The organism is Frigidibacter albus (assembly GCF_009908165.1).
GTDB classification, from domain to species: domain Bacteria; phylum Pseudomonadota; class Alphaproteobacteria; order Rhodobacterales; family Rhodobacteraceae; genus Frigidibacter; species Frigidibacter albus.
On the sequence record NZ_JAAAUC010000012.1, the window covers coordinates 1 to 111,945 of the forward strand.

Consider the following 111,945-nt stretch of genomic DNA (forward strand, 5'->3'; position numbering starts at 1 on the left):
CGGCAAAGACGCTGCCCTCCGGCTCGATGCCCGACCGGTCGCTGCGAAACCGCTCCGCCAGCGCCCCGGTCGCCTGCTCGGCGCTCACCAGCTGCACCCCGAACCCTTCAATCTCCACCAGCAGCGCCACCGCCTGCCGCGCCGCCCGCGCGGCCGGCAGCGCGGCCTCCGTCACCATCTCGATCAGCCCGGCCGCCTGCGCCTCGGCCGCGGGGACCATGCGCCCCGCCAGCAACAGCTGCAGCGCGGCCCCTGCCCCCGCCAGCCGCGCCGCCCGCTGCGTGGCGCCTGCGCCGGGCAAAAGGCCAAGCCGGGCCTCGGGAAACCCGATCCCCCCGCCCGGCGCCGCCACCCGCAGCGCCGCCGCCAGCGCCAGCGCCGCCCACGGCCCCGCCACCGGCCCGGAGATCAGCGCCACCACCGGCTTGGGCGCGTCGGCAATCCGCGCGGCGAGGACGGCAAACCCGGCCTCGGCAGCCAGCAGATCGAGGGCTGTGACGGGGGGCGTCGCGGGGTGCGCCAGATCCAGCACCACCGCGTGCACCGCCCGATCGGCCAGCGCCCGGTCCAGCGCCGCCGCAAGCGGCGCCAGCGCCGCCAGATCATAAAGCCGCGCGGGATCGCCAAGGACCAGCGCAGCCGGCTGTTCGCCGGCGCCCGCCTCCCAGCCGAGTGCCCCTCCTGGCCCGATCCGCGCGATCCCCTCCGCCGCCATCCTGCACCCTTCCTGCCCGCGCCCTTGGCGCCGGGGCAGATTACGGCGCAGAACGCCGGGCACAATGCGAAACCCACGCTCCGGCAATCGCCCGCCGCCAGCCCGGTCGCCTCAACGGCGCGGCGCGCAATCCCGGCAGAACGGCGTTGCCGGCAGCAGCGCCAGCCGCTCGGGCGAAATCTCGGCGCCGCAGGTCACGCAGGCGCCGTATTCCCCGGCCTCGACCCGCACCAGCGCCGCCTCGATCATCCGGATCTCATGCTGCGCCGACAGGCCCATCTCCTCGAGCACCTCGTCGCTCTCGCGCTCGCTGGCCAGTTCCGTCCAGTCCTTCGACTGGTGCGATTCCAGCTCTGTCTCGATCTCGGCAATCCGCGCGTTCAGCTGCTCCAGGCGGGTGGTCAGCGTGGTCTTCGGGTCCTGTACGGTCTGCATCTTGGTCTCCTTTTCCTGTCCCGCCCATTTTGCAGGCATGGCCGCGCGTCACATTGATGCAGGTCAAGAGGCCGCGCGGTTACCGGACAGGATTGGAAACGTGACTGCCAGATACATATTCAAATCTTGTGGTTTGTCGTCGTCCGCCTATATCCTGGGTTCACGGCAAAAGAGGGAACGGGATGGAACAGGACTGGATCAACGGCCTGATCGGCGGGCTGATGATCGGCAGCGCCGCGGCGGTCTACCTGCTGATCAATGGCCGCATCATGGGCGCCAGCGGCATCCTCGGCGGCCTCGCCGATGGCAGCGCCAGGGGCCGCGCCCGGGCCGAGAAGCTCGCCTTCCTCGCCGGGCTGATCGTCGTCCCGGGGCTGCTGGTGCGGGCGGGCGCCGTGCCGGCCGAAACCCATGTCACCGGCAATCTGGCCGTGCTGGTCGCCGCCGGGCTGCTGGTCGGCCTCGGCACCCGTCTGGCGGGCGGCTGCACCTCGGGCCACGGCGTCTGCGGCCTCTCGCGGCTCTCGCCGCGCGGGATTGCGGCCACCGCGGCCTATCTGGCGGCCGGCGTCCTTACGCTGCTGCTCTTCCGCCAAGTCCTGCACATCATCTGAGGATCCGACATGCGCATGCTCATCGCCGTCCTGACCGGCGGACTGTTCGGGGCCGGCCTGCTGATCTCGGGCATGACCGACACCACCAAGGTCCAGGGCTTCCTCGACATCCTCGGCGCCTGGGATCCGACGCTGGCCTTCGTGCTCGGCGGCGCCATCGCGCCGATGGCAATCGCCTGGCGCATCGCCGCCCGACAACGCCGCGCCCTGCTCGGGGACCTGCCCGAGCAGGGCGCCCCGACCATCGACCGCGCCCTCCTCGGTGGCTCGCTGCTGTTCGGCGCCGGCTGGGGCCTCGCCGGCCTCTGCCCCGGCCCCGCCGTCGCCTCACTCAGCTTCGGCGGCAGCGGCGGCCTGATCTTCCTGGCCGCGATGCTCGCCGCCATGGCCGCCACCCCCGCCCTGCGCGCGCGACTGGCAAGAACCTGACCTCTTCACCTTTGCCTTTCTCAAATATCCCACGGGGGTCCGGGGGTGTGAAACCCCCGGCCACCAGCCCCAGGCGCACCGCTAGCCAGCCATCCCCCGCCACTCCGCCAGCGCCGGATTGTCCTCGGCCGGCGCCGCAGCCACCGCAGCCGGGGCCACCACCACCCCACCCCGCCCGCGGAAATAATGCGCCTCGCGCGCGCCGAAATAGAAGCTGACGATCGCCCCCAGCAGCCACCACAGCGGCTCTGGCACATATCCCAGCCCCACCATCCGCTGCGCGAAACTCACCGGGTCGATCATCGCATAGACAAACAGGCTCAGCGTCCCCAGTGCCAGCATCGGCCGCGGCATCCGGTTCAGCCCGTTGACCAGCGCATCGAAGGTGCCGGGGCGGGCGTGCTTGAACTCCTCGCCATGCTCGTCCAGCGCCGCGATATAGGCCTCGTGCGACTTCTCCATCTTCTTGGTGGCATTGGGGGTGAACACCTCAGCGACGGAGCTTGCCGCCGTGCCCACCGCCTGCACCGCCGAAGGATTGCCCAGAAGCGCCCCGATCACGCCCATGCCGCCACCCGCGCCTTGTGCTGCGCCTCGGTCAGGTGGAAGCGCGGGCTGATGAACTCCTCGGCGCGCACAATCCAGCCGCCCTTGCCGCCATCGCGCCGCCGCGCGTATTTGCGCGAGGCGGGCCGGGCATCCGCCAGCGCGTAATAGTAATTGCGCCGCGCAATCCCATAGGCATCGGCCAGCAGCCCCGGCGCCGCCATCGCCTCGGCGGCAAAGGCGGCGCGGATCGTCTGCGGGCCGATCCCGCCATCCACCTGAATATCCTGCCCCATCTCCACCAGCAGCCGCTGCAGCACCTTCACCGCACCCGACCCGGCATTGACATACATGTCGAAGACCGAGGCCCGCAGTCCCTCCGGCAGTTGGTCGATCTTCGGCGCGCGGTAATAGTGGTCGAGGTAAATCTCGGCCGCCCGCTCCGGCGTCAGCCGCCGCACATCGGCGGTGGTCACCTGCCCGTCGCCGGTCAGGTCGAGCCCCAGCCGCCGCATCGTGCCAAGCGTGACCCCATGCTTGGTCGGCCCGCCCGGATCATCTGGATCGTTCACATAGCCGCCCTCGCGGGCGACGATTCCGGCTGCGATTTGCTCTGCTGATTGCATCCCTGGCACCCCATGCCGCCGGCGGGATCGCCGCCGGCCTCTGGGGCCCAGTTCCTCAGGATCGGGTTAAGATCCGTTAACCCTACCGCGCGTTACCCGTTCGGATCCTGATAGACACCCTGTTCCTTCAGCGCGTCCACCACCTCGCGGGGCATGTAGGTCTCGTCATGCTTGGCCAGGATCTCGCGCGCGATGAAGGTGCCGTCCTCCATCACCCCGGTGCCGATCATGCCCTGGTTTTCCGAAAACAAATCCGGCAGCACGCCCGTGAACCGCACCGGGATCGTTGCGCCACCATCGGTCACCGCAAAGCTGACGGTCTCGCCCTGCCCGCGCACGATGCTGCCATCCTCGACCAGCCCGCCGATGCGGAACACCTCGCCCTCGCGCGGCGGCTCTTCGACGACCTGGCTGGGCGAGCGGAAGAAGTTGATCCCGTCGCGCATCGCATAGCCGATCAGCGCGGTCGACAGCACCAGCGCCACCGCCGCCAGCAGCAGCACCTGGATCCGCCGTTTCTTCTTCAGCCCCTTCATCACCCCTCCTCGGCCCGCGCCCCCTTACGGGAACAGCGGCGCCAGCATCAGCCCGGCAGTTTCCGGCAGGCCCAGCATCAGGTTCGCGTTCTGTATCGCCTGCCCCGACGACCCCTTGGTGAGGTTGTCGAGCGCACAGACCACCAGCGCCCGCCCCGGGATCCGGTCCCCGCACACGCCTATATGCACGAAGTTGGAGCCGGCGATATGCCTTGTCGAGGGGAGTGCGCCAAAGGGTAGCACCTCGAGGAAGGGTTCGGGCGCATAGCGCTTGGCCAGCGCCGCATGAACCGCCTCCGCCTCGCCCCGCACATAGACGGTCGCAAGGATGCCGCGGTTCATCGGGGAAAGGTGCGGCGTGAACTGCACCAGCACCGGCCGCCCGGCCACGCGGGTGAACTCCTGATCGAACTCGCCCAGATGCCGATGCGTGCCCCCCGCCGAATAGGCATGGGTGCCGCCCGACAGCTCGGCATGCAGCAGGTTCTCCTTCAGGCTGCGCCCCGCGCCCGAGACACCCGACTTCAGGTCGATGACGATCTCGTCGATATCGATCACCCCGGCCTCGATCAGCGGGCGGATGGCGAACTGCCCGGCCGCGGCATTGCAGCCCGTGCCCGCCACCAGCCGCGCCTGCGCGATCTCGTCCCGGTAGAACTCTGTCAGCCCATACACCGCCTCGGCCTGCAACGCCGGCGCCGCATGCGGCTTGCCATACCACCGCTCATAGGCGGCAGGATCGCGCAGCCGGAAATCCGCCGACAGGTCGACGATCTTCAGATCCCGCGGAAGCGCAGAGATCACTGCCTGGCTGGTGGCATGGGGCAGCGCGCAAAAGCACAGATCGACCTCCGAGAAGTCCATCTCCTCGATCTTCTGCAGCACCGGCAGCGCGATATGGCGCAGATGCGGAAACACCTCCGCCATCTCCATCCCCGCCTTGCGGTCGCCCGACAGCCCGGTCACGACCATGTTCGGATGGGTGGAAATCAGCCGCACAAGCTCCGCGCCGGTATAGCCCGAGGCTCCGAGGATGGCGATACGGTGGGTCATGATGTTTCAGTCTCTTGGCTGTGGTTGAGCGAACGGCGCCTTAGGGAGCGGAGGATGGCGCGGCAAGCATTACGGTCTCAGACGCGGTTCTTTAGATTGCCTCCCTGCCGCTCGCTCTGCAAGGATTCAATCAGACCATTAACAGCGTCATCCTGATAGATGCAAGGGCCCTCAACATCATAATCCAAGCGGCCGACCGTCAGATACAACTGCAGAAATGGATCTCGCCAATCAATATCTGCAACGACCTTATTTTTTATGTCAGACGCAATTGATCGAAGATCTGGCTCGAAAGCGTCGGCAATATCCCAGTCGGAAGCAATTACAGCTTTATCCGAGCGCGATTCCAGATCGGAAAAAAACGTTGCCAGTAGTTTTCTGGCTCGAGGATTTAAAAAAAGTTCATGCAAGACCCGGAGGTGGATTAGACTCGCAACATATTGAGCCTCGACATCAGCAGCAAAGCGGATGACGCTTTTCCTACGAAGATCGATCCTTTCTTTGTTGCAAAATCTTAATCTTTCACGCGCACTGTCAGACAGCCTCTCATCTCCCTCTGCGTCTAGAAGTGCTTTGAACTTGATATCTGCAAAAGTTTTTTCCCTGTGAGACAAACTGGCGAACGCAGTGAAAGACGGAGTAGCTCGAAGATCGAACTTCTTCTGACGATCACTTAACCAATCATCCACATAGCTTTTGAAATAGATTTGCGTGACCGCGAGATCACAAAGAACCTTCATGACCGCGAAGAGCAGTTTGGTTGCGAGCGCGACAGGTACAAATAAGAAAGACCAATAACCGAATGCAAGAGAAAAGCTATAGGAGATAGCTAATACCGTCAGCGACGTCGATAAAGAGATAATCAGCGCCAGCGAGAGCTCTTTCGCAAAGGTTCTTACGAAGTCAATCGGCCAGCACTTGTCAAATAGATTAGCGGCGATCATCCCTCAAGCCCCCTCAAACCGCACCCCCCGCCGCAAAAACTGCGTCGCATGCGCACTCACGCTCTCCGGCTTCCCCGTCGTCAGATACCGCGACCCCGTCCCCGCCCCGAGCATCTCCGGCCTCCGCACCAGATAGTCCGCCGTCGCCTCGGCCACCAGCCGCGGCTGCGAGAACACGCGGACGTCCGGCCCAAGCGCCGTCTGGAACACCGCCTCCATCAGCGGGTAATGGGTGCAGCCGAGGATCGCCGCCTCGGGCTTGGGCATCCGGCGCAGCAGCGCCTCGACATGGCTGCGCACCAGCGCCTCGGCCAGCATCTCATCCCCGGCCTCGATGGCATCGACGACGCCGCCGCAGGGCTGCGCCTCGACATCCACCCCGATGGCGCGGAACGCCAGCTCGCGCTGGAAGGCCCGGCTCGCCACCGTGGCAGGGGTTGCAAACAGCGCCACATGCTTGACCGCCACCTCGCGCGGGGATGAGTTGTCGCCCCATTGCCGTTCGGTCAGCGCCTCGATCAGCGGCACGAACACCCCCAGCACCCGCTTGTCGGCCGGCACCCAGGTCTCCTGCATCCGTTTCAGGGCGGCGGCGCTGGCGGTGTTGCAGGCCAGGATCACCAGATCGCAGCCCTCGTCCCACAGCCGCTCCACCCCGGCGCAGGTCAGGCGGAAGATGTCATCGGCATCCCGCACGCCGTAGGGCGCATGGGCATTGTCGCCCAGATACACGAAGGGCACCGAGGTCAGCCGCGCCTGCAGCGCCGCCAGCACCGTCAGCCCGCCCAGACCGGAATCGAACACCCCAACCGCCATGACGCCCTCCAACCCGGGCGGGGCACCCTTGCGGGGCGCCTCTCAGGCCCGGTATTTCTGCTCGAACTCGAAGCCGGGATCGAAACTGTCGAAAGGCTTCGGGCTCAACTGATACGTCTCCTTGCGCAGGAAATCCATCATCCGCTTGGGGTCGCCCTTCAGCGCGTCGAGCCTGGTGGCATTCACCGGCTCGCCGATCACCACCTCCACCGGCTCGTCGATGCGCGCGCGGAATTCCTTGATCAGCAGCGCCAGCCGCAGGGTCATGTGCAGGTGGCTGGCGATCTGGAACAGGCGAGAGTTGTGCCCCGTGAAGAACACCGGCACCACCGTCGCGCCCGACTTGGCGATCATCTTGGCGGTGAAGTTGCGCCAGCCTGGGTCCATCGGCCGGCCAAAGGGCTTGGCCGCGGTGCTGACCGTGCCACCCGGGAAGATGCCGATGGCGCCGCCCGCGTTCAGATAGCGCAGCGATTCCGCCCGCGTCTCCAGGTTCAGCTTGGCCGCCGCCTTGGTCTCGTCGAAGGAAATCGGCAGGATCACCCGGTTCAGGTCTTCCGAGCGGCGAAAGACCGAGTTGGCAAGGATGCGGAAATCCCCCCGCGCGGCCGACAGGATATGCCCCATCATCAGCCCGTCGAGAATGCCGTAGGGGTGGTTGGCGATCAGGATCAGCGGGCCATTGGCCGGGATGTTCGACAGGCTGCCGCCGACGATGTTCAGGCTCAGGCCGTAGCGGTCGAGCATCACCTGCCAGAAATCCGCCCCCCGCTCTACATCGGTCTCGTAACCCCGGGCCCGGCGGATCAGGCCGATCCGGCCCGTCACATTCTCCAGCACCCGAATCACGGTGCGACCGCCCTTCGACCGGGCCGAGGAGGCGTAAGAGATTTCGCGCGCGATTTCTTTTTTTGTCATGATGACCGATGCAGCCAGAGCTTACCGGGCAGTATCCCGGATTCGCCGAGTCTCGCCAGCAAAGATGACAGTGACACGACGGTTGTGACCTGATCGTTACCGCCGCGTCACTGATGGCTCATTCTGCTGCCTGCCGAAGCGGCGTCCCGCCCTCCCGGAAGGCTGCCAAGAGCTCCGCCCGCCGCGCCGCCGCCGCCTTCGCCGAGGCTTCCTTCACCGGGCCAAAGCCGCGGATCTGCAGGGGAAGCCGCGCCAGCGCCTCGGCAATTTCCAGCGTCTGCGGGGTCACGGCGGGCAGGATCTCGGCCATGTCCGCCTCATATTCCGCGATCAGCGCCCGCTCCATCCGCCGCTCATGGCTGCGCCCGAACGGGTCGAACGCGGTGCCCCGCAGCGGTTTCAGCCGCGCCAGCAGCCGGAACGCAGGCAGCATCCACGGCCCGAAAGCGCGCTTCTTCGGCCGCCCGTCCGGGTCGGTCCCGGTCAGCACCGGCGGGGCAAGGTGGAACAGTGGCCGGAACCCCGGCTCGAACTCCGCCTCGGCCTTGGCCAGCGTCGTCAGGTGCAGCCGCGCGACCTCGTATTCGTCCTTGTAGGCCAGCAGCTTGTGATAGCCCTCCGCCACCGCCCCCTGCAGCGCCTCCGGCGCGCGGGCGACCAGGGCACGGTAGCGATCCGCCAGCGCGGCGTTCTGATACGCGGTCAGATGCGCGGCGCGGAAGTCGATTTTTTCTTTCAGGGTCAACGGCTTCTTTGGCGTTGTTTGCGCAAGTGTTTCGGCCTCTAAAGGCCGTTCCACCGCCCACCGCCCGATCTCGAAGGCGGCAAGGTTGCCCTTCACCCCGGCACCGTTCATCTCGATGGCGCGGCGGATGGCCTCGCGGCTGATCGGGACATAGCCCTTCTGCCAGGCCGCCCCCAGCACGATCATGTTGGAATAGATGCTGTCGCCAAGCGCCTTCGCCGCCAGCTCGGTCGCGTCGAAGAAGGCCACCCGTTCCTGCAACCGCGCTTCAAGCGACAGGCGCAACTGGCTGGAGGGCAAGCGGAATTCCCGGTCGCGGGTAAAGGCGCCGGTGATGATCTCATGGCTGTTGACCACGGCGCCGGTTCGGCCACCGCGCATCAGGCCAAGCGTCCGCGCCCCCGCCGTCACCACCAGATCGCCGCCGATCACGCAATCGGCCTCGCCGACCGCGACGCGGATCGCGCTGATATCCTCGGGCCGGTTGGAAACCCGCAGGTGGATATGCACGGCGCCGCCCTTCTGGGCCAGCCCCGCCATCTCCATCATCCCCGCGCCCTTGCCATCCAGATGTGCCGCCATCGCCAGCACCGCGCCGACGGTAACGACGCCGGTGCCGCCCACGCCGGTCAGCAGGGTATTGTGGGTGCCGTGGATCGCCGGCAGGGCGGGTTCGGGCAGGTCCGGCAGGTTCAGCGCGGCCGGTGCGGCGCGTTTGACCTTGGCCCCCTCCAGCGTGACGAAGCTGGGGCAGAAGCCCTTGAGGCAGCTGAAATCCTTGTTGCAGCTCGACTGGTCGATGGCGCGCTTGCGGCCAAGCTCGGTGTCCACCGGCACGATCGACACGCAGTTCGACTGCACCCCGCAATCGCCGCAGCCCTCGCAGACATCGGTGTTGATGAACACCCGGCGGTCGGGGTCGGGGAAGGTGCCGCGCTTGCGGCGGCGGCGCTTTTCGGCGGCGCAGGTCTGCACATAAACTATGGCCGACACACCCTTGATCCGGCTGTATTTTTCCTGAAGCGGTATCAGCCCGGCGCGCTCGATGGTCTCGACGCCCTGCGGGAAGCCGTCAAAGTCGATTTCTTCTTTCTCATCATAGACGAGCGCGACGTTCTTAACGCCCATCGCGGTGATTTCGCGCACGATCTGCTGCGCCGTCAACCCACCCTCATTCTTCTGCCCGCCGGTCATCGCAACCGCGTCGTTGAACAGGATCTTGTAGGTGATGTTCACCCCCGCTGCGAGTGCCGCGCGGATCGCCTGAACGCCGGAATGGTTGTAGGTGCCGTCGCCAAGGTTCTGAAAGACATGGCTTCTTGTGGAAAACGGCGCCTCGCCGATCCAGTTCGCGCCCTCGCCGCCCATATGGGTGAAGCCGGTCGTCTCGCGGTCCATCCACTGCACCATGTAGTGACAGCCGATCCCGGCATAGGCGCGGCTGCCTTCGGGCACCTTGGTGGAGCTGTTATGCGGGCAGCCCGAGCAGAACCAGGGCTGGCGCACCGCAATCTCGGGCGCGTTGTCGGATTTCCGCGCTTCTGCAAGCAGTTGCAGCCCGTTCTTGATGCGGTCCGTGCCGCGCCCCTCCTCGATCAAGATCGCGCCCAGCTTTTCGGCGATCATCACCGGGTCGAGCGCATAGCGGGTCGGGAACAGCTCCCCCCCCGTCACCGAGTGCTTCCAGCCATAGACGCGGCGGCCGCGGCGGTCGTCGAAGATGCTCTCCTTGACCTGCACCTCGATCAGCTTGCGCTTTTCCTCGACCACGACGATCAGCTCCAGCCCTTCGGCCCATTCGCTGAAGCTGGTCATATCCAGCGGCCAGGTCTGGCCGACCTTGTAGGTGGTGATCCCCAACCGCTCCGCCTCGGCGGCATCCACCCCCAGCAAGGACAGCGCGTGGACGAGGTCGAGCCAGTTCTTGCCGGCGGCAACAAAGCCGATCTTCGCGCCGGGGCGGCCCCAGACCCGCTTGTCGATTTTGTTAGCGCGGGCAAAGGCTTCTGCGGCGAACCTCTTGTGGTCGATCATCCGCGCTTCTTGCGCGACCGGCGTATCGCCAAGCCGGATGCTGAGGCCACCGGGCGGCATCGCAAATTGCGGGGTCACGAACTGCATCCGGTCCGGGCGGCCATCGACCACCGCCGTCGCCTCCACGGTATCCTTCATCGTCTTCAGCCCGGTCCAGACCCCGGCAAAACGCGAGAGCGCGAAGCCGTAGAGCCCGTAATCCAGGATTTCCTGCACCCCAGCCGGAGAGATCACCGGGATATAGGCGTCGATCATCGCCCAGTCGGACTGGTGCAGCACGGTCGAGGATTCGCCGGTATGGTCATCGCCCATCGCCATCAGCACGCCGCCCTGCGGCGCGGTGCCGGCCATGTTGGCATGGCGCATCACGTCGCCGGTGCGGTCCACCCCCGGGCCCTTGCCATACCACAGCGCGAAGACGCCATCGCCAGAGCCCTCGCCGCGCAGCCCTGCCTGCTGGGTGCCCCAGATCGCGGTGGCCGCCAGATCCTCGTTCAGCCCCTCCTGGAACAGCACACCGGCCGCCGTCAGTTCCTTGCGGGCGCGGATCATCTGAAGATCCACGGCGCCAAGCGGCGAGCCGCGATAGCCCGTCACATAGCCGCCGGTGTTCAGCCCGGCGGCCCGGTCGCGCGCGGCCTGCATCAGCATCAGCCGCACCAGCGCCTGGGTGCCGTTCAGAAGCACGGTCGATTTCGTCAGGTCGAAGCGGTCGGCGAGCGAGATCTCACCAGTCACATCATGCCTGCTCATTGGGCACCTCCCCTTGCTTGATGAGCACATGCGCCATGATAGGTCAAAAAACCTGACCTACAAAATCACTTTTTTGCCGCCTTCATCTGTTTGGCATCTGGCACAGTCATATGTAGGCACTGCAAGGCAGCCATGTAATAAGTGCTATTGCCGGGGGCGTCCGGCGCAAGGAAGGCGATGAAATGGACTGGGACAAACTGAGAATCTTTCACGCGGTGGCCGATGCCGGCAGCCTGACCCATGCCGGGGATACCCTGCATCTGAGCCAGTCTGCCGTGTCGCGCCAGATCCGCGCGCTGGAAGAGAGCCTCGGGACCACCCTGTTCCACCGCCATGCGCGCGGACTGATTCTCACCGAACAGGGCGAGTTGTTGTTCGATGCCACCAGTTCGATGGCCAAGCGCCTCGATACCGCCGAGGCCCGGATCCGCGACAGCGAGGAAGAGGTGTTCGGGGTGCTGAAGGTCACCACGACCACCGGCTTTGGCTCGCTCTGGCTCGCGCCGCGGCTGACCAAGCTCTATGACCGCTTCCCCGACCTGACCATCGACCTGATGCTGGAGGAGCGGGTACTGGACCTGCCGATGCGCGAGGCCGATGTGGCGATCCGCATGAAGGAGCCGAGCCAGGCCGACCTGATCCGCAAGCGGCTGATGAACATCCGGATGCGGCTTTATGCCAGCGAGCAGTACCTGGCGCAGCGCGGCGTGCCCCAGCAGATCGAGGACATGCGCCAGCACCGGCTGATCTGCCAGAACCCCAATGCGGCCCAAGTCGCGGCGGGGGCGGCGATGGTGCAGAAGCTGACCAGCTATGAGATCCCGTCGATGCTGTTCGTGAACAACTACTTCGGCGTGTTGCAGGGCGTCTTGAACCATATCGGCATCGGCGTGCTGCCCGACTACCTGACCGATGACTTCCCGCATCTGGTGCCGGTGCTGACCGACGTGCATTCGGCCGAGGTGCCGGTGTTCCTTGCCTACCCCGAGGAGTTGCGCCAGTCCAAGCGCATCGCGGCGTTCCGCGACTTCGTCACCGAAGAGATCATGGCCTATCGCAAGCGGCAGATGGACGAGGCCGTGCCAGCCTGACCGGACAGCCATGCGGGACACGCATGGCGGCCATGATGCATCTGCGGCATGTTTTTCCTTGAACGGTTCGCGCTGCGCCCATAAATGCAGCGCAGAAGACGGTTGTTTGAGGAAACTCTACGCGTCTTCTACCTCCCTGTTGGACTTGGGCCGAGCATTGTCTCGGCCTTTTTTTTCGTCTTGCGGGACGCGGCGTCGCCGCCCTACGGCGCCCGCTCGCAACAGCGTGAAGGAACGGTAGGGTCCAGACTTTGTTGTTTGTGCAGTGGTGCTGGCAGTTGCCGGCACACATGAAACAGAGAACGGAGAAGACCCATGGCCACTATCCGCAACATGTTCACCACTACCGTCGCGCCGTTGGCGCTGATCGGTCTGCTGGCAGCCCCCGTGATGGCGCAAACCGAAGCGTCGGGCGACCAGGAATCCGAGAACACCACGATGCCCGCGAAAGAGGGAAACACCGCCGGCACCAGCGCCGCGGCCGATGACGCCACGAACCCGGATGCCCCGGCCGAAACCGTTCCTGCTGAAACCGGCACGATGGGCTCGGCCGCGACCACCGCGACGCCCGACATGGATTATGCCGGCATGGCGGGTGTGACCGTTGTGTCTTCGGACGGCGAAGTGATCGGCACCGTCGAGAGCGCCAGCGCCGGCACCGCCGGAACCATGCTGATGATCGCGCCCGATGCCGGGCTTGGCCTGACGCAGACCTCGGTTTCGGTGGAAGCCGAAACCTCGATGGATGCCGATGGTCAGGTGGTTCTGCCGATGACCGCGGCCGAATTCGAAGCCGCAGCCGCCGCAGGCTGAACGGCAGGGTAAGCCGGCGCTCGTCGCCGGCGTGCCCCAGCCGCTGGCAGGCGCTGCGGGGGATCGGCCGGGAATGGCCGGGGCTACGGCCCTGGCACTCCGGCCCGAGACTGCCGCAGCGCCGCCACGGGGCCGGGGCATATGAACGGGCGCGTCCGGGAATGGGCGCGCCCGTTTCCTGTTGCCGGCCGCAAAAACCCGCTTCCCTGCATGGGGCAGAGCCCTTAGAGATGCCGCCCAAGTGCAGCAAGGGGACAGAGGCCATGCAAGAACCGCAGATCACCACAGACCTGATTGCCGCGCATGGGCTGAAACCCGATGAATACCAGCGGATCCTGGACATCATCGGGCGCGAGCCGAGCTTCACCGAGCTGGGGATCTTCTCGGCGATGTGGAACGAGCATTGTTCCTACAAATCCTCGAAGAAATGGCTGCGCACGCTCTACACCGAAGGGCCGCAGGTGATCTGCGGCCCGGGCGAGAATGCGGGCGTGGTGGATATCGGCGATGGCCTGGCGGTGATCTTCAAGATGGAGAGCCACAACCACCCGTCCTATATCGAGCCGCATCAGGGCGCCGGCACCGGCGTCGGCGGCATCCTGCGCGATGTCTTCACCATGGGCGCGCGGCCGATTGCGGTGATGGATGCGCTGTCCTTTGGCGAGCCTGCGCATCCGAAGACCGCGCATCTGGTGAAGGGCGTGGTCGAGGGCATCGGCGGCTATGGCAATGCCTTCGGCGTGCCGAATGTCGGCGGCGAGGTGCGGTTCCACAAGGCCTATAACGGCAACTGTCTGGTCAACGCCTTTGCGGCAGGTCTGGCCGAGACGGATGCGATCTTCTACTCCGCCGCCTCGGGCGTGGGGATGCCGGTCGTCTATCTGGGCGCCAAGACCGGGCGCGACGGGGTCGGCGGCGCCACGATGGCTTCGGCCGAGTTCGACGACACCATCGAGGAAAAGCGCCCCACGGTGCAGGTTGGCGATCCCTTCACCGAAAAGCGGCTGCTGGAGGCGTGCCTGGAGCTGATGGCCTCGGGCGCCGTGATCTCCATTCAGGATATGGGCGCGGCGGGGCTGACCTGTTCCGCGGTCGAGATGGGCGACAAGGGCGGGCTCGGCATCCGGCTGGACCTTGACCGGGTGCCGGTGCGCGAGAAGGGCATGACGGCCTATGAGATGATGCTGTCGGAGAGTCAGGAGCGGATGCTGATGGTGCTGAAGCCCGAGCGCGAGGCGGAGGCGAAGGCGATCTTCGACAAGTGGGATCTGGATTTTGCCATTGTCGGCGAAACCATTCCCGAGGACCGCTTCCTGATCGTGCATGGCAATGAGACCAAGGCGGATCTGCCGCTGTCCAAGCTGTCCTCCAGCGCCCCCGAATATGACCGCCCCTGGGTGGAAACTCCCGCCGCTGCGCCTTTGGGCGAGGTGCCGGTGATCGGCCCGATGGCGGCGCTGCAGGCGCTGATCGGCAGCCCGAACCATGCCCACAAGGGCTGGGTCTGGGAGCAGTATGACACGATGGTGATGGCCGACACGGTGCGCGCCCCCGGCCTGGGCGCCGGCGTGGTGCGGGTGCATGGCACCGAAAAGGCGCTGGCGTTTACCAGCGACGTCACCCCGCGCTATGTGAAGGCCAACCCCTATGAGGGCGGCAAGCAGGCGGTGGCGGAAGCCTATCGCAACCTGACCGCCGTGGGCGCGCTGCCGCTGGCCACCACCGACAACCTGAACTTCGGCAACCCGGAAAAGCCCGAGATCATGGGACAGCTGGTGGGCGCGATCAAGGGTATCGGCGAGGCCTGCCGGGCGCTGGACTTCCCGATCGTGTCGGGCAACGTGTCGCTGTACAATGAGACGGATGGCACCGGCATCCTGCCGACGCCGACCATCGGCGCGGTGGGGCTGCTGACGAGCCTCGATGAGCTGATCGCCGGCCAACCCATCGAGGGCGATATCGCGCTGGTCATCGGGGGCCCCGGCAGCCATCTCGGCCAGTCGGCGCTGCTGGCCGAGGCCTTCGGGATCGAGGGTGGCGACGCGCCGCATGTGGACCTGGTGGCCGAGCGCAAGCATGGAGAGTTCCTGCGCGCCAATCGCAAGGCCCTGCGCGCCGCGACCGACCTGTCGGATGGCGGGCTGGCGCTGGCGGCCTTCGAGATGGCCGAGGGTGCGGGTCTGGGTGTGGCGCTGGACAGCAGCGACATCGCGGAACTGTTTGGCGAGGATCAGGCACGCTATCTGGTCGCCTGCGATGCGGCCGGCGCTGCGGCGCTGGAGGCTGCGGCGAAAACCGCCGGCGTTCCCGTGGCCCGCGTCGGCACCTTCGGCGGCGACCGGGTGATGCTGGGCCTCGATCTGGCGACGCTGGCAGAGCTGTCCAAGCTCTACCGCAGCGCCTTTGCGGCGGCGGTCACCTACCCCGGCGCGTGAGCCATTTGCCCGCGCTGCACGGCTGAACCCTTGCAGCGCGGGCCTCGCCATTCTACATCTTGGGGGTAACCCCCCGGAAGGACCAGCCCCGATGCCGATGGAAGCGCAGGATATCGAGACCCTGATCCGCGAGAGTTTTCCGCAGGCAAAGATCACGATCACCGACCTGGCCGGCGACGGCAATCACTGGGCCGCCGAGGTGATCGACGCCAGCTTCAAGGGCATGAACCGCGTGCAGCAGCAGCGCGCGGTCTATGCCAGCCTGAAGGGCAAGATGGACGGACCCAACGGTGCCCTGCACGCGTTGGCGCTGACCACCAAGGCGCCGGACTGAACGGCGCACCCCATGCACGCACCCCATGCACTCTGGGCTTGATCGCGATGCCCGAACACGAAGGAAACGCAGCCATGTCCGATGTCACCCAGTCCGAAGTCCCGCAGTCTGCCGCCTCGCCCGCGCTTGACAAGATCCGCGAGATCATTGCCAGCCGCGAGGTGGTGCTGTTCATGAAGGGCACCAAGACCATGCCGCAATGCGGGTTCTCCAGCCGGGTTGCCGGAGTGCTGAACTACATGGGCGTGGATTTTCTCGACGTGAACGTGCTGGCCGATGCCGGCATCCGCCAGGGGATCAAGGATTTCTCCGACTGGCCGACGATCCCGCAGCTCTATGTGAAGGGCGAGTTTGTCGGCGGCTGCGACATCGTCACCGAGATGACGCTGTCGGGCGAAATGGACGCGCTGTTCGAGCAGAGCGGGATTGCCTATGACAAGGCCGCTGCCGAGAAGATCCGCGAAGCGAATGCCTGAAGGGGCGATGGGCTGACAATGGTAGGCCCCGCCGCGAATGGCGGGGCTTTTTGCGTTTTGGGGGCGAGACGTCTTCCTTGCCCGGAACAAGGCGCTTTAGCGCCGCCGAGCAGCGCCCGTCCGCCCCCTCGGGCGGGCGCTTTCCACGGATCCGCCTAGAAATTCGGTGGAGGTAGGCCGCACCATAAAGCGCCTAGAACTGCGGTTGCTCGCCCACCCGGCGGACAGGCGCTGCCTTCTGCCAGGTCCCTAGCAATTTGCCAGAGCGCCCCGCCCCTCACCCCGCCAACCGGCAATCGAACAGCAGGTCTTCCTCGGCGCCACCGGGCAGCGCACGGGCCAGATGCCCCTCCACGCCCTTCTCGCGCCAGATCAGGCCGTATCCGGGTTCCGCATAGGCGATGCCCGACGCGGCAGGCACCTGCGGCAGTACCGTCATCGCGCCGTCATACCAGATCACCGCATGGCCGGGCGCGTCGCCGTCCAGGACATGCGCCACCGGAATGCGCTGCTCGCCGCGGCACAGGAACTCCAGTAGCAGCACCTCGGCGGCGCTTGCCGGGGCCGGCAACAGCGCCAGCAGGGCGAATACGCCAAGCCTCATGGGCCGCCCACCTCTTCACGGACGCCTGCCCTTTCCTCGACCCGTTCGGCAAGCGACTCGGCCCGGGCAGCGATCTCCGCCAGCGTGTCGACCAAAGACTGCGGGATCACCGGCACCTCGATGCGGGGCGGGTTCGCCTGCAGCTCGGCCAGCGCCGCCTCGGCCGCCTGTGCCCGCTCCTCGGTGGTGCGCACCTGATCCTCCATCGCGGCGGTTCGGTCGGCAAGCAGCAGCCCAGCCATCAGCAACATCCGCGATTCCGGCATCCGGCCGAGCTGGCCCACAAGGCTCTGCGCCTCGGTGTCCAGCATCTGCGCGGCGGTGCGCAGGAAATGATCCTCGCCGTCCTGGCAGGCGACGTCGAATTCGCGTCCGCCGATGCTGATGCGCACTTCAGGCATGGGAGGCCTCCGTTTGATCGGGCGCCGGCTGGGGTGTCAGGAAGGGCTTCAGCTCGGCCAGGATCTCTTCCATCTCGGCGGCGTCCGAGGCGCGCAGCGCCCGCAGCGCCTCCAGCTCGGCCAGCATCGCCTTGTTGATCAGGTGCGGCTCAGGCAGCGCCGCCGCCATCGCCTCGCGCAGGGCCTGGGACGCATCGCTCAGCTGGGTATTGGCGCGGCGCAGCTTTGCGGCGTCGAGCCCGCCCGTCTCCAGCTGCGCGGTCAGCTTGGCGACCCGGCGTTCCAGCGCGCCGATGGTGCTGTCCTGCTTTTCCTTGATGGCGCGGACCCGTTCGACGAGCTGCGCATTGGCGGCGCGTTCCGACTCCAGCGCCTCGCGCAGGGCGATCACCTCGCCCGCATCGCCCGCCGGGGCCGGTTCGGGCGCAACGGCCACCGGCTGCGCCAGCGCCTCGACCCCGTGGCCGATCCGCTCCAGCGCCGCGGCGATCCGCCGTTCATACTCCGTGATGTCGCTCATCCGCTCTCTCCCCGTTCCGGGTGTCGTTCGGCCCGGCCTGCTGCCTGCTTGTCGCCGCCACCCCACGGGGGCGAATCGGCCTTGCCACGCCTTTTGGCGATCTTAGCGCATTCGCCGGGGCCTTTTACCCCCCTTTTCCCGCCGCCCCGGGGCCGCCGGCGGCTGCCCGCGCTTGAACTTGGGGCGGGGGCTGCTATTGAACGCGGGACCCGTTTCCCGCTGCCGAAGGATACCGCCTTGGATATCGCCACGCTCCGCGCGACCTACCCCGACCACTGGATGAAGGCCGCCGCGCTGCGCGCGCTGGCGATGGATGCGGTTCAGGCCGCCAATTCCGGCCATCCAGGCCTGCCGATGGGCATGGCCGATGTGGTGACGGTGCTGTTCGAGAAGCACCTGAAATTCGACGCCTCGGCCCCGCATTGGCCCGACCGCGACCGCTTCATCCTGTCGGCGGGCCATGGCTCGATGCTGATCTACGGACTGCTGCACCTGTGCGGCGATGCGCAGGTCACGCTCGACCAGATCAAGTCCTTCCGGCAATGGGGCGCGCTGACCGCGGGCCATCCCGAGAACTTCCTTGTCGATGCGATCGAGACCACCACCGGCCCGCTGGGTCAGGGCATTGCCAACGCCGTGGGCATGGCGATTGCCGAGCAATCCTTGCAGGCGCGGTTCGGCAAGAAGATCGTGGATCACCGCACCTGGGTGCTGGCCGGTGATGGCTGCCTGATGGAAGGGATCAGCCAGGAGGCCATCGGCCTTGCCGGGATGCAGCAGCTGTCGAACCTGATCGTGCTGTGGGACAACAATGACATCACCATCGACGGCCGGGTGTCGGTATCCGACCGCACCGACCAGCGCGCGCGCTTTGCCGCCTCGGGCTGGACGGTGCTGTCTTGCGACGGCCATGACCCCGCCGATATCGACCGCGCGCTGACCGCGGCCAAGGAGGCCAGCGGCCCGGTGATGGTGGATTGCAAGACCATCATCGGGCTCGGCGCGCCGACCAAGGCCGACAGCTATCAGGCCCATGGCTCGCCGCTTGGCGACAAGGAGATCGCCGCGACCCGCGAGGTCTATGGCTGGCCCCATGCACCCTTCGAGATCCCGGCCGACATCGCCGCGGCCTGGAAGGCCATCGGCAAGCGCGGCGCCGCCGACCGGGCGGAATGGCAGGAGCGGCTGAACGCCCTGTCGGCGAACAAGCGCGACGAGTTCCTGCGCCAGATGACCGGGGGGGCGCCGAAAAAGCTCGCCGCCGCGATCCGGGCGTTCAAGAAAGAGCACTCTGCCGCCGCCCCCAAGGTCGCCACCCGCAAGGCCAGCGAGATGGTCCTCGGCGCGGTGAATGACGCGGTGCCGGAAACCATCGGCGGCTCGGCCGACCTCACCGGGTCGAACCTGACCAAGACCAAGGATCTGGGCGTGTTCGGCCCGGACAACCGCAAGGGCCGCTACGTGCATTACGGCATCCGCGAGCATGGCATGGCGGCGGCGATGAACGGGCTGTGGCTGCATGGCGGGGTGCGGCCTTACGGTGGCACCTTCTTCTGCTTCACCGATTATGCCCGCGGCGCGATGCGTCTGTCGGCGCTGATGGGCGCGCCGGTGGTCTATGTGATGACGCATGACTCCATCGGCCTTGGCGAGGATGGTCCCACCCACCAGCCGGTCGAGCATCTGGCGATCTGCCGGGCGACGCCGAACACCTGGACCTTCCGCCCCGCCGACATCATCGAGACGGCCGAGGCCTGGGAGCTGGCGCTGAGCACCTCGGATACGCCCTCGGTGCTGGCCCTCAGCCGGCAGAACCTGCCGACGCTGCGCACCCAGCACAGCAACCAGAACCTGAGTGCCAAGGGCGCCTATGTGCTGGCGGAAGCCACCGGCAAGCGCCAGGCGATCCTGATGGCCAGCGGGTCCGAGGTGGAGATCGCCATGAACGCCCGCGCGGCGCTGGAGGCCGAGGGCATCGGCACCCGCGTCGTCTCGGTCCCCTGCATGGAGCTGTTCGCGGCGCAGGACGAGGGCTACCGCCGCAAGGTGCTGCCCGCCGGCCCGGTGCGCGTGGCGGTCGAAGCCGCGGTGCGGATGCCCTGGGACCGCTACCTGCTGGGAGAGCGCGGCAAAGAGAGCAAGGCCGGCTTCGTCGGGATGGAGGGCTTCGGCGCCTCGGCCCCGGCAGAGCGGCTGTATGCGGAGTTCGGGATCACGGCGGAAGCCGTGGCCGAGAAGGTCAAGGCGCTGCTGTAAGGGCGGGGCTGTCAAGGAATGGAGAGGGCCCCCTGCGTGGGGGCCTTTTTTTTGCGATTGGACGGGTCTGCCCGCAGGAGCGGAGGCCCTCAGCGCACCGTGACCGTGACGCAGCCCGAGAGCTTGCCCACCTGTGCGGGCGTCGTGTTGCGGATGCAGAACTTGTCGGCGCCCTTGAAACCGGCTGCAGGCGTGTAGACCAACCCATCGGGTGCCAGCGTGATCGCGCCGGACTTTGGAGCTCTTGTCAGGGCCGTTTGGGTGGCGGGGGTTCTGACGCTTCCCGAAGAATCCATGAACGCCGGATATGCGATCAGGCATGAGCCGTCGCTTGCGCCCATCTCGAACTTGCCGTCGCCCTTGCCGCTGGCCCAGCCTCGGCCAAGGCCGCCGCTGCATGCGGCATGGGCGGCGGAGGTTGCCATTAGGCTGGCGATGAAAAAGGTGGTGACCAAGGTTTTGCGATGCATGGGAAGCTCCGGAAAAATGGGATGGGGGTAATCGGACCTCCATCGTGCCAGAGCGGCGCAAACCCGCATAGATGATTCATGATTGGCCGCGGCGGCCCTCAAAGCCCCCTCGCAGCCTTCCCCGTCAGCGCAGCCATCGCCGGTCCGATCACCTTGCCCACCACCGGGATCAGTGCAAGGCCAAGCGCCAGCCCGAGGATGCCATCGAACAGCGCGGTCACCGCCCAACGCGCCGCGCCCGCCGCGCCAGCGGCCGCTGCGGCGGCCATCTCGGCCATATGTTCGATCCAATGGGCAGGGCCGCTGATCCCGAACCCCTCCAGACCATGCACGATGATCGACCCGCCGACCCAGATCATCGCCGCGGTGCCGACGGCCGACAGCACCTTCATGAACACCGGCATCCCCTTGACGATGCCGCGCCCGGTGGCGCGGGTGGCGGCCAGCCGTCCCCGGCTCGCCATATGCAGGCCGATGTCATCGGCCTTCACGATCAGCGCCACACCGCCATAGACCACCGCCGTAATGCCGATGCCGACGAGCGCCAGCACCGCCGCCTCGGTCCAGAGGCTGCTTTCGGGGATCGCGGACAGGGCGATGGTCATGATCTCGGCCGACAGGATGAAGTCGGTCTTGATCGCGCCGGCGACCTTCTCGGCCTCGAGGTGCCCGGCATCGGCCACCGGCACGTCCAGCGGCACGTCGTGATGCGCCGGGGGGAACAGCCAGTGATGCACCTTCTCGGCGCCCTCGAAGCACAGATAGCCGCCGCCCAGCATCAGCAGCGGGTTGATGGCCCAGGGCGCGAAGGTGGACAGGATCAGCGCCGCGGGCAGCAGGATCAGCAGCTTGTTGCGGATCGAGCCAAGGGCGATCTTGCCGACGATGGGCAATTCGCGCGCCGCCGGGAAGCCATGCACATACTTCGGCGTCACCGCGGCATCGTCGATCACCGCGCCCGCCGCCTTGGCCCCGGCCTTGGCCGCCTGCCCCGCCACATCGTCGAGCGAGGCCGCCGCCACCTTGGCAATCGTCGCCACATCATCGAGAAGCGCCAGCAATCCTGCCATCTGCCTGTCCTTTGTGCCCTGCGCGACCCTAGCCGATGCCCTGCCCGGCGCAAGGGGCGGCGCGCGGGGCCCTGCGTTAGCGCCAACAGGGGATGTTTTCGCTAACATCCTGATTCCGCGGGTTTTCTGCCTCTGCACACGTTGGTATACGAATCCTGAACAGGACCGGCGCGACCCTTCCGCGCCATGCGACTCAGAACAACCCATTAGCGGGAGCGCGCGATATGACCGTCACCATCGGGATCAACGGCTTTGGCCGCATCGGGCGCTGCACGCTGGCGCATATCGCCGAGGCTGCACGCAACGATGTGCAGGTGGTCAAGATCAACGCCACCGGCCCCATCGAGACCAACGCCCACCTGCTGAAATACGATTCGGTGCATGGCCGCTTCCCCGGGCAGGTGCGCGTCTCGGGCAACACGCTCGACCTTGGCCGCGGGCCCATCGAGGTGATGTCGACCTACAACCCGGAAGAACTGGACTGGGAAGGCTGCGACGTGGTGCTGGAATGCACCGGCAAGTTCAACGATCGTGACGCCGCCGCCATCCACCTGACCCGCGGCGCCAAGCGGGTGCTGGTGTCGGCCCCCGCCAAGAACGCTGACAAGACCGTGGTCTACGGCGTCAACCACCGCAGCCTGACCGCCGAGCATCTGGTGGTGTCGAACGGCAGCTGCACCACCAACTGCCTCGCGCCGCTGGCCAAGGTGCTGAACGACGCCATCGGCATCGAGCGCGGGATCATGACCACCATCCACAGCTACACGGGCGACCAGCCGACGCTGGACCGCCGCCACAGCGACCTCTACCGCGCCCGCGCCGCCGCGATGGCGATGATCCCCACCTCGACCGGCGCCGCGAAGGCCATTGGCGAGGTGCTGCCCGAGCTGAAGGGCCGGCTCGACGGCTCGGCGATCCGGGTGCCGACCCCCAACGTCTCGGCCGTGGACCTGACCTTCGAGGCGGGCCGCGAGGTGACGGTGGAAGAGGTCAACCGCGTGGTGCGCGAGGCGGCGGCCGGCTACATGGGCATGGTGCTGTCCTATGATCCGGAACCCAAGGTTTCGATCGACTTCAATCACACACCCTATTCGTCTATCTTCGCCCCGGACCAGACCAAGGTCGTCGGCGGGCGCACCGTCCGCGTGCTGGCATGGTATGACAATGAATGGGGTTTCTCCTGCCGGATGGCCGATGTGGCCGGGGCGATGGGGCGGCTCCTGCACTGAAGGAGCCCGGGGGGCCACGCGCCCCCGACCATGACCAACGCTATCGCCATCGCGCTTGGGGCGCTGATCCTGCTGATCTTCATCGTGGACGCGCTCGCCTTCGGCGGCACCTTGCCGGTGTTCATCGGCCTCAAGCTGGCAAACCTCATCGAGTATCTCGCCTTCTGGCGATAGTGCGGCTAGGCTCCGGTTGAGCTTTTCCGCGCTATCAAGCTGTTAGCGCAAACCTGCGGGGCCGGACGGGCATCCGCATACCGGCTGCGTGGCCAGAGGAGATGGATGATGACGGTAAAGGTGGCAATCAACGGTTTTGGCCGGATCGGGCGCAACGTGCTGCGCGCAATCGTGGAATCCGGGCGCACCGATATCGAGGTGGTGGCGATCAACGATCTGGGCCCGGTGGAAACCAACGCCCACCTGATCCGCTTTGATTCGGTCCATGGCCGCTTCCCCGGCGAGGTGACGACGACCGCGACCAGCATCGACGTGGGCCGCGGCCCCATCGAGGTGACGGCGCTGCGCAACCCGGCCGAACTGCCCTGGGGCGGTGTCGACATCGTGCTGGAATGCACCGGCATCTTCACCGACCGCGACAAGGCGGCGATCCACCTGGAAAACGGCGCCAGCCGGGTTCTGGTCTCGGCCCCTTCGAACGGCGCCGACAAGACCATCGTGTTCGGGGTGAACCATGACACGCTGACCGCCGCCGACACCATCGTCTCGAACGCCAGCTGCACCACCAATTGTCTCGCCCCGGTGGCGCAGGTGCTGCATGACAGCATCGGCATCGTGAAGGGCTTCATGACCACCATCCACAGCTATACCGGCGACCAGCCGACGCTGGACACGATGCACAAGGACCTCTACCGCGGCCGCGCGGCTGCGCTGAGCATGATCCCCACCTCGACCGGCGCCGCCAAGGCCGTGGGTCTGGTACTGCCCCAGCTGAAGGGCAAGCTCGACGGCGTCGCGATCCGGGTGCCCACCCCGAACGTGTCGGTCGTGGACCTGACCTTCGAGGCGGCGCGGGAAACCACCGTGGAAGAGATCAACGAGGCGATCAAGGCCGCCGCCGCTGGCCGGCTGAAGGGCATCCTGGGCGTGACCGCGCTGCCGAACGTGTCGATCGACTTCAACCACGACCCCCACAGCTCCACCTTCGCGCTGGACCAGACCCGGGTGATGGAGGGCACGTTCTGCCGGATCCTGACCTGGTATGACAACGAATGGGGCTTCTCCAACCGGATGAGCGACACCGCCGTGGCGATGGGCAAGCTGATCTGAGCTGCGCCCGCATCTGAGCCAAATATTTCGCGCCGGTAACGAAAACTTATCGGCGCGAAGGTTTTCCGGCGCCCCTATCCAAGCTACTGATGACGCATGGATTTGGTCGTTATCATCGCCATCGTCGCCGCACTGTTTCTGGTGATCGGCCTCAGCGAGCCGCTGGCGGCAAAGCTGCGCCTGCCCTATTCGGTGATCCTTGCCGCGGTGGGCATCGCCATCGGCGCCGCGGCGACGTTTTTCTGGCGCACCGACCTGACCGACGCGCTCAATCCGGTGGCGCTGGCGATCCTCAACCTGCCGATCCGGTCCAACGTCTTCCTCTATGTCTTCCTGCCGACGCTGGTGTTCCAGGTCTCGCTTGGCCTGAACCTGCGGCGGATGCTGGATGACTGGGTGCCGGTGCTGGTGCTGGCCGTGGTCGCGGTGGTGGTGGCGACGGTGGTGATTGGCTTCGCGCTTTTGCCCTTCGCAGGGCTGCCGCTGGCCGCCTGCCTGCTGATCGGCGCCATCGTGTCGACCACCGATCCGTCCGCCGTGGTCTCGATCTTCCGCGCGACGCCGGCCCCGCAGCGGCTGGCGCGCATCGTCGAGGGCGAGAGCCTGCTGAACGACGCCGCCGCCATCGCGCTGTTCGGGCTGTTCGTGGGCTTTGTCACCGTCGGCGCCGAGGATCCCGACCTGCTGGCCGGGCTGATGCGGTTTCCCTGGATCGTGGCAGGCGGCATCCTGGCCGGCGCGGTGGCGGCGCGGGTGGCGGTCGAGATCATCGCGCGGATGCCGGCGCATCCCTTGGGACAGATCTCGGTCAGCGTGGCCCTGCCCTACCTCACCTATATCGGCGCCGAGCAGCTGAATGCCTCGGGCGTGATCGGCGTCGTCGTGGCGGGGCTGACGCTGAACCTGCTCGCGCCCGGACGCTTCTCGCCGGCGCTGACCGCCAATCTGCGCGACACCTGGGACCTCCTGGCGCATTGGGCCGGCTCGCTGATCTTCGTGCTGGCGGCGCTGCTGATCCCGCGGCTGCTGTCGGATGTGCGCGCCTTCGATTTGGTGCTGGTCGGCATCGTGGTGCTGGCGGCCTTCGCCGCCCGCGCCGCGATCCTGTTCATCGTGCTGCCCTTGCTGACGATGGTCCGCCTGTCACCCAAGGTGGAACGCCCCTACCGCGTGGCGATCCTCTGGGGCGGGCTGCGCGGCGCGGTCACGCTGGCGCTGGCGCTGGCCGTCACCGAAAGCCGGCTGGTCCCGCCCGACATCAAGCGGCAGGTCGGCATCCTGGCCACCGGCTTCACGCTGTTCACGCTGATCGTGCAGGGTACCAGCCTGCGCCGGGTCATCGCCTGGCTGGGGCTCGACAAGCTCTCGCCGCTGGACACCGCGCTTGGCAATCAGGTGATCGCCGTCGCCCTGCAGACGGTGCGCGAGGGCGTGGCGGAAACCGCGCGCGACTTTGGCCTGAACCGCGACATCGTGCGCGACGAGGCCAAGCGGTTCGGCGAGCGGCTGGATGTTGCGGTGCGCCGCGCCGATGGCATGGAGGATATCCTCGACCGCGATCGCATCACCCTGGGGCTGGTGGCGCTGGCGGGGCGCGAGCGCGACCTGATCCTCGAGGAGTTCCGCCAACAGGTGATCCCGGCCGAACTTGCCGAACGGCTGCTGGCCGGCGCCGACCGGATCATCGAGGCGACGCGGGCGAACGGGCGCACCGCCTATCGCGCCGCGGCGCGGGCCAACCTTGCGACCGGCTGGCGCTACCGCGCGGCCGAGGCGCTGCACAATCGCGCGGGCCTCGGCCGCCCGCTGGCCCGGCTGACCGAGGACCGCTTCGACATGCTGGTGACGCTGGGGATGATCCTGCCGGACCTGCACGGCTTCATCAACGACCGCATCCGCCGCATCCACGGCCGCCGGGTGGCGGACCTTCTGCACGAGCTGCTCGACCGCCGCGCCGAGGAGACCCAGAAGGAGCTGGAGGGCCTGCGCCTGCAATTCCCCGGCTATGCCGAGATGCTGGAGCGCCGGCTGATCCGCCGCACCACCCTGCGGCTGGAAGAGCGGGAATATGATGCGCTGACCGAAGACGGGCTGATCGGGCCCGAGCTGCGCGCGACGCTGGGGGATGAGATTGCCCGCCGCCGCGGCACGCTGGCGGCCCGCCCGACGCTGGACCTGAAGCTGCAGAAATCGGATCTGGTGGCGCAGTTCCCGCTGTTTTCCGACCTCGACGCCAGTTCGCGCAAGATGCTGGCCAAGCGCCTGCGCACCATCTATGTGCCGCCGGGCGAGGTGATCTTGCACCGTGACGGCATCCCGCGGCAGGTCTGGTTCATCGCCTCGGGCGCGGTGGAAACCGTGACCGCGGGCACCAAGCACCGGCTGGGGCGCGGCGAGATGTTCGGGCAGTTGGCGCTGCTGGCGCGGATGCGGCGGCGCACGCAGGTGGTGGCGATCACCCATTGCACGCTGCTGGCGCTGGACGAGGCCCGCTTCCGCACCCTGCTGGAGAAAAGCGCCCCGCTGCGCCGCGCCGTGGTGGACAGTGCCGCCCGCCGCGGGGTTAAGCTGGACCCGGCCCTGTTCGCCAAGGCCGGGGGCACCTCCGGCACGGCGGCCGCGCTGGCGTTGACGGTGGCGGAGGCGAAGGCGGAGGCGAAGGTAGAGGCGGCGGAGGCCGAAGCCGCACTTGCCCTGCCGGAGCCGGAAGCCGCCACAGCCGCGTCGACACGGCCCGAGAAGACCACGGCCGAGCCTGCAAGCAGCGCAGCGCCGCTGCCGGACACCCCAGCAGTCGCAGCGCAGGGCGACACGCCTGCAGAACCGGAGCTCTTGCCGGAAATCCCCGCAGCGGCCGTGCCAGCGGCGCCCGAGGAGTCCACCGAACCGGCAGAGCCCGAGCCCGCCGAAGCGCAAGACCCGCTCAGCGCGGGGCGCGGTTGAAGCGTTCGGTCAGCGCCACCACCACCGGTGCCGGCACGAATTGCGACACGTTGCCCCCCAGCCGGGCAATCTCTTTCACCAGCTTGGACGCGATCGCCTGACGGCGGGCATCGGCCATCAGGAACACCGTTTCCACCCCGGCATCCAGCGCCCGGTTCATGCCGACCATCTGGAATTCGTATTCGAAATCCGCCACCGCCCGCAGCCCGCGGATGATGACGCTGGCGCCCACGTCGCGGGCGCAGTCGATCAGCAGATTCTCGAACGGATGCACCAGGATCTCGGTGCCCGATTGCGCGGCGATGCGGGAGATCTCGTCCTCGACCATCCCCACCCGCTCCTCTAGCGTGAACAGCGGGCCCTTGTCGCGGTTGATGGCGACGCCGATCACCAGCCGGTCCACCAGCAGCGAGGCGCGCTCGATGATGTCGATATGCCCCAGCGTGACCGGGTCGAAGGTGCCGGGATAAAGGCCGATGCGCATGCTGTCCCTCCAGTTGGCGGGCAGGACCGAAGTCTTCACGCCGCGCCCGAATTTTCAGCACGCAACTATATTGCCCCGCCAAATGCAAGCGCCGCGTTGCAGCACCCCTGGCGGGGCAGGTCTTGTGCGGGCGTCAGTTGCCCATGATCATCCCGGTCAGCGCCTCGCGCTCCATCGACAGTTCCGACAGCCGCGCCTTGACCACATCGCCGATCGAGATCAGGCCGACCATCTCCTCGCCTTCCATCACCGGCATGTGGCGGAAGCGGCCCGCACTCATCTTCTCCATCACCGTCACGGCGTCGTCCTCGCGCCGGCACGACACGATGGACCGGGTCATGATCGCCTCCACCGGGTCCGACAGGCAGCCGGCGCCGCGGCGGCCAAGCTCGCGCACGATGTCACGCTCGGACAGGATGCCAAGCACCGCCTTGCCATCGGGCGAAACGATCACCGCACCGATACGGCGGGCCGACAGCACTTCGGCCACCGCAGCGAGGCTCCAGCCCGGCGCCACGGTGACGACGCCGTCATCGGCCTTCGATTTCAGAATCTGGTGAACAAGCATCGAGTCCTCCTCTACCCAATTGCACGCCTCCTCGGGGGGACAGCGTCCGCCGGGGGCGGCAGTCTGTCAAGGGCGTGGGGCGCAGGGGGGGCCTTTCGGCTGAGTTTGGTCGGTGGGAGGGAAGCGAAGGGGCACCGGCACGTCCTGCAGAGGGCGGCGCCCGTCCGCCGGGTGCGCAAACGCACCCATCCACTCCCTTCTTCTTGTCTTCTTGCCCGGAATCAAGGCGCTTCAGCGCCGCCGGGCAGCGCCCGTCCGCCCCCTCGGGCGGGCGCTACTGAACGGTTCCGCCTAGAAATTCGGTGGAGGTAAGCCGCACCATAAAGCACCTAGAACTGCCCTTGCTCGCCCACCCGGCGGACGGGCACTGCCCTCTGACGGTGTTTCCCCTTACTGCCCCGCCGCCAGCGCCTCGAGCCGCGCCACCTCGCGCCGCAGCCCCAGGGTCAGCGCCTCGGCAAAGCGGGTCATCCGGTCCGACCTGCGGTCATCGGCATGGCGGATCAGCCAGAAGGACCGGGTCAGGGCCACCTGCCCCGCCAGCACCCGGCGCAGGCCCGGCGCGAAGGGCATGGCGAAATCATGCACGATGCCGATCCCGGCCCCGGCGCGCAGCCACATCAGTTGCACGGGCACGGAATTGGACCCCAGCGGCACCGTCCCCACGCCAAGCTCGGCCAGATAATCCAGTTCCTTGTCGAAGATCATGTCGGGGATATAGCCGACCAGCCGGTGCCCCTGCAGATCCTCGCGGCTGGTGATGGCCGGACGCGCAGCCAGATAGCCGGCATCCCCGGCAAGGCTCAGCCGGTAGTCGGTCAGCTTCTGCACGGTCAGCCGCCCGGCCTCGGGCGGGCTGACGGCGACCGCCATGTCCGCCTCGCGCTTGGACAGGTTGAACACCCGCGGCAGCGCCACGATCTGCACCTCCAGCCCCGGATTGGCATCGCAGATCGCCGCCGTCACCTGCGGCAGCAGGTAGTTCGCGCAGCCATCGGGCGCCCCCAGCCGGATCTGGCCGCTGAGCCCCGCCGCCGCCCCCGCCAGATCCTCGGCCGCGCTTGCCATCGCCCGCTCTGCCGCCTCGGCATGGGGGATCAGCCGCCCGCCCGCCTCGGTCAGCCGGTAGCCCTGGGCAGAGCGCAGGAACAGCGGATGCCCAAGCGAATCCTCGAGCCGCGCGATGCGCCGACCGACCGTCGCCGCATCCAGCCGCAGGCCGCGCCCCGCGCCCGACAGGCTTTCGCTGCGCGCCACGGCCAGAAAGATCCGCAGGTCATCCCAATCCGCCATCCGGCGCCCCTTTGCACCTTTGCAAAACGATTTTGGGAAACTGACGCTTTGCGCCGCAGAAATGCAAGCCTATGGTGGCGCCAACCAGCACTTCGGGAGGAATGTCATGGAAACCATCGGTCACTGGATCAACGGCAAGCTTGTGGCGGGCACGTCCGGCCGCTTTGCCGATGTCTTCAACCCCGCCACCGGCGATGTGCAGGCGCAGGTTGCCCTCGCCAGCCCCGCAGAACTCGACGCCGCCATCGCCGCCGCCGCCGAGGCGCAGGTGAAATGGGGCGCGACCAACCCGCAGCGCCGCGCGCGCGTGATGATGGAGATGGTGCGCCTCATCAACCGCGACATGGACAAGCTGGCCGAGAAGCTGTCCTCGGAACATGGCAAGACCTTCCCCGATGCCAAGGGTGACATCCAGCGCGGGCTGGAGGTGATCGAGTTCTGCATCGGCGCGCCGCACCTGATGAAGGGCGAGTTCACCGACAGCGCCGGCCCGGGCATCGACATGTATTCGCTGCGCCAACCGCTTGGCGTGGCCGCGGGCATCACCCCGTTCAACTTCCCCGCCATGATCCCGCTGTGGAAGATGGGCCCGGCGCTGGCCGCGGGCAACGCCTTCATCCTCAAGCCGTCGGAACGTGACCCCTCGGTCCCGCTGATGCTGGCGGCGCTGTTACAGGAGGCGGGCCTGCCCGATGGCGTGCTGCAGGTCCTCAACGGCGACAAGGAAGCCGTCGACGCGATCCTCGACAATGACACGGTGCAGGCCATCGGCTTTGTCGGCTCGACCCCGATCGCGCAATACATCTATGCGCGCGGCTGTGCGAACGGCAAGCGCGTGCAATGCTTCGGCGGCGCCAAGAACCACATGATCATCATGCCCGATGCCGATCTCGATCAGGCCGCCGACGCGCTGGTCGGCGCCGGGTTCGGCGCGGCCGGGGAGCGCTGCATGGCGATTTCCGTCGCGGTGCCGGTCGGGGATGCCACCGCCGATGCGCTGATCGAGAAGCTGATCCCGCGGATCGAGCGGCTGAAGGTCGGCCCCTGGACGGCGGGCGACGATGTGGATTACGGGCCCGTGGTGACTGCCGCCGCCAAGGCCAATATCCTGAAGCTGGTGGAGTCGGGCGTCGAGCAGGGCGCGAAGCTGGTCGTCGATGGCCGCGGCTTCAGCCTGCAGGGCTATGAGGATGGCTTCTTCGTCGGCCCGCATCTCTTCGACCATGTGACCCCCGACATGGACATCTACCGCAAGGAGATCTTCGGGCCGGTGCTGTCGACCGTGCGCGCCCAAAGCTACGAAGAGGCGCTGAAGCTGGCGATGGACCATGAATATGGCAACGGCACCGCGATCTACACCCGCGATGGCGACACCGCCCGCGACTTTGCCAACCGGATCAACGTCGGCATGATCGGCATCAACGTGCCGATCCCGGTGCCGCTGGCCTATCACACCTTCGGCGGCTGGAAGAAATCGGTGTTCGGCGACCTGAACCAGCACGGCACCGACGCCTTCCGCTTCTACACCCGCACCAAGACCGTCACCGCGCGCTGGCCCTCGGGCCTCAAGGAAGGCGCCGCGTTCAACTTCAAGGCGATGGACTGACTTGCGGCGGGGCCTTGCGGCCCCGCGAAATCGCTCCAGTGGAGCGTTTTCAGCAAGTCAGGCCCGAAGCGCAAGCGAAGGGCTGGCGCCGCGGATCAGACCTTCAGGCGTTGCAAAACTCCTGCAAGGTTCGCCCGCTAGACGACGATCACACCGACGGAGGGGAGGCTGTCATGGATTTCGCACTCAGCGAGGAGCAGCAGGCCATTTTCGACATGGCCTACGGCTTTGGCCAGGAACATATCGCGCCCTTCGCCCGGCAATGGGAGGCCGAGGGCACGATCCCCAAGGCGCTCTGGCCCAAGGTGGCAGAGCTCGGCCTTGGCGGCATCTATGTGTCCGAGGATGTCGGCGGGTCAGGCCTGTCGCGCCTCGATGCCACGCTGGTCTTCGAGGCGCTGGCGATGGCCTGCCCGGCGGTCGGCAGCTTCCTGTCGATCCACAACATGTGCGGCGGCATGATCGACAAGTTCGGCAGCCCCGAAACGCGCGCCGCCTGGCTGCCCGCGCTGTGCAGCATGGAGAAGATCTTCTCCTATTGCCTGACCGAACCCGGATCAGGTTCCGACGCGGCCGCCCTGCGCACCCGGGCCGAGAAGACCAATGACGGCTACCGCCTGACCGGCACCAAGGCCTTCATCTCGGGCGGCGGCTATTCCGATGTCTATGTGACCATGGTGCGCACCGGCGAGGACGGGCCCAAGGGCATCTCCACCGTCATCGTCGAGGCGGGCGCGCCGGGGCTCTCGTTCGGCGGGCTGGAGGACAAGATGGGCTGGCGCGCGCAGCCGACGCGGCAGGTGCAGTTCGACGATTGCCCGGTCCCGGCCGAGAACCTGATCGGCGAGGAGGGCCGCGGTTTCGCCTATGCGATGGCCGGCCTCGATGGCGGGCGGCTGAACATCGCCGCCTCCGCCCTTGGCGGCGCGCAGGCGGCGCTGGACGCGACGCTGACCTACATGGCCGAGCGGAAGGCCTTCGGCCGCCCGATCGACCAGTTCCAGGCGCTGCAATTCCGCCTGGCCGAGATGGAGGTGAAGCTGCAATCCTCGCGCATCTTCCTGCGGCAGGCGGCGTCGAAGCTCGACGCGGGCGCGGCCGATGCGACCAAGTTCTGCGCCATGGCCAAGATGTATGTGACCGACGCCGCCTTTGCCGTGGCCAATGACTGCCTGCAGATGCATGGCGGATACGGCTACCTTGGCGATTACGGCATCGAGAAACTGGTGCGCGACCTGCGCGTGCATCAGATCCTGGAAGGCACGAACGAGATCATGCGCCTGATCGTGGCGCGCGAGATGCTGGCGGGGACACGATGACCGAAGACCTGCACATCCGCATCGAAGGCCGCGCCGGGCGCATCACCCTCACCCGCCCCAAGGCGCTGAACGCGCTCAGCCACCCGATGGCGCTTGCGCTGGAGGCGGCCATCGACCTCTGGCGAGACGATCCCGCCGTCGATCTGGTGATCCTCGACGCGGAAGGCGAGCGCGCCTTCTGCGCGGGCGGCGACATTGCCGATGTCTACCGCGCCGGAAAGGCCGGGGATGACACCGCGGGCCGCGACTTCTGGCGCGACGAATACCGCATGAACGCCAAGCTGGCGGAGTATCCAAAGCCCATCATCGCGCTGATGCAGGGCTTCGTGATGGGCGGCGGCGTCGGCATCGGCTGCCATGTCCGCCACCGCGTGGTCGGCGACAGCACCCAGATGTCCATGCCCGAATGCGGCATCGGCCTGATCCCCGATGTCGGCGGCACCCTGCTGCTGGCCCGCGCCCCCGGCCAGCTTGGCCGCCTTCTGGGCCTCACCGGCACCCGGATGGGCGCGGGCGACGCGATCCACGCGGGCTTTGCCGACCACTACCTGCCCGAGGCGGAGTGGCCCGCCCTCATCGCCGATCTCTGCGCCACCGGAGACGCCGGCCGTGTTGCCGCCCGCGCCCTGATGGCCCCCGCCAGCCCGCTGGCCGAGGCCGCGGCAGGCATCGATGCGGCATTCTCCGACACAGACATTGCGCAAATCGTGCAGCGACTCGGGCAGCACCCCGAGCCCTGGGCCACCGACGCGCGCAAGGCGATCCTGCGCAACTCGCCGCTGTCGATGGGCTGCACGCTGGACCTGCTGGACATGCTGGCGCCCAACGACGGCATCCGCGAGGCGCTCACCAACGAATTCCGCTTCACCTTCCGCGCCGTGGCAGACACCGACTTTCTGGAGGGCGTGCGCGCCCAGATCATCGACAAGGACCGCAGCCCGCGCTGGCGCCATGCCCTCGGCACGGTCACAGCGGAAGAACGGCAGGCGCTGCTGGCGCCGCTGGGGCCGGACGACTTGAGCTTCTGAGGAGGAGAGACCATGAAGATCGCGTTTCTGGGACTGGGCAACATGGGCACGCCGATGGCCGCCAATCTGGCAAAGGCCGGCCATGATGTGACGGGCTATGACCCCGCCACCCCGATGCCTGCGGGCGTCACCGGCGCGATCAGCGCGGCGGGCGCGGTGCAGGATGCCGAGGTGGTCATCACCATGCTGCCCAATGGCGCGATCCTGCGCAGTGTGGCGGCCGAGGTGATCCCGGCCATGGCGCCCGGCGCGGTGCTGGTCGATTGCTCCACCGTCGATGTGGACAGCGCCCGCGCCGTGGCCGAGCAGGCGGCCGCTGCGGGCCTCGCCGCGCTCGATGCGCCGGTTTCGGGCGGCGTCGGCGGCGCAACCGCCGGCACGCTCACCTTCATGGTCGGCGGCCCCGATGCCGCCTTCGCCACCGCCCTGCCGCTCTTCGAGGTGATGGGCCAGAAGGCGGTGCATTGCGGGGGGCCAGGTGCCGGGCAAGCGGCAAAGATCTGCAACAACATGATCCTCGGCGTCACCATGATCGCCACCTGCGAGGCCTTTGCGCTGGCCGACAAGCTGGGGCTCGACCGGCAGAAGATGTTCGACGTCGTCTCCACCTCCTCGGGCTATTCCTGGACAATGAACGCCTATTGCCCGGCGCCGGGGGTTGGCCCGGCCAGCCCCGCGGACAACGGCTACAAGCCCGGCTTCGCGGCGGAACTGATGCTCAAGGACCTGCGGCTCAGCCAGCAGGCGGCGGGCTCGGCCGATGCCGACACCCCGATGGGCGCGCTGGCGACGCTGCTCTATGAAAGCTTCGTCGAGGCGGAGGATGGCCGCGGCATGGACTTCTCCGCCATGCTGCCCCGCTTCGAGAAGCGCAGCCGCGGCTAGCCGCCCCCCCCCGCGCGACTGCGTGCAAACCAGAAGCAGCCCCGCGCGACCGATTGACCCGGCCGCGCGCGGGGCTGATTTGGCGCAGGACATCGGTCCCCGGAAATCATATAGTCGGATTTGCATATTATCCGTCCAAGGGGGACAAGACCATGTTCAACACCAATGTCGGCGGCATCGACCGCATCTTGCGCGTGGCGGTCGGCCTGGCGCTGATCGCCGCGTTCTTCCTCAATTCCGAAGGCCAGTATCGCTGGCTCTACCTGATCGGCATCGTGCCGCTGGCCACCGGCCTGCTGCGCACCTGCCCGCTCTATTCGATCTTCGGCCTCAGCACCTGCCCGCTCAAGCGCTGATCCCGCGCCGACACACCCCGCCAAAGGGCGATCCGCAGCACCCCGCGGGCCGCCCCTTCCCGTTTGCGCTATACATCCGCGCACCAAACGTGTAATGGCGAAGCGCGCACAAGCTGCGCCACCCCCGTTTCCGTTTCTGCCGGTCCCCGGCGGCCCCTTTGGCCCCCGCGCCCTGCCCCGTTCAGCGAAAGCCCCCCATGATTGAATTCGACGGTATCCATCCCGCATTGTCCGAAGCCCTGACCGAGAAGGGCTATACCAGCCTGACCCCGGTGCAGGAGGCGGTGCTGGACCCGGCCGTCGCAGGGGCCGACCTGCTGGTGTCGGCGCAGACAGGCTCGGGCAAGACCGTGGCCTTCGGCCTTGCCATGGCCGCCGACCTGCTGGGCGAGGATCGCCGCTTCAGCCACGCCGCCCTGCCCGCCGCGCTGATCGTGGCGCCGACGCGCGAGCTGGCCCTGCAGGTCCGGCGCGAGCTGGAATGGCTCTACACCCCCGCCGGGGCGGTGATCGCCTCTTGCGTCGGCGGCATGGATGCCCGCAGCGAACGGCGCGTGCTGGAACGCGGCGCCCATATCGTCGTCGGCACCCCCGGGCGCCTGTGCGACCACATCCGCCGCGGCGCGCTCGACATCTCGGCACTGAAGGTCGCCGTGCTGGACGAGGCCGACGAGATGCTGGACCTCGGCTTCCGCGAGGATCTGGAGTTCATCTTGCAATCCGCCGCGACCGACCGGCGCACGCTGCTGTTCTCGGCCACCGTGCGCCCCGAGATCGCGCAGCTGGCCAAAAGCTACCAGCGCGATGCCAAGCGCATCTCGACCGCCGCCGAGCGGGAACAGCATCTTGATATCGAATACCGCGCCTTTGCCGTCGATCCCGGCGACCGCGAGAATGCCATCGTCAACGTGCTGCGCTTCTACGAATCCAGCCGTGCGCTGGTATTCTGCGGCACCCGCGCCACCGTCAACCATCTGACGGCGCGCTTCGTGAACCGCGGCTTCCCGGTGGTGGCGCTGTCGGGCGAGCTGAGCCAGCAGGAACGCAGCCACGCCCTGCAAGCGATGCGCGACGGCCGCGCCCGCGTCTGCATCGCCACCGACGTGGCCGCGCGCGGCATCGACCTGCCGGGGCTCGACCTGGTGATCCATGCCGACCTTCCGACCAACAAGGAAACCCTGCTGCACCGCTCGGGCCGGACGGGCCGCGCCGGCAACAAGGGCACCAGCGCGCTGATCGTGCCGGTGAACGCCCGCAAGAAGGCCGAACGTCTGCTGGGTTGGGCGAACATCGCCGCGATCTGGGGCGCCGCGCCCTCGGCCGAGGAAGTGCTGGCGCGTGACGCCGAACGGATGATCGCCGACCCCGCGCTGCACGCGCCCGTTGAAGAGTCCGAAACCGAGGCCCTCGCCGCGCTGATGGCCCTGCCGCCCCGCGCGCTCGCCGCCGGGTTCTACAGGCTCTGGGCCGCCGGCCGCTCGGCCCCCGAAGACCTGCGCCCCGCCGGTGACGGCGCCAAGCGTGAACGCAGCGAGTTCGGCCCCAGCTTCTGGATCTCGCTGCCCGTCGGCCATGAACAGCGGGCCGAGGCGCGCTGGCTGCTGCCGATGCTCTGCCGCTCGGGCGACCTGACCCGCACCGATATCGGCGCGATCCGGGTGGGGCGTGAGGAAACCGCGGTGCAAATTTCGACCACCGCCGAGGACCGCTTCTTCGGCGCCATCGGCGCGGCCGGCACGCTGGAAGACGGCATCCCGGTCACCCGGATGGCGAAGGCCCCCGAAGGCCTGCCCGGCAACCCCGACGCCGCCCCGCGCCCGGCCCGCAAGCCCTATGAGGGCAAGCCGCGCAGCGATGAAGGCGCCCCGCGCGCCTATGAGCGCAAGGAGGCCGCCCCCCGCGCCACCACCTGGTCGCCGGCCCCCGCAACCGGCCCGTCCGACACCGGCGAGGCCCCGCGCAAACCCCGCCACAAGGCCGCCGCCCGCGCCGAAGGGCCCGCAGGGCCCCATGCCGCCAAATCCGGCTGGGCCAAACCGAAGCCGAAGCCCGACACCGCCAGCAAAGGCCCTGCCAAGCCCGGCGCGAAATACGGCACCCGCTCGGACCGCCCCGACAGCGGCGCGAAACCCTGGAAGCCGAAGGGCAGCTGATCCTCGGAAATGGATGAACTGGAAGGGGCGCGGCCGAAAGGCGGCGCCCTTTTCGTTCGGGTCTGGTCCCCGCCCGCCAATCGCCCGCCCGCCTCAGCGCGCGACGACCTCCACCCGGCGGTTCAGCGCCCGCCCCGGGTCGGTGGTGTTGGGGGCCACCGGCGCCAGCGGGCCCACCCCCGCCGGCACAGCGCGGCTGGCAGCGATGCCATGCCCGGCCTCCAGCGCCGAGACGACAGCACCCGCCCGGGCGCGCGACAGCTCCAGATTTGCCTCCAGCGTCCCGACGCTATCGGTATGGCCGACCACATAGATCGACAGTTCGGGCCGCGCCGCCAGCAGCGCGGCGATCTCGGTCAGCGCAGGCCCGGATTCCGGCAGCAACGCCGCGCTGCCGAAGTCGAAATAGATGTTGTCGATGGCGATCCGCCCCTCGGCATCCAGCGCCGATCCCATCGCCGCGGCGTCCAGCACCCGGACATTGCCGGTCTGCAGCGCATCGGCCTGCAGCACCTGCACGTAGTGGTTCGACTTCTCCACCCCAATTGAGACCCAGACGGTTCCGCCCTCATAGGGAATCGTGCCGGTGAGGTAGCGCACATCGCCGCCGATGCCGAGGTTCATGCCGTTGCGCGGCATCCAGCCACCATCCGCGCCATTGCCGCATCCCTTGCGGGTTTCGCACTCCCAGTCCTGGGCGAAACCGCGCGCGGCCAGCGCGGCCTCGTAGTTGCGCAGGATTTCCAGGGTGGAGCGGCCCTCGGGATTGCGGAACCGCCGCAGGCTCACCCTCCCCTCGAAGGGCACCGCCTGCACCGCGCCCTCGGCAAAGCCGGTGACGCGCTGGCTGGTCCCGAAGGCCTCGTCGATGCGGTTTCCGGCGTGTTCCTCCGACCCGGCATAGGGCTCGATGACAAGGGTCAGATCGGTCTGCGACAGGGTCGGCGTGGCGAGAAGCAAGGCAAGAGACAAGGAGCAAGCGAAACGGGCCAGCATGGAACACCTCCGGGCTCGGAACGCACAAAGGGTAAACGAGGCCCGAAGCGGTTGGCAACTGGAATTGGGTTGGCGGGGTCTGCCCCCGGCGCGAACACGGGAGATGCGTCCTGCGAGGTCGCAAGCACTCAGCCCGCGCTCAAGGAGGGCAGCGCCCGTCCGCCGGGTGGGCGAGCACCAGAAGTTCTAGGCACTTTATGCTTCAACACCCCTCCACCGAATTTCTGGGCGGAACCGTTGAAAGCGCCCGCCCGAGGGGGCGGACGGGCGCTGCCCGGCGGCGCCAAAGCGCCTTGTTCCGGGCAAGGGACGCCGTGTTCGAATCGTCAACCGTCCTTTCCCCTAAGAGGGACGGGTTGGCCACCAACTAGCCCTTATCCATCCATTCCCGCGCCAGTGGCTTGTATCGGTCGATCAATTCACTAGTCCAGTTCGCAACTTTTTTCCTCTCATTCTCATCCCTGAAGAAATTTGGGGGGAGATGTCCTGCGGCATGCAAGAGATAAAAACTTGAAACCCGACCTAAAACTCCTTGAAGAAACAAAAAGCCGAGAACGATCTTGTAGGCATTTCCCGAAACCAGCGGATCAGCAAAGTTGCTAACTTTCATCAAAAAGTTTGGAGCACCAGTTTGGAAGCTTATCAAAGCGATCATGATTACTAGCAGAAAATTAGACACTGCCAATGCTTCGTTGGAAAGACTCTCTTGAGTTTTTTGTTCATACTCATGAACTCTCGCCTGCAGCTTTTCATCGGCATTGGCAAATGCGTAGTCGCTGGCGAGTTTCACGCTAACACTATTTCTTCGATTGTGCTGGCTCAATGCCGAAAATATGGGGATGCCTTCGTACTTAAACAGGCCCAGTATCTTCTTGCCACACCATGCCAAGCCGCCGATTATGACATTATACCCAACGAATATCGGGATGATCAACCAGCCGGAAAGCAGCGAGAGAAATACCGCAACGTATAATATCTCGATTGAGTAGCTATCTAGAAAGTCAGTTAGAGAAAAATAGGCTGGCGACTTGCCGGAACGGAGCAGAAAATAAACTTCGACAATCAGAACCCTACTGATGAACCCCGTCGTCATATTTGGCAGGAGGCCATCAATTGGCAGTTTCATGTAGCAAACCTCAGCCAATCCAAGAAAAACTAGCTTGCACTCATCTACAAGCTCTCAGCCTCAACAAAAAATGGCCCAGGCCCCCTCAGAGCGGCCGTATCTTCAGCTTCGCCAGCCGGTTCTCCTTCCGCGACACCACCTCGATATGGAAGCCGTGGAAGCTGAACAGCTGCCCTTCCGAGGGGATGGTCTGCGCCTCGTGGATTACGAGGCCGGCCACCGTGTTCGCCTCCTCATCCGGCAACTGCCAGTCCATCGCGCGGTTGAGGTCGCGGATGGTCATGTTGCCATCCACAAGGTAATCGCCCTCCGGCGTCTTCTTCACCGGATGCTCGCCGGTCGGGTCGAATTCGTCGGAAATCTCGCCGACGATCTCCTCGATGATATCTTCCAGCGTGATCAGGCCCTTGAGGTCGCCATATTCATCCACCACCATCGCGAAATGGGTGCGGCGTTTCAGGAACTCGCGCATCTGCTCGTCGAGCGGCGTGGTCTCCGGCACGAAATACACCGGCATCGCCACCGCCAGCACATCCAGATCGCGGATCGAGGCAAAGTTGCCATCCTCGCCGGTCACGGTCTTTTCCACGGCGCGCAGCAGGTCCTTGGCGTGGATCACCCCCACCACATTCTCGCGCTCGCCTTTATACAGCGGCAGGCGCGTGTGCGGCGAGGCCAGCACCGCCGACAGGATCGCGGCCGGGCTCGCCTCGGCATCTATCATCTCGATCTGGCTGCGGTGCAGCATGATCTCCTCGACCGTACGCTCGGCCAGGTCCAGCGCCCCCAGCAGGCGGTCGCGGTCTTCCTTCTCGACCGTGCCCTCCTGATGGCCGATCGCCAGCGCCCCGGCGATCTCGTCACGGACCGAGAACATCGCGCTGTCCGGATCGGTCTTCACGCCGAACACCAGCAGGATCAGCCGCACGATCGCCCGCACCACCGCCACCACCGGCGAGAGCACCTTGATCAGGATCCGCACCAACCGCGCGACCTTCGAGGCCATCGCCTCGGGCCGCGTGATCGCATAGGTCTTGGGCAGCACTTCGGAAAAGATCAGCACCAGCGCCGTCATCACCAGCGTCGCCACGGCGACGCCATTGGCGCCGAAGAGCTTGGTCAGCAGCGCCGTTGCCAGCGAGGCCGCCAAGATGTTGACGACGTTGTTCCCCAGCAGCAAGGATCCGATCAGCCGCTCGTTATCCTCGGTGATGATCAGCGCCGCTTCCGCCCCCGCCTCGCCCTTGTCGGCCCGCGCGCGCAGCTTGGCGCGCGAGGCGGCGGTCAGCGCGGTTTCCGAGCCCGAGAAGAAGGCCGACATGCACAGCAGCACGATGATGCCGGCGGCGGTCAGCCAGAAGGTGATGTCGAGGGTCGCAGCTTCGGTAACGGGGTCCATGGCGGCAGGGCTCCTTGTGCTGGCCCGTTATGGCGTCAGCGGGGCCCGGGTTCAAGGCCGCGGGGCAAGGGGTGAGAGTGTTTTGGGCTGTTCATGGGAGACTGCCCTTGCCCGGAACAAGGCGCTTCAGCGCCGCCGGGAAGCGCCTACCGCTCCACCGCGCCGCCGCCCGCCACCCAATGCCCCAGCCCGCCGATATTGTAGACCGTGCCATAGCCCATCTGCAGCAGCATCTGCCCCGCCGCCTGGCTGCGCGCGCCCGAGGCGCAATACAGCGCCACCGGCCGTGCCGGGTCCAGCCCCGGCAGCAGCTCGGGGCTCGCCGGATCGCATTTCATCCGCAGCACCGCCAGCGGCACATGCAGCGCGCCCTTGGCCTTGCCGCTGGTGGCAAGCTCATTGCCCTCGCGCACGTCGATCACCGTGATCTCGCCCGCCTTCGCCCGCGCCACCGCCTCGGCGCCCGCAATCGGTTGCACGCGCGGACCGGGGGTCGCAGAGGGGCGCAGGAACGAGAACATGGGGCAAACCTCAAGCCAAAACCGCGCCAGAGGCGCCAGATGCATTCCAATACCAGAATATGAACCGCCCCCGCAAACGCTTTTGCGGCCCCGCAGCATCACGTTCATCTTCTGTTCACTTTTCAGGGTTGGAGACTCAGCGCCCATGCCCTATTTCTTGCAGGTCTGACACCCGGGGGCACTCATGGCCGAGCAAAAGTACATCTCTGTCCGCGGCGCGCGCGAGCACAACCTCAAAGGCATCGACGTGGATATCCCCCGCGATCAGCTGGTGGTCATCACCGGCCTGTCCGGCTCGGGCAAGTCCAGCCTCGCCTTCGATACCATCTATGCCGAAGGCCAGCGCCGCTATGTGGAATCGCTCTCGGCCTATGCCCGCCAGTTCCTCGACATGATGGGCAAGCCCGATGTCGACCATATCTCGGGCCTCTCCCCCGCGATCAGCATCGAGCAGAAGACCACCTCGAAGAACCCCCGCTCCACCGTCGGCACCGTCACCGAAATCTACGACTACCTGCGCCTCCTGTATGCCCGCGCCGGCACCCCCTATTCGCCCGCGACCGGCCTGCCGATCACCGCGCAGCAGGTGCAGGACATGGTCGATGGCGTGATGGCCCTGCCCGAGGGCACCCGCGCCTTCCTGCTGGCGCCCATCGTGCGCGACCGCAAGGGCGAGTATCGCAAGGAGATGCTGGAGCTGCGCAAGCAGGGCTTCCAGCGCGTCAAGATCGACGGCACCTTTCATGAGTTGGAGGATGCGCCGACCCCCGACAAGAAACTGCGCCACGACATCGACGTGGTGGTGGACCGGATCGTGGTCCGCGAGGGGCTGGAGACGCGGCTGGCCGACAGCTTCCGCACCGCCCTCGACCTCGCCGATGGCATCGCCATCCTCGAACTCGCGCCCCCCGCCGACGCGCCCGAGGATTTCGTGTCCGAGCGCATCACCTTTTCCGAAAAATTCGCCTGCCCGGTTTCGGGATTTACCATTCCCGAGATCGAACCGCGGCTGTTCTCGTTCAACGCCCCCTTCGGCGCCTGCCCGGTCTGTGACGGGCTGGGGGTAGAGCTGTTCTTCGACGAACGCCTCGTCGTGCCCGACATCACCCTGAAGCTGACCGATGGCGCGCTGGCGCCCTGGGCCAAGAGCAAATCCCCCTACCAGACCCAGACCATCGACGCCCTCGCCCGCCATTACGGCTTCGACAAGCGCAAGGCCTGGAAGGACCTGCCCGAAGCGGTGCAGCAGGTCTTTCTCTACGGCTCCGCCGAGGAAGAGATCGCCTTCCGCTTCGACGAAGGCGGCCGCGTCTATCAGGTCTCTCGCACCTTCGAGGGTCTGATCCCCAACATGGAGCGCCGCTACCGCGAGACCGACAGCGCCTGGAGCCGCGAGGAGATGGAGCGCTATCAGAACAACCGCCCTTGCGGCGCCTGCAACGGCTACCGGCTGAAGCCAGAGGCGCTGGCGGTCAAGATCGCCACCCTGCATGTCGGCCAGGTGGTGCAGATGTCGATCCGCGAGGCGCATGACTGGGTTTCGACCGTGCCCGATCAGCTCAGCGCGCAGAAGAACGAAATCGCCCGCGCCATCCTCAAGGAAATCCGTGAACGCCTTGGGTTCCTTGTGAATGTCGGGCTCGACTACCTCACCCTGTCGCGCGCCGCCGGCACCCTGTCGGGCGGTGAATCGCAGCGCATCCGTCTGGCGTCGCAGATCGGCTCCGGCCTGACCGGCGTGCTCTACGTGCTGGACGAGCCCTCCATCGGCCTGCATCAGCGTGACAATGACCGGCTGCTGACCACGCTGAAGAACCTGCGCGATCAGGGCAATTCGGTGCTGGTGGTCGAACATGACGAAGACGCGATCCGCCATGCCGATTACGTCTATGACATCGGCCCCGGCGCGGGCGTGCATGGCGGGCGTGTTGTCAGCCACGGCACCCCGGCGCAGGTGCAGGCCGATCCGGCCAGCCTGACCGGGCAATACCTGTCCGGCAAGCGGCAGATCCCCGTGCGCAGCGTGCGCCGGACCGGCAGCGGCAAAAAGCTGGTCGTGTCAGGGGCTTGCGGCAACAACCTCAAGAACGTCACCGCCGAGTTTCCGCTGGGGCTGTTCCTTTGCGTCACCGGCGTATCCGGCGGCGGCAAGTCCACGCTGACCATCGAGACGCTGTACAAGACCGCCGCCATGCGCCTCAACGGCGCCCGAGAGACCCCGGCCCCCTGCGACAGCATCAAGGGCTTCGAGCATCTCGACAAGGTCATCGACATCGACCAGCGCGCCATCGGCCGCACGCCGCGATCGAACCCCGCCACCTATACCGGCGCCTTCGGCCCGATCCGCGACTGGTTCGCGGGCCTGCCCGAAGCCAAGGCCCGCGGCTACAAGCCCGGGCGGTTCAGCTTCAACGTCAAGGGCGGGCGCTGCGAGGCGTGCCAAGGCGATGGGCTGATCAAGATCGAGATGCATTTCCTGCCGGATGTCTATGTGACCTGCGAGACCTGCAAGGGCCAGCGCTATAACCGCGAGACTTTGGAAATCAAGTTCAAGAACAAGAGCATAGCCGACGTTCTTGATATGACGGTCGAAGAGGCGCAGGGCTTTTTCTCCGCTGTCCCCTCGATCCGCGACAAGATGGACGCGCTGGTGCGGGTCGGCCTCGGCTACGTCAAGGTGGGCCAGCAGGCGACCACCCTGTCCGGCGGCGAGGCACAGCGGGTGAAGCTGTCCAAGGAGCTCGCGCGCCGCGCGACCGGCCGCACGCTCTATATCCTCGATGAGCCGACGACGGGGCTGCATTTCGAGGACGTGCGCAAGCTCTTGGAAGTGCTGCATGAATTGGTGGAGCAGGGCAATACGGTGGTGGTGATCGAGCATAACCTCGACGTCATCAAGACCGCCGACTGGATCATCGACATCGGCCCCGAGGGCGGCGACGGCGGCGGCGAGATCGTCGCGGTCGGCACCCCCGAACAGGTGGCCGAGGTCGGGCGCAGCCATACCGGGCGCTACCTCAAGCCCATGCTGGCTGCGCGAAGGGTTGCTGCCGAGTGAGGATCGCCGGCCGTCTGCTGCTGGCGCTGGCTGTCATCGCTGCCCTCGCCTGGACGCTTGTTGCGCTGCAATATCAGTCGGTTGGCCTGTGGCGGGGGCTGGCGCAGGCGGCTGCCGTCGCAGCGGCGTTGATGCTTGGCCGGCAGATCTGGCGCGGGCATGTGGGGCGGGCCTTGGCCGGGCTTCTGGGTGCTGCGGTAGTGGCCGGACTCTGGTGGTCTTCGATCAAGCCGCTGGCGGATCGGGATTGGGCTGAGGATGTGGCGCGCGGAGTTACCGGACAGGTTGAAGAAGACCTTGTAACCATACGGAATGTCAGGGATTTCACCTGGTCCACCCCCGGCACCTTCACCCCCGCCTGGCGCGACGAAACCCTCCGCCTCTCCGATCTGCAAACCGTCGATCTGGTCACCTCGGTCTGGGCCAGTCCCGCGATTGCACATACGCTGATCAGCTTCGGCTTTGCGGGTGGCCGGCACATCGTCTTCTCCGCCGAGATCCGGCGCGAGCGGGGTGAGGCGTTTTCGGAAATTGGCGGGTTTTTCAAGGAGTTCGAGCTGGTTCTTATCGCGGCCACCGAAGCCGACATCGTCCGCCTGCGCAGCGATGTTCGGGGGGAGAGTGTTTCGATCTTCCCCCTGAATCTGACCCCGGATCAGCGCGAGGCGCTGTTCAGAAGTTACATCAATCTCGGCAATCAACTTGCTGAAAATCCACGCTTTTACCAGACCGTCACCAACAACTGCACCACGATCATCTGGCGGCTGGCCCGTACCGTCGATGACCGGCTGCCGCTGGACTGGCGGGTGCTGCTGTCAGGTTACGTGCCCGGCTACCTGCACGACCTGGGGTTGCTGGAGGGGCCGTTGGAACAGGTGCTGCAAGCGGCGCGGATCGCGCCGCAGCCAGATGTCTTGCGGGATGATTTCTCAGGCAAGATCAGGCGCTTGCAGCCCTGAGCTCACCTAGTTTATCAACACGGCATGGCCCTCTGCGATCACGTCCAGCACCGCGAAGCTTTGCGCGTCCACCTTGTAGGTGTGACCCTTCGCCCGGTAGTAGCGCCAGTTGCCGGTGACCGCCGGCAGGCCATAGCGCGGCGGGTCGATCAGCATGCTGTGTTCATAGACCGGGAACGCATCGCCCACCCCAAAGGCAGGTTGCGTAGGCGCCACCGTCAGGTGTTTCGCCCCGGGAGCAGGTGCGGCTACGGGCTCGGACTCGTCCAGCACCAGAATGCAGGGTGTGGCGGCGCTGGCCGTGACGAAGCTGCCGGTTCCGATGCAGTTGGCAAACGCTGCAGAGGGCGCGAGCAGCAGGGTAGCGACGGCGGCAATGCTCATGAGCTTCATCTGGTAACTTCCCGTCACATATGGGTGATCTGTGACAGGAACCGCCAGGGCCGCAATTTGTTCCGCGAAGATACCTAATTTTCCGAAGCTTAGCGCGCCTTGAACAATCCCCCCAGAACCCCGCGCACGATGCTGCGCCCCGCTTGCGTGCCAAGCTGACGGGCGAGGCTTTTGCCGAAGGTTTCGGCGATGCTGTCGGAGCGGCTGGAGCGGCTGGCGGGTTTCTTGGCGGGCACGGTCTTGCCGCCATAGCGACGGCCGGCGGTAAACTCGCGCTCGGGCTCCGCCTCCTCCACCCCCTCCGCCTCTTTCGCTGCGGCATCGGCGCGGGCGCGCAGGCGTTCGAACGCGGAGTCACGGTCGATGGTGGTGGCGTATTTGGCGCCGAAGGGTGAGGCGGCGATGACCGCCGCCCGCTCCGCCGCGGTGATCGGGCCAAGCTGGCTGGCGGGCGGGCGCACCAGCGTGCGCTGGACGATGCCGGGAACGCCCTTCGCCTCGAGGAACGACGTCACCGCCTCGCCGGTGCCGACCTCCTTGATGGCGGTTTCGGTGTCAAACTCCGGGTTTGGGCGGTAGTTCTGCGCGGCGCGGGCGAGGTCCTTCTGGTCCTTGCCGGTGAAGGCGCGGAGCGCGTGCTGGACGCGGTTGCCAAGCTGGCCAAGCACATCATCGGGCACGTCGGCGGGGTTCTGCGTGACGAAATACACCCCGACACCCTTGGAGCGGATCAGGCGGGCGACCTGCTCGACCTTGTCCACGAGGGCCTTGGGGGCATCGTCGAACAGGAGATGCGCCTCGTCGAAGAAGAACACGAAGCGGGGCTGATCGGGGTCGCCGACCTCGGGCAGTTCCTCGAACAGTTCCGACAGCAGCCACAGCAGGAAAGTGGCGTAGAGCCGCGGGGAACCCATCAGCCGGTCGGCGGCGAGGATGTTGATGCGGCCACGGCCATCGGGAGCCACGCTCATCAGGTCGGCGAGGTCGAGCGCGGGTTCACCGAACAGGCGGGTGCCGCCCTGGTTCTCCAGCACCAGCAGCTGGCGCTGGATGGCGCCGATGCTGGCGGCGCTGACATTGCCGTAGCGCAAGCCGATGTCGCGGGCATTCTCGCCGACGAAGACCAGCATGGCCTGCAGGTCCTTGAGGTCGAGCAGCGGCAGCCCCTCCTCATCCGCCATGCGGAAGGCGATGTTGAGCACGCCCTCTTGCGCGCCCGTCAGGTCGAGGAGGCGGGCAAGCAGCAGCGGCCCCATCTCGGTGACGGTGGTGCGGACGGGGTGGCCCTGCTCGGCCCAGAGGTCCCAGAAGGTGACGGGGAAGGCAGAGTAGCCAAGGTCGTAGCGAACCGTGGCGGCGCGGGAGGCGAAGGCGCCATGAAGCTTGCCGTCCGGCGAGCCGGCCTTGGCAAGCCCGGCGAGATCGCCCTTCACGTCGGACAGGAAGACCGGGACGCCGGCGGTGGAAAACGCCTCGGCCAACACCTGCAGGGTGACGGTCTTGCCGGTGCCGGTGGCGCCCGCGATCAGGCCGTGGCGGTTGCCGTATTTGAGCAGCAGGTGCTGCGCCTCGGCATGGCCGGGGCCGCCGCCGCCGACGAAGACCGCGCCGGGGGCGAGCATCGCGTTCAGCGCGGGTGCGGCATCTTCGGCGAGGGCGGGGCTGTCCTGCGGCATGGGGACGGTCCTTGTTGGCGGTTGCGGGCGCGTTCGGGGCCACAATACATCCTTAACCGCATGGTGCCACAGTGGATCTCGTTCCCCACGCCAGTGTCTTCGCGGGGGAGTTGCTTCCTCCCTGTCAGACTGGCCGCGCCCCGGATCGGGCACGGCCTTTTTCGTGCAACCACAGGATGAGTTGGCCGGAAGGCAAGATGGCACGGAACATCTTCCCGCTTCGTGGCCGAAAACAGGGATGCCGTCCTTGTTGACGTGATCCATGGAAGGGCTTAGCGTCCCTGATCAATGACAAGTCGGCCAGTCCGACAGGGATCGAAAACGATTGGAAAAGGGCCCTCGGGTCCTTTTCCTTTTTGTGCCCTGCAGGGCCCCTGCAAGAGGCAGCGCGCGCACGAAGATTTGGGTCGGCACGGCCCCGCGCCCCGGATTTCCCGCCTGACAGTGCCGCGCCGCCGTGCTAGACCGCCGCGAGATACGTCCTGACAAATAACGGTGCTGACAATGACCGACATGATGACCCCGCTGCGCCCGGCGCTGGTGCTGGCCCTGGCCCTGGGCCTTGGCCTGCCCGCGCTGGCACAGGATGCCGCCGCGCCCGCCGCGCCCGCGACGACCGAGGCGCCCGCCGCCGAAGCTGCCCCCGCCGCCACCCCCGAAGCGCCTGCAGAAGCAGCCGAGGCCGCGGACGAAACCCCCGGCATCGGCGAGGCCTATACCGAGGCGACGCATGGCGACTGGGAACAGCGCTGCGTGCGCACCGAGGACGGGTCGGACCCCTGCCAGCTTTACCAGCTGCTGAAGGATGACGAGGGCAATCCGGTTGCGGAGTTCAGCCTGTTCGGGCTGCCCGAGGCCGAGCAGGCCGCGGCGGGTGGCACGATCATGACGCCGCTGGAAACCCTGCTGCCCGAAGCGATCCTGATGCAGGTCGATACCGGCGAGGCCAAGCGCTATGCCTTCACCTTCTGCGCGCCGATCGGCTGCGTGGCGCGGGTGGGCTTCACCGATGAAGAGATCGCGGCGTTCAAGCGCGGCAACAAGGCGACGATGGCGATCACCCCGATGGCGGCGCCGGATCGCAAGGTGCAGCTGAACATCTCGCTGAAGGGCTTCACCGCCGGCTATGATGCGGTGAACGCGGCGAACGCGGATATCGCCGGGAACTGATCCTGGCGACTGCAAGACACAAGCGCCGCCCCAGCCGGGGCGGCGTTTTGCTGTGCTGGGATCCGGCGAGCGGGGTCAGGCAGCCCGGCGCAGGGCGATGACCGCGTTGAGCCCGCCGAAGGCGAAGGCGTTGGACAGGCACACATCCACCTTCGCCTCGCGCGCCACATTGGGGACCACGTCGAGCGCGCATTCGGGATCGTGTTCTTCATAGCCGATGGTGGGGGCGATCACCCCGTCCTTCAGCGCCATGATGCAGGCCAGAAGCTCTACCGCGCCGGTGCCGCCGATCAGGTGGCCGTGCATCGACTTGGTCGAGGACATCATCAGCCGGTCGGCATGGTGGCCGAAGGCATGGGCGACGGCGGCGCTTTCGGTCTTGTCATTGGCGGCGGTGCCGGTGCCGTGGGCGTTGATATAGCCCACATCCTCGGGGTTCAGCCGCGCGTCGCGCAGTGCGCCGGTGATGGCGCGTTCGGCGCCCTGCTGGCTGGGCATCACGATGTCGGAGGCATCCGAGGACATGGCGAAGCCGATCACCTCGGCCAGCATCTCGGCGCCGCGGGCGCGGGCGTGGTCATAGTCCTCGAAGACGAAGACCCCTGCCCCCTCGCCCTGCACCATGCCGTTGCGGTTGGCGCTGAACGGGCGGCAGGCATCGCGCGACATGACGCGCAGCCCCTCCCAGGCCTTGATGCCGCCAAAGCACAGCATCGCCTCGGACCCGCCGGTGACCATGGCCTTGCACATGCCGGACCGGACCATCTGGAACGCCTGCCCCATCGCGTGGTTGGAGCTGGCGCAGGCGGTGGAGACGGTGAAGGCCGGGCCACGCAGGTTCCATTCCATGCTGACATGGCTGGCGGCGGCAGAGTTCATCAGCTTGGGCACCACGAAGGGATGGACGCGGTTCTTGCCCTCTTCATAGACCGCCCGGTAATTCTCGTCCCAGGTGGTGGTGCCGCCGGCGGCGGTGCCAAGCACGACGCCGGAGTCGTAGCCAAGCGTGCCGTCGAAGTTCAGGCCCGATTGCTCGATCGCCTGCCGCGCGGCCAGCAGGGTGAACTGGGTGAAGCGGTCATAGAGCGCGATCTGCTGGCGGTTGAAATGCGCCTCGGGGTCATAGTCCAGCACCTGCCCGCCGATGCGGATCGACAGGCGTTCGACGTCGCGGATGTTCAACTCGCCGATGCCGCAGCGGCCTTCGCGAAACGCCTCGAATGTTTCGGAAACCGTATGGCCAAGCGCGTTGATGGTGCCGGCGCCGGTGATGACGACCCTGCGCATTCCGGTCAGCCCTTCTGGTCGGCGATCAGCTTCTCGACCGCGCGGGCGATGGCCGCGACCGAGGAGATGTCGAACTCGCTTTGCTGGGGATCGTTGGCGTTGAAGGGCACGGTGATGTCGAAGGCCTCTTCGATGGCGAAGATCGACTCGACAAGGCCGAGGCTGTCGATGCCCAGATCCTCGAGCGACGAGCCTGGAAGCACCTGTTCGGGGTCGAGCACCGCCTGTTCGGCGATGATGGCGATGATGCGGTCCTGGACGCTGGCGGTCATGCGGGGTCTCCGGGTGGCGGTCTTGAAGGGGTCGGGAAGCGGGTCGAACGGGTCAGTCCTGCGCGGTCAGTCCTGTCGGGTCAGTCCTTCTGGCCGAGCTTTGTAACAGCTTCTTTAAGCTCTGCCACCTGCGCGAAGAGGCGGCCGAGGCGGCGGATGTTCTTCCACGCCTCGACATGGGTTTCCATCTTCAGCGCCGGGCTGCCCAACAGCACCCGGCCGGCGGGCGCGTTGGTGAAGATCTTGGTGGCACCGCCGGCGATCACATCATCGCCGACGAAGATATTGTCGGACACGCCGCATTGCCCGGCCAGCACGACGCGGTTGCCGATGCGGGCCGATCCGGCGATGCCGACCTGGCCGCACAGAAGGCAATCGCGCCCCACCTGCACGTTGTGGCCCACATGCACGAGGTTGTCGAGCTTGGTGCCGGACCCGATGGTGGTGGCGCGGATGGTGCCGCGGTCGATGGCACTGCCGGCGCCGATTTCCACATCGTCGCCGATCTCGACGGTGCCGAGGGAATGGATGCGGATCCAGGACTGGGCGCGGATCTGCTCGCGCTCCCCCAGCGTCTGGCGGATTTCCTCTACCCCGGATTTCTCGGGGGTGACGAAAGAAAATCCGTCGGCGCCGATCACCGCGTTCGGGTGGCAGATGAAGCGATCGCCGATGACCACGCGGGCGCCGATGCGGGCGCCCTGCAGGATCAGGGCATCGGCGCCGATGCGGGCGCCCTCGGCGACGCTGACATGGCTGGCGATGCGGGCGCGCGGGCCGATCACGGCGCCGGGGCCGATCACCACGAAGGGGCCGATGGCCGCGCCGATGCCGATGCTGGCCGAGGGGTCGATGACGGCGGAGGCGTGGATGCCGGGGGCAATCGCGGGCCCCGGATCGAGCGTGCGGGTCAGCCCCGACATCGCCAGCCGCGGGCGCGGCACGAAGATGGCGGCGGCAAGGCCAAGCGCCTGCCAGTCGGCGCCCTCCCACAGCATCGCGGCGCGGGCCTGGCCGAGTGCGAGGCCGGCGGCATATTTGGGGTCCATCGCCAGCGCGAGGTCGTCAGGCCCCGCGGCGGCGGGTTCGGCGGCGCGGTGGATGGTCAGGCCGGTATCGCCCTCGGCCCGGCCGCCAAGAGCGGCGGCCAGTGCGGCGATGCTGTGGCCCCCGCCCTTCGACGGCTGGTGGGCGCTCTCAGGATGCTGGGTCATGTCGCCTCCGGCACCGGGCGGCCGCGTGCCGCCCTGCTTGCGCAGTGACTTAGCCCTCCTCAAGGCCAAGCGCCACCCCGGCGGCCTCAAGCGCATCGAAAATCGCCGCATCCCGGCCATAGATGTCGCGGCGGAACTCGATGCGGCCCTTGGGCGTGGGCCAGGCGGTGTAATAGACCAGATGCACCGGCACCGGCTCTGCCAGCGAGACCGAGGTTTCGACGCCGGTGTTCAGGTGGCGCTTGAATTCGCCCACCGGGTCATCGGTCTGGGCTGCCAGCAGCGCATAGGCAAAGTCGAAGGGCTTGCCGAGCCGGATGCAGCCATGGCTGAAGGCGCGGATTTCCTTTTCGAACAGCGACTTGGACGGCGTGTCATGCAGATAGATGTTGTACTGGTTCGGGAACATGAACTTCACGAGGCCAAGTGCATTCGAGTTCGAGGGCGGCTGCTTGATCTCGAACGGGAAGGTGCGGGCGCTGTATTGGGCGAAATTCACGGCGCCGCGGTTGACCACGCGGCCCGAGCGGTCGACCACGTTCAGATGGCCCACGGCATTGGGGTTCTTCTGCAGCATCGGCAGGTATTCCTTGACCGTGATGCTGCGCGGCACGTGCCAGGTGGGGTTGATGACCATATATTCCATCTGGTCGGAAAATTCTGGCGTGCGCCGGTCGCCCTGATTCATGCCGACGACGCTGACCGTCTCGAAGGTGACCTTGCCGTGATCGACGATCCTGGCGGTGAAGTCGGGCAGGTTGACCCAGATATGCCGCTCTCCCAGCTCGACGCCGTTCATCCAGCGCAGCCGCTCCATCGCGGCGATGACCGATTGCAGGCGCTCTTCGGGGGCGCGGTTGATTTCTTCGATGGTGGCGGCGCCGGCGATGCCGTCGGGGGTAAGGCCATGGTCGAGCTGGAAGGCCTGCACGGCCTTTTGCACCGAGGCGTCAAAGTCCTGCGTGGCTGAGCGGCCCAGGTAGCCCATTGCCACCAGCCGGTCGCGCAGCTGCACGACAGCCTCGCCGCTGGCACCGGGCTTCAGGCTTTCAGCGGTGATGCGCGGGCCCCAGGCGCCCGAGGCGGCGGCGCGGCGCAGGTCGAGCCCGGCTTTCATAAGCTGCGCATATTCCGGCGCCGCGGGCGGCAGGGCGCGGACAAAGGCGGCGGGGTCGGAGCTGGCGAAGGCGGCAAGGGTGACGGCGGGATCGGGGCGGATGATCTCGCGCACGATGCCGGCGTCGATCTTGCGCGGTTCGGTGGCGCCGCTGGCAACGTCCGTCGCATAGGCAAGGAAGGCACGGCTGAGGGCGACCTCGGCCCGGGCCCGGTCGCGTTCGGTGCGGATGGCGGCGATCTGGGTGCGCAGCCCCGCCGCATCATAGCGCGCGGCCGGCAGGCCATGGGACTGGGCGCGGTCGAGCGCGGCGAAGAGCGCGGCGCGGCGCGGGGCATCGGCGGCAGTGGTCCAGAGCGGGGCGTAGTTGCGCGTCCGGTAGAAGGCGGCGATCGCAGCCTCGGCGCCCGCAGCCTCGGCCACGCCTTGCGCGAAAGGGCTGAAGGCGGTGGCGCCCGCGCCCTGCGGCGCGAGGGCCAGTGCCAGCATCAGCGCCAGTGCCGCGCCTGCGCGTGTGGGGAGTACCTTGGTCCGTGTCCGCCCGGTATTTCGCATCTGCCGACCTTATCCCGTTGCGCAATTTGTGCTGTGGATGAGTCATGCTGTGGCCGCGGGCCCCTGTCCACTCACAACTCCATGGGCAAGGGACAGGCTGTCGCATTCGAGCAACAGGTCGCAGAGCGCCGAGGGCGCGAATTATTTAAGCAGAATTTCGCCTATCAACCTTGCGTTAACCGCGCTGCGGCATTTGCGCGGTTGGCACATAAGTCGGGCCATGTCATAAAACTCCTGCATCTGGGGATGACATGGCATCAAGCCGCTGCAAAAGCGGTCTAAGCGACGGGACAGGCGCACACATGACTATGACACTTTCGGCGGGAGTCTCGCGGCGCGGGATCCTCGGGGTATTTGCGGCAACAGCCCTTGTGGCGGCGCCAACCTACTCCAACGCCTTCGGCTTCCTGCGGGGCGCCGGCGATGTGCGGCGGATCAAGATGTATTCGGGCCGCACCGGCGAAAGCCTCGACACGATCTACTGGCTGGACGGGGACTACATTCCCGAGGCGCTGGCCGAGATCAACCACTTCATGCGCGACTGGCGCAACGACCAGACCATCTCGGTCGATGCGCGCACCATCGACATCGCCGCGGCCTCGCACCGGCTGATGGGGGTGAGCGAGCCCTACATGATGCTGTCGGGCTACCGGTCGCCCGCGACCAACAACATGCTGCGCTCGCGCTCGGGCGGTGTGGCGAAGAACTCGCTGCACATGAAGGGCCAGGCGGCGGACCTGCGGCTGACCTCGCGCTCGGTGTCGCAGATCTACAAGGCGGCAGCGGCCTGCCGTGCCGGCGGGGTTGGACGCTACTCGCGCTCGAACTTCGTGCATATGGATTGCGGCCCGGTCCGCACCTGGGGCGCCTGATCCGCCAGCGGATCTGAGAGAACGGAACAAAAGGCGCCCTGTCCCGGCGCCTTTTTTCATGTCTGCGGGTCCGGTTGCCAAGGAAGCCGGGGGCGCCTTCTGCCCCCCGCACCCGAAACGAAGAAGCGGGGGGCCGTCTGCCCCCCGCACCCCCCGAGGATATTTCCGCCAGAAAGAAGCGAAAGGGTCGCTCTCCCCGGTCAGGGTTTCAGGCGGCCGGGTTCGTCGGCGCGCAGATAGGCCTCCTGCTCGGGCGTCAGGGCGACCTTTTCGAAGCCGGTGATCATCGGGCGCACATGTTCGCGAAAGCCGTGGCCGATGGTCAGCAGATAGACATGCACCACCACGAAGGCGGCGATGGCGAAACCGGCGAGGACATGCAGGTTCGCCACCAGCCACAGCCCCTGCCCGCCGGGATCGAGATGCATCCAGACCCCGTGCAGCAGATAGACGATGCCCGTGCTCCAGATCGCGGGGAACAGCACCAGCTTCAGTGCGAGGTAGGAGACGGCCTGCAGCGGGTTGTGGCGGCGGCGCAGGCGTTTCTGGTAGGGATGCTCCTCGCCCCGGAACACCCCCCAGGCGTAGAAGCGCAGCACGGCGCGCAGCCCGGTGCGGGTGGGGATGAACTGCCGCCAGGCGCCGGTGGTGAACAGCCAGAAGGTGGCGAAGGCCCAGAGCAGAAGCAGCGCCAGCGCGGCGGCGGTATGTACGACCACCGCCGCCTTGAACGGGATCAGCGTATGCAGCCCCATCACCCGCAGCCCGGTGAAGAGCAGGATGAAGATCGAGGCGACCTGTGACCAGTGCCAGACCCGGTTGAAGACCGAATAGACCTTGACCAGACGTTCAGCCATGATGGCCCCCTTTCCCGCCTTCGCGGCGGATCAGCCGCAGCGCGCCATGCACGCCCACCCCCGCCAGCGCCGCCAGCAGCAGCGCGAGCCCGATGCGCCCGCCGAGCGGCGTGCCGGTGCCGGGCATGTAGATCCCGGCGACATCGGCCAGCCGCCCGTCCGGCGCATGGCAGGACTGGCAGTCGAGCGCATCCGCGGCCGGGGCGACCATGTGGGTGATCGGCCAGTACATATGGGTATCCACGAAGCCGAACTGGCCGGAATACTCGGCGCCGACATAGTCCATCGCCGCCTGGATCGACTTGCCCCAGTCGAAATTCGTCCAGAAGGCGGTTTCGGTTTTCGGGCCCCAGACCTGGGTATGGACCAGCCGGTTCAGCACCGTGTCATAGGCCTGCCGCCCCTCCATCCGCTTGAAGGGCCAGATCCGGCTGGCCGGGTCCTCGCGCGCGCCTTGGACGCTGTTGATCTCGACCACGGCCGAGGGGTCGATTGTGGTGTCGGCCGTGGTGTAGCGGACCTGGCCGTTGAACCAAGCATAGACCGGCACCACGTTCTCGGCCCAGTCGAAATCGCCCTTGGTCGAAAGGTAGGTGTGCAGCGCCTCGCCGTCGGACTGGGTGAAGCCGTCGATGCTGTAGGGCTTGCCATCCTTCAGCCGGCCGGCGGTGGACCAGTCCCAGACGGTCTTGGTGGCGACGCCGCCGCGGGCAAACTCGGGGATATGGCAGGTCTGGCAGGCGATGCGGTCGGCATGGTCATTCAGCTTCAGCCCGATCAGCGTCGGCTTGTGCGGCTTGGCGGAATGGCAGCTTTCGCAGGTGGCGACGTCGCGGCGCATCCCCGGGTCGGGCAAGCCCCTGGCATCATGCGCCAGCACGTCATAGCGGCTGCCGGCGACCTTGTGGCGGTCCGACACATGGCAGGTGTCGCAGGTGAAATTGGGCCCGTCGGCCGACATATGCACATCGGTGGCGCGGGACGGGGCCAGCAGCGCCGAGGACAGGTCGCCATGCTTGACGTTGTCGCCGCCGCCGCCGTTGAAATGGCAGTTGCCGCAATTGTCGCGCCCGGGCGGCCCCACCGATTGCGCGGCGCGGGCCAGATCGACGGGCCAGGCATCGGCGCCGGTGATGGTTTTCGCGTCTGCGGGAACCGGGTCCAGCGGCGGGTGGCCGGCCAAGTTGTCGGCCTTGGCATATTGGCCCGAGCGGTCGTGGCAGGCGAGGCAATCGACCTGCGCGGGGTTGGTCGGGGCGGGCTCGCGCACATCGTCCCAGCCATAGCCGGCATGGCAGGAGGTGCAGCGCTGTTCATTCGCCGCGACATTGCCGCAGAAGGAGTTGATGACGCTGGCCTTGCCAAGCCGGGTTCCGGTGCCGGGTTGGGTGTAATCCCAAGTCCAGTGCAGCGAATGCATCACCTGATCCGAAGCCTCGGTGTGGCAGGACAGGCAGGCGGCCGTCACCTCGGGGCCCGACGCAAAGGATTGCTGCAGGATCTTGAACTTGGAATGGTCGGCCGTGCTGGCCGAGGCCATGGGAGATTGGGCCGCGCCCGGGGGCGAGGTTGGTGCCGCCGTCTCTTCCCCGGACTGGCCAAGGCATGGCCCGCCCGCCAGGGCCGCCGCCAGGATGAGGGCGATCCTCCGCTTCGATATGCGCATCGCGGCTCCGTTCTTGCGTGTAGCTGGATTGGAGCGCGTTTCCAGACATGCAAGTTATGAGATATATTGTTGCGTGCCTAGTCCTGATGGCCACGGGCGGCGGGGCATCGCGTCACACCCCGCCGGGGGGCCGGGGGACCGAAGAAAGCGGTTGCACCCCACCCGCGTTTCGCGGCCAAGTCGGGGCTGCCCCTGCCCGCCTGAAAGGACCGCCATGAAACGCATCTGCCACCTGATCGGAGCGCCGGTCGATTCGGGCCAGCGCCGTCCCGGATGCCTGATGGGGCCTGCGGCCTACCGCGTGGCGGGGCTGGCGCGGATGCTGGGCGACCTGGGGCACGAGGTCGAGGACCGGGGCGATGTGGCGCTCCCCGTCCTGCGCGAGGTGAGCTGCGAGAACCCCGCCGTGCATTCGTTGGCGGAAACAGTGGGCTGGACCGAGGCGCTGTCGGCCGCGGGCCGGGCGGCGCTGGCCGAGGGCGGCTTTCCGATCTTCCTCGGCGGCGATCATTCCTTGTCGCTGGGGTCCGTGGCCGGGGTCGCGGCCCATGCGCAGGGCGCCGGGCGGCCGCTGTTCCTGCTGTGGCTGGACGCGCATACCGATTTCCACACGCCGCTGACGACGCAATCGGGCAACCTGCATGGGACGCCCGTGGCCTATATCGCCGGGCGGGACGGGTTCGCGGGTTTCCCCGATTTCCCCGCGCCGCTGCCGCCCGGGAATATCTGCCTTTATGGCATCCGCTCGGTGGACCCCGAGGAACATGCTGCGCTGCAGGCCGGGCAGATCGACATCAGGGATATGCGGGTGCTGGACGAATATGGCATCGTCGCGCCGCTGCGGGCATTCCTGGAGGAAGTGCATGCGGCGGAGGGGATGCTGCATGTCAGCCTTGATGTGGATTTCCTCGATCCCTCGATCGCGCCGGCTGTCGGCACCACGGTTCCGGGCGGCACCACCTTCCGCGAGGCGCATCTGGTGATGGAGCTGCTGCACGAAAGCGGGCTGGTGACCTCGCTGGATCTGGTAGAGCTGAACCCGTTCCTCGATGAGCGCGGGCGCACGGCGCGGCTGATGGTGGATCTGGTCGCCAGCCTGATGGGGCGCAAGGTGTTCGACCGGCCCACCCGCAGCTACGGCTGACGCGCAGCTACGGCTGACCGAGCGCTTCCGTGAGGGGTGCGCGCACCGCGGCCTCGGCGGTGGCGCAGAGCTGTTTGCGCCCCGCAAATTCGGCGGCGGCGAGCGGGGGGTGGAAGATCACCTCGGCCCGGGCGCGGCGCGGGCTGGCCATCAGCTTGAGGAGATGCGGGCCGAAGGCCATGTCGCCCCACCAGCCAAGGAAGCGCGGATCCTGACCCGCTGGTGCGTGGTAGATCACCGTGACCGGCTGGATATGGATGGCGCGGAGGCCTTCGGTGAAGAAGGCGGCAAACAGTGTCGGCTTGAAGGGCAGCACCCGGCGGCCATCGGTGGAGGTGCCTTCGGGGAAGAACAGCAGCCGGTGGTTTGCGCGAAGGCGCGCCTCGAACAGGGCCTGCTGGTCCCTCGCCTCGCGCGGGTCGCGGGTGATGAACACGGTGCCGGTGGCGCGGGCCAGCCAGCCGATGCCGGGCCAGCCTGCCACCTCGGATTTCGACACGAAATAGACGCGGTCGCAGGCGTTGAGGGTGAAGATGTCGAGCCAGCTGGAATGGTTGGCGACGATGCCGCCCGGCTCGCGCATCGGCTTGCCCCGGACTGTCAGCCGGATGCCGAGGATCGCCAGCGCGGCGCGGCAGACGGCTTGGGTGATGTAAGGGGTCACCGGGCGGCCGAGGCCGCAGAGCGCGCGTTCGGGCAGGCGCAGGAGCAGCAGCAGCACAAGGCCGCCATAGGTCAGCACCAGCAACAGCGGGGCGCGCAGGGCGACCAGCAGCCAGCCAGGCGCGCCGATGCGGGGCGCGGGGGGCGTGTCATCGTCGCGCCAGGTGACCATCTGCGGCGTCAGGCCCGCGCGTCGAACTTGCGGGTGTAGAAGCCCTTGTGCTTTTCGCTCATCGCCGTGGTGTCCATCAGCAGGCAGACATCGGTGGTGTTGAACGGGCGGTCGATGAAGGCATCCTCGCCGACGAAACCGCCAAGCCGCAGATAGGCCTTGATCAGCGCCGGCATCGCCACCATCGCCGCCTTGCGGTCCAGCTGATCCGCGGGCACCAGGTCCATGCGCTGCGCATGTTCGGGCAGCGCGCGCACCCGCAGCGCCTCGGGCGCAAGGTGGTGGTGGTGCAGCCAGGACAGCGGCAGTTTCAGCGCCTCGATATCGGTGCCGTGGAAGCTGGCGACGCCGAACAGCACCTCGATACCGAGGTCGAGCACGTAATCGGCCAGCCCGTTCCACAGCAGGAACATCGCCGGGCCGCCGCGATAGTCGCGGTGAACGCAGGAGCGGCCGAGTTCCAGCAGCCGCCGGCCCGAGGCGCGCAAAGCGGTCAGGTCATATTCGCCGTCGCAGTAGAAGCGCCCGAACTCTGCCGCGCGCTCGCCCGGCAGCAGCCGGTAGACGCCGACGACATGGTCGAGCGCGGCAGCATCACGGCGGGTGTCGATGAGGACGAGATGGTCATAGACCGGGTCGAACTCGTCGCGTTCGAGCCGCTGGGTGTGGTCGACCAGCGGGCCGTCGCCGCCAAGCTCCTCGACGAAGACGCCATAGCGCAGGCGCTGCGCGGCAAGAAGGTCGCGGTCCTCGATCGCCAGGCGGATCACGAAGGGCGAGGTTTCGGGCGTCGTCGGATCGGGCGTCATGGCACCTGCTTCTGCGGCGCCCGGCGGTCCTGTGGACCCTCGCCGGGCAGGTGGCGCGGTTGTAGGCGGCTGCCGATGGATTTGCAACCGCGACGCATTGGCCGGCCTGCGGCGGGCTTGGTTGACACGCGGCCCGGTTGTGCTAGCGTTTCAGTATTCAGCTTTGGGTAAGTCATTGAGCATGTGGCACAAGCAGCAATTCAACTCGCGTTCCCTCGATGACGACCTTGCCAGCATGTTCGAAATTCACCGTGATCCTGTCGCCGATCCGCGACTGCACCTGGCCAAGGCCCCAGTCGGGCTGGCCGGGGTGACGCACCAGCATTCCGGGTTCGAGGATCGCGTTCATCGGGGCCGTCCTTCCGTCGTCTGCGGGCCGCGCCATGCCGGATGACGGGCCGGACCTGACCGCGCTGCTGGGATCGCGGATTTGCCATGACCTTATCAGCCCCCTGGGCGCAATCGGCAACGGGGTAGAGCTGCTGGCGATGGCGGGCACGGCCGCGGGGCCAGAGATGGCGCTGATCGCGGACAGCGTGGCGAGTGCCAAGGCCCGGATCCGCTTCTTCCGCATCGCCTTTGGCGCGGCGGCCCCCGACCACCGGCTGGGCCGGCCCGAGATTCTGGCGGTGATCGAGGGCATGACGCGGGGCGGCAAGCTGGCGATCGACTGGCATCCAGAGGGCGATCAGGCGCGGCGCGAGGTGAAGCTGGCCTTCCTGGGACTGCAATGCCTGGAAAGCGCCCTGCCCTGGGGCGGGCGGGTCAGCGTGCAGCGGGTGGGGGCCGGCTGGCTGCTGCGGGCCGAGGCGCAGCGGGTGAAGGCCGATGCCGCGCTGTGGGCAGTGCTGGCGGGTGAGGGCTGCCCGTCCGAGGTCAGCGCGGCGCAGGTTCATTTCGCGCTGATGCCGGTCGAGGCGGCGCGGCAGGGACGCAAGGTGCAGGCCGATCCGGCCGAGACCGGGATCAGCCTGCGGTTCTAGGCGCCCTGCCCTCAGGTTCGGCCGCGCCTATGCCCGAATGGTGCCGTCGCCGACCACCAGATACTTGAAGCTGGTCAGCTGCTCGGCCCCGACCGGCCCGCGCGCATGCAGCTTGCCGGTGGCGATGCCGATCTCGGCGCCCATGCCGAACTCGCCGCCATCGGCAAACTGTGTCGAGGCATTGCGGATCAGGATCGCCGAATCGAGCCGCTGGAAGAAGCGCGCGGCGGCGCTATCATTCTCGGTCAGGATCGCCTCGGTATGCTGGCTGCCATAGTGCCGGATATGGGCGATGGCCCCGTCCACCCCGTCCACCAGCCGGGCGGCGATGATCATGTCGAGGAACTCGCGGCCGAAGTCGTCGGGCTGCGCTTTGACGGTGCCGGGGATGCCGGCCAGCTCGCCCTCGGCGCGCACCTCGACCCCGGCGGCCAAGAGATCCTCGATGAGGATGGCGCCGTGCCGGGCGAAGAAGGCGCGGTCGATCAGCAGGCATTCGGCCGCGCCGCAGATGCCGGTGCGGCGGGTCTTGGCGTTCAGCACCACGCGGCGGGCCTTTTCCAGATCGGCATCGGCATCGGCATAGACATGGCAGATGCCTTCGAGATGCGCGAAGACCGGCACCCGCGCCTCGGCCTGCACGAGGCCGACGAGGCCCTTGCCGCCGCGGGGCACGATCACGTCGATATGGGCGACCATGCGCAGCATTTCCGTGACCGCCGCCCGGTCACGGGTGGGGACAAGCTGGATCGCGGCTTGCGGAAGCCCCGCTTGCCGCAGGCCCTCCACCAGGCAGTCATGGATCGCGGTCGAGGAATGGAAGCTTTCGGACCCGCCGCGCAGGATCACGGCATTGCCGGATTTCAGGCACAGCGCGCCGGCATCGGCGGTGACATTGGGGCGGCTTTCATAGATGACCCCGATGACGCCGATGGGGGTGCGCACCCGGCGGATGTTGAGGCCCGTGGCCATGTCCCAGTCGGCGATCACCTCGCCCACGGGGTCGCGCTGCCCGGCCACCGCGCGCAGGCCATCGGCCATGCCGCGGATGCGCGCCTCGGTCAGTTCCAGCCGGTCCAGCATCGCGGGCGACAGGCCCTTGTCGCGGCCATAGGCCATGTCCTTCGCATTGGCCTCGAGGATCTGCGCGCGGCGGTCCCAGACGGCCTCGGCAGCCGCGGTCAGTGCCAGCGCCTTCGCCTCGGCCGGGGCAAAGGCCAGCTCGGCGGCGGCGGCGCGGGCGGCGCGGCCGATCGCCTCCATCGTGGCGGCAATGCTGTCCATGTCCTTCATCGGCCCCTCCTTTGGCAGGCAATCCCCAGCTTGTTCGCACCGCGCGGGCAGCGCAACCCGGAAGCTGCTTACAACACCATGTCGTCGCGGTGGATCAGCGCCGCCCGGCCCGGATAGCCAAGGATCGCCTCGATCTCGCCGGAGCGGTGCCCGGCAATCGCCCGCGCCTCGGCGGCGGTGTAGCGGATCAGGCCCTTGGCCAGCACCGCGCCATCAGGCGCCAGCACCGCCACCGGCTCGCCGCGGCCGAAACTGCCCGACACGGCCACCACGCCCGCGGGCAGCAGCGACTTGCCCTGCGCAAGGGCGGCGACGGCCCCGGCATCCACCCGTACCTCGCCCCGCGGCTTCATCGCCGCGATCCAGCGCTTGCGCGCGGCCTGCGGATCGCCCTCGGGCAGGAACCAGGTGCAGTTCGCCCCCGCCGCCAGTGCCGACAGCGGCCGCGGCACCGAGCCTTCCATGATCGCCATCGCGCAGCCGCCCTGCACCGCAGTGCGCGCCGCCATCAGCTTGGTCTTCATGCCGCCCTTGGACAGGCCGGAGATCGGCTCGCCGGCCATCGCCTCGATCTCGGGCGTGATATGCTCGATCACCTCGAAGCGGGTGGCGGTGGGGTCTTCCTGCGGATTGGCGGAGTAGAAGCCATCGACATCCGAGAGCAGCACCAACTGGTCGGCACCGATGGTCACGGCGATCTGCGCGGCCAGCCGGTCATTGTCGCCGAACCGGATCTCATCCGTCGCGACTGTATCGTTCTCGTTGACAATCGGCACGACGCCGAAGCCCAGCAGGGTCTGCAAGGTGGCACGGGAATTGAGGTAGCGGCGGCGGTCCTCGGTATCTTCCAGCGTGACCAGCACCTGCGCGGTCATTACCCCGTGCGGGGCAAGCACCTCCTCATAGGCGCGGGCGAGGCGGATCTGGCCGACGGCGGCGGCAGCCTGGCTCTGCTCCAGCGGCAGGGCGGCGAAGGGCAGGTCCAGTACCCGGCGGCCAAGCGCGATGGAGCCGGAGGAGACGAGGATCACATCGGTGCCGCGGGCGCGGAGCATCGCCACGTCTTGCGCGAGCCCCTGCAGCCAGCCGGTCTTGAGCCCTGCCGTGCGGTCCACCAGCAGCGCCGAGCCGATCTTGACGACGATCCGCTTGGCGCTGGCGAGGCTGGGCCGCACCGCAGCTTGCGTCAGGGTTGCCAAGGCGCCTCCTCCTCGGGCACGGCGCGGGCGCGCATGATTTCGGCATAAAGCGCGCGCAGCACCTCCGGCAGGCCGGTGCCGGTGACGCCCGAGATCAGGAACACCTCGCCGCCCGAGGCCTTTTCAAGGCTGCGGCGGCGGTCGGCGAGGGTCTTCTTGTCGAGCGCGTCGATCTTGTTCAGCGCGGTAATGCGCGGCTTGTCGGCCAGTTCCTCGGCATAGGCCTCGAGCTCGCCGATGATGGTCTTGTAATCCTTGGAGATGGTCGAGGAGGTTCCATCGACCAGATGCAGCAGCACGGCGCAACGCTCCACATGCCCGAGGAAGCGGTCACCAAGGCCCCTGCCCTCGCTGGCACCGGCGATCAGGCCGGGGATATCGGCGACGACGATCTCCTTGCCGTCGATGCCGACGACGCCGAGGTTCGGCACCAGCGTGGTGAAGGGATAATCGGCGATCTTGGGCCGGGCGTTCGAGGTGGCGGCGAGGAAGGTCGACTTGCCGGCATTGGGCAGACCCAGCAGACCTGCGTCCGCGATCAGCTTCAGGCGCAGCCAGATCGTCCGTTCGACGCCCTCCTGCCCCGGATTGGCGCGGCTGGGGGCGCGGTTGGTCGAGGATTTGAAATGCAGGTTCCCAAAACCGCCATTGCCGCCGCGGGCCAACTGCACGCGCTGGCCGACCTCGGTGAGGTCGGCGATGACCGTCTCCTCATCTTCGTCGAGGATCTCGGTGCCGACCGGCACCTTGATGATCTTGTCGCTGCCATCCTTGCCGGTCATCTGGCTGCCCATGCCGGGCTGGCCCGAGGTGGCGAAGAAATGCTGCTGATAGCGGAAGTCGATCAGGGTGTTCAGCCCCTCCACCGCCTCGACCCAGACCGAGCCGCCGCGGCCGCCATCGCCGCCATCGGGGCCGCCGAATTCGATGAACTTCTCGCGCCGGAAGCTGACGCAGCCCGCGCCGCCGCCGCCCGAGCGGATATAGACTTTGGCGAGGTCGAGGAATTTCATGGCGGGTCAGCTTTCAGGTAAGGTCGGGAACAGGCGATAGACCCGTTGCGCGCAGGGATCAAGCGTTGCGGGGGATGAGAGGGGGAAAGGGGGGCCGTCTGCCCCCCTCTTGGCCGTGCGGGCCAATTCACCCCCCGAGGATATTTGGAAAAGGCAAAGCACAAGAGCCACCCTGCCCCTTTGCCTTTTCCAAATATCCTGCGGGGGGAGCCCGCAGGGCGTGGGGGGCGCAAAGCCCCCCTTCTTGGTCAGCCCATCTTGCGCAGGTAGGTCCAGGTCGGGACCCTTGCGCCGCGGGCGACGGACCAGCTTTCGGCATCCCCAAGATAGGCGAAGCCGCAATTGGACAGGACGCGGGCCGAGACCGGGGCATCCTGGAACACCTCGGCGAAGAGGGTGCGCGAGCGGTGCGGATTGGCGGCGACCAGGGCCGCGACAGCCTCGGAGGCGAAGCCGGTGTTCCAGAAGGCAGGCGCCACCCAGAAGCCGACTTCGGACTGGTCGCGCTCCATATGCGTCAGCGAGACCAGACCCAGCACTTCGGCCAGACCATGGGCCGAGCCGTCCAGCGCCCAGACATCCTCATGCGCGGCGCCCGCCGCCGGAGTGCCAGCCGCCGGGGTGCCGGTGACGCGGGCGATGAACGCCTCGGTCGCGCCGGGGGGCAGCGGATGCGGGATCGCGCGGGTGCCCTCGGCGACGCGGCGGTCGGCGGTGTACATCGAGATCAGCCCGGCATCGGAGCGGCGCAGCGGGCGCAGCACGAAACGCTCCGCCGGGATCACCTGCGGGGCGGCCGTCGCGGCGGACTGAAGGCGGGTGTCCAGCGGCGCGGCGGTCATGGCCGGGGTCCGCGCAACAAGCAAACGAGGCCCTGCACGGCGCCAAGCGCGAAAGGGCCGCCCTGCATCGGGGCGGCGAGGCGCAGTTGCGGGCGCGGCGCGCGGCGGACCGGACGGTCCTGCACCGGAACCTGCGCGAGGGTCTGGCCAAGCGCGACGCGGGTAAAAGTCTCTGCAATCATGCCCATGACAACGGGCCTTTCCTGAAACGAAGTAGGGGGACCGGCCCTGCCGGCCGATCCCCCTTTACACCCGAGATTGTAAAGGTTCGGCTTACTCGGCCGCCTTGGCCGCCGGAAGGACCGAGATGAAGGTGCGCCCCTTGAGGCCCTTCTTGAACGTCACATGACCCTCGACCACGGCAAACAGCGTGTGATCGCGGCCCATGCCCACGCCCTCGCCCGGCCACCAGGTGGTGCCGCGCTGGCGAGCGATGATCATGCCGGGGATCGCAGCCTGACCGCCGAAGAGTTTCACGCCGAGGCGACGCCCTGCGGAATCGCGACCGTTGCGCGATGAGCCGCCTGCTTTCTTGTGTGCCATGGGGGATTACTCCTGAGCTTCAGCGGCTTTTTTGGCGCGCTTCGGTTTGGCGGGGGCGGCTTCGGCCGCGGCGGGAGCTTCGGCGACATCGGCGGCCGGCACCTTGGTGCGCGCACCGACGGCAGCCATCACGCCCGACGCATCGGCGCCATCGGCGAGGATGTTCGTCACGCGCAGCAGCGTCAGCTTCTGGCGGTGGCCACGGGTCCGCTGCGAGGAGTGCTTGCGGCGGCGCTTGTGGAAGGTGATGACCTTGTCGGCCTTGATCTCGTCGATCACGTCGGCCTGCACGGCGGCGCCGGCCACGAAGGGCAGGCCCAGGGTCAGCGTCTCGCCGCCCAGCATCAGGATGTCGTTGAACTGAACTTTATCGCCAGCATTGGCCGCAAGCCGTTCCACGCGGAGCACATCGCCCGCCTGAACCTTGTACTGCTTGCCGCCGGTCTTGAGGACCGCGAACATGGGTATTCCTTCATGTCATCCGCGTCCTGCGGCCCCCTTGGCGGGAGTTCATGGCGGGGATGCCCCCGCCGCCTTCGGACAGCGCGCCCCCTTGCGGGGCGTCATTTCGTAAGGTGGTATCGTCAATTGGCGCCCGGGCCGGTCCATGGGGACCTGCCGGGATGCGGGCTTATCCATGATCGGCCCTGCAAAGTCAAGCGCGGGTGGGGGCTCTTCGCGCGGGATTTATGGCTCAGATATCCTGCCCTGCAAGGTAGCGCGCGGCGCCGAGGCCAAGCTCGTAGGACACTTGCGCAAAGACCGCATCAAACCCCGCGAACAGCGCCCGGTTCAGCGCCTTGCCCGCCGCGCCTTCCGAAAATTCGGTATACGCCTGCAGCTCGGCATCGCTCATCGGGTCATAGGCCAGCGCCAGGTAGGCGTAGAGCCAGTCGCGGGTCTCGGTCCGGATCGCGTCTTCCTGCGACCAGACATCGGCGAGCAGCTGGCCCTCGCCCATCTCACCCGGCAGGCCGCCACCGTCGATCATGCCGCGATAGAAGGCAAGGTTGGCGTTCAGCCCGCCAAGCACGTTCGCCTCGATCAGGTCGCCCGCCTCGGCGAACTCCTCGATCGCCAGCAGGCGGGGCGCCTCTGTGGCCAGCATCTCCTCGAGCTGCTGGTCGGCCGCCTCCTCGACACCGGGATCAAGGAGGGCGCGGCGGGCGGCGATTTCCAGCTCGACCGCGCGGGCGCCGGTGCCCTCCTCGAAGAAGGCGCGCATCGCCTCGGTGTCGGCGCCGTCCAGCTCGGCGGCGAAGACCTCGGTGAAGACCGGCATCAGACGGTCCGGCGCATAGATCTGCTCGACCGTGCGCGTCCATTCCGCCCCGCCCTGCCCCGGAAAGAGGTCGGCCTGAAGGTCTTCGCCGTAAGCCACGCCCTCGCCCTGCATGATCTCCAGCAATGCCGGCAGCTGCAGGATTTCGGTCAGTTGCGTGGCCTCGGCGGTGCTTGTCGCGGGGGCGTCGCTTGTCGCAGGTGCCTGCGGCTCTTGCGCCAGGGCCGGCGTGAGCCCGGCCAGCGCGAGGCTGGCCGCCAGCAGTACAGGCATCGCTGCGCGGCGCAGGGGATGGAGGGCATGGTGCATCGGCATGGGTCCTTCCGGGGCGGATCCGGGGGTTATGCTGCCAGTGGTATCCGCCGCAGCCCGGAATGCAAGCCGCCCTGCCCCACGCGCCGCGCACGCCGGGGAACAGTGTCGTGAGCAGCGGGTGAGGAGGCGCGGGCCGTGGCCCGCCCTTCCATCCGCAGGCCCTGGCCCCCGCACCCCGTGCCGCCGCCCCGCGCCGCGGCCAGGGTCCCTCCCCGGACCCCGCCACGAAATTCGGCGGCGATCCGCAAAATCCGGTTGCGGACGGCGCCCGAGACCGCTAGATCCCCGCTCCACGAAGACCCCTGACGCGGAGAGGTGGCAGAGTGGTCGAATGCGGCGGTCTCGAAAACCGTTGTGGGTGAGAGCCCACCCAGGGTTCGAATCCCTGTCTCTCCGCCATTTCCCCCTTCCCAACCCCCGAGGCCCCTTGCAAAGGGGATTGTTGCGCAGCGATGCAAGGGACGGCGGGACGGTGCTCGGCAACAAGGTCCCCCGGGGCGGCATGGGTATCTGATGCAACGGGCTGAGATCGGGATTGCTTCTGCGCCGGCGAACGCGCAACTTCAGCCAGATCCTGGAGTGCGCAGCGCAATGTGGAGAGTCATCCTTCCTGATCGGACGCAGGCGCTGTTCTGGCCTCTTCGGGTGCTCGCCCTGGTCGCGCTTCTGGTCGGCGCGATGTCCACGCATGCCAACGCCCCGGTGCAGGCCTACGCGCTGGCCGAGGTGACGCAGGCGGCGGGCCAGTCCCTCGCTGTCCTCGGCGATCGGCAGATGCTTCGCACCAGCCACGACGGCGACCGACAGAAATCTGCCGGCAGCGACATCGGCGCTCTGCCGCGCCCGGCCCTGTTGCCACCGAATGCCTCGAGGCAGGGCCTCTCGGCCGTCTCGATGCGGCGTCCCCTACGGGTCACCTTGCATCCCGCCCGGCCCTTCTCGCAGGCACCCCCGCATTTGATCTGACCGGCCGGCCGGCCGCGTGAGTGGCGGCCATGAGAAATCAGATCAAACCGAGGATTATCATGCTGAACAATATCGGGCTTCCGGGCCTGTTGCTGATCGTTGCCGTCACCGTCCTCCTGTTCGGGCGCGGCAAGGTCAGCGCGATCATGGGCGAGATGGGCAGCGGCATCACCGCGTTCAAAAGAGGCATTCGCGACGGGGAAACCCTCGATGCGCCGACCTCTTCCGAAAAAACCGCGGAGGATGGCAAATGAGCCCGCTTCCCGAGGCAAACGGCCAGCCACCAGAAAAAACCCCGCCCATCGGGCAGCCGCTCTCGAGGGCAGAAAAACGACGGACGCTTCTTCACTGGCTGCTTACAACGGCGGTGATGAGCGGCCTGATCCTGGTGGGCACCCTCCTGTCCAGCTGACAGGCCGGCCGGCGGCGTCTTCGGCAGCCGGTCGAGGCGGCCGCGGCACGGACGGCGTCGTCCGAGCCAAGGTCCCTGCAAACAAGACCACCCCGGCGCGGGACGCGGCGCCGGGATGGTCTCTGACCCGCGCCTGCTGGGGCGCGGGATGGGGGCGCGCGGGGGTTACTCCCCGGCGATGATGTCTTGATCTTCCTTCATCTCCAGCCACATCGCGTTGAGCACGGCAAAGCCGGCGGCGAGGGGCAGGCCGAGGAGCCAGGCGAGATACCACATGAGTTCAGTCCTTTCAGGAAAACGGTCAGTAGACGGAATGCGAATTGCCGGTGACGTCGGCCTCGGTGACCTTGCCCCACAGCACCTTGTAGACCCAGGCGGTGTAGATCAGGATCAGCGGCATGAAGATCGCCGTGCAGATCAGCATCACGAACAGCGTCAGGTGCGAGGACGAGCTGTTCCAGACCGTCAGCGAGGATTGCGGGTCTGACGAGGAGGGCATGATGAACGGGAACATCGTCAGCCCGACCGAGGAGATCACGCCGAGGATCGCCATCTTCGAGACCAGCAGCGTGGAGACTTCACGCCCCGCCCGCAGGCCAAGGAAGGTCAGCAGCCCGCCGAGGATGCCCATGACCGGAGCCACCATGATCCACGGCCGGTCCGAGTAGGCGGTCAGCCAGCTGGCCGTGCGCTCCACCTCGAAATGCAGCGGGTTGGAGGGGCCGCCGGTGGCATAGTCGCCCATGATGCGGAAGCCCTCGATCCCGAAGGCCAGCCAGACCCCGGCCAGGGCGTAGCCCGCCACCGCCACCAGGGCGGCGACAGAGCCGATGGCACGGGCGCGGATCTGCACCGGGCCTTCCGCTTTCAGCGTCAGCCAGGCGGCGCCATGCATCACCAGCATCGCCAGCGACACGAGCCCCGCCAGCAGCGAGAACGGGTCCAAGAGGCCGATGAACTTCATGTACCACGCACCCTCATAGATCGTGTGCAGGTCATCGGTGAAGTGGAAGGGCACGCCTTGGATCACATTGCCGACCGCGACGCCGAACAGCAGCGCCGGGACCGCCCCGCTGGCGAAGAGCGCCCAGTCCCAGGACGACCGCCAGCGCGGATCGTCGCGCTTGGAGCGGTACTTGAACGCCACGGGCCGCACGATGAAAGCCGCAAGGATCACGAACATCGCCAGGTAGAAGCCCGAGAAGCTGACGGCATAGAGCGGCGGCCAGGCGGCGAAGATCGCGCCGCCGCCGAGGATGAACCACACCTGGTTGCCCTCCCAGACCGGGCCGACGGTGTTGATGGCAATGCGGCGTTCGACATCGGTGCGCGCGACGAAGGGCAACAGCGCGCCGACCCCCATGTCGAAACCGTCGGTCAGCGCAAAGCCGATCAGCAGCACCCCCAGGAGGCCCCACCAGATCACGCGCAGCAGCTCATAGCTCATCAATTCATGCAAGATCATGGCGATTACTCCGCGGCCACGGCGATGGCGTCGGCATCTTGCCGACCGGCCAGCCGGTTCTGGTGACGTTTGACCCAGGCTTCGGTTTCCTCGACGTCCTGGAACGGGCCCTTGCGGATGTATTTCAGCATCAGGCCCATCTCGATGACGAACAGCACGGTGTAGAACAGCACGAACCCGGCCAGCGTGATCGCCACCTCTGTCATCGACAGCGCGGAGACCGACATGGCGGTAGGCAGGATGCCGTCCACCGTCCAGGGCTGGCGGCCGAATTCGGCCACGAACCAGCCCATCTCGGCGGCGATCCAGGGTGCGGGGATCATCACCACGGCCAGCCGCAGCGACCAGCGCGGGAAATGCATCTGCCGGAACGAGGCGCGCCAGAAGAAATAGGCCATCGTACCGATGAAGCCGAAGCCGAGCGCCACCATGATGCGGAAGGCCCAGAACAGCGGCCAGACCGTCGGCACCGTGTCATTCGAGGCGGCGACGATCTGTTCCTCGGTCGCCAGGCGCGGATCATCGATGTATTTGCGCAAGAGGAAGGCAAAGCCCAGATCGGCGGAATGCTCTTCAAAGGTCGCCATCACCGCCGGGTCGGCAGCGTCGCGCGCCTCGCGGATATGCATGAGCGCGTCATAGGCGATGATGCCCGAGCGGATGCGGTCCTCGGCGCTGGCGACAAGCTCGGTGATGCCGGGGATGTCGGTGGTCAGCGACCGCGTGCCGATCAGCCCCATCACGACGGGGATGTGCAGCGCATATTTCGTCTCGCGCGCCTCCTGGTCCGGCAGGCCGATCAGGGTGAACGAGGCCGGCGCGGTCTCGGTGTGCCACATGCCCTCCATCGCGGCGAGCTTCATCTTCTGGCTGTGGGTCGCCGAATAGCCAGACTCGTCCCCCAGCAGCACCACCGAGAAGGCCGAAGCGAGCCCGAAGGCCGCCGCCACGGTGATCGACCGGCGCGACAGCTCGATATGGCGACCCTTCAGCAGATACCAGGCCGACACGCCGATCACGAAGACCGAGGCGGTGACATAGCCGGCGGACACGGTGTGCACGAACTTCGCCTGCGCCACCTCGTTGAACAGCACCTCGAAGAAGTTGGTCATCTCCATCCGCATGGTCTGCGGGTTGAACTCGGCCCCGACCGGGTTCTGCATCCAGCCATTGGCGATCAGGATCCACAGCGCCGAGAAGTTGGAGCCGATGGCGACCAGCCAGGTCACGGCCAGGTGCGCCTGCTTGCTCAGCTTGTCCCAGCCGAAGAAGAACAGGCCGACGAAGGTGGCCTCGAGGAAGAAGGCCATCAGCCCCTCGATCGCCAGCGGCGCGCCGAAGATGTCGCCGACATAGTGGCTGTAATAGCTCCAGTTCATGCCGAACTGGAACTCCATGGTGATGCCGGTGGCGACCCCCAGCACGAAGTTGATCCCGAACAGCGTGCCCCAGAACTTGACCATCTGCCGCCAGATCGGGCGGTTGGTCATGACATAGACGGTTTCCATGATCGCAAGGATGATCGACAGACCCAGCGTCAGCGGCACGAAGAGGAAGTGATACATGGCGGTCATGGCAAATTGCAGCCGTGACAGCTCGACGATCCCGAATTCCATATGTGTGGCTCCAGTTATCGGGAGTTAGCCGCCCCCGAAATATATTCCAACACCGGCATATGTGGGCCGGTAGGGCGGCGGTGGCTTTGATCCAGATCAATAACTGGTATCCGCGATGACAGTTATCGTAGCTCCAGCACCCGGTCCGCAGCGGCCGTCTCGACCTGCCGGTGGGCGGCGATCACGATGGCGGCCCCGGGCAGCTCGGCGCGGATCCCGCGCAGCACCAGCGCGGCGGTGGCATCGTCCAGCCCCTCGGTCGGCTCGTCCAGCAGCAGCACCTGCGGGCGGCGCAGCAGGGCGCGGGCCAGCGCCAGCCGCCTTGCCTCGCCCCCCGAAACCCCCTCGCCGCGTGGGCCGATCCGGGCCGACAGGCCGCCCTTGGCGTGGATCACCCCGTCCAGCTGCACCGCCGCCAGCACCTGCCACAGCTGCGCGTCCCCGGCATCGATGGCAAGGCGCAGCGCCTCGGCCACGGTGCCTTCCATCAGCGTGCTGCGTTGCGGCAGCAGGGTCAGCACCCCGCGCAAGCTGGCCTCGGGCCAGTCCGCCACCGCCAACCCGCCAAGGCTGATCTGCCCCGCCGCCAGCGGATGCAGCCCGGCCACCGCCAGCAGCAGCGTCGATTTTCCCGAGCCGCTGGCGCCGGTGATCGCCACCGTCTCGCCCGCCGCAACGGTCAGCGACAGGCCGGACAGGACCGGCAGGCGGCTGCCGGGGCGGTGCAGCGTGGCATCGGCGACGCACAGGGAGGTGCCCTGCGGCACCTCCCCCGCGGGCGGCGCAGCCTGCGGCGCCAGATCGCGCGCCACCCGGCGGGCGGCATCGGCCATGCGTCCCAGATCGGCGGCCGCCCGGCGCAGCGGCATCAGCGTTTCGGCCAGCGCCAGCGCCGCGAAGAATCCAAGCGCCGCGAAGGCCGGCTCGAACAGCCCTGCCTGCACCAGCGTCATGCCGATCCCCAGCGCCCCGGCGGCCACGAGGCTCGCCAGCGCGGCCAGCGCCGCCCCGGTCCAGCGCTCGGCCCGGTCCAAGCGGCGGCGCAGGGCAAACCGCCGCGCCTCTGCCTCCATCGCCGCCCCGGCCTGCGCGGCCAGTTGGCCATAGACCGCAAGGTCGCGCCGGGCGCGGATCAGGTCGATCAGCCGGCTGCGAAAGGCCTGCGCCGCCGTCTCGGCCCGGCGCGACAGCGGCACCGCGACCACCGCCATCCGCCCGAAGATCAGCGCCGCGCCAAGCACATAGCCGCCGACCACCCAAAGCGCGACGCCCGGCGCCACCAGCAGCCACAGCGCCGCCAGCGCAAGTATCTGCGCCAGCGCCCCGGCGATCAGCGGCAGCACCAGCCGCAGCGGCACCCCGTCCAGTGCGTCGATATCCGCGGTCAGCCGGTTCAGCGCCTGCGCGCCGCGGATGCGGATCATCGCGCCATGGGGCGCGGCCAGATGCGCGGCCAGCACCCGCAGACGCAGGCTTTCCAGCGCGCGCAGGGTGGCGTCATGGGTCAGCACCCGCTCGCCATAGCGCGCCGCCGCCCGGCCAAGCGCCAGAAAGCGCACCATCGCCGAGGGGCGGAACACATCGAACACCGCGCCGGCGCCGGCCAGCCCGGCCGCCGCGGCGGCGGTGATGAACCAGCCCGAGAGGCCGAGCAGGGCCACGCCCATTACAAGCACGACGAGGCTCAGCGCCGCGCCGCGCAGCAGGGCGCTGCGCTGGTCGCGCAAGATCACCGCGAAGACTGTCCAAAGCGCGGTCATTGCGCGCCCCCGATCTCGATGATCCGGTCCATCCGCGCCGCAAGCTGCCGGTCATGCGTTGCCACGATCAGCGTCACCCCCCGCGCCGCCTGCGCCAGCAGCCCCTCGGTGACGATCCGCGCGGTGGCGGCATCCAGATCGGCGGTCGGCTCGTCGGCCAGGATCAGGTCCGGCGCACCATGGACGGCCCGCGCCAGCGTGATCCGCCGCGCCTCGCCGCCCGACAGCCCACCGCCGGTTTCTCCCAGCCGGGTGGCGAGGCCCTGCGGCATCGCCGCCACCACCTCGCCCACCGCCGCCGTTGCCAGCGCGGCCCCCAGATCGCCGTCGCGCCCGAGGGTCAGGTTCTGGCGCAGGCTGCCCGACAGGAAATGCGGCGCCTGCGGCATCCAGCCAAGCCTCGCCCGCCAGCCATCGGCATTGCCCGCCGTCAGCCCCTGCCCCGCCACGACCACCTGCCCCGCCACCGGCAGCTCCAGCCCGGCCATCAGGCGCAGGGCCGAGGTCTTGCCCGTGCCGCTGGCCCCCACCAGCGCCACCCGCTCACCCGCCGCGATGCGGATGTCGGGCAGCGCCAGGCCCGCGGGGGTCTGGCATCCCAAGAGCGCAACGCTTGCCGGCCCCTCAAGCCGCATAGCGGTCCCTCCCGTGCCGGGCAGCTGCAGGCCGGGATCTGCGGCCCAGACCTCTACCTCCTCGATCACCGCGGTGGCGGCGGCCTTGTCATGCCAGGCGGCGGACAGATCGCGCAGCGGCTGGTAGAACTCCGGTGCCAGCAGCAGCAGGAAGATCCCGGCCTCGGGGCTGATCGCCCCGCCCCAGGCGCCGAAGCTCAGCGCGCCGAGCAGCGAGAAGCCGACATAGACCGCGACCATCGCCACGCCGATCGCTGCAAACAGCTCCAGCACCGTCGAGGACAGGAAGGCCACCCGCAGCACCGCCATCGTGCGGGCGCGCAGGTCGCCGGCCTGCGCGGCGAAGCCCTCCTGCACCGCGGCCCCTGCCCCCAGCAGGCGGATGTCCACCAGCGCCGAGAGCCGCTCCACCAGAAAGTCGTTCAGCGTGCCGATCTCGGCCATCTGCCTTGCGCTGGCCTCCTTGGCAGCAAGGCCGATCAGCGCCATGAACACCGGGATCAGCGGGCCCGAGATCAGCAGCACCACGCCCACCGCCCAGGAGTGCCAGAAGGCCAGCGCGAGGATGACCAGCGGCACCACCCGCACCCGCGCCATCGCCGGGGCATATCGGGTGACATAGGGGGCCAGCAGGTCGAGCTTTTCGCCGGCCAGCGCGGCGATGCTGCCGGCGCCGCCAAACGGGCTGTCCTCCGCGCGCCGCGCCTCGGCCGCCACGATCCGCGCCCGCGCCGCCGCGATCACCGCCTCTGCCGCCGCCTGCGCGCGGGCTTCGGCCAGCAGCCCCAGCCCGGCACGCAGCAGCCCAAGCCCGGCAAAGGCCAGCGCGGCCAGCAGCGGCGAGGCCGCCGCGCCGGTCAGCAGCGCGCCGAGGGCCAAAGCGACAACCCCGGCCTGCAGCGGCCAGAGCAGCGCGGCCAGCACCGACAGGCGGGCGGCGCGGCGCTGCAAGACGCCCCCGGGCGCCAGAAGATCGGTGGCGGCTTGGGTGGCGGCGGATTGGGGCTGGGTCTGGGCCAAGGTCTCTCTCAAACTGATGCGTCAGATGTCAGTTAGAGGGAAATCGCCGCCACAGATGTGATCTGGATCAAATACAGAACGTTCCGCCGCGACTACGCCTGATTAACTGGCACGGAGGACAAGACTTTCATGCGCCTGACCACCAAGACCAACCTTGCAACCCGGGTGCTGATGGCCTGCGCCGCGAATGAGGGGCGCACGCTGCGCACCTCCGAGATCGCGGCGAAGTGCAATGCCTCGCTCAACCATCTCCTGCAGATCGTCAATGCGCTGCAAGCGGGCGGCTTCGTCGAAACCCTGCGCGGGCGCAGCGGCGGCTTGCGGCTGGCCCGCGCCCCGGGCCAGATCTCGATCGGCGCGGTGTTCCGGCTGTTCGAGGCCGGCCTGCCCTTTGCCGAATGCTTCGATCCCGAAACCAACACCTGCCCGCTGTCATCGGTCTGCCGTTTGCGCAGCTTCATCACCCGCGCGCTGGAGGCGTTCTATCACGAGATGGACATGGTCACGCTGGCCGATCTCGTGAAGGGCAATTGCGGGCTGATCGCGCTGCTGGAGGTGCCGGACGCCCTGCGCCGCGATTGTCCACAAAGCGCGCCCGCCTGAGGCGGGCGCGGTCAGGCTCAGCTTGTTCCTCACATGCCGCAGGACCATCTGCCGGGCACGTCTTCCGCCGATCAGCGGGCGGGCGGGCGCCGCGGCGGAACCGGGCATCGACAGACCCGGACACAGCGCCAGGATCTCTTTCGCGCTCTGAAACCCCAGCGCGCGCCGGGCCCGCGGGCCGATGAACAGCGATTCCGCCTCGAGGCCGTTGGCCAGCACGATCTCATGCGCGTCCAGCAACAGGTGGTGATAGGTCACCCCGCCCGGCGGGTGCATGATGCCGACGCCGGGGAGATCCGTCAGGTGCTTGGCCGCGACCAGCACCTCGGCCGCGCCGAACATCCGGCGCGCGATGGGGGAGCGGGCCAGCAGCCGGTGCTGCGGCGAGACCAGCAGCTCCGCCGCCGGAAGGCCCACCCCAAGTGCGCCTACGGCGATGCGGATCGGGGCCAGCTCGGGCCTTTGGGCAAGCTCGCCCGCCGTCAGACGCCGCGAGGCGATCCAGCGGATCGGGCGGGCGCCGTGATCCCGCGTGAGCACCAGATCGCCCCGCGCCAGATCCTCGACCGGCACCGGGCTCTCTGCGGTCTCGATCAGGGTGCCGCTGGCGAAACAGACCACCTGCGCCGTCAGCGAGATGTCATCGATCCAGACCTCGCCGGTATTGCCGCCCGTGCGCCCGGCGAAGCTGAACCCCCAATCGGTCTGATCGGCCGCCTCGAGCCCGGACTGCTCGCCCACCGACGGGATCTGCGCTGCAAGATCGACATCGGCGAGGTGGACGGTGACCAGCCCCGCCTCGCCCACCGAGACGGTCATGGTGCTGACCCCGTGGTTCACCAGCTGGTTCGAACAGGCCGAGGCCAGCACCTCACCGTTCCAGACGATCTCAAGGGTCTCGCTGATCGGCACCACGCGGATGGACAGGCCCTCGCTGACGCCCTGCTCCAGCGCGCCCTGCGCCGGCGTGCTCACTCCGTCGCCGCGCCCGGGCAGCGTGGAGGTCGCGCCGAAGTTGAACGAGAAGCCGTCAATCTCAAGGTTGCCGGTGCTGCCGCCGGCGATGGCGATCATGTCCACGATCGCGGTCATGGAGAAGCTGGTGGCGGCATAGGGGGAAGGCTCGCCCCCGACACTGTCGAAGGTCTCATCCGCGAATTAGACGAAGCCGCCGACCTGGGTGCCGTCATAAAGCACAAGCTCCTGATCGGCATCATTGTCATGGGTAGCGTCGCGGATCTGGGTGGAGGTGCCGTTGCTGGGGCCAGTCCCGGGCCGCAGGGTCACGGTGAGCGAGCCGCTGAGGCTTTCCGACCCGTCGAAATTGTTCTGATAGGTGATCGTTTTCGCCATCTGCCGCCAGCCTGCACGGGATCCACGCGCCCTTATGGCGCGCAGACGGTGAAAAGGCCGATAACGGCGTTGGATGCGGCGCGGCTGGCCGGCGGGCTGGCGGCTCAGACCGGGGTGGCGGGCGCGCCTTCCGTCCCGGATTGGCCCGACTCGTCGACCGCCGGCCGGCCAGGAGCTGCCGCGTTGCGCAGCCACAGGTCGCGCTGCGGGAACGGGATCTCGATGCCTTCGGCGCGAAAGCGCTCGGCAATCGTGTGGTTCATGTCCGATTTCACCGAAATGCCGAAGTTGATGTCCGACAGCACCGCGCGGATCTCGAAATCCATCGAATCCGCGCCGAAGCCGATGAAGAACACCCTGGGCTCCGGCGCCAGCATCACCAGCGGGTGCTCGATCACGATCTCCATCAGCACCCGCTCGACCAGCCGCGTATCGGTTCCATAGGCCACGCCCACCGGCACGATGATGCGGCCCTGCATGTTGAAGCGGGTCCAGTTGGTCACCGGGTTGGCGATCAGGTCGGCATTGGGCACGATCACGTCGGTGCGGTCGAAGGTCTCGATCCTTGTCGCGCGCACGGAAATGGCGCGCACGATGCCCTGCTGGCCGCCGACCTCGATCCAGTCGCCTTCGGAAATCGGCCGCTCGATCAGCAGGATGATGCCCGACACGAAGTTCTGCACGATGGTCTGCAGGCCAAAGCCGATGCCGACCGACAACGCCCCCGCGACGATGGCGAGCGAGGACAGGTCGATCCCCGCCGCGGTGATGGCCAGCACCGCGGCAAGGAACACGCCCAGGTAGCCAAGGCCCGAGACGATGGCGGTCTGCCCGCCCTTGTCGAGCTTGGTCTTGGGCAGGATCGTGCTGCGCATCGCGCCCTGCACCATCCTGGTGATCATGTAGCCAAGCGCGAAGACCACGGCAAAGGTCACCAGCACCCCGGGCGAAAGGCGGATGCCGCCCATGTCGAAGCCGGTCTGCACCCGGGTCCAGGCCTCGGCCAGATCGGTGCGCCGCGCGCCCCAGATCAGCGCCAGCACCGGCAGTGCGGCCAGCAGCAGGAAGAAGCCCGCCAGCACCGGCACCAGGGCCTCTTCCGCCCGCTCATCGGCGGTGACGAGGCCGTAGATATCGGTCGCCACCCGTTGCAGCAGCAGCAACATCCCCAGCAGCGCCAGCGAGACGGTGGTGGACCATGTCAGCGCATTGCCCGCCTCGACATAGCCGACGCCGCCCAGCAAGGGGCCCGCGATGGACACCGCCGCGGTCAGCCCGCCGATCAGCCCGATGATCTGCGCCCGCGTGCCCCGCGCCTCGACATCCGCCGCCTCGGTCCGGGAATGGGCCAGCATCAGCTGCCCCAGCCGGAACAGCGAGGCCCCCGCCGCCGCCTGCAGCAGGAACGACACCAGCGCCTGCGTCGGCGCCGCGGCCTCTCCCAGCAGCACCCGGCGCCAGAATTCAAGCGCCAGCAGCAGCCCCAGGAAGGCCACATGCACCCGGCCCTCGCGCTGGCGCTCGGCCGGCAGGGCGAAGGGCGGCGCGATGTCGGGCGCGGCGGGGAAGACCCAGCCCCCCAGCCAGCGCGCGATGAACAGCGGCGCCGTCAGGATCGGCAGCGCCGCGATGCCGGCACCGCCGCCGGTGTCCAGCATCCCCGTCGCGCCAAGCGCCAGCGAGATCAGCAAGGTGCCCGTCACCGGCAGCAGGATCTGCCCGAAGGACACCGCCACCTCGGCCAGCCTGCGGCTGCGGGGCCGCGAGGAGCGGCGCAGGCGGCGGGTCAGCCAGGCGATCCAGCCACCGCCGCGCCACAGCAACACCACCGCCGCCAGCAGGCACAGCCCGATCACCGGCAGGTTGCTGGTCAGCGTGGCGCGGTTGCGCGCGCTGGCCCAGGCGACGGTCAGGTCGGCGCCGATATCGGCAAAGGCGGCGGTGGCGCCCGACAGCGCCGCGGGCCAGTTGGCCGGGTTCAGCGGGGCCGGCGCGGTGGTCAGCAGCGCCGCGGTCTGGCGCTCGCGCAGCAGCCGGTCGATCTCGCGCACGATGCCATCGGCGCGGCTATGCGCTTCGACCGCGGCGATGCCCGGCGCCTGCAGCTCTGCCACCTGCGCGCCAAGATCGGCGCGGCGGGCGGCGATGTCGGCGGGCTCGGTGGTCCCCTCGGCGGGCGCGGGGCCAAGCGCCTCGACCTGGCTGCGCAGGGTGTTCAGGCGCAGGGTGTCGATGTTCTGCGCCGCCACGAAGCGGTCGCGCCAGGTGACGATCTCGGCGCGCAGCCCCTCGATGGCCCGATCCGAGGCGCGCCCCGCCGCCAGCGCCTGTTCGGCGCGGGTGGCGACCTCCTCCCAGGCGGCATAATCAGGCGCCTCGGAGGTCTGCGCGTGGGCGGCGCCCGGCCCGAAGACTGCCGTCAGCACGGGCAGGGCCAGCGCCAGCATCACCGCCAGCGCGAGGATCTTCAGGCGGCCGAGCCTCCGCGCCAACATCTGCAGGCTCACCCCTCATACACCTCGGGCAGATCGGCGGGCCCGCGGTCCAGCCAATGCGGCACAGGCAGGCCCTTGGATTTCAGGAAGTCGGGGTTGAACAGCTTGGACTGGTAGCGGGTGCCGTAGTCGCACAGCACCGTGACGATGGTATGCCCCGGCCCCATTTCCTGCGCCATCCGCATCGCGCCGGCGATGTTGATGCCGGACGATCCGCCAAGGCACAGCCCTTCCTCCCAGAGAAGGTCGAACACCAGCGGCAGCGCCTCGGCATCGGGGATGCGGAAGCTCATGTCCGGGGACAGGCCTTCGAGGTTGGCGGTGATCCGGCCCTGCCCGATGCCCTCGGTGATCGACGAGCCTTCGGATTTCAGCTCTCCGGTCGTGTAGAAGCTGTGCAGCGCCGCGCCTTCGGGATCCGCCAGCGCGACCTTCACGCCCTTGGGCTGCAGCGCCATCGCCACGCCGGCAAGGGTGCCGCCAGAGCCGACGGCGCAGATGAAGCCATCGACGCGGCCGCCGGTCTGCTCCCAAATCTCGGGGCCGGTGGTTTCGACATGCGCCTGCCGGTTGGCCACGTTGTCGAACTGGTTTGCCCAGATCGCGCCGCGGGGTTCGGTCCTTGCCAGCGCCTCGGCGAGGCGGCCCGAATAGCGGACATAGTTGTTGGGGTTGGAATAGGGCGCGGCAGGCACCTGCACCAGCTCGGCGCCCGCAAGGCGCAGCATGTCCTTCTTTTCCTGGCTCTGGGTCTCGGGGATCACGATCACGGTGCGAAAGCCCATGCTGGCGCCGACCAGCGCGAGGCCGATGCCGGTATTGCCGGCGGTGCCCTCGACAATGGTGCCGCCCGGTTGCAGCAGCCCGCGGGCCACCGCATCGCGGATGATGAACAGCGCAGCGCGGTCCTTGACCGACTGGCCGGGGTTCATGAACTCGGCCTTGCCAAGGATCTCGCAGCCGGTGATCTCGCTGGCCTTCTTCAGGCGGATCAGCGGGGTATGACCGACCGTCGCGGCCAGATCGGGACAGATGCGCATGACAAAGCCTCCCTGTTCGTGCCGCCCTTTCTATGCCGGGCCGGGCGGGGTCTCAAGCCCGGTCGTGGCTTTGTGAGAAGCGAGCAGGTGTTACACGGACAGAGGGCAGCGCCCGTCCGCCGGGTGGACGAGCAACGCCAGTTCCAGGCGCTTTATGGTGCGGATTACCTCCACCGTCGTTCTGCGCGGAACGGGTGGGAGCGCCCGCCCGGGGGGGTGATGAGCGACAAGAAATCTTCCAGTGGAAGATTTCCGCGAAGAACGCCCGCCCCGTGGGCGGGCCGGGAGGCGGGCGCTGCCCGGCGGCGCCAAGGCGCCTTGTTCCGGGCAAGAAAGGAGGTCAGCAGATCGCTACTCCGCCGCCCGCAGCGCCTCTGCCGCCGCTTCGGCGCGCAGGCGCGGGCGCTGGCGGTCGAGCCAGTAGGCCAGCACGATCAGCGGCGCGAGGTCCACCTCGCCGCTATCGATCAGCGCGATCAGTTGCTCGAATGGCATCACATGGCCGCGGATATCCTCGGTCTCGATCGCCAGCCCGCCGATGCCGCCGGTGCCGTCGGGCAAGTCCGCAAGCCCGACGAAGGTGTAAAGATACTCGGTCTTCGCCCCCGGCGAGGCATAGCAGCTTGGCCCCGCCACCAGCCCGCGCAGGGTCAGCCCCGCCTCTTCCTCGGTCTCGCGCAATGCACAACTCTCCGGCGTCTCGCCGCCGTCGATCCGCCCTGCCACCGGCTCCAGCAGCCAGGGCTGCGCATCGCCGCGCGCGAAGGGGCCCATGCGGAACTGCTCGACCACGAGCACCCGGTCGCGGATCGGGTCATAGGGCAGCACCACCACGGCATCGGCCGAGATGAAGGTGGCGCGCGTCACCGGCTCTGTCATCTCGCCATTGAAGCGCCGCCATGAGATGTCATGCTCCTCGACCGAGAAGAAATGCGCATAGGGCTGGCGGAAGGCGGCCACCTGCACATCGCCGGGCATGGCCGTCCGCCGCTGCAGGGTCGGCTTGGCCTGCCGCGCCCGCACCCGCGCCCCGCCCCGCACCAGCATCTGCGGATAGCGCGCCAGCACCGCTGCCGGATCGGCATGGCCATAGAGCGCCATGAAATCCCCCGCCGCCTCGGTCACCGTATCGCCCCACCGGTGCAGCCAGGCGGCAAAGTCCCAAGGCCCGCCATCCCGCCAGAGCCCTTCCTCGGGCCAGAACACCGCCGCCGGGACCGGCCCGCCGGCCTCCACCACCACCTCGCGCGTGACAAAAGCGAAACCGCCTTCGTAAAACGCCAGCCTTGCCCGGTCACTCTCGGTCAGCCCCTCGGCCAGCACGCCCTGCGCCGAGCCCCCCGGCGCCGCCACCAGCATCGGAAACTCCTCGCCCTTTGCCACCCGCACCGCATGATCGGCCAGCGCGGCAGGACGCACCGGCAGATCGCGCCCCAGAATGGCGGCGCGCAGCGGCGCATGGCACAGGGTGCCGTAAAAGAACATCGCGGTCATCGGTCCTGCTATCTCCAGCTGCGGGCGGCCCGGTGCGCCAGCCCCCCGGCCAGCATCCCGCCGATCAGTAACAGGCCGGCGACATCGGGATGAAGCAGCAGCATGGCATTGTCGAGCATCAGCCCGAACATGCTCTGCAAAGCGTGCACCGGCCCGTCGTAAAGCTTCTGAAGCGAGCGTTCGATCATCTCGATGAACGACACGATGAACAGCACGATGAACACCATGATCGCCATCGCCTTCAGGCCCGCCGACACTGCCGCCATCAGCGCGCCCCGCGCATCGGGCCCCAGCGAGCGCCAGCCGACCAACACCCCGGTCCCCCCCGCGATCGCCCACAGATAGCCCGGCCGCGTGCCCTCGGGCAGATGCGGTGTCACTGCCCAAGACGCGAAGACCCCGAGCGCAGCAAGGGCAATCGCGGCGATGAGCTTGGCGGCGGTGGGCATGTCAGCTTGCGGGCCTTCTGACGGTGATCTGGGTCACGTCACAGTTACCGCCCTGAAACGCGCCAGCGCAAGAGGCGAGATAGAGGTTCCACATCCGGCGGAAGCGGTCATCGAAGCCAAGCTGCGCCACCTCGTCCCAGCGGTCGTTGAAGGTGTCATGCCAGCGGCGCAGGGTCTGGGCATAGCTCTGCCCGAATTCGAAGCTGCCCGACACCGATAGCCCCGCCCGCTCGACCTCGCGCCGCAGAACAGACGGCGAGGGCAGCATCCCGCCCGGGAAGATGTGCTTCTGGATGAAATCGACGCCCTTGCGGTAGATCTCGAAGCGGCGGTCCTCGACCGTGATGATCTGCAGGCAGGCTGCGCGCCCGGGCTTCAGCGCGCCCTTCAGCGTGTCGAAATAGACCGGCCAGTATTTTTCGCCCACCGCCTCGAACATCTCGATGCTGCCGACGCCGTCATATTGCCCGGCCTCGTCGCGGTAGTCCTGCAGCTTGATCTCCACCCGGTCCGCCAGCCCCGCCCGCGCAATCCGCGCCACGGCGTAATCGTGCTGCGCCTTGGAAATCGTCAGCCCGGTGACGCGTAGACCCCGCTCCCCCGCCGCATATTCGGCAAAGCCGCCCCAGCCGCAGCCGATCTCCAGCACATGCTCGCCGGGCTGCACGTCCATGCGGTCCACGAGGCTTTCATATTTCGCCCGCTGCCCCGCCTCGAGGCTCTCCTGCCCGGTGGTGAACAGCGCCGAGGAATAGGTCATGCTGTCATCGAGCCACAGCCCGTAGAATTCGTTACCCAGATCGTAATGCGCCTCGATGTTCTTGCGGGCCTGCGCGCGGGTGTTGCGGCGCAGCCAGTGGCGCAACCCTTCCCAGGCGCGCACCAGCCGCATCCCCGGAAAGCCGTCATAGATCTCGTCATTGCCGGCATGCAGCAGGTCCATGAAGGCCATCAGGTCAGGGCTGGTCCAGGCGCCGTCCAGATACGCCTCGCAGAACCCCAGATCGCCCTCGCGCACCAGCCGGGCAAAGATCTCGGGGTCATGCACGCACAGCGTCGCCACCGGCCCCGGCGCGGCGCCGCTGGCGCGGAACACCCGCCCGTCCGGCAGCACGAAGTCCAGCCGCCCGCGCGCCATCCGGGTGGTGGCGTCGAACACATGCGAGAAATAGCGCGGCAGGCCGGATTGCCCGGCCGTGGTTGTCAGATAGTCCATGGTTCCCCCTGCACGGGCCAGTCTAGCCCGTTGCCCGCACGTTGCAATTCTGCTGTTAACCTTTGCCGCTGCCGGTCTTTTGCTTCGGCGCGTGTCACCTGTCCCGGCTTGCATAGGCCGCCAGCGCCCGCTCGCGCCCCTCGGCCAGCGAGATCACCGGCTTGGGATAGCGCTGCCCTGGGCTCAGTCCCCAGCTTTCCGGGCAGGCCGCGAAGAAATCGAGCGCCGTCTGCGGTGGCTTTTTCTGCCCCTCCGCAATCCAGCGGTCCCGGTAAGCACGGTCGGAGTCGAACTTCTCGGCCTGCCCCGCCGGGTTGAACACCCGGAAATAGGGCGCGGCATCGGGGCCGGACCCTGCGACCCACTGCCAGCCCATCGCATTCGAGGCCGGATCCCAGTCGATCAGGCACTCCTCGAACCACGCCAGCCCCAGCCGCCAGTCGGTCAGCAGATGCTTGGTCAGGTAGCTCGCGGCGATCATCCGGGCGCGGTTGTGCATCCGGCCCGTCACATACATCTCGCGCATCGCCGCATCCACGAAGGGCTCGCCGGTCATGCCGCGGCGCCAGCGCTCCGCCGCATCGCTGTCGCCGCGCCAGGGGAAGGCGTCCCAGCCCTCGCGCCAGTTCTGGCTGGCGATCTCGGGCGTATGGTGCATCAGATGCGCGGCAAACTCGCGCCAGACCAGCTCCTTCAGGAAATGCTCCGCCCCCTCCGCGCCCCCCGCCGCGCCCTCCTGCAGCGCCCGCACCCCGCCATGCCAGATGGTCCGCGGCCCGATCTCGCCCCAGGTCAGGTTCTCGGACAGGCCGGATGTCGCCGCGCGCCCCGGAAAATCCCGCGCCTCGCGGTAGTCCTGCACCCGCGCGTCCAGAAACCCATGCAGCCGGTCCAGCGCCTTCGCCTCGCCGACGTGGGCGTGCTTGGTTACGATCCCCGCCCCGCGCCGCATCGCCGCTCCAAGCGCCCAGTCCTCCAGCCGGTCGCTGGCGGGCCACGCCTCCGGCGCGCGCAGCGCCTTCGGTGGGGCCGCGGGAGAGGCTACATCCCGCCCCTTCACCGCCTTCCAGAACGGGGTATAGACCTTGTAGAACCCGCCCTGCCCCGTCTCCACCTCCCAGGGCTCGAACAGCAACGCCCCCGCAAAACTGCGCGCCTCCAGCCCCTCCGCCTTCAGTGCCGCCTTCACCTTGGTATCCCGTGCCTGCGCCGCCGGGTCATAGACCCGCTGCCACCACACCGCCCCCGCCCCGGTCTCGGCCACCAGCGCCCGCAGCACCTCCAGCGCCGCGCCGCGCCGCAGGATCAGCCGGCTACCGATCCCCTCCAGTGCCTTGGCATAGGCTGCGAGCCCCTCTCCGAGCCGCCATTTCGGCGCCGCGCCATAAGCCTCTGCCACCTCGTCGAGTACAAACACCGGGATCACCAGCCGCCCGGACGATGCCGCTTCCGCCAGCGCAGGATGGTCGGCCAGCCGCAGATCACGGCGGATCCACAGGATCAGGGGGGTGTCGGTCATGGTCATCCTCTAGGCACGTCAAAGGCTTACGCGCCGCCCCCGCCCGCGGATCACTCCCTTGCCCTTTGCCTTTCCCAAATATCCTCGGGGAGGTTTCTCAAGGAGGGGTGGAAAACCCCTCCTTGAGCGAGGGGGCGCGGGGGAGCCGGCTCCCCCGCTCCTACAGCACCGCGTCCAGCGCCCGCATCACCCGCGAGACCTCCGCCTCCGTGGTGTAATGCACGAAAGACAGCCGCAGCACCCCGCGCCCCGGGTCCACCCCCATCGCCGTCAGCGGCCGCACCGCGTAGAAATCTCCGCCGCCGCAGCCGATCCCGTGCCCGGCCAGCGCCTCCGCCACCGGCCCGGCCGGGCAGTCCAGCGCCAAGGCCACGGTGGGCGCGCGGCACGTGGCATCGCGGGGCCCCAGCAGCCGCAGGTCGTTGCGCGCCGCCAGATGGTCCAGCAGCGGTTGCAGCAGCGCCGCCTCATGCGCGCGGATCAGGTCATGCACTGCGGCGCCCCGGCGGGCGGGATCGGGTTCCGGCGCGAAGTGATGGGCGTGGAGCGCGTCGAAATAATCCACGATCCCGGCGCAGGCCGCGATCTGGGCATGGTCCGGCCCGGCGGGGGTGAAGCGTTTGTAAAGCGCGTCGCCGTTGAAATAGTGCCCCTGATTGGGCAGCTTGAACCCCAGCTCACGGCGGATCACCATGATGCCCTGATGCGGGCCATAGACCTTGTAGGCCGAGAACAGGTAGATGTCCGCCCCGAGCGCGCCCACATCGGGCAGCCCGTGCGGCGCATAGCTGACCCCGTCGACGCAGGCAAAGGCCCCGGCTTCATGGGCCATCGCCACGATCTCGGCCACCGGGTTGATCTCGGCCACCACGTTCGAACAATGCGGGAAGCAGACCAGCCGCACCCGCCCGTCGGCCAGCAGCGGCGCCAGCGCGGCGGGGTCGAGGTGGCCGGTCTCGGGGTCGATCTGCCACTCACGGACCTCGATCCCCTCTTCCCCCAGCCGCCGCCAGGGGCCGCTATTCGCCTCATGGTCCTGATTGGTCACCACGATGGCCGCCCCCGGCTCCAGCCCGCGCAGGAAGGCTTGCGCCAGCACATAGGTGTTGGCGGTGGTCGAGGGGCCGAAGCTCACCTCATCGCCCGCCACTCCCAGCATCGCCGCCATCCGGGCGCGGGCCTCGTCCATCTCGGCGCCGCCAAGAGTCGAGGGCGCATAGGGCGCGTAGGGCTGCACTTTCCTCTCACGATAGAACCGCGTCAGCCGGTCGATCACCGGGGCGCAGGCATAGCTGCCGCCGGCATTCTCGAAAAACGCCAGCCCCGCCAGCGAGGGTTCGGCAAAGGCCGGAAACTGGGCGCGGACGAAATCGGTATCAAGCACGGTCATGGCGGGTCCCCTTGCAAACGTGAACGGGGCCCCGCCTGAAACGGGGCCCCGCTATCGGGACAAAACCTAGACCGCGGCCTTGCGGATTGGCAAGCTCAGGCCAGCTTGGCCGGCGCGTCCATCTCTGACCGCAGCCCCTGCACGATGGTGTAGCACAGCGCCAGCAGCACCAGCGTGAACGGCAGCCCGGTGGAGATCACCATGGATTGCAGCGCGGCAAGACCCCCGCCAAGCAGCAGCACGATGGCCACCGCGCCCTCGAAACAGGCCCAGAACACCCGCTGCGCCGCGGGGGCATCGACCTTGCCGCCCGAGGTGATGGTGTCGATGACAAGGCTGCCCGAGTCCGACGAGGTCACGAAGAACACCACCACCAGCACGATGCCGATGATCGAGGTCAGGCCCGCCAGCGGCAGCACGTCCAGCATCTTGAACAGTTGCAGCGGCAGGTCCGCCTCCTGCGCGGCGGTATAGGCATCCGCCACCACCTGCTGCAGCGCCGCGCCGCCAAAGACGCTCATCCACAGCACGCAGACAAGGCTCGGGATCAGCAGCACCGAGATCAGGAACTCGCGCACCGTGCGGCCGCGGCTGACGCGGGCGATGAACATGCCCACGAACGGCGACCAGCTGATCCACCAGGCCCAGTAGAACGCCGTCCAGCCCTGCACGAAGTTGGTATCGGTGCGCCCAACCGGATTCGACAGCGCCGGCAGGTAGACGAAGTAGGCGCCAAGGCTGTCGAAGAACCCGGCCAGCAGCGCCAGCGTCGGCCCGGTCAGCAGCACGAACAGCAACAAGATGATCGCCAGACCCATGTTGATCTCGGACAGGCGCTTCACGCCCGCCTCCAGCCCGCGCAGCACCGACACCAGAGCAATCGCGGTGATGCCCGAGATCAGCAGCACCTCCGACACCGGACCGATGGGCAGGCCGAACACGGCGTTGAGGCCGGCATTGGCCTGCGTCGCGCCAAAGCCAAGCGAGGTGGCAAGGCCGAACAGTGTGGCAAACACCGCCAGGATGTCGATCACATGCCCCGGCCAGCCCCAGACCCTGTCCCCCAGCAGCGGGTAGAAGGCGGAGCGGATGGTCAGCGGCAGGCCCTTGTTGTAGCTGAACAGCGCCAGCGCGAGCCCGACGACCGCATAGATCGCCCAGGGGTGCAGGCCCCAGTGGAAGATCGTCGCCGCCATCCCCAGCCGCATCGACGCCTCGGCATCGCCCTCGGCCCCGCCAAGCGGTGCCCAGTCGGTGCGGAGCCCGTCTTCACCCGTGGTCACGCCGCCGAACGAGGCTGTGAAATGGCCAAGCGGCTCGGACACGCCATAGAACATCAGGCCGATGCCCATTCCGGCGGCGAACAGCATCGCGAACCAGCCGACATAGCCGAAATCGGGCGTGGCATCGGGACCGCCGAGGCGGATCTTGCCCCAGGGCGAGACGATCAGCACAAGGCAGAACACCACGAAGATATTGGCGGCGGTCAGGAAGAACCAGTCGAAGCGGGTGGTCACCCCGGCGAACAGCGCATCGAACAGCGCCGCGGCCTGGGTCGGCAGCGCCAGCGTGTAGAAGACGAAGGCCACGACAGCCAGGCCCGAGATCGCGAAGACCGGGTTGTGAACGTCAAACCCGATGGGGCCGAGGCTGCCGGTGACATTGTCCTGTCCCAGCTCGTATTCGGTGTCGATGGGGCTTGGAATGGGCTCTGGAAGGCCTTGATCTGTCATGAAATTCCTTTGGGTCGGCTTGATCTGCGCAGGCAGGGCATAGACTGCGGGCGCAACATTGCCCGCTGGTGCGGGCATGGAAGGAGGGCGGGGCACGGGCTGAAACGCAGCGCGCCGGGCCGAATGCGACATTCACGTCGCATTCAGACATTACCTACGAAAACGTGAAGATGCAACCACGGCACAACTTAACGCGAACGGCCGCCCGTTCCGGAGCGGCCGTTGCAAGCTGTGTCACGAGCCCGAAGGCCCGTCCGGATCACTCTGCGGCGGCGGTCTCGCCATTCCCGTTCGCCCGGTTCCAGCGGATCGAGGACCACAGCGCGATGCCGATCAGCGCCGCACCGCCAAGGCCGGTGATGACCTCGGGGACGTGATAGATGGTCTGCACATACATGATCACCGACAGGATCAGGATCGCGTAGAAGGCCCCATGCTCGAGATAGCGATATTGGGCCAGCGTGCCCTTTTCCACCAGCATGATGGTCATCGAGCGCACATACATCGCGCCGATACCCAGACCGATGGCGATGATGAACAGGTTCTGCGTCAGTGCGAAGGCGCCGATCACCCCGTCGAACGAGAACGAGGCGTCCAGCACTTCCAGATACAGGAACGCGCCAAGCCCGCCGCGCGCCGCGCCTGCCATCGCCTCTTCGTTCTTGTCCAGCATCCCGCCCAGAACCTCGACCAGCAGGAAGGTCAGAAGGCCCCAGATCGCCGCGCTGATGAAGGTGTTGGCATAGGCCGGATCCACCAGCCGCGAGAAGACCAGCATGATGACCAGCACCACGGCAATCTCGATTCCGCGGATCGAGGAGTAGCGCGAGGCCCAATCCTCGACGGAGGCGACCCAGTGGATGTCCTTCTCATGGTCGAAGAAGAAGTTCAGGGCCACCATCATCAGGAAGGTACCGCCAAAGGCCGCGATCGGCAGATGCGCGTCATGCATGATCGCGGCATAGGCCTCGGGCTGCGAGGCGGCCATCACTATGGCCTGCCAGGGGCCGATCTTCGCGGCAATCACCACGATCAGCACCGGGAACAGGATCCGCATGCCGAAGACGGCGATCAAGATGCCCCAGGTCAGGAAGCGCTGCTGCCAGACCGGCGTCATTTCCTTGAGCTTGTTGGCGTTGACGATGGCGTTGTCGAACGAGAGCGAGATTTCCAGCACCGCCAGAACGCAGACGATGAAGAACACCTTCAGTGCGCCGCCCCAGGTATGCTCTGTGGTGAAGCCCAGCCAGATGCCGAGGCCAAGGCCGATCACCGTGACGATCAGCGCCCATTTGAGGTAGCCGAGGGTCGAGGTGTGGGAAATGGGTTGCGTGGTCATGCCAGCCGCTCCGTACGCGAACTGCAGACGCGGCGCACGGTGATGCGCGAGGTATCGAGTATCATGAAACAGGGTTCCGTCGGCTTTGCATCTTAGGTGGCGCCGACATCACGAGAGCGCCGCAAACTCTCGCCAGAGGGGCCCGGTCACCGATACACGCCCCTGCCCTTACAGGTAGCGTGGGATGCACATAACGCAAATTTGAGCCGCGTCAACTGCGCGCAGCAAAGGCCCCGCACATGGCGGGGCCCTGCGACGGTTTTGCAACGTCCGGGTTTACCCCGGGATCGCCTCATAGGCGGCGCGCTGGCGCGCGGTCCAGCGCACATGGATGCGGTGGCCGGTTTCCAGCTCTGTCTCCTCCAGCACCACGTTCTCGCGGTGCAGATAGGCGCGGGCGCGGCCCTCTTCGAAGCCAAGGTGCAGGACCACCTCGGTGCGCTCTTCGTCCAGCACCGAGCCGATGGCGGCCAGCAGCGCCTCCAGCCCGTCGCCGGTCAGGGCCGAGACGGCATGAACCCCCGGCGTGCGGGCATCGGTGGCCAGCAAGGCGGCGCGGGTGTCTGGGCCCAGCATGTCGATCTTGTTCCAGACCTCGAACATCGGCACATCCTCGTCCACCCCCAGGCTTTCGAGGATCTCGCCGACATCCGCCGCCTGCTCCTCGGTCTCGGGATGGGCAATGTCGCGGACGTGCAGGATCAGGTCCGCCTCCAGCACCTCTTCGAGGGTGGCACGGAAGGCGGCGACCAGTTGCGTCGGCAGATCGGAGATGAAGCCCACGGTGTCGGACAGGATCACCTTCTTGCCCGACGGCAGCACCAGCCCGCGCATGGTCGGGTCCAGCGTGGCGAACAGCATGTCCTTGGCCAGAACCTCGGCCCCGGTCATCTTGTTGAACAGCGTCGATTTGCCGGCGTTGGTATAGCCGACCAGCGCCACCACCGGGAACGGCACCTTGCGGCGCGCGGCGCGGTGCAGCTCGCGGGTGCGCACCACCTTGCCAAGCTGGCGGCGGATCTTCACCACCTCCTCGTCGATGGCGCGGCGGTCAGCCTCGATCTGGGTCTCGCCGGGGCCGCCGACGAAGCCAAGCCCGCCGCGCTGGCGCTCAAGGTGGGTCCAGGCGCGCACCAGCCGCGTGCGCTGATAGTTCAGCGCCGCCAGTTCCACCTGCAGCACACCTTCCCGGGTGCGGGCGCGGTCGGCGAAGATTTCCAGGATCAGCCCGGTCCGGTCCAGAAGCTTGACCTTCCAGGCCTTTTCCAGATTGCGCTGCTGCACCGGGCTGACGGGGCCATCGACCAGCACGAGGTCGACCTCGGCCTCGGCCATGCGCGCCTTCAGCTCGTCAACCTTGCCGGTGCCGAACAGCAGGCCCGGCTGCGCCCGCGGCAGGCGCACGACTTCGGCCCCCACCACCTCGAGGTCGGGCAACGCAATGGCCAGCGCAACGGCTTCGGCCAGTGCCAGTTCCGGCTCGCGCCGGGACCGCACATGGCCGGGACCGGACTTCATGTCCGGATGCAGGACAAAGGCCCGTGTGGGCCGGTCCTTTACGATATTGAGATCGGTCAGTCTTCACCCTCGTACAGCGAGATCGCCTGGCCGGGCATGATCGTGGAAATGGCATGCTTGTAGACCAGTTGCGACTGGCCATCCCGGCGAAGGAGCACGCAGAAATTGTCGAACCAGGTGATGACGCCCTGCAGCTTGACACCGTTGATCAGGAAGATCGTCACCGGGACCTTGGTCTTGCGGACATGGTTGAGGAAGGCGTCCTGCAGGTTCTGTTTGTCGGCGGCCATTCTTGTTTTGCCTTTTTTGCCTTGGGTTTCAGTCGCGCGTCTTGCCCCCCAGGGCTGCGGCAGCAGCAGCTGCAAGCCTGGATGGAACAAAGTATGATGCGGCTTTCCGGCAGTTTCCACCCGAAAATGTCCCGATGTGGCCATCTTGCCGCAGATGCAGCCATGAATGCTGCTTCTGCGCCGCAGTTTGCCGAGCGGTCGGCGGATGTCAGCCCCGCCACATCTCGGGGTTGAGCAGCGCGATGATCGCCAGCGTCTCGAGCCGCCCCAACACCATTGCCGCTGCAAGGATCACCTTGGCGGTCTCGCCAAGCGCCGCCCAGGCCAGCGGCACCTCGGCGGCAATCGCCGCCAGCGGGCCAGTGTTGGACAGCGCCGCGATGGTCAGCACCGTGGCGGGCGAGAAGCCAAGCCCGGTCAGCGTCAGCGCCAGCATCGTCACCGCGATCGACATGGCGAAGAGCGCGAAGAACACCCAGGCCACCTGCGCGCCCTGCCGGCGCATCCGCCGTGCCGCCGCGCCGCCGCCCCCGACCGAGTTGGGATGGACCAGCTTCTGCAACTCGCGCTCGCCGTGACGGTAGAGCGCATAGACCCGCAGCAGCTTGACCCCGCCGGCCGTGGTGGCCACCCCGCCGCCGATGATGGCGAGGCCGGCCAGCACCAGCCCCGGCGTCGGCAGGCCGGACCAGAAGCGCGCATCGTCCCAGCCGGCGGATTCGAAGCCGGTGGTGGTCAGGAACGACAGCACCGTGAAGACCGCGCCCCAGGCGGCCTCGGTCGCGGCGGGAATATCCTCGACATCGTTCACCTCGACCGCGCCGATCCAGTGGCGCAGGAACAGCACCGCCGGCACCGCCGCCATCAGCGCAAGGCCCATCCGGATCTCGGGGTCACGCATCAGCGGCACTGGGCTCCAGCGGGTGCCGACAGCGGGCATCATGTGCCGTGACAGCGCCAGCAGCAGGAAGACGAAGATCAGCCCCTCGCCGACAAAGCCCGACTGCGCCCCCGCCAGCCCGCCCACCGGCGAGATGCCCGAGGTCGACATCACCGCCATCGCATGACAGACCGCCACCAGCGCCGTATCGCCCGCGATCAGCAGCGCCGACCACAGCACCAGCGTCAGCGCGCCATAGACGGGCATCAGCGCCAGCGTATGCCGCACCAGCCGGTCGCCGGTCTGGCTCGACCGCAGCGCGCGGCCCGGGCGGCGGGTTGCCGGGCCCGGCTGCCCCTGCCCCGCGGTGCGCGCCGATCCGCCGCCCGGCGCGGCGGCGCCGGCAGAACTGCCATCGCCCGTCACCTCGAAGCCGCCAAGGTTCATCGGCGCCAGCACCGCCACCCCCGCCACCAGCATGAAGAACCCACCAAGCCAGCCCACCAGCGCCCGCCACAGATGCACCGAAGGCGGCAAGCGGGAAGGCTCGAACAGCGTGGCGCCGGTGGTGGTCAGCGAGGACACCATCTCCCACCAGGCGTTGAAATAGCCGGTATCGCGCACCGCCTCGTTCATCGGCACCGCCAGCATCAATGGCAGCAGCACGAAGGCCCCCAGCATCGCCAGCAGGTGACTGCGCGCCGGATTGGCCGGGCGCCGCGCGGCCGAGGCGATGCCGATCAGCGCCGTCAGCACCAGGAACAGCACCGAGGGGAACAGGAAGGCCCGCGCCACGTCCCAATCGCGGATCGCCCAGGCGTGCAGCGCCGGCACCAGCATCGCCAGCGCCCCCACCCCCATCAGGATCACCAAGAGCGGCAGTTCGAGGATCTTGCCCATGGGCTAGAAGAAGTCGATCGAGACCTGCAGAAGGCGCTCGACCTCCGGCACGTCGCCCGCCATCACGAAGAGCAGGATCACGTTGCCCTCTTCGACCTTGGTATCGCCAAGCGGCTTGACCACCGTCTCGCCCTTCAGCAGCGCGCCGACCAGCACACCTTCGGGGAACTCGATGTCGCGGATCAGCCGGCCCGCGATCGGCGAGGTGGACAGCACCTGCGCCTCGATCACCTCGGCCTCGGCATCGCCGATGGAGTAGATCTCGCGCACCCGGCCGTGCCGGATATGGCGCAGGATCGACGACACGGTGGTGGCGCGCGGGTTGATATAGGCGTCGATGTCCAAGGGGCCCATCAGCGGCACCAGCGTCGGGTCATTGACCAGCGCAATCGCCATCGGGCAGCCGGCCTGCTTGGCGCGCACCGCGGCGAGGATGTTGGTTTTGTCATCATCCGTCACCACCAGCACCGCATCGGCGCGGTCGATATTGGCTTCCTGCAGGATGTCCATGTCCATCCCGTCGCCGTTCAGCACGATGGTCCGCTCCAGCGCATCCGCCGCGCGCTCGGCCTGCGCCCGGTCGCGCTCGATCACCTTGCAGCGGATCCGGTCGGTGCGCCGCTCCAGCGCGCGGGCCACCGCAAGCCCGACATTGCCGCCACCGATGATCACGATGCGCTCTTGCTTCTTGGTCGATTTTCCGAAGATCTCCAGCGTGCGGTTCGCATCCTCGACATGCGAGAAGACATAGACCTGATCGCCGGCATAAAGCTGGTCTTCCGCCTCGGGCGCGAACAGGCGCCCCTCGCGGCGCACCCCGGCGACGATGGCGCGCAGGGTCGAGAAAAGGTCGGTCAACTGCCGCAGCGAGGTGTTGAGGACCGGGCAATCCTCATCGAGCGCGATGCCCAGAAGCTGCACCCGCCCGCCCATGAAATGCTCGGTATCGAAGGTCGCGGGCGCTGCCAGCCGTTGCAACGCCGCCTCGGCCACCTCGCGCTCGGGGGAGATGACCACGTCGATGGGCAGATGGTCGGTGCGGTAGAGGTCGGAATAGATCGCATCGAGATAGCTTTGCGCCCGTACCCGCGCGATCTTGCGGGTGATGCCGAAGACCGAATGGGCCACCTGGCAGGTGACCATGTTCACCTCGTCCGAATGGGTGGCGGCGATGATCAGGTCGGCGTCGCGCGCCCCCGCCCGCTCCAGCACGTCAGGGTAGGAGGCGAAGCCGGCCACGCCCTGCACGTCGAGCGTATCGGCCGCGCGGCGCACCAGCTCGGGGTTGCTGTCCACCACCGTGACGTCGTTCTTCTCGCCCGACAGGTGCCGCGCGATCTGCCAGCCGACCTGGCCCGCGCCGCAGATGATGATCTTCATGTGCCGGTCACTCCTGCCGCCGGAACTTGGGCGGGCTGATCCACTTGATGGCGCGCGGCCCCGGAAAGGTCAACCGCGGCGGGACGGCGACGATGCGCTGCTAGAGGAGATCTTCAGAATTGCGGCCGCGGGCGAAATTCTGATGTGACCGCCCCCGCCCGAAACGTATCTGGGGGGCGGGCTCGTGCGTGCCCACCTGGGCGGTCGCATCAGAATTTGGAACCGTCCGGGTTGGCGGCGCCCCCCTTGCCCTGCGGCCCCGCGCCGGAAGAAAGGTCTACTCCCCGGCCGCCTCGTCCTCATCCTCGTCCAGATGCGCGATCCGCCCACCCGCCTTGGAGGTGGTGACCACCCCCAGCGACTTCAGCTTGCGGTGCAGGGCCGAGCGTTCCATGCCGACGAAACTGGCGGTGCGGCTGATATTGCCGCCGAAACGGTTGATCTGGGTCAGCAGGTATTCCCGCTCGAACAGCTCGCGCGCCTCGCGCAGCGGCAGCGTCGCCAGCGCGCCGGCCAGCACCACGCGGCCCTCCTCGCTGCCCGGATCGGGGGCATGGCCGGGCAGTTCGCGCGCCTCGATCGGGCCATTGCCCTCGCCCAGGATCAGCGCGCGCTCGATCACGTTGCGCAGCTGGCGCACGTTGCCGGGCCAATGCATCGTCTGCATCAGCGCCTCGGCCTCGTCCGACAGCGCCCGCAGCGGCAGGCCCTGGCTGCGGTTGAACATGGCGATGAAGTGCCGGGCAAGCTCGGGGATATCCTCGCGCCGCTCGCTCAGCGGCGGCACCGGGATCGGCACCACGTTCAGCCGGTCGAACAGCTCTTGCCGGAAGCGCCCCGCGGCGATTTCCGCGGGCAGGTCGCGGGTGGTGGAGGAGATGACGCGCAGATCGACGCGCACCTTGTCGGACCCGCCGACGCGGGTGAACTGCTGCTCCACCAGCACCCGCAGGATCTTGGACTGGGTGCCGGGCGGCATGTCGGCCACCTCGTCGAAATAGACGATGCCGCCATGCGCCTGTTCCAGCAGGCCCTTTTCCACGCCGCGGTCCGGGCTTTCGCGCCCGAACAGCACGTCTTCCATCCGCTCGGGCTCGACCGAGGCCGAAGACACCGACACGAACGGCCCGCTCGCCCGGTTGGAATTGACGTGGATGTAGCGCGCCGCGACTTCCTTGCCGGACCCCGGCTGCCCGGTCAGCATCACCCGCCCGTTCGACCGCGTGACCTTGTCGAGCTGCGCCTTGAGGCCGCGGAAAGCCGGCGAGCTCCCGATCATCTCGGACGAGGTCACATCGCGGCGGCGCAGGCTGGCATTCTCGCGCCGCAGCCGGCTGGTTTCCATCGCGCGGGTGATGACCACCATCAGCTGGTCGATGTTGAAGGGCTTCTCGATGAAGTCATAGGCGCCCTGCTTGATCGCGGCGACGGCGATCTCGATATTGCCATGGCCCGAGATGATGACCACCGGCACATCGGGATTGTCGCGTTTCACCGATTTGAGGATGTCGATCCCGTCCATCCGGCTGTCCTTCAGCCAGATGTCGAGGATCATCAGCGCCGGCGGCTCGGCGTTGATCTGGGTCATGCACTCGTCGGAATTGGCGGCAAGGCGGGTGGTGAAACCCTCGTCGCGCAGGATATCCGAGATCAGCTCGCGGATGTCGCGCTCGTCATCCACGATCAGGATATCGCCCATCTTGCTGTCGCGGTTCGGGGTCATGATTGCGTCTCCGGGTCTGGGGCAGAGGTATCGGGGGCAGAGGTATCGGATGGGGTCTGCGGGTCATGCGGGGCGGCGTCGCGGATGCCGCGGCCGGCGCGGGCGCGGGGCAGCCGTATCTCGGCCAGCGCGCCCCGGTGGGCGCCGGGGGCAAAGGCCGGCGCGTCGGTCAGGGTCAGGCTGCCGCCATGTTCCTCGACGATCTTCTTGACGATGGGAAGGCCGAGCCCGGTGCCCTTGGCGCGTGTCGTGACGTAAGGTTCGAACAGCCGCGCCCGGTCGGCGGGCAGGCCGGCACCATTGTCCATGATGCGCAGGATGATCTGTTCGGGCATCTCTGTCATGCTGACGCGCACCTCGGGCTCGTAGCCTTCGGGGGCGCCGTTTTCCACAAGCGTTTCAACGGCTTCTCCGGCGTTCTTAACAAGGTTCGTCACCGCCTGCCCGATCATCGTTGCATCAAGCTCCACCATCACCGGCCCGGCGGGCAGGTCGGCCACCAGCCTTGCCCCGTGTAGCGCGCCTTCCTGCAAAGCCACAGCATCGCGCATCAGCTTCGCAAGATCGTGATCGCGCCGGTCCGGCTCCGGCATCCGGGCAAAGCGGCTGAATTCATCGACGATGCGGCGGAGATCGCCGGTCTGGCGCACGATGACGTCGACCATCTGCCCCAGAGCCTCGGCATCCTCTTCCTCCATCGTGCGCCCGAACTTGCGGCGGATGCGCTCGGCCGACAGCTGGATCGGGGTCAGCGGGTTCTTGATCTCATGCGCGATCCGCCGCGCCACATCGCCCCAGGCCGCCATCCGCTGCGCGCTGACCAGCTCGGTCACGTCGTCGAAGGCGACCACATAGCCCTCCAGCCGCCCGTCCGCCCCGCGGCGCATGGCCATGCGGACCAGCAGGCTTTCCAGCCGCCCCTCGCGGCTGAGGCGGATTTCCTCCTGCACCGTCTCACCCAGCCCCTCGCGCAGCCGCGCCAGCAGGCCCTCGAACTCGGGCACCGTCTCTCCCAGCGGGCCCTCATGCGGCAGGCCGGGGTCCAGCGCCAGCAGGCGGATCGCCGAGCGGTTCAGAAAGTCGATCCGCCCGCCCGCATCCAGCCCGATCACGCCAGAGGTGACGGACCCCAGCACGGAATCGAACAGCCGCCGCCGTTCTTCGGTCTGGTGGTGGCTGGCGACCAGCGCCCCGCGCTGGCCCTTCAGCTGGCGCGCCATCTGGTTGAAGATCCGGCCCAGCATCGCGATCTCGTCGTCGCCGCGCTCCTCGATCACCTGCACGTCGAAATTTCCGGCCCCGATCTGCTGGGCGGCGCCCGCCAGCCGCCCGACCGGGCGCGACAGCCGTTCCGCGAACCACAGCCCCAGCCAGACGGCGGCGAGGATCAGGATCAGCGCGAAGGCGAGATACAGCAGCGAGAATTCGAACAGCACCCGGCCCCGGTCGGATTCCAGCTGCCGGTACAGCTGCACGGTCTTGCGGGTTTCATCCAGCAGGCTGAGGATTTCGCCATCGACATTGCGCGAAACATAGAGGTAGCGGTCGGCATAGGCCTCGAGCCGGACCAGCGCCCGGAATTCGTTGCTGTCCCAGTCCTGGATCACCACCGTCTCGCCGGTGGCGGCGATGGCAAGGTCGGCGGCGCCCGGCAGTTCGTAATCGAACAGGTAGCTGCGCTCGCCCCGCGCCCGGATCTCGCCGCCGCCGTCAATCACATAGGCCTCGCGCAACCCGCGCTGGATCTGGGCCTGGCCTTGCGTGAGCAGCTGGCGCAGGTCGCTGTCGGCGATGAAGAAGGCCGCCTGCCGCGCGACGTTGAGGTAGCCGGCCAGCGCCTCGGCATCGGTGACAAGGTCGGTGCGGTGCTCGGCCTCATAGGCCTCGGCGGCGGCGAGGGAAGATCCCAGCACCTGGCGCACCCGGTCGGAAAACCAGCCCTCGAGCCCGATATTCACCGTCAGCCCGGCGAACACCGCAACAAGGATGGTCGGCACCAGCGCCATCCCGGCGAACACCCCCGTCAGCCGCAGATGCAGCCGCGATCCGGCGGAATGGGCGCGGCGGGCGGCGACCATGCGCGCCAGCCGCGCAAAGACCAGCCCGGCCACCAGCAGGATATAGACGAGGTCGGCGAGGATGACGGCGCGCAAGCCGAAGGACGAGGCGCCCTGATCGAACGGCCCCAGTGCCATGAAGGTCCCGAAGGCCAGAACCGGGCCAAGAAGGACAAGCCCGATCGTCGCGATGTTCTGCACCCGCTTCAGCCGGCGCAGGCGCGCCAGCCGCTCCCAGGACGGCCGCGCACTGGCCTTGCCCGGTGCAGGCTTGCGCGCCGCAGCCAGCGCCGCAGGCGCGGCGCCTTTGCCAGACAGGTCCTCGTCCGTCACGCTGTTGCCGTCATGATCTTGCCGTCACGCTGGGTGCCTCGCGCCTCTGCTCCACAGCCCCTCGGGGCGCGGCCGCGGCCCTGCCGGAATGGCGGCGCCACTGGCGCCTGCGGGCCACAGATGCTGTGGCGCTTTTACATCAACTTGCGGCGGCGTGTCACGCGGATATCCAGCTCGGTGATCTTCTTGCGCAAGGTATTGCGGTTGATTCCCAGAAGGTCGGCACATTTGGCCTGATTGCCGGCGGTGGCATCCAGCGCGATCTCGATCAGCGGCATCTCCACCTCGCGCAGGATGCGGCCATAGAGGCCCGGAGGAGGCAGCGCGCCGCCATGCAGGTCGAAATAGCGCTTGAGGTGCTTGGCGACCGAGGCCGACAGCCGGTCGCCCTCGCCGCCGCCCTTCATCGGCTCCATCGCCGGCTGGCTGCCAAGGATCGCCTCGACCTCGCTGCGGCCGATTTCCTCCTCGGGCGAGGTGACCAGCAGGCGGCGCACGGTGTTTTCCAGCTGACGAACGTTGCCGGGCCAGCTGTAGGCGCGGATCAGCTCCATCGCCTCGGGGCTGAGCCGGCGCAGGGAAAAGCCTTCGCGCTCGCCCCGGGTCAGGAAATGCTCGGCCAGCGCCGGAATGTCGTCGACCCGCTCGCGCAGCGAGGGCACGGCGAGGGTCACGCCGCCCAGCCGGTAGAACAGGTCCTGGCGGAAGCCGCCGCCCTCCATCCGCCGGCCAAGGTCGATCTGGCTGGTGGCCATGATCCGCGGGGCGTTGCTGCCGAGCGTGTCCAGCAGCCGCACGATCCGGCCCTGCGCGTCATCGTCGAAATCGCCAACCTCGTCGAACACCAGGCTGCCGCCCCGCGCCCGGGCGATCAGCGCCGAGGGGCCATCGGCGCCCTGCAGGTCCTGCGCCTGCGCCACCACGAACGGGAGCGTGCGGCGGTCGGAAAAATCATGGATCGCGCGGGCGATCAGCGACTTGCCGGTGCCACTCTCGCCGGTGATCAGCACCGCCAGATCGGTGTTCATCACCCGCGCCACCAGCCGGTACAGCGCCTGCATCGCCGGGGTGCGCCCGACCAGCGGCAGATCATCCCCCGGCTCGGCCCGCGGCTCGGCCGGCTTGGCGGGTACGGCGCGGCGCTTTTGTTCCAGCGCGCGGGCGGCGCGCTTCATCAGGTCGGGCAGATCGAAGGGCTTCGGCAGGTAGTCATAGGCCTCGGCCTCGGCCGCCTGAATCGCCGTCATGATGGTGTTCTGCGCCGAGATCACGATCACCGGCAGGCCGGGCCGTTCCTTGGCGATGCGGGGCAGCGCCTCCAGCCCGTTGCCATCGGGCATGATCACGTCAGAGATGACCAGATCGCCCTTCCCCTCCTCGACCCAACGCATCAGCGTCATCAGCGACGAGGTCGCATGCACCTTGCATCCGGCGCGGGTCAGCGCCTGGGTCAGCACGGTGCGGATCGTGCGGTCGTCATCTGCGACAAGAACGGTGCCGTCCATGGTCAGTCTCTCCTACGGGGTCTCTGTGCCGTTCCCATCGGTGCCTTTTGGCGCGATGGGCAGCGAAATGCGGAAAACGGTCTTGCCGGGGACGCTATCGACGCTGATCCAGCCGCCGTGGTCGGAAATGATCTTCGACACCAGCGCGAGGCCAAGGCCGGTGCCGTTCTCGCGCCCCGACACGAAGGGCTCGAAGATTTCGGAGGCGATGTCGGGCGCGATGCCGGGGCCGTTGTCGATGATCTCGACCTGCAGCGGCACCGAGCGGCCGGTGCCGTCACGGCGGCGCAAGCGCAGCGCCATGTCATAGAAGGTGCGGATGCGGATCACCCCCGGCTTGCCCTTGGAGGCCTCGGCGGCGTTTTTCAGCAGGTTGAGAAACACCTGCAGCAGCTGGTCGCCATCGCCGAGGGTCGAGGGCAAGGAGGGGTCGTAATCCTCGACGATCTGCATATGCGCGGCGAAGCCGACGAGGGATGAGCGGCGGGCGCGGTCCAGCACGTCATGGATGTTGACGGCGCGCTGTTCAGGCGGGCGCAGGTTGCCGAACTGCTCCACCTGCTCCAGCAGCTTCACGATGCGGCGGGTCTCCTCGACGATCAGGTCGGTCAACTCGCGGTCCTCGGCGCTGGCATTCATCGAGATCAGCTGCGCCGCGCCGGAAATGCCGGCCAGCGGGTTCTTGATCTCATGCGCCAGCATCTCGGCCATGCCGATCGCCGATTTCGCCGCCGATTTGACGTTCTGTGACCGGCCGAGCCGGTCCGCCAGCTCGCGCGGGGCGATGGTCAGCAGCAGCGTACCCGGATCGTCGTTCAGCGGCGCCACCTGCAGGTTGCACACCACCGGCGCACGCTCCCCTGTGCCGACATCTACATCGTTGAGGAACAGCGCCGACTGGTTGGCGCGGGCGCGGGCGAAGACCTCTTCCAGCGGCGCGTCGATGGCCAGCTTGTCCAGCACCGGCTGGCCCTGCATCGAGCGGGTGGAGAGGTTCAGGAACGACTCCGCCGCCGGGTTGATGGCAATCACCCGGTCCTGCGCATCCAGCAGCAGCGCCGGGGTGGGCAAGGACGCCCATATCGAGCCGGGCGCGGGCAGATCGGGGGCGCGCTTCTTCATGCGGCGGCCCTTTCGCTTTGCGCGTCGGCCTCGGCCTCGGCCTCGCTTGCGGCATCCGTCGCGGCAAAGCCGCTGCGGATCAGCGCCAGCACGGCCCCCGGACCCGGTGCCACCATCAGCGCGGCGCGCAGGCCCGCCGCCGCCCCGGCAACACCCGCATACCAGCCCAGATGCTTGCGGGCGATGCGCAGGCCAAGGTCGCGGCCGTAGAAGCCCAGGATCGCCTCGTAATGCTCGGCCACCAGATCGGCGCGGGCGGCGCCATAGGGCACCTCGGGCGCCGGGGTGCCGTGCAGGGCGTGGGCGATCTCCGCCAGCCGCCAGGGCGCGCCCTGCGCCCCGCGCCCGACCATCACCCCCGCCGCACCGGACTGCGCCAGCGCCTGCCGCGCTCCATCTGCGCCAACGATGTCGCCATTCGCCACCACCGGAATGCCCACCGCCGCGCGCACCGCGGCAATGGCCGCCCAATCCGCCCGGCCCTTGTAGAACTGCATCCGGGTGCGGCCATGCACCACCACCATCCGCACCCCCGCCGCCTCGGCCCGGCTCGCCAGATCGGCGGCATTCAGGCAATCGCTGTCCCAGCCAAGCCGCATCTTCAGCGTCACCGGCACCGTGACCGCCCCCACCACCGCCTCGATCAGCCGCAGTGCATGGTCCGGCACCCGCATCAGCGCCGAGCCCGACGCGCCGCCGGTCACCTTCTTCGCCGGGCAGCCCATGTTGATATCGACCACCTGCGCGCCCAGATCCGCCACCATCCGGGCCGCCTCGGCCATCGGCCCCGGCTCGCGCCCCGCCAGCTGCACCGAAGTCAGACCCGCCGCGTCCAGCCCGAGGTCGATCCGCGCCTTGGCCCGCACCGAGGGGCGCGCGGTGACCATCTCGCCGCTGGCCACCATTTCCGACACGACCAGCCCGGCGCCAAAGCGCGCCACCAGCCGCCGGAAGGGCAGATCGGTGATTCCAGCCATCGGCGCCAGCATCACTGGCGGGTCGAGCGTGAGGTTTGCCACCTGAATGGACAACTGCCTAATCCTTGTGCGGTTGGGTAGGAGCTAATCTCTTGCCCGGGGAATCGCAATCTCTGGCCCGCCCGCGCGAGGCCAAAATGTTTGTATGCCTGTTATTTGGGCAGACATGCCCGGTGCATCGCCTTGCGCGGAAGATTAACGCGCTGCGACACCCCGCCGCGGTGCTTGCCCGGCCTTGGCGGCTCCGGTACAGCAGGGGCCCGGAGGACCGCAACATGACAACCGCGGCAATCATCGTGGCGGCAGGGCGCGGCAGCCGCGCCGGCGGGCCGGAACCCAAGCAATGGCAGGCGCTTGGCGGCGTTCCGGTGCTGCGCCACACGCTGGACGCCTTCGCCCACATCGGCCGCACGGTGCTGGTGCTGCATCCCGATGACATGACCCGCGGCATTGCCGAATTCGGCGGCGAGGTGACACTGGTCGCCGGGGGCGCCACCCGCACCGCCAGCGTGCGCGCAGCGCTGGAGCTGCTGGAGGGTTCGGGCGTGACCCGCGTGCTGATCCAGGACGGCGCCCGCCCGCTGACCAGCCCGGCGCTGATCGCCCGTGTGCTGGCCGCCCTCGACCAAGCCCCCGGCGCGGCGCCCGCGCTGCCGGTCACCGATGCGCTCTGGACCGGCGCCGGGGGCCGCGTCACCGGCGCCCGCGACCGCGAGGGCCTGTTCCGCGCGCAGACCCCGCAGGGCTTCGACCTCGCCGCCATCCTCGCCGCGCATCGCTCCGGCCCGGCGGAGGCGCCCGACGATGTGGCCATCGCCCGCGCCGCCGGGCTTGACGTCGCCATCACCGAGGGCGAGGAGGAGAATATCAAGATCACCTTCCCCGGCGATTTCGCCCGGGCCGAGGCTATCCTGCACCGCCGGAAGGGAGCGCCCGCGATGGACGTAAGACTGGGCAATGGCTTTGACGTTCACGCCTTTTGCGAGGGCGACCATGTCACGCTCTGCGGTGTCAAAGTCCCGCATGGCCGCGGCCTTCTGGGCCATTCCGATGCCGATGTGGGCATGCACGCCCTGACCGACGCGATCTATGGCGCGCTGGCGGCGGGCGATATCGGCCGGCATTTCCCACCCACCGATCCCCAGTGGAAGGGTGCCGCCAGCGAGATCTTCCTCGCTCATGCCGCCGCCCTCGCGCGGGATCGCGGCTATACCCTCACCAATGTCGACGTAACGCTGATCTGCGAGCGGCCCAAGGTGGGGCCCCATGCCGCAGCGATGTGCGCGGAACTGGCGCGCATCTTGGGCATTGCGCCTGACCGGGTGTCGGTCAAGGCCACCACCTCGGAACGGCTGGGCTTCACCGGCCGCGAGGAAGGCATCGCCGCCATTGCCACCGCGACCCTGGTCGCCTGACCCACCGCGACCGCGGTCGCCTGAGAGGATTGCAGATGGAACGCGAGACGCTGGAAGAGCGGTTGGACCCGAACCCGCCGAAGAAGCTGCGCCGCGGGCCCTGGACGCCGGCGCTGCTGGTGGCGACGGTGGGGGGCATCGGCTATCTGCGCCCTGCCCCGGGCACCTGGGCCTCGGCCGCCGCCATCGGCGCGGGGCTGGTCCTGCACGGGATCGGCCATGTCTGGCTGCTGCTGGCGGCGACGCTGCTGGCGACCGCCGCGGGCTTCTGGGCCTGCGGGCGGGTGCTGGAGGACCGTCCGGGCGAGGACCCGTCCGAAGTGGTGATCGACGAGGTGGCGGGGCAATGGCTGGCACTCCTCTTCCCCTCCGCAGGATTCTGGCTGATGGGGCTGGACAGCTGGCACTTCCCCTATCCGGGCTGGGTCGCCGCCTTCCTGTTCTTCCGCCTCTTCGACATCTGGAAGCCGTCGATCATCGGCCGCGCCGACCGCCGCGCCGACGGGCCGGGGATCATGCTCGACGACCTCTTCGCCGGGCTCTTTGCCGGGGTGGCGACCATGATCGCCGCCGGCCTCTCGCATGGGCTGCTGATGTGAGCCGCGCCGCTACTCTCCTCGCCGTCGCTCGGGCCGCCGGCCTGACCATCGCCACCGCCGAAAGCTGCACCGGCGGGCTGATCTCGGGCGCGATCACCGAGGTGGCCGGATCGTCGGACATCTTCGACCGCGGCTTCGTCACCTATTCTAACGCAGCGAAGCAGGCGATGCTGGGCGTGCGCGCCGAAACGCTTGCCGAGCATGGCGCGGTCAGCGAGGCGGTGGCGCTGGAAATGGCCGTGGGCGCGCTGATCGGGTCGGAGGCGGACCTTGCGGTGTCGGTCACCGGCATCGCCGGGCCGGGCGGGTCGGAGCACAAGCCCGAAGGCCGCGTCTGCTTCGGCCTCGCCCGCCGCGGCGGCGAGACCCATGTGGAAACGGTGGAGTTCGGCGCCCTCGGCCGCGGCGCGGTGCGCGCGGCCACGGTCGATCATGCGCTGGACCTGCTGATCGGGGCGGCCAAGTAAGAAGAGGGGGCGCTGCCCCCCGTCCTTCGGACTCCCCCCGGGATATTTTCGCCAGCAAGAAGCACAAGAGCGTGCGGCTTCTTGCTGGCTGAAATATCCGGCCTTATGTAGCAAGCGCACCAAGCACGGCGGGGCGTGAGTGATGCTCTGCGCGCTACTTGTGCTTTTCTGCCTTGGCAACCCACTCCCTCATGGAGCTCAAGGACTTCCTGCGATTTCCATGCATATCACCGGGGGTGATGTTCCCAGGATGGATTTTTTTCTTGTCGTATTCGTCAAAGCTCTGAAAATACCCAATGGGTCCGAAAAAGGAGATTTCATGGCCGAATGCGTCTTGCCCCAAGAGGCAGAGATTAGCGAACCGAACATCGTAAGTCCCTCCACCTCCGCCAAAGAAACCAAGGAAGGCTACTCTCCCCGTTCCAAATTGGCCGTGGGCAGGGACGGTGCCGATAGACTGTGGAATAGTATAAAACTCACGAATTTCGAATGTGTTTTCGCCAATGCTTCGAAAGTACGTCAACTCAAGCATCATGTAGACATTTATTGCAGGGCTGTTCCCGCAGTTTGTGATGGTTCCACAAAATTCAACGCCGGTGCCCTCCCACGCGGCGCAAGATTCGCGCCCCAAGTAGGCCCGCACCTGCGCCTCGCCTATCCGAGACGTTTCCTTGGCCATGTCTTGGGTGGCCTTGAGGGTTTGCCAGACGAAAACAACACCAAAGCCAGTCACAGCAGCCATAATCACGGTGGCAATCAGCATCCACCTAGCCCATTCGGCCATCTGCTGTTGGGCATCAAGATCCTGCTCGGCCCGCTGCTGTTCACGTTCGGCGCTTATAGCCTGGGCTATGCATTCATACTGGGGGACTCCGGAAAGAGCGAGGCATGCGGCATTTATCTGGGCGTCAGCTTGTTGTTTATAGGCCTCGGCGCTTGTGCCTTGGTGGCTTTCCTGCCCCTGCTTGAACCCTTCGTACCATCCTATCAAAGCCACGATCAGTAAGCAGACAAATACGGCAAACGCTACAATCGAACTGTGTCTGTCCCTACCGCGATCAGGCATTGCAAGAAGAACGCCGCACTGAACTTCCCTCTGGAAAGCTTGTTGCGGACATTCACCTCCTTTTCGTCGATTCCCATCGACGACAGCTTTTCGACAAGTTGCGCATATGTCACGCCTTTTCGCTTGAGTTCGGCCTTGAGCAGGTTCGCCGCCATCATCTCCCAGTCAGTCTGTTCTGGCATGTATCGCCTCCGCAAATAAAAGCACTGTATACGTTACTTATGCCCTTGCGCGCGATACGTCAACGCACTATATACGTTACATAGGTAACGCAGGCGATGACAAATGGCACAGCACTTCCTCCTTTCCGCAGCGGCTCGCACCCTGAGCCTCAAGGCGATCTACAAGGCTGGCGAAGAAGCTGCGCACGACACGTTCTGCAAGATGCGCTGGCCGGAAACCGATGGCGAGGCTGTTTGCCCCGACTGCGGTTGCTGCGAAACCTACAAGATCACCACCCGCCGCAAGTTCAAGTGCAAGGGCTGCTACCGCCAGTTCAGCGTGACCTCTGGCACCATCTTCGCCAGCCGCAAGATGGCGTTCGTTGACCTGCTGGCGGCGATCTGCATCACCGTGAACGCCTCCAAGGGCGTGTCGATGGTGCAGCTCTCCCGCGATCTGGATTGCCAATACAAGACTGCCTTCGTCCTGGCTCACAAGCTGCGCGAAGCGATGGCCCGCGAAGTTCACACCGGCGAAGTCCTGCGCGGCCACGTCGAAGTTGATGGTGCCTACTTCGGCGGTCATATCCGCCCCGAAAACGCGAAGGCTGACCGCAAGGACCGCCGCCTGAAAGAACACCAGACGGGCAAGCGCCGCGTGGTCGTCGTGATGCGCGAACGCCTTGGCCGCACCCTGCCTGTCGTCACCATGGCAGAGTCCGAAGGCGTGGCGCTGGTGCATTCCAACGTGGACCGCATGGCGACCCTGTCGGCGGATGAAGCCTCGCACTGGGATCTGCTGCATGCAGGCTGGTCGGTGGACCGCGTGAACCACAGCGAAATCTACAGCGACCACGGCAAGCACACCAACTGGGCGGAAAGCTACTTCTCCCGCCTGCGCCGCATGGTCGTGGGCCAGCACCACCATGTCAGCCCACGCTACCTGCACCAGTACGCCACCCAAGCCGCATGGCTTGAGGACAACCGCCGCAAGAGCAACGGCGTCATGGCCTTCGGGCTGGTGGCGAACGCAATGGAAGCGCCGGTCAGCCGCGCGTGGAAGGGCTACTGGCAGCGGGTGGCTTAAGGCCTTGAAAACCAACAAAGACTTAACCTGTTGAATCTGACACTGAAAACGCTTAGATTGCCTGCATGGAAAACTGGTTCAACTCCAAAAAAGCCGCTCAGGTAGCTGCTTTCTTTTGCGACAAGCAAGGCGGGCTGATGCCCGTATTGAAGCTTGTAAAATTGGTTTACCTGTCGGATCGCAAGTTTCTCTCCGATTTCGGCTTTACCATTACTAATGACCTCCACGTCTCTATGCCCCATGGGCCGGTAAACTCCCTGACATACGAATATGTTGGGGGGAGCCGCGAGTCAGAAGACTGGAGTGCTCTTATCTCAGACCGTGAAGGACATAATGTGGCCTTGGCGCGCCCAATTGGTGAAGCCGACACAGATGAACTTTCAGACGCCGAGATGGACGTGATGAATAGCGTTTGGCAGGAGTTTGGCCAAATGGGGAAATATGCGATCCGTGATTGGACTCACGACAACTGTCCCGAGTGGGAAGACCCGAATGGGGGTTCGTCGCCCATCCCTCTTGAGCGCACTTTGAGGTTCCTTGGCGTGGAAAATGCCGAGTTGTTTGCGAAGAGAACAGAAGTTTATCGGGAATTCCGCGCTGCTCTGAGTGATCTACAAGGTCAGAATGCCAACAACCCGTGGTGAGACATTCCTGATGCCAACCCCTCATGGGTTGCATCTGTTTGTTGTCGCGTCAAATCCATGCAATCTAGGCAAGGTAGTTTTGGTTAGCATTAGTAGCTGGAAGGGCCCGAAATGCGATCCAACCTGCATCATCCAGCCGGGTAACCACCAGTTTATTACCCACGACAGTTATGCCGCCTATAACTTTTCGGACATAGAACGGTGTGTCACGATTGATGCTGGCATCGCGCAAGGGCGGTTTATTCCAAAAGGGCCCATGCCGGAACCAATGCTAACAAGCATCTGCGATGGCATTCTTGTTTCACGATTTACGCCAAGAAAAATCAAGTTGTATCTACAAAATTAGTTTACCAAGCGCGGGGTTATCTTCGGGATAGCCTCCACGCCCCGCCATCCTTCACTACAGCCCCACCATCCCGCATCTTGTAGATGGCCCGATAGACGCGGGGCATGGCCCTGTCTGGGGCTACCCCGGGCTTGCAGGCCATGAAGTGCGCCCCGATCTCCGCGGGCCGCTTGGCGCCGCCCCTCAGGGCTTCCAACACAATCATCTTCACCTCGCGCTGCTTGCAGCTATCGGCAGGTATCTTGCGCCTGACATGCTGCGCGGCAGGGTCAATCCCTCGCTGGATCAGCAGGGCATTGACGTGGTCCAGCCCGTCCAGGTTCTCGCGGATGATCTGCGCGCGTAGCGCCAACAGGGCGTTGTTGATTGTCTTGTCCAGCATGGACGGAAGCTAGCAGTTTCAGCCGCTTGAGTGCAGTCCTGCCCTTGGTGCGCTTGCTACATAAGGCCGGAAATATCCTCGGGGGTGAATTTGCCGCAGGCAAAGAGGGGGCTGAAAGCCCCTTCTTCCTTCAGGCGCCGAGACCGAGCTTTGCCAGCCGCGCCGCCCGCATCCGGGCGAAATCGTCCCCGGCATGGTAGGAGGACCGCGTCAGCGGCGTGGCCGAGACCATCAGGAAGCCCTTGCCATAGGCGGCCTTCTCATAGGCGGCGAATTCCTCGGGCGGCACGAAACGGTCCACCCGGTGATGCTTGGGGGTGGGTTGCAGATACTGGCCGATGGTCAGGAAATCCACATCCGCGGCGCGCATGTCATCCATCACCTGCCGCACGGCCGGACCCTCTTCCCCCAGCCCGACCATGATGCCGGACTTGGTGAACATGGTGGGGTCCAGCTCCTTCACCCGTTGCAGCAGCCGCAGCGAGTGGAAGTAGCGCGCACCGGGGCGCACTTCGGGGTAGAGGCCGGGCACCGTTTCGAGGTTGTGGTTGAAGACGTCGGGGCGCGCGGCCACCACGGTTTCCAGCGCCGAGGGGGCGCATTTCAGGAAGTCGGGCACCAGCACTTCGATGGTGGTGCCGGGGGCGCGGTGGCGGACGGCGCGGATGGTCTGGGCGAAGTGGTCGGCGCCGCCATCCTCCAGATCGTCGCGGTCCACCGAGGTGATGACCACATGGTTCAGCCCCAGCGTGGCGACGGCATGGGCCACCCGCCCCGGCTCGAACGCATCCAGCGTCTGCGGCTTGCCGGTGGCGACATTGCAGAAGGTGCAGCCGCGGGTGCAGATCTCGCCCATGATCATCATGGTGGCGTGGCCCTGACTCCAGCACTCGCCGACATTCGGGCAGCCGGCCTCTTCGCAGACAGTGACCAGCCGGTTCGCCTTCAGGATGTCGCGGGTGTCCTTGTAGCCCTGCGAGGTCGGCGCCTTGACGCGGATCCATGCGGGCTTCTTGGGCTGCTCCTGATCGGGGCGGTGGGCCTTTTCGGGGTGGCGCTGGTCGGGAATGGTCAGATCGCGGGGGGACATGGGCTTTCTCCTGCCGTTGCACCGGCAATAGCAAATCGAAAGCCGATTGGCAAAGCCGCTGCGGGGCCTGCAAGGCCGCCATGCAGGGAGCGAACTTGCTGCCCATGCATTGCGGCAACGCAGCATCGGGGCTACATTGGGCGGCAAGGGGAGGATCGCGGGGCCGGTTGGCGCCCGCAATGTCATGCAAACAGGAGAGACCCGATGCAAGCCGGAGCCAAGCTTCCCGATGTCACCTTCCGCACCCGCGTGCGCGACGAGTCGATCGGCGGCCCGAACCCCTATCGCTGGGAAGAGCTGACAACTGCCGACTATTTCGGCGGCAAGCGCACGGTGCTGTTCGCCCTGCCCGGCGCCTTCACCCCGACCTGCTCGACCTTCCAGCTGCCGGGCTTCGAGAACGGCTTCGCCGAGTTCCAGGCGCAGGGGATCGACGCGATCTATTGCCTGTCGGTGAACGATGCCTTCGTGATGAACCAATGGGCGAAAGCGCAGGGCCTGGCCAATGTGCAGGTGATCCCGGACGGCTCGGGCGAGTTCACCCGCCGCGTGGGCATGCTGGTGCGCAAGGACAACCTCGGCTTCGGCCTGCGCAGCTGGCGCTATGCGGCCGTCATCAACGATGGCCGGGTCGAGGCATGGTTCGAGGAACCGGGCCTGTGCGACAACCACGGGGAAGATCCCTATGGCGTGTCGAGCCCGGAGTCGGTGCTGACCTGGCTGCGCGATGCGGCGCAGGAACGGGCGGCGTAAGGGGGCACTCGGACTTCGCCCCCCGCATTGGCGAAGGCCATCGCCTTCGCCACGCACCGCCCTTTCACCCATCCGGACGGGCCCCCAAAGGGCCCGGCCAGCGCCCGCCCCGCCCCGACCTGGCGGGCGCTTCTCGCCCGCCAGGTCGGGCGCTGTCCTCATACGGTCTAGGGATGCCAGCGGCTCCGGGTGAACGGTCCCGCACGGGCGGGGGCGAGGCAGTGCCTCGCCTATTCCCGCCCGGGGCGCCGTCCTCACCCCCGCGGCACCAGCCGCTGCGCCTCTGCCAGCAGCCCGGCCCCGGCCCCCGCCAGCAGCCGCGCCAGCGCCGGAACCCAGGGCTCCTCGCCAATCGCCGCGCGGCGCACCAGCCGCACCTGGCGCGACGGCTCGGGCGCGGCGAAGCGCATCAGCGCCATCTGCGGGGCGGCAGCGGACTCCGCCCGCGCTGCCGCCTCGGGCACGAAGGTCAGCCCCATCCCCGCCGCCACCAGCCCGCAGAGGGTGGCCAGCGAGGACGCGCCCAGATCGATTCGGGCGCGCCCTCCCCCCATCCGCCGCCGGTCCAGCGCGCAGACTTCCAGCGCCTGATCGGTCAGGCAATGCCCTTCATCCAGCAGCAGCAGCTGGTCGGGATCAAGCGAGACCGGGCGCAGCGCCTCGGCCTGCCCGGCCAGCGCCGCCAGCCGGGCCGCAGTGCCGGCGAGCAGGAAGCGGTCCTCGAACAGCGGCAGCTGGGTCATCCCCGGCCCCGGCGGCGTGGCGATCACCGCGGCATCCAGCGTCCCATCCGACAATTCCCGCAGCAGCGTTTCGGTATCCGCCTCGCGCAGCCGCAGATCCTGCGGCAGGTCGGTGGCGCTGCGCAGCGCCGCCAGCGCCGGCGGCACCAGATAGGGCGCCAGCGTCGGGATCACCCCCAGCGTGACCACCCCGCCAAGCGCCCCGCGCCGGGCGGCCGATTCCATCTCGCGCACTTCCGCCAGGATCCGCCCCGCCCGTGCCAGCACCTCATGCCCCGCCCGCGTCAGCCGCACCCCGCGCGGCAGCCGGTCCACCAGCGTCAGGCCAAGCGCGCCTTCAAGCTCGCGGATCTGCATCGACAGCGCCGGCTGGGTCACATGGACCCGCGCCGCGGCCCGGCCGAAATGCGCCTCTTCGGCGAGGGCGGTCAGGTAGCTGAGTTGGCGGAGCGTTATCATCAGTCAATCTTATCAAAAACCCAAGAAAATGCAATTTCCAATTATTCCAGACTGACTGCATAGTCCGCCCAACAGAAAAGCCAAGGGAGAGGACAGACCCATGACCCAGCGACTGACAACCACCGCCGGCGCCCCCGTCGCCGACAACCAGAACAGCGAGACGGCAGGCCCGCGCGGCCCTGTCCTGATGCAGGACTATCACCTGATGGAGAAGCTGGCGCACCAGAACCGCGAGCGGATCCCGGAGCGCGTCGTCCACGCCAAGGGCTGGGGCGCCTTCGGCACCTTCACCGTCACCCATGACATAACCCGCTTCACCCGCGCCGCGATCTTCGGGGCGGTCGGCAAGCAGACCGACATGCTGGCCCGGTTCTCGACCGTGGCGGGCGAGGCCGGCGCCGCCGACCATGAGCGCGACGTGCGCGGCTTTGCGCTGAAATTCTACACCGAGGAAGGCAACTGGGACATGGTGGGGAACAACACCCCGGTGTTCTTCATCCGCGATCCACTGAAATTCCCCGACTTCATCCACACCCAGAAGCGGCACCCGCGCAGCAACCTGCGCTCCAACACCGCCGCCTGGGATTTCTGGAGCCTGGTGCCGGAATCGCTGCATCAGGTCAGCATCCTGATGTCGGACCGGGGCCTGCCGATCGACCCCATGCACATGAACGGCTATGGCAGCCACACCTATTCGTTCTGGAACCGGGATGGCGAGCGCTTCTGGGTAAAGTTCCACTTCAAGACCCAGCAGGGCGTGAAGACCATCACCAATGACGAGGCGGCCACCATCGTTGGCCAGACCCGCGAGGGCTATCAGGAGGCGCTGTTCGGCGGCATCGAGGCAGGCACCTTCCCGCGCTGGACCCTGTTCGTGCAGGTGATGCCCGAGGCCGAGGCGGACAGCACCCCCTACGATCCCTTCGACCTGACCAAGGTCTGGCCGCATTCCGACTATCCGCTGATCGAGGTCGGCGTGATGGAGCTGAACCGCAATGCGGACAACTATTTCGCCGAGATCGAACAGGCCGCGTTCAGCCCGTCGAACAAGGTGCCGGGCATCGGCTACAGCCCCGACAAGATGCTGCAGGCGCGGGTGTTCAGCTATGCCGATGCGCATCGCTACCGCCTTGGCACCCATTACGAAGCGCTGCCGGTGAACCAGCCCAAATGCCCGGTCCACCACTACCACGCCGCCGGCAACATGAACTTCATCGGCCTGCGCAGCGGCGCCGGGGATGCCTATTACGAACCCAACAGCATGGGCGGCGTGGCCGAGGATCCGACCGTGGCCGAACCGCCGCTGGCGCTGTCGGGCATGGCCGCGCGCCAGCCGCACCAGCAGCAGATCGACGACTACACCCA

The 111,945-nt window shown here is 67.4% G+C and carries 104 protein-coding genes, 1 tRNA gene and 2 pseudogenes (1 of these 107 only partly in view); 36 read left to right on the forward strand and 71 right to left on the reverse strand.

The features are described from left to right. Together GVY41_RS16735 and GVY41_RS16740 are read right to left on the reverse strand one after the other, a co-directional pair. Positions 1-715, reverse strand: a 715-nt coding sequence (locus tag GVY41_RS16735; protein ID WP_161656920.1) for an enoyl-CoA hydratase-related protein, incomplete at its 3' end; no start/stop codon positions are given. 111 nt (positions 716-826) lie between these two features. Next, positions 827-1,150, reverse strand: coding sequence for a TraR/DksA family transcriptional regulator (locus GVY41_RS16740; RefSeq protein WP_161348072.1), 324 nt, complete (start codon positions 1,148-1,150; stop codon positions 827-829). Positions 1,151-1,332: 182 nt separating this feature from the next. Here GVY41_RS16740 and GVY41_RS16745 point away from each other — a divergent pair, with 182 nt between their 5' ends. Continuing rightward, complete coding sequence (locus GVY41_RS16745) at positions 1,333-1,764, forward strand: YeeE/YedE family protein (protein ID WP_161348071.1); 432 nt, start codon at positions 1,333-1,335, stop codon at positions 1,762-1,764. A gap of 9 nt (positions 1,765-1,773) precedes the next feature. Beyond that, positions 1,774-2,193: a DUF6691 family protein gene (locus GVY41_RS16750; RefSeq protein WP_161348070.1), complete on the forward strand. Its 420-nt coding sequence runs from the start codon at positions 1,774-1,776 to the stop codon at positions 2,191-2,193. An 81-nt stretch (positions 2,194-2,274) separates the two neighbouring features. Here the strand turns inward: GVY41_RS16750 and GVY41_RS16755 are convergent, their stop codons facing one another. The 8 genes from GVY41_RS16755 to GVY41_RS16790 all read right to left on the reverse strand — a co-directional run bounded on the left by GVY41_RS16755 (position 2,275) and on the right by GVY41_RS16790 (position 11,164). Beyond that, positions 2,275-2,760, reverse strand: coding sequence for a holin family protein (locus GVY41_RS16755; protein ID WP_161348069.1), 486 nt, complete (start codon positions 2,758-2,760; stop codon positions 2,275-2,277). Then, positions 2,751-3,365: a holin-associated N-acetylmuramidase gene (locus GVY41_RS16760; protein WP_161348068.1), complete on the reverse strand. Its 615-nt coding sequence runs from the start codon at positions 3,363-3,365 to the stop codon at positions 2,751-2,753. The genes GVY41_RS16755 and GVY41_RS16760 overlap by 10 nt, the downstream gene beginning before the upstream one ends. Before the next feature lie 92 nt (positions 3,366-3,457). Further along, positions 3,458-3,901 (reverse strand): cytochrome c maturation protein CcmE, encoded by a 444-nt coding sequence (gene ccmE / locus GVY41_RS16765; protein WP_161348067.1) that lies wholly within the window; start codon positions 3,899-3,901, stop codon positions 3,458-3,460. Positions 3,902-3,925: 24 nt separating this feature from the next. Beyond that, on the reverse strand, positions 3,926-4,954 hold the full coding sequence (argC, locus tag GVY41_RS16770; protein ID WP_161348066.1) for an N-acetyl-gamma-glutamyl-phosphate reductase: 1,029 nt from the start codon (positions 4,952-4,954) through the stop codon (positions 3,926-3,928). 77 nt (positions 4,955-5,031) lie between these two features. Continuing rightward, positions 5,032-5,898, reverse strand: a complete 867-nt coding sequence (locus GVY41_RS16775) for a hypothetical protein (RefSeq protein WP_161348065.1) — start codon at positions 5,896-5,898, stop codon at positions 5,032-5,034. A 3-nt stretch (positions 5,899-5,901) separates the two neighbouring features. Then, positions 5,902-6,714, reverse strand: a complete 813-nt coding sequence (locus GVY41_RS16780) for a glutamate racemase (protein ID WP_161348064.1) — start codon at positions 6,712-6,714, stop codon at positions 5,902-5,904. A 42-nt stretch (positions 6,715-6,756) separates the two neighbouring features. Next, entirely contained in the window at positions 6,757-7,632 is an 876-nt protein-coding gene (locus tag GVY41_RS16785) for a lysophospholipid acyltransferase family protein (protein WP_170301227.1), read from the reverse strand. A gap of 118 nt (positions 7,633-7,750) precedes the next feature. Further along, a complete protein-coding gene (locus GVY41_RS16790; RefSeq protein ID WP_161348063.1) occupies positions 7,751-11,164 on the reverse strand; it encodes an indolepyruvate ferredoxin oxidoreductase family protein in 3,414 nt (1,137 codons plus the stop codon). A gap of 182 nt (positions 11,165-11,346) precedes the next feature. Here GVY41_RS16790 and GVY41_RS16795 point away from each other — a divergent pair, with 182 nt between their 5' ends. The 5 genes from GVY41_RS16795 to grxD all read left to right on the forward strand — a co-directional run bounded on the left by GVY41_RS16795 (position 11,347) and on the right by grxD (position 16,313). After that, complete coding sequence (locus tag GVY41_RS16795) at positions 11,347-12,255, forward strand: LysR family transcriptional regulator (RefSeq protein WP_161348062.1); 909 nt, start codon at positions 11,347-11,349, stop codon at positions 12,253-12,255. A 315-nt stretch (positions 12,256-12,570) separates the two neighbouring features. Next, positions 12,571-13,068: a hypothetical protein gene (locus tag GVY41_RS16800; protein ID WP_161348061.1), complete on the forward strand. Its 498-nt coding sequence runs from the start codon at positions 12,571-12,573 to the stop codon at positions 13,066-13,068. 263 nt (positions 13,069-13,331) lie between these two features. Then, positions 13,332-15,503, forward strand: a complete 2,172-nt coding sequence (gene purL, locus GVY41_RS16805) for a phosphoribosylformylglycinamidine synthase subunit PurL (RefSeq protein ID WP_161348060.1) — start codon at positions 13,332-13,334, stop codon at positions 15,501-15,503. Between the two features lie 91 nt (positions 15,504-15,594). Beyond that, positions 15,595-15,837, forward strand: coding sequence for a BolA/IbaG family iron-sulfur metabolism protein (locus GVY41_RS16810; protein ID WP_161348059.1), 243 nt, complete (start codon positions 15,595-15,597; stop codon positions 15,835-15,837). A 74-nt stretch (positions 15,838-15,911) separates the two neighbouring features. Then, positions 15,912-16,313: a Grx4 family monothiol glutaredoxin gene (gene grxD, locus GVY41_RS16815; protein WP_161348058.1), complete on the forward strand. Its 402-nt coding sequence runs from the start codon at positions 15,912-15,914 to the stop codon at positions 16,311-16,313. A 277-nt stretch (positions 16,314-16,590) separates the two neighbouring features. On the opposite strand, the gene GVY41_RS16820 is transcribed toward grxD, so the two are convergent. From GVY41_RS16820 to GVY41_RS16830, 3 genes are read right to left on the reverse strand one after another with little or no spacing between them, the layout of a single operon-like run. Further along, positions 16,591-16,917 carry an MliC family protein gene (locus tag GVY41_RS16820; protein ID WP_161348057.1) on the reverse strand — a complete coding sequence of 109 codons (327 nt, stop codon included), beginning with the start codon at positions 16,915-16,917 and terminating at the stop codon, positions 16,591-16,593. Further along, complete coding sequence (locus GVY41_RS16825; protein WP_161348056.1) at positions 16,914-17,318, reverse strand: cell division protein ZapA; 405 nt, start codon at positions 17,316-17,318, stop codon at positions 16,914-16,916. The genes GVY41_RS16820 and GVY41_RS16825 overlap by 4 nt, the downstream gene beginning before the upstream one ends. Next, complete coding sequence (locus tag GVY41_RS16830) at positions 17,311-17,838, reverse strand: hypothetical protein (protein WP_161348055.1); 528 nt, start codon at positions 17,836-17,838, stop codon at positions 17,311-17,313. Before GVY41_RS16830 ends, GVY41_RS16825 begins: the two co-directional genes overlap by 8 nt. Before the next feature lie 237 nt (positions 17,839-18,075). Here GVY41_RS16830 and tkt point away from each other — a divergent pair, with 237 nt between their 5' ends. After that, positions 18,076-20,094 (forward strand): transketolase, encoded by a 2,019-nt coding sequence (gene tkt, locus GVY41_RS16835; RefSeq protein WP_161348054.1) that lies wholly within the window; start codon positions 18,076-18,078, stop codon positions 20,092-20,094. 89 nt (positions 20,095-20,183) lie between these two features. On the opposite strand, the gene GVY41_RS16840 is transcribed toward tkt, so the two are convergent. Further along, entirely contained in the window at positions 20,184-20,564 is a 381-nt protein-coding gene (locus GVY41_RS16840) for an Ig-like domain-containing protein (RefSeq protein ID WP_161348053.1), read from the reverse strand. Positions 20,565-20,662: 98 nt separating this feature from the next. Further along, positions 20,663-21,634 (reverse strand): DUF808 domain-containing protein, encoded by a 972-nt coding sequence (locus GVY41_RS16845; protein WP_161348052.1) that lies wholly within the window; start codon positions 21,632-21,634, stop codon positions 20,663-20,665. Positions 21,635-21,858: 224 nt separating this feature from the next. Here GVY41_RS16845 and gap (GVY41_RS16850) point away from each other — a divergent pair, with 224 nt between their 5' ends. The 4 genes from gap (GVY41_RS16850) (at position 21,859) to GVY41_RS16860 (ending at position 27,090) form a co-directional block, all read left to right on the forward strand. Further along, the gene (gene gap, locus GVY41_RS16850; protein WP_161348051.1) at positions 21,859-22,863 is read left to right on the forward strand and encodes a type I glyceraldehyde-3-phosphate dehydrogenase; all 1,005 of its coding nucleotides are present in this window, start codon (positions 21,859-21,861) and stop codon (positions 22,861-22,863) included. A gap of 30 nt (positions 22,864-22,893) precedes the next feature. Further along, a complete protein-coding gene (locus tag GVY41_RS20135; RefSeq protein WP_163535505.1) occupies positions 22,894-23,037 on the forward strand; it encodes a hypothetical protein in 144 nt (47 codons plus the stop codon). Positions 23,038-23,145: 108 nt separating this feature from the next. Further along, positions 23,146-24,147 carry a type I glyceraldehyde-3-phosphate dehydrogenase gene (gene gap / locus GVY41_RS16855; RefSeq protein WP_161348050.1) on the forward strand — a complete coding sequence of 334 codons (1,002 nt, stop codon included), beginning with the start codon at positions 23,146-23,148 and terminating at the stop codon, positions 24,145-24,147. A gap of 96 nt (positions 24,148-24,243) precedes the next feature. Continuing rightward, on the forward strand, positions 24,244-27,090 hold the full coding sequence (locus tag GVY41_RS16860) for a cation:proton antiporter (RefSeq protein WP_161348049.1): 2,847 nt from the start codon (positions 24,244-24,246) through the stop codon (positions 27,088-27,090). Here the strand turns inward: GVY41_RS16860 and coaD are convergent. From coaD to GVY41_RS16875, 3 genes are all read right to left on the reverse strand, one after another. Beyond that, positions 27,071-27,574 carry a pantetheine-phosphate adenylyltransferase gene (coaD, locus tag GVY41_RS16865; RefSeq protein ID WP_161348048.1) on the reverse strand — a complete coding sequence of 168 codons (504 nt, stop codon included), beginning with the start codon at positions 27,572-27,574 and terminating at the stop codon, positions 27,071-27,073. The genes GVY41_RS16860 and coaD overlap by 20 nt on opposite strands. Before the next feature lie 133 nt (positions 27,575-27,707). Next, positions 27,708-28,142 (reverse strand): CBS domain-containing protein, encoded by a 435-nt coding sequence (locus GVY41_RS16870; RefSeq protein WP_161348047.1) that lies wholly within the window; start codon positions 28,140-28,142, stop codon positions 27,708-27,710. A gap of 390 nt (positions 28,143-28,532) precedes the next feature. Continuing rightward, the gene (locus GVY41_RS16875) at positions 28,533-29,435 is read right to left on the reverse strand and encodes a LysR family transcriptional regulator (RefSeq protein ID WP_161348046.1); all 903 of its coding nucleotides are present in this window, start codon (positions 29,433-29,435) and stop codon (positions 28,533-28,535) included. Positions 29,436-29,541: 106 nt separating this feature from the next. Between GVY41_RS16875 and GVY41_RS16880 the strand changes: the two genes are divergently transcribed. The 6 genes from GVY41_RS16880 to GVY41_RS16905 all read left to right on the forward strand — a co-directional run bounded on the left by GVY41_RS16880 (position 29,542) and on the right by GVY41_RS16905 (position 36,782). Then, positions 29,542-31,041 (forward strand): CoA-acylating methylmalonate-semialdehyde dehydrogenase, encoded by a 1,500-nt coding sequence (locus GVY41_RS16880; RefSeq protein ID WP_161348045.1) that lies wholly within the window; start codon positions 29,542-29,544, stop codon positions 31,039-31,041. A 173-nt stretch (positions 31,042-31,214) separates the two neighbouring features. Next, entirely contained in the window at positions 31,215-32,360 is a 1,146-nt protein-coding gene (locus GVY41_RS16885; protein ID WP_161348044.1) for an acyl-CoA dehydrogenase family protein, read from the forward strand. Then, positions 32,357-33,388 (forward strand): enoyl-CoA hydratase/isomerase family protein, encoded by a 1,032-nt coding sequence (locus tag GVY41_RS16890; RefSeq protein WP_161348043.1) that lies wholly within the window; start codon positions 32,357-32,359, stop codon positions 33,386-33,388. Before GVY41_RS16885 ends, GVY41_RS16890 begins: the two co-directional genes overlap by 4 nt. Before the next feature lie 12 nt (positions 33,389-33,400). After that, positions 33,401-34,273 carry a 3-hydroxyisobutyrate dehydrogenase gene (mmsB, locus tag GVY41_RS16895; RefSeq protein WP_161348042.1) on the forward strand — a complete coding sequence of 291 codons (873 nt, stop codon included), beginning with the start codon at positions 33,401-33,403 and terminating at the stop codon, positions 34,271-34,273. Positions 34,274-34,425: 152 nt separating this feature from the next. Further along, positions 34,426-34,629, forward strand: coding sequence for a YgaP family membrane protein (locus GVY41_RS16900; RefSeq protein WP_161348041.1), 204 nt, complete (start codon positions 34,426-34,428; stop codon positions 34,627-34,629). A gap of 197 nt (positions 34,630-34,826) precedes the next feature. Next, complete coding sequence (locus GVY41_RS16905; RefSeq protein ID WP_161348040.1) at positions 34,827-36,782, forward strand: DEAD/DEAH box helicase; 1,956 nt, start codon at positions 34,827-34,829, stop codon at positions 36,780-36,782. Positions 36,783-36,875: 93 nt separating this feature from the next. On the opposite strand, the gene GVY41_RS16910 is transcribed toward GVY41_RS16905, so the two are convergent. The 4 genes from GVY41_RS16910 to GVY41_RS16925 all read right to left on the reverse strand — a co-directional run bounded on the left by GVY41_RS16910 (position 36,876) and on the right by GVY41_RS16925 (position 40,824). Further along, positions 36,876-37,778, reverse strand: a complete 903-nt coding sequence (locus GVY41_RS16910) for an OmpA family protein (protein WP_161348039.1) — start codon at positions 37,776-37,778, stop codon at positions 36,876-36,878. 367 nt (positions 37,779-38,145) lie between these two features. Continuing rightward, positions 38,146-38,904, reverse strand: a complete 759-nt coding sequence (locus tag GVY41_RS16915; RefSeq protein WP_161348038.1) for a hypothetical protein — start codon at positions 38,902-38,904, stop codon at positions 38,146-38,148. Between the two features lie 85 nt (positions 38,905-38,989). Next, complete coding sequence (locus tag GVY41_RS16920; protein WP_161348037.1) at positions 38,990-40,303, reverse strand: HlyC/CorC family transporter; 1,314 nt, start codon at positions 40,301-40,303, stop codon at positions 38,990-38,992. 146 nt (positions 40,304-40,449) lie between these two features. After that, positions 40,450-40,824, reverse strand: a complete 375-nt coding sequence (locus GVY41_RS16925) for a rhodanese-like domain-containing protein (protein WP_161348036.1) — start codon at positions 40,822-40,824, stop codon at positions 40,450-40,452. A gap of 184 nt (positions 40,825-41,008) precedes the next feature. Between GVY41_RS16925 and uvrA the strand changes: the two genes are divergently transcribed. Continuing rightward, complete coding sequence (uvrA, locus tag GVY41_RS16930; protein ID WP_161348035.1) at positions 41,009-43,882, forward strand: excinuclease ABC subunit UvrA; 2,874 nt, start codon at positions 41,009-41,011, stop codon at positions 43,880-43,882. Beyond that, a complete protein-coding gene (locus GVY41_RS16935) occupies positions 43,879-44,841 on the forward strand; it encodes an Lnb N-terminal periplasmic domain-containing protein (RefSeq protein WP_161348034.1) in 963 nt (320 codons plus the stop codon). Before uvrA ends, GVY41_RS16935 begins: the two co-directional genes overlap by 4 nt. A gap of 6 nt (positions 44,842-44,847) precedes the next feature. Here the strand turns inward: GVY41_RS16935 and GVY41_RS16940 are convergent, their stop codons facing one another. Further along, positions 44,848-45,234, reverse strand: coding sequence for a hypothetical protein (locus tag GVY41_RS16940; RefSeq protein ID WP_161348033.1), 387 nt, complete (start codon positions 45,232-45,234; stop codon positions 44,848-44,850). Between the two features lie 89 nt (positions 45,235-45,323). Continuing rightward, positions 45,324-46,856, reverse strand: coding sequence for a helicase HerA-like domain-containing protein (locus tag GVY41_RS16945; protein WP_161348113.1), 1,533 nt, complete (start codon positions 46,854-46,856; stop codon positions 45,324-45,326). Positions 46,857-47,414: 558 nt separating this feature from the next. Between GVY41_RS16945 and GVY41_RS16950 the strand changes: the two genes are divergently transcribed. Beyond that, entirely contained in the window at positions 47,415-48,080 is a 666-nt protein-coding gene (locus tag GVY41_RS16950) for an invasion associated locus B family protein (RefSeq protein ID WP_161348032.1), read from the forward strand. Positions 48,081-48,155: 75 nt separating this feature from the next. On the opposite strand, the gene GVY41_RS16955 is transcribed toward GVY41_RS16950, so the two are convergent. The 4 genes from GVY41_RS16955 to GVY41_RS16970 form a co-directional block, all read right to left on the reverse strand. Continuing rightward, the gene (locus GVY41_RS16955) at positions 48,156-49,367 is read right to left on the reverse strand and encodes a beta-ketoacyl-[acyl-carrier-protein] synthase family protein (RefSeq protein WP_161348031.1); all 1,212 of its coding nucleotides are present in this window, start codon (positions 49,365-49,367) and stop codon (positions 48,156-48,158) included. Between the two features lie 5 nt (positions 49,368-49,372). Beyond that, positions 49,373-49,639 (reverse strand): acyl carrier protein, encoded by a 267-nt coding sequence (locus GVY41_RS16960; protein WP_161348030.1) that lies wholly within the window; start codon positions 49,637-49,639, stop codon positions 49,373-49,375. An 80-nt stretch (positions 49,640-49,719) separates the two neighbouring features. Then, positions 49,720-50,853 carry a UDP-3-O-(3-hydroxymyristoyl)glucosamine N-acyltransferase gene (locus GVY41_RS16965; RefSeq protein ID WP_161348029.1) on the reverse strand — a complete coding sequence of 378 codons (1,134 nt, stop codon included), beginning with the start codon at positions 50,851-50,853 and terminating at the stop codon, positions 49,720-49,722. 49 nt (positions 50,854-50,902) lie between these two features. Then, entirely contained in the window at positions 50,903-52,525 is a 1,623-nt protein-coding gene (locus GVY41_RS16970) for a L,D-transpeptidase family protein (RefSeq protein WP_161348028.1), read from the reverse strand. Between the two features lie 302 nt (positions 52,526-52,827). Between GVY41_RS16970 and mepK the strand changes: the two genes are divergently transcribed. Beyond that, complete coding sequence (mepK, locus tag GVY41_RS16975; RefSeq protein ID WP_188816058.1) at positions 52,828-53,397, forward strand: peptidoglycan L,D-endopeptidase MepK; 570 nt, start codon at positions 52,828-52,830, stop codon at positions 53,395-53,397. A gap of 200 nt (positions 53,398-53,597) precedes the next feature. On the opposite strand, the gene GVY41_RS16980 is transcribed toward mepK, so the two are convergent. After that, positions 53,598-54,254 (reverse strand): cytochrome b/b6 domain-containing protein, encoded by a 657-nt coding sequence (locus GVY41_RS16980; RefSeq protein WP_161348027.1) that lies wholly within the window; start codon positions 54,252-54,254, stop codon positions 53,598-53,600. Next, positions 54,247-55,920 (reverse strand): tetrathionate reductase family octaheme c-type cytochrome, encoded by a 1,674-nt coding sequence (locus GVY41_RS16985; protein WP_161348026.1) that lies wholly within the window; start codon positions 55,918-55,920, stop codon positions 54,247-54,249. The genes GVY41_RS16980 and GVY41_RS16985 overlap by 8 nt, the downstream gene beginning before the upstream one ends. A 214-nt stretch (positions 55,921-56,134) precedes the next feature. Between GVY41_RS16985 and rocF the strand changes: the two genes are divergently transcribed. After that, positions 56,135-57,064 (forward strand): arginase, encoded by a 930-nt coding sequence (rocF, locus tag GVY41_RS16990; RefSeq protein WP_161348025.1) that lies wholly within the window; start codon positions 56,135-56,137, stop codon positions 57,062-57,064. Between the two features lie 7 nt (positions 57,065-57,071). On the opposite strand, the gene olsA is transcribed toward rocF, so the two are convergent. From olsA to GVY41_RS17005, 3 genes are all read right to left on the reverse strand, one after another. Continuing rightward, on the reverse strand, positions 57,072-57,899 hold the full coding sequence (gene olsA / locus GVY41_RS16995; RefSeq protein WP_161348024.1) for a lyso-ornithine lipid O-acyltransferase: 828 nt from the start codon (positions 57,897-57,899) through the stop codon (positions 57,072-57,074). Positions 57,900-57,907: 8 nt separating this feature from the next. Beyond that, complete coding sequence (olsB, locus tag GVY41_RS17000; RefSeq protein WP_161348023.1) at positions 57,908-58,708, reverse strand: L-ornithine N(alpha)-acyltransferase; 801 nt, start codon at positions 58,706-58,708, stop codon at positions 57,908-57,910. A gap of 172 nt (positions 58,709-58,880) precedes the next feature. After that, positions 58,881-59,057: a DUF3553 domain-containing protein gene (locus GVY41_RS17005; RefSeq protein WP_161348022.1), complete on the reverse strand. Its 177-nt coding sequence runs from the start codon at positions 59,055-59,057 to the stop codon at positions 58,881-58,883. 34 nt (positions 59,058-59,091) lie between these two features. On the opposite strand from GVY41_RS17005, the gene GVY41_RS17010 reads away from it, so the two are divergent. After that, positions 59,092-59,691, forward strand: coding sequence for a histidine phosphotransferase family protein (locus GVY41_RS17010; RefSeq protein WP_161348021.1), 600 nt, complete (start codon positions 59,092-59,094; stop codon positions 59,689-59,691). Between the two features lie 27 nt (positions 59,692-59,718). Here GVY41_RS17010 and GVY41_RS17015 read toward each other — a convergent pair whose 3' ends face one another. From GVY41_RS17015 to GVY41_RS17050, 8 genes and pseudogenes are all read right to left on the reverse strand, one after another. After that, positions 59,719-60,984 carry a glutamate-5-semialdehyde dehydrogenase gene (locus GVY41_RS17015; protein WP_161348020.1) on the reverse strand — a complete coding sequence of 422 codons (1,266 nt, stop codon included), beginning with the start codon at positions 60,982-60,984 and terminating at the stop codon, positions 59,719-59,721. A gap of 68 nt (positions 60,985-61,052) precedes the next feature. After that, positions 61,053-62,183: a glutamate 5-kinase gene (gene proB / locus GVY41_RS17020; RefSeq protein WP_188816060.1), complete on the reverse strand. Its 1,131-nt coding sequence runs from the start codon at positions 62,181-62,183 to the stop codon at positions 61,053-61,055. Then, on the reverse strand, positions 62,171-63,196 hold the full coding sequence (gene obgE, locus GVY41_RS17025) for a GTPase ObgE (protein WP_161348019.1): 1,026 nt from the start codon (positions 63,194-63,196) through the stop codon (positions 62,171-62,173). Before obgE ends, proB begins: the two co-directional genes overlap by 13 nt. Positions 63,197-63,444: 248 nt before the next feature. Next, positions 63,445-64,038, reverse strand: a complete 594-nt coding sequence (locus GVY41_RS17030) for a GNAT family N-acetyltransferase (protein ID WP_161348018.1) — start codon at positions 64,036-64,038, stop codon at positions 63,445-63,447. Beyond that, positions 64,035-64,226, reverse strand: a complete 192-nt coding sequence (locus tag GVY41_RS17035) for a hypothetical protein (RefSeq protein WP_161348017.1) — start codon at positions 64,224-64,226, stop codon at positions 64,035-64,037. Before GVY41_RS17035 ends, GVY41_RS17030 begins: the two co-directional genes overlap by 4 nt. 85 nt (positions 64,227-64,311) lie before the next feature. After that, a complete protein-coding gene (gene rpmA, locus GVY41_RS17040) occupies positions 64,312-64,581 on the reverse strand; it encodes a 50S ribosomal protein L27 (protein WP_161348016.1) in 270 nt (89 codons plus the stop codon). A 15-nt stretch (positions 64,582-64,596) separates the two neighbouring features. Continuing rightward, positions 64,597-65,043 (reverse strand): annotated as a pseudogene (rplU, locus tag GVY41_RS17045) (50S ribosomal protein L21); the annotation flags it as partial. A 232-nt stretch (positions 65,044-65,275) separates the two neighbouring features. Then, on the reverse strand, positions 65,276-66,172 hold the full coding sequence (locus GVY41_RS17050; protein WP_229726093.1) for a DUF2059 domain-containing protein: 897 nt from the start codon (positions 66,170-66,172) through the stop codon (positions 65,276-65,278). Positions 66,173-66,487: 315 nt separating this feature from the next. On the opposite strand from GVY41_RS17050, the gene GVY41_RS17055 reads away from it, so the two are divergent. The 4 genes from GVY41_RS17055 (at position 66,488) to GVY41_RS17070 (ending at position 67,556) form a co-directional block, all read left to right on the forward strand. Next, a tRNA-Ser gene (locus GVY41_RS17055) sits at positions 66,488-66,577 on the forward strand. A 114-nt stretch (positions 66,578-66,691) separates the two neighbouring features. After that, positions 66,692-67,144 carry a hypothetical protein gene (locus GVY41_RS17060; protein WP_161656921.1) on the forward strand — a complete coding sequence of 151 codons (453 nt, stop codon included), beginning with the start codon at positions 66,692-66,694 and terminating at the stop codon, positions 67,142-67,144. A 59-nt stretch (positions 67,145-67,203) separates the two neighbouring features. After that, positions 67,204-67,398: a twin-arginine translocase TatA/TatE family subunit gene (locus GVY41_RS17065; protein ID WP_161348013.1), complete on the forward strand. Its 195-nt coding sequence runs from the start codon at positions 67,204-67,206 to the stop codon at positions 67,396-67,398. Beyond that, complete coding sequence (locus GVY41_RS17070) at positions 67,395-67,556, forward strand: hypothetical protein (RefSeq protein ID WP_161348012.1); 162 nt, start codon at positions 67,395-67,397, stop codon at positions 67,554-67,556. The genes GVY41_RS17065 and GVY41_RS17070 overlap by 4 nt, the downstream gene beginning before the upstream one ends. Positions 67,557-67,721: 165 nt before the next feature. Here GVY41_RS17070 and cydX read toward each other — a convergent pair whose 3' ends face one another. The 5 genes from cydX to GVY41_RS17095 form a co-directional block, all read right to left on the reverse strand. Beyond that, the gene (gene cydX, locus GVY41_RS17075) at positions 67,722-67,832 is read right to left on the reverse strand and encodes a cytochrome bd-I oxidase subunit CydX (protein WP_161348011.1); all 111 of its coding nucleotides are present in this window, start codon (positions 67,830-67,832) and stop codon (positions 67,722-67,724) included. A 25-nt stretch (positions 67,833-67,857) separates the two neighbouring features. Then, the gene (gene cydB, locus GVY41_RS17080) at positions 67,858-69,021 is read right to left on the reverse strand and encodes a cytochrome d ubiquinol oxidase subunit II (protein WP_161348010.1); all 1,164 of its coding nucleotides are present in this window, start codon (positions 69,019-69,021) and stop codon (positions 67,858-67,860) included. 5 nt (positions 69,022-69,026) lie between these two features. Continuing rightward, complete coding sequence (locus GVY41_RS17085) at positions 69,027-70,637, reverse strand: cytochrome ubiquinol oxidase subunit I (RefSeq protein ID WP_161348009.1); 1,611 nt, start codon at positions 70,635-70,637, stop codon at positions 69,027-69,029. A 122-nt stretch (positions 70,638-70,759) separates the two neighbouring features. Then, entirely contained in the window at positions 70,760-72,397 is a 1,638-nt protein-coding gene (locus GVY41_RS17090; protein WP_161348008.1) for an amino acid ABC transporter ATP-binding/permease protein, read from the reverse strand. Continuing rightward, on the reverse strand, positions 72,394-74,052 hold the full coding sequence (locus GVY41_RS17095; protein WP_161348007.1) for an ABC transporter ATP-binding protein/permease: 1,659 nt from the start codon (positions 74,050-74,052) through the stop codon (positions 72,394-72,396). The genes GVY41_RS17090 and GVY41_RS17095 overlap by 4 nt, the downstream gene beginning before the upstream one ends. A 129-nt stretch (positions 74,053-74,181) precedes the next feature. On the opposite strand from GVY41_RS17095, the gene GVY41_RS17100 reads away from it, so the two are divergent. Further along, positions 74,182-74,655 carry an RrF2 family transcriptional regulator gene (locus tag GVY41_RS17100; RefSeq protein ID WP_161348006.1) on the forward strand — a complete coding sequence of 158 codons (474 nt, stop codon included), beginning with the start codon at positions 74,182-74,184 and terminating at the stop codon, positions 74,653-74,655. A 189-nt stretch (positions 74,656-74,844) separates the two neighbouring features. On the opposite strand, the pseudogene GVY41_RS17105 reads toward GVY41_RS17100, so the two are convergent. The 20 genes and pseudogenes from GVY41_RS17105 to dusB all read right to left on the reverse strand — a co-directional run. Further along, a pseudogene (locus tag GVY41_RS17105) lies at positions 74,845-75,747 on the reverse strand (Hint domain-containing protein); the annotation flags it as partial. Positions 75,748-75,813: 66 nt separating this feature from the next. Next, positions 75,814-76,008, reverse strand: coding sequence for a hypothetical protein (locus GVY41_RS17110; protein WP_161348005.1), 195 nt, complete (start codon positions 76,006-76,008; stop codon positions 75,814-75,816). A gap of 104 nt (positions 76,009-76,112) precedes the next feature. Further along, a complete protein-coding gene (locus GVY41_RS17115; protein ID WP_161348004.1) occupies positions 76,113-78,515 on the reverse strand; it encodes a DUF3772 domain-containing protein in 2,403 nt (800 codons plus the stop codon). Next, a complete protein-coding gene (locus GVY41_RS17120; RefSeq protein WP_161348003.1) occupies positions 78,512-79,543 on the reverse strand; it encodes a cysteine synthase A in 1,032 nt (343 codons plus the stop codon). Before GVY41_RS17120 ends, GVY41_RS17115 begins: the two co-directional genes overlap by 4 nt. Before the next feature lie 351 nt (positions 79,544-79,894). Then, entirely contained in the window at positions 79,895-81,037 is a 1,143-nt protein-coding gene (locus GVY41_RS17125; RefSeq protein ID WP_229726094.1) for an NUDIX domain-containing protein, read from the reverse strand. Between the two features lie 8 nt (positions 81,038-81,045). Continuing rightward, positions 81,046-81,486, reverse strand: a complete 441-nt coding sequence (locus GVY41_RS17130; RefSeq protein ID WP_161348002.1) for a TrgA family protein — start codon at positions 81,484-81,486, stop codon at positions 81,046-81,048. 1 nt (position 81,487) lies between these two features. Beyond that, a complete protein-coding gene (locus GVY41_RS17135) occupies positions 81,488-82,702 on the reverse strand; it encodes an SAM-dependent methyltransferase (protein WP_161348001.1) in 1,215 nt (404 codons plus the stop codon). Between the two features lie 94 nt (positions 82,703-82,796). Beyond that, entirely contained in the window at positions 82,797-84,221 is a 1,425-nt protein-coding gene (locus GVY41_RS17140; RefSeq protein ID WP_161348000.1) for a cryptochrome/photolyase family protein, read from the reverse strand. Between the two features lie 160 nt (positions 84,222-84,381). Then, the gene (locus GVY41_RS17145; protein ID WP_161347999.1) at positions 84,382-85,611 is read right to left on the reverse strand and encodes an aminotransferase class V-fold PLP-dependent enzyme; all 1,230 of its coding nucleotides are present in this window, start codon (positions 85,609-85,611) and stop codon (positions 84,382-84,384) included. A 95-nt stretch (positions 85,612-85,706) separates the two neighbouring features. Continuing rightward, positions 85,707-87,344 carry a BCCT family transporter gene (locus GVY41_RS17150; protein WP_161347998.1) on the reverse strand — a complete coding sequence of 546 codons (1,638 nt, stop codon included), beginning with the start codon at positions 87,342-87,344 and terminating at the stop codon, positions 85,707-85,709. Between the two features lie 259 nt (positions 87,345-87,603). Further along, positions 87,604-88,683 (reverse strand): DUF475 domain-containing protein, encoded by a 1,080-nt coding sequence (locus GVY41_RS17155; RefSeq protein ID WP_161347997.1) that lies wholly within the window; start codon positions 88,681-88,683, stop codon positions 87,604-87,606. A gap of 276 nt (positions 88,684-88,959) precedes the next feature. Continuing rightward, complete coding sequence (hflX, locus tag GVY41_RS17160) at positions 88,960-90,201, reverse strand: GTPase HflX (RefSeq protein ID WP_161347996.1); 1,242 nt, start codon at positions 90,199-90,201, stop codon at positions 88,960-88,962. 56 nt (positions 90,202-90,257) lie between these two features. Next, positions 90,258-90,491 (reverse strand): RNA chaperone Hfq, encoded by a 234-nt coding sequence (gene hfq, locus GVY41_RS17165; protein ID WP_066812964.1) that lies wholly within the window; start codon positions 90,489-90,491, stop codon positions 90,258-90,260. 208 nt (positions 90,492-90,699) lie between these two features. Then, positions 90,700-92,271 (reverse strand): TrkH family potassium uptake protein, encoded by a 1,572-nt coding sequence (locus GVY41_RS17170; protein WP_161347995.1) that lies wholly within the window; start codon positions 92,269-92,271, stop codon positions 90,700-90,702. 3 nt (positions 92,272-92,274) lie between these two features. Then, the gene (gene trkA, locus GVY41_RS17175) at positions 92,275-93,651 is read right to left on the reverse strand and encodes a Trk system potassium transporter TrkA (RefSeq protein ID WP_161347994.1); all 1,377 of its coding nucleotides are present in this window, start codon (positions 93,649-93,651) and stop codon (positions 92,275-92,277) included. Between the two features lie 277 nt (positions 93,652-93,928). Continuing rightward, positions 93,929-95,350, reverse strand: coding sequence for a nitrogen assimilation response regulator NtrX (ntrX, locus tag GVY41_RS17180; protein WP_161348108.1), 1,422 nt, complete (start codon positions 95,348-95,350; stop codon positions 93,929-93,931). A 20-nt stretch (positions 95,351-95,370) separates the two neighbouring features. After that, positions 95,371-97,719, reverse strand: a complete 2,349-nt coding sequence (locus tag GVY41_RS17185) for a sensor histidine kinase NtrY-like (RefSeq protein WP_161348107.1) — start codon at positions 97,717-97,719, stop codon at positions 95,371-95,373. 179 nt (positions 97,720-97,898) lie between these two features. Then, a complete protein-coding gene (locus GVY41_RS17190) occupies positions 97,899-99,269 on the reverse strand; it encodes a response regulator (protein ID WP_161347993.1) in 1,371 nt (456 codons plus the stop codon). Between the two features lie 12 nt (positions 99,270-99,281). Beyond that, positions 99,282-100,391 carry a two-component system sensor histidine kinase NtrB gene (locus tag GVY41_RS17195; protein ID WP_161347992.1) on the reverse strand — a complete coding sequence of 370 codons (1,110 nt, stop codon included), beginning with the start codon at positions 100,389-100,391 and terminating at the stop codon, positions 99,282-99,284. Then, on the reverse strand, positions 100,388-101,380 hold the full coding sequence (dusB, locus tag GVY41_RS17200) for a tRNA dihydrouridine synthase DusB (protein ID WP_373283316.1): 993 nt from the start codon (positions 101,378-101,380) through the stop codon (positions 100,388-100,390). Before dusB ends, GVY41_RS17195 begins: the two co-directional genes overlap by 4 nt. A gap of 263 nt (positions 101,381-101,643) precedes the next feature. Between dusB and GVY41_RS17205 the strand changes: the two genes are divergently transcribed. The 3 genes from GVY41_RS17205 to GVY41_RS17215 are packed head-to-tail and all read left to right on the forward strand — an operon-like array spanning position 101,644 to position 103,849. Beyond that, positions 101,644-102,783, forward strand: a complete 1,140-nt coding sequence (locus GVY41_RS17205) for a bifunctional 2-C-methyl-D-erythritol 4-phosphate cytidylyltransferase/2-C-methyl-D-erythritol 2,4-cyclodiphosphate synthase (protein WP_161347990.1) — start codon at positions 101,644-101,646, stop codon at positions 102,781-102,783. A 35-nt stretch (positions 102,784-102,818) separates the two neighbouring features. Continuing rightward, positions 102,819-103,382 carry a phosphatidylglycerophosphatase A family protein gene (locus tag GVY41_RS17210; protein WP_161347989.1) on the forward strand — a complete coding sequence of 188 codons (564 nt, stop codon included), beginning with the start codon at positions 102,819-102,821 and terminating at the stop codon, positions 103,380-103,382. After that, complete coding sequence (locus GVY41_RS17215) at positions 103,379-103,849, forward strand: CinA family protein (RefSeq protein WP_161347988.1); 471 nt, start codon at positions 103,379-103,381, stop codon at positions 103,847-103,849. The genes GVY41_RS17210 and GVY41_RS17215 overlap by 4 nt, the downstream gene beginning before the upstream one ends. 154 nt (positions 103,850-104,003) lie before the next feature. Here GVY41_RS17215 and GVY41_RS17220 read toward each other — a convergent pair whose 3' ends face one another. Next, on the reverse strand, positions 104,004-104,846 hold the full coding sequence (locus GVY41_RS17220) for a hypothetical protein (protein ID WP_163535504.1): 843 nt from the start codon (positions 104,844-104,846) through the stop codon (positions 104,004-104,006). 29 nt (positions 104,847-104,875) lie between these two features. Beyond that, complete coding sequence (locus GVY41_RS17225; RefSeq protein ID WP_161347986.1) at positions 104,876-105,097, reverse strand: DUF6471 domain-containing protein; 222 nt, start codon at positions 105,095-105,097, stop codon at positions 104,876-104,878. A gap of 103 nt (positions 105,098-105,200) precedes the next feature. Between GVY41_RS17225 and GVY41_RS17230 the strand changes: the two genes are divergently transcribed. Together GVY41_RS17230 and GVY41_RS17235 are read left to right on the forward strand one after the other, a co-directional pair. After that, positions 105,201-106,163 (forward strand): IS1595 family transposase, encoded by a 963-nt coding sequence (locus tag GVY41_RS17230; RefSeq protein WP_161347985.1) that lies wholly within the window; start codon positions 105,201-105,203, stop codon positions 106,161-106,163. Positions 106,164-106,228: 65 nt separating this feature from the next. Then, positions 106,229-106,807, forward strand: a complete 579-nt coding sequence (locus GVY41_RS17235) for a Panacea domain-containing protein (protein WP_161347984.1) — start codon at positions 106,229-106,231, stop codon at positions 106,805-106,807. A 362-nt stretch (positions 106,808-107,169) separates the two neighbouring features. On the opposite strand, the gene GVY41_RS17240 is transcribed toward GVY41_RS17235, so the two are convergent. Beyond that, the gene (locus tag GVY41_RS17240; protein ID WP_161347983.1) at positions 107,170-107,535 is read right to left on the reverse strand and encodes a hypothetical protein; all 366 of its coding nucleotides are present in this window, start codon (positions 107,533-107,535) and stop codon (positions 107,170-107,172) included. 130 nt (positions 107,536-107,665) lie between these two features. Further along, positions 107,666-108,625: a lipoyl synthase gene (lipA, locus tag GVY41_RS17245; RefSeq protein ID WP_161347982.1), complete on the reverse strand. Its 960-nt coding sequence runs from the start codon at positions 108,623-108,625 to the stop codon at positions 107,666-107,668. 204 nt (positions 108,626-108,829) lie between these two features. Between lipA and GVY41_RS17250 the strand changes: the two genes are divergently transcribed. After that, positions 108,830-109,378 (forward strand): peroxiredoxin, encoded by a 549-nt coding sequence (locus GVY41_RS17250; RefSeq protein ID WP_161347981.1) that lies wholly within the window; start codon positions 108,830-108,832, stop codon positions 109,376-109,378. Between the two features lie 254 nt (positions 109,379-109,632). Here GVY41_RS17250 and GVY41_RS17255 read toward each other — a convergent pair whose 3' ends face one another. Next, positions 109,633-110,583, reverse strand: a complete 951-nt coding sequence (locus GVY41_RS17255; protein ID WP_202456118.1) for a LysR substrate-binding domain-containing protein — start codon at positions 110,581-110,583, stop codon at positions 109,633-109,635. A 97-nt stretch (positions 110,584-110,680) separates the two neighbouring features. Here GVY41_RS17255 and GVY41_RS17260 point away from each other — a divergent pair, with 97 nt between their 5' ends. Further along, on the forward strand, positions 110,681-111,945 hold the 5' portion of the coding sequence (locus GVY41_RS17260; protein WP_161347979.1) for a catalase. 202 nt of this gene lie beyond the right edge of the window; the window shows 1,265 of its 1,467 coding nt (coding positions 1-1,265); its start codon is at positions 110,681-110,683; its stop codon lies beyond the right edge, outside the window.

Excerpts from the sequence above, each read along its gene's own strand:
- cydX (WP_161348011.1), bottom strand. The coding sequence starts at position 67,832 with ATGTGGTATCTCGCCTGGCTCCTCGGCCTGCCCCTCGCCGCCGGCTTT.
- uvrA (WP_161348035.1), top strand. The coding sequence starts at position 41,009 with ATGGCCGAGCAAAAGTACATCTCTGTCCGCGGCGCGCGCGAGCACAAC.
- GVY41_RS16905 (WP_161348040.1), top strand. The coding sequence starts at position 34,827 with ATGATTGAATTCGACGGTATCCATCCCGCATTGTCCGAAGCCCTGACC.
- GVY41_RS17125 (WP_229726094.1), bottom strand. The coding sequence starts at position 81,037 with ATGACCGCGATGTTCTTTTACGGCACCCTGTGCCATGCGCCGCTGCGC.
- GVY41_RS16750 (WP_161348070.1), top strand. The coding sequence starts at position 1,774 with ATGCGCATGCTCATCGCCGTCCTGACCGGCGGACTGTTCGGGGCCGGC.
- GVY41_RS16885 (WP_161348044.1), top strand. The coding sequence starts at position 31,215 with ATGGATTTCGCACTCAGCGAGGAGCAGCAGGCCATTTTCGACATGGCC.
- grxD (WP_161348058.1), top strand. The coding sequence starts at position 15,912 with ATGTCCGATGTCACCCAGTCCGAAGTCCCGCAGTCTGCCGCCTCGCCC.
- GVY41_RS20135 (WP_163535505.1), top strand. The coding sequence starts at position 22,894 with ATGACCAACGCTATCGCCATCGCGCTTGGGGCGCTGATCCTGCTGATC.
- hfq (WP_066812964.1), bottom strand. The coding sequence starts at position 90,491 with ATGGCCGCCGACAAACAGAACCTGCAGGACGCCTTCCTCAACCATGTC.
- GVY41_RS16920 (WP_161348037.1), bottom strand. The coding sequence starts at position 40,303 with ATGGACCCCGTTACCGAAGCTGCGACCCTCGACATCACCTTCTGGCTG.
- GVY41_RS16790 (WP_161348063.1), bottom strand. The coding sequence starts at position 11,164 with ATGAGCAGGCATGATGTGACTGGTGAGATCTCGCTCGCCGACCGCTTC.
- GVY41_RS16965 (WP_161348029.1), bottom strand. The coding sequence starts at position 50,853 with ATGACCCAGCATCCTGAGAGCGCCCACCAGCCGTCGAAGGGCGGGGGC.
- cydB (WP_161348010.1), bottom strand. The coding sequence starts at position 69,021 with ATGATCTTGCATGAATTGATGAGCTATGAGCTGCTGCGCGTGATCTGG.
- GVY41_RS16845 (WP_161348052.1), bottom strand. The coding sequence starts at position 21,634 with ATGGCAGGATTGCTGGCGCTTCTCGATGATGTGGCGACGATTGCCAAG.
- GVY41_RS16980 (WP_161348027.1), bottom strand. The coding sequence starts at position 54,254 with ATGGCTGAACGTCTGGTCAAGGTCTATTCGGTCTTCAACCGGGTCTGG.
- GVY41_RS17225 (WP_161347986.1), bottom strand. The coding sequence starts at position 105,097 with ATGCCAGAACAGACTGACTGGGAGATGATGGCGGCGAACCTGCTCAAG.
- GVY41_RS17210 (WP_161347989.1), top strand. The coding sequence starts at position 102,819 with ATGGAACGCGAGACGCTGGAAGAGCGGTTGGACCCGAACCCGCCGAAG.
- GVY41_RS17135 (WP_161348001.1), bottom strand. The coding sequence starts at position 82,702 with ATGGACTATCTGACAACCACGGCCGGGCAATCCGGCCTGCCGCGCTAT.
- GVY41_RS17155 (WP_161347997.1), bottom strand. The coding sequence starts at position 88,683 with ATGACCACGCAACCCATTTCCCACACCTCGACCCTCGGCTACCTCAAA.
- GVY41_RS17250 (WP_161347981.1), top strand. The coding sequence starts at position 108,830 with ATGCAAGCCGGAGCCAAGCTTCCCGATGTCACCTTCCGCACCCGCGTG.
- GVY41_RS17085 (WP_161348009.1), bottom strand. The coding sequence starts at position 70,637 with ATGGAATTCGGGATCGTCGAGCTGTCACGGCTGCAATTTGCCATGACC.
- olsA (WP_161348024.1), bottom strand. The coding sequence starts at position 57,899 with ATGGTCACCTGGCGCGACGATGACACGCCCCCCGCGCCCCGCATCGGC.
- GVY41_RS17170 (WP_161347995.1), bottom strand. The coding sequence starts at position 92,271 with ATGGGCAAGATCCTCGAACTGCCGCTCTTGGTGATCCTGATGGGGGTG.
- GVY41_RS16890 (WP_161348043.1), top strand. The coding sequence starts at position 32,357 with ATGACCGAAGACCTGCACATCCGCATCGAAGGCCGCGCCGGGCGCATC.
- GVY41_RS16875 (WP_161348046.1), bottom strand. The coding sequence starts at position 29,435 with ATGGCGGATTGGGATGACCTGCGGATCTTTCTGGCCGTGGCGCGCAGC.
- GVY41_RS17005 (WP_161348022.1), bottom strand. The coding sequence starts at position 59,057 with ATGAACGCGATCCTCGAACCCGGAATGCTGGTGCGTCACCCCGGCCAG.
- GVY41_RS16880 (WP_161348045.1), top strand. The coding sequence starts at position 29,542 with ATGGAAACCATCGGTCACTGGATCAACGGCAAGCTTGTGGCGGGCACG.
- GVY41_RS17015 (WP_161348020.1), bottom strand. The coding sequence starts at position 60,984 with ATGAAGGACATGGACAGCATTGCCGCCACGATGGAGGCGATCGGCCGC.
- GVY41_RS16830 (WP_161348055.1), bottom strand. The coding sequence starts at position 17,838 with ATGAGCGACATCACGGAGTATGAACGGCGGATCGCCGCGGCGCTGGAG.
- gap (WP_161348050.1), top strand. The coding sequence starts at position 23,146 with ATGACGGTAAAGGTGGCAATCAACGGTTTTGGCCGGATCGGGCGCAAC.
- GVY41_RS17145 (WP_161347999.1), bottom strand. The coding sequence starts at position 85,611 with ATGACCGTGCTTGATACCGATTTCGTCCGCGCCCAGTTTCCGGCCTTT.
- ntrX (WP_161348108.1), bottom strand. The coding sequence starts at position 95,350 with ATGGGCGATATCCTGATCGTGGATGACGAGCGCGACATCCGCGAGCTG.
- hflX (WP_161347996.1), bottom strand. The coding sequence starts at position 90,201 with ATGAAGTCCGGTCCCGGCCATGTGCGGTCCCGGCGCGAGCCGGAACTG.
- GVY41_RS17230 (WP_161347985.1), top strand. The coding sequence starts at position 105,201 with ATGGCACAGCACTTCCTCCTTTCCGCAGCGGCTCGCACCCTGAGCCTC.
- GVY41_RS17240 (WP_161347983.1), bottom strand. The coding sequence starts at position 107,535 with ATGCTGGACAAGACAATCAACAACGCCCTGTTGGCGCTACGCGCGCAG.
- GVY41_RS17195 (WP_161347992.1), bottom strand. The coding sequence starts at position 100,391 with ATGAAGAAGCGCGCCCCCGATCTGCCCGCGCCCGGCTCGATATGGGCG.
- GVY41_RS16915 (WP_161348038.1), bottom strand. The coding sequence starts at position 38,904 with ATGAAACTGCCAATTGATGGCCTCCTGCCAAATATGACGACGGGGTTC.
- GVY41_RS17205 (WP_161347990.1), top strand. The coding sequence starts at position 101,644 with ATGACAACCGCGGCAATCATCGTGGCGGCAGGGCGCGGCAGCCGCGCC.
- rpmA (WP_161348016.1), bottom strand. The coding sequence starts at position 64,581 with ATGGCACACAAGAAAGCAGGCGGCTCATCGCGCAACGGTCGCGATTCC.
- GVY41_RS17190 (WP_161347993.1), bottom strand. The coding sequence starts at position 99,269 with ATGGACGGCACCGTTCTTGTCGCAGATGACGACCGCACGATCCGCACC.
- GVY41_RS17050 (WP_229726093.1), bottom strand. The coding sequence starts at position 66,172 with ATGCACCATGCCCTCCATCCCCTGCGCCGCGCAGCGATGCCTGTACTG.
- GVY41_RS16970 (WP_161348028.1), bottom strand. The coding sequence starts at position 52,525 with ATGCGAAATACCGGGCGGACACGGACCAAGGTACTCCCCACACGCGCA.
- argC (WP_161348066.1), bottom strand. The coding sequence starts at position 4,954 with ATGACCCACCGTATCGCCATCCTCGGAGCCTCGGGCTATACCGGCGCG.
- GVY41_RS17130 (WP_161348002.1), bottom strand. The coding sequence starts at position 81,486 with ATGCCCACCGCCGCCAAGCTCATCGCCGCGATTGCCCTTGCTGCGCTC.
- gap (WP_161348051.1), top strand. The coding sequence starts at position 21,859 with ATGACCGTCACCATCGGGATCAACGGCTTTGGCCGCATCGGGCGCTGC.
- GVY41_RS16755 (WP_161348069.1), bottom strand. The coding sequence starts at position 2,760 with ATGGGCGTGATCGGGGCGCTTCTGGGCAATCCTTCGGCGGTGCAGGCG.
- GVY41_RS16840 (WP_161348053.1), bottom strand. The coding sequence starts at position 20,564 with ATGCATCGCAAAACCTTGGTCACCACCTTTTTCATCGCCAGCCTAATG.
- GVY41_RS17010 (WP_161348021.1), top strand. The coding sequence starts at position 59,092 with ATGCCGGATGACGGGCCGGACCTGACCGCGCTGCTGGGATCGCGGATT.
- GVY41_RS16785 (WP_170301227.1), bottom strand. The coding sequence starts at position 7,632 with ATGACAAAAAAAGAAATCGCGCGCGAAATCTCTTACGCCTCCTCGGCC.
- GVY41_RS16775 (WP_161348065.1), bottom strand. The coding sequence starts at position 5,898 with ATGATCGCCGCTAATCTATTTGACAAGTGCTGGCCGATTGACTTCGTA.
- GVY41_RS16745 (WP_161348071.1), top strand. The coding sequence starts at position 1,333 with ATGGAACAGGACTGGATCAACGGCCTGATCGGCGGGCTGATGATCGGC.
- GVY41_RS17235 (WP_161347984.1), top strand. The coding sequence starts at position 106,229 with ATGGAAAACTGGTTCAACTCCAAAAAAGCCGCTCAGGTAGCTGCTTTC.
- GVY41_RS17070 (WP_161348012.1), top strand. The coding sequence starts at position 67,395 with ATGAGCCCGCTTCCCGAGGCAAACGGCCAGCCACCAGAAAAAACCCCG.
- GVY41_RS16860 (WP_161348049.1), top strand. The coding sequence starts at position 24,244 with ATGGATTTGGTCGTTATCATCGCCATCGTCGCCGCACTGTTTCTGGTG.
- GVY41_RS17065 (WP_161348013.1), top strand. The coding sequence starts at position 67,204 with ATGCTGAACAATATCGGGCTTCCGGGCCTGTTGCTGATCGTTGCCGTC.
- GVY41_RS16780 (WP_161348064.1), bottom strand. The coding sequence starts at position 6,714 with ATGGCGGTTGGGGTGTTCGATTCCGGTCTGGGCGGGCTGACGGTGCTG.
- GVY41_RS17030 (WP_161348018.1), bottom strand. The coding sequence starts at position 64,038 with ATGACCGCCGCGCCGCTGGACACCCGCCTTCAGTCCGCCGCGACGGCC.
- rocF (WP_161348025.1), top strand. The coding sequence starts at position 56,135 with ATGAAACGCATCTGCCACCTGATCGGAGCGCCGGTCGATTCGGGCCAG.
- GVY41_RS17150 (WP_161347998.1), bottom strand. The coding sequence starts at position 87,344 with ATGACAGATCAAGGCCTTCCAGAGCCCATTCCAAGCCCCATCGACACC.
- purL (WP_161348060.1), top strand. The coding sequence starts at position 13,332 with ATGCAAGAACCGCAGATCACCACAGACCTGATTGCCGCGCATGGGCTG.
- dusB (WP_373283316.1), bottom strand. The coding sequence starts at position 101,380 with ATGCTGGCGCCGATGGCTGGAATCACCGATCTGCCCTTCCGGCGGCTG.
- GVY41_RS16870 (WP_161348047.1), bottom strand. The coding sequence starts at position 28,142 with ATGCTTGTTCACCAGATTCTGAAATCGAAGGCCGATGACGGCGTCGTC.
- trkA (WP_161347994.1), bottom strand. The coding sequence starts at position 93,651 with ATGAAGATCATCATCTGCGGCGCGGGCCAGGTCGGCTGGCAGATCGCG.
- GVY41_RS16940 (WP_161348033.1), bottom strand. The coding sequence starts at position 45,234 with ATGAAGCTCATGAGCATTGCCGCCGTCGCTACCCTGCTGCTCGCGCCC.
- GVY41_RS17110 (WP_161348005.1), bottom strand. The coding sequence starts at position 76,008 with ATGGCGAAAACGATCACCTATCAGAACAATTTCGACGGGTCGGAAAGC.
- GVY41_RS16960 (WP_161348030.1), bottom strand. The coding sequence starts at position 49,639 with ATGACCGCCAGCGTCCAGGACCGCATCATCGCCATCATCGCCGAACAG.
- GVY41_RS17120 (WP_161348003.1), bottom strand. The coding sequence starts at position 79,543 with ATGCGCATCTGTCCCGATCTGGCCGCGACGGTCGGTCATACCCCGCTG.
- GVY41_RS16800 (WP_161348061.1), top strand. The coding sequence starts at position 12,571 with ATGGCCACTATCCGCAACATGTTCACCACTACCGTCGCGCCGTTGGCG.
- mepK (WP_188816058.1), top strand. The coding sequence starts at position 52,828 with ATGACTATGACACTTTCGGCGGGAGTCTCGCGGCGCGGGATCCTCGGG.
- coaD (WP_161348048.1), bottom strand. The coding sequence starts at position 27,574 with ATGCGCATCGGCCTTTATCCCGGCACCTTCGACCCGGTCACGCTGGGG.
- GVY41_RS16810 (WP_161348059.1), top strand. The coding sequence starts at position 15,595 with ATGCCGATGGAAGCGCAGGATATCGAGACCCTGATCCGCGAGAGTTTT.
- GVY41_RS16955 (WP_161348031.1), bottom strand. The coding sequence starts at position 49,367 with ATGCGCAGGGTCGTCATCACCGGCGCCGGCACCATCAACGCGCTTGGC.
- ccmE (WP_161348067.1), bottom strand. The coding sequence starts at position 3,901 with ATGAAGGGGCTGAAGAAGAAACGGCGGATCCAGGTGCTGCTGCTGGCG.
- obgE (WP_161348019.1), bottom strand. The coding sequence starts at position 63,196 with ATGAAATTCCTCGACCTCGCCAAAGTCTATATCCGCTCGGGCGGCGGC.
- lipA (WP_161347982.1), bottom strand. The coding sequence starts at position 108,625 with ATGTCCCCCCGCGATCTGACCATTCCCGACCAGCGCCACCCCGAAAAG.
- GVY41_RS16820 (WP_161348057.1), bottom strand. The coding sequence starts at position 16,917 with ATGAGGCTTGGCGTATTCGCCCTGCTGGCGCTGTTGCCGGCCCCGGCA.
- GVY41_RS16795 (WP_161348062.1), top strand. The coding sequence starts at position 11,347 with ATGGACTGGGACAAACTGAGAATCTTTCACGCGGTGGCCGATGCCGGC.
- GVY41_RS16945 (WP_161348113.1), bottom strand. The coding sequence starts at position 46,856 with ATGCTCGCCCCCGGCGCGGTCTTCGTCGGCGGCGGCGGCCCCGGCCAT.
- olsB (WP_161348023.1), bottom strand. The coding sequence starts at position 58,708 with ATGACGCCCGATCCGACGACGCCCGAAACCTCGCCCTTCGTGATCCGC.
- mmsB (WP_161348042.1), top strand. The coding sequence starts at position 33,401 with ATGAAGATCGCGTTTCTGGGACTGGGCAACATGGGCACGCCGATGGCC.
- GVY41_RS17060 (WP_161656921.1), top strand. The coding sequence starts at position 66,692 with ATGCAACGGGCTGAGATCGGGATTGCTTCTGCGCCGGCGAACGCGCAA.
- GVY41_RS17090 (WP_161348008.1), bottom strand. The coding sequence starts at position 72,397 with ATGACCGCGCTTTGGACAGTCTTCGCGGTGATCTTGCGCGACCAGCGC.
- GVY41_RS16985 (WP_161348026.1), bottom strand. The coding sequence starts at position 55,920 with ATGCGCATATCGAAGCGGAGGATCGCCCTCATCCTGGCGGCGGCCCTG.
- GVY41_RS17035 (WP_161348017.1), bottom strand. The coding sequence starts at position 64,226 with ATGGGCATGATTGCAGAGACTTTTACCCGCGTCGCGCTTGGCCAGACC.
- GVY41_RS16900 (WP_161348041.1), top strand. The coding sequence starts at position 34,426 with ATGTTCAACACCAATGTCGGCGGCATCGACCGCATCTTGCGCGTGGCG.
- GVY41_RS17100 (WP_161348006.1), top strand. The coding sequence starts at position 74,182 with ATGCGCCTGACCACCAAGACCAACCTTGCAACCCGGGTGCTGATGGCC.
- GVY41_RS16925 (WP_161348036.1), bottom strand. The coding sequence starts at position 40,824 with ATGTTCTCGTTCCTGCGCCCCTCTGCGACCCCCGGTCCGCGCGTGCAA.
- GVY41_RS16910 (WP_161348039.1), bottom strand. The coding sequence starts at position 37,778 with ATGCTGGCCCGTTTCGCTTGCTCCTTGTCTCTTGCCTTGCTTCTCGCC.
- GVY41_RS17140 (WP_161348000.1), bottom strand. The coding sequence starts at position 84,221 with ATGACCGACACCCCCCTGATCCTGTGGATCCGCCGTGATCTGCGGCTG.
- GVY41_RS16760 (WP_161348068.1), bottom strand. The coding sequence starts at position 3,365 with ATGCAATCAGCAGAGCAAATCGCAGCCGGAATCGTCGCCCGCGAGGGC.
- GVY41_RS16950 (WP_161348032.1), top strand. The coding sequence starts at position 47,415 with ATGACCGACATGATGACCCCGCTGCGCCCGGCGCTGGTGCTGGCCCTG.
- GVY41_RS16825 (WP_161348056.1), bottom strand. The coding sequence starts at position 17,318 with ATGCCTGAAGTGCGCATCAGCATCGGCGGACGCGAATTCGACGTCGCC.
- GVY41_RS16740 (WP_161348072.1), bottom strand. The coding sequence starts at position 1,150 with ATGCAGACCGTACAGGACCCGAAGACCACGCTGACCACCCGCCTGGAG.